Genomic DNA, 108,947 nt, shown 5'->3' with positions numbered 1-108,947 from the left:
TAGGAACGGCGTTGTGACTGCATGGAAAGACCCGCTTAAAAGGCTAGAAATGGTGTCCACTTAAATTAGGTGGACACCATCGCCTTTGGCGTCGGGGTCAGGAAGGTGAGTTGGCCGGACGGTTACGGAACGGAAAATTGGAACTCAACATCGCCTTCGGCCAGGCGCTCAAAAAGGTTCGAGCCAGTAAAAACCTCACGCAAGAGGATTTTTCTACAGTGAGCAGCCGTACGTATCTCAGCTCGCTGGAACGAGGCCTGAAAAGCCCTACGCTGGAGAAAATCAATCAACTCGCTGGAGCCCTTAAGGTGCATCCCCTCACGATCCTCGTCGCTACCTACATCGGTAGAGACGACCATCAAGACGTTGAACGTCTTTTTCAGACGATCAGGGATGAACTGGCCGAGGTAACCTCTCTTGAACACCTATCCAAACGAAGCTAAAGCGCCGCTAAGTGAGCAAGTGGGGAAGGGTAGAGGGAGGGCACCGTCGACACGATGCTTCCACAACACTTCTCTAGCACCAACAAAAGCATAGAAAGGCCTACTGGTAGATCCCAAACTCGACTCGTCCCAAGTAGTCTTCGATTACTCTAAATCCAACTGGGTTATCTACCAGAGTGAGAGGAATCAGATCTGCCAAGTGCCTGCAGGGTTTTTGAAGCCATTCTTCGGCAAGCTGCAGACTGCCAAAAACCGTCGTTGCGTGCTCGAGAACCCTGGCGAACTGAAAAGCTACAGCACTTTGGAAAGCATTGAGGCGAAAGGCTCCATCATCATTCTTGCCGATTTTTTTATGCCTCGGCTTGCCAACGATCCGTTCGATGACCTTCGACGATGCATAGAGCTTGGAGGTCGAGACCATGGCACGGACGTCTTGGAGCGTGAAACCTTCTTTCGCCAGCAAGAAAATGCTGAACTGGCTTAGCTCATCGATTCTGGCTTGAGTCAGATACTCGGTTGGTTTTCGGACCTGGTGGCCTGACGCAGGCATTTGCGCATCATGAGAATCCATAGGGTTCACTTGTGACGTTGGGTGACGGATGAAGACTAGGTCTAGTCAATTCTAGATGGATTCAACGTGCAAGACATAAGGGCTGAAAGCAGCCCCTAGGGCGAGGAAATTTCAAAATTGAGAATTTTAGGGCGAGGCTGTTCTAGATTTCTACGAATTAGGCGTGGGTGCGTGCGAGTTTCGCAAGGAAAGTCTCGAATTTCCGCATTCGCGAGGTGACATCATGAGCATCTATGACATGACCTGTCGTTTAACATAATATACATTATGCGAACCTACGTACGTGGCTGCCAGGGCCGTGAGTGGAGAGATTTGAAGCCAACTCCTTGTTCCTAGGCTCTGTACGAAATCCCGAGAAACCCAATCGGCGTCCCTCGGAAGCTGAAATTTTGTAGAGTTCCCAGCCATCTACGGAAAGAAATCCTGTGATGGCAAAGCGTTACGAACTCTCGGATGAGGGCTGGACTGTCGTTGCTGATCTCTTCACCGAAACCCGTGGCCGGGGGCGCCCTCGTCTGAGCGACCGCCTGATGCTCGATGGCGTGCTCTGGGTGCTTTGCTCGGGTGCTGCGTGGCGAGATATGCCGGAACGCTTCGCCCCGTGGTCAACGGTCTATCAACGGTTTCGGGGCTGGCGAAACCAGGGGACATTCGATCAGATGCTCAAGCGCTGGCACCTGAAATTGAATGAGCAAGGCTTGATCGATTTGCAAACCTGGATGATCGATTCAACCGCAGTACGCGCAACCCGAGCCTCTCCTGGCGCCGGGAAAAAAGCGGGCCTGACGAGCCTGATTTATTGACATCGACGTATGACCAAGAGGAGTTTTGCGAAATTGATGGACACATCCGAAACTGAGGCAATAACGCCTTCAGCGTTCTTATACCACCAGAACGGTTTCGCATTTTTATTGTAAGTCGCCAGGCCTTGTCCATTTGAGGCCTCAAACCAAACATACAAAAGCGCAAGACGAAGAACGCCCCCACAAAAAGCCCTCGCAACCTAAAGCTTAGTACTTAAAAATATCACACCACATGAAAAACCCTAGGACTCTCCCCAACCTCTTTAAACTTCTCCGCAAGCCATAAAGCCTCAACTCTTGTTCCAACATATACCCCATCAACGGAATTACGTAAAATTTCCAAAGCCTTTTTTGGCTGAGCCGCCAGCAACTTCATAATAACCCTGCTAGCAGCTGAAGAAGATTTAACCTCATCTAAAAAAACTTTCCATCGACCATTCACAGATAACATTTTCTCTCTTATTTCTTCTGATGGAAAACCTAATCCATCGGCCTCGGTTGTCAACCCGCACTGCATACAGTTTACCGATTCACTCCATCGCAAGTCACCAGAGAATCCGGACTGGGAAATACGCATCTGATCTGGGCAGCCGCAACTGGGGCAGGGATACTTTACTTCATTCGAGTCGATCAACTTTTCCAACCTCTCATTTGTTCATGCCGGCGAATTTTCTCATAAAATCTCTCCTCTTTAAAAGTCCCATTAGGATGATGATCAATTATTCCTCGCTGCCACCATCGATGATGAAGTTCCTCATGCACAATCACATTGCGAAGCAATGCTCTAGATGAGAAATTATTTTCCCGAGACGCATCCAACTCGGAAAGTAACTCATTGCAGACTCAATAATGGCGGATTATGAGAGTTAATCATTACCCTCCTACGCCATTGATAACTTTTAGGAATAACTACACTAAATACTCATTTAGTGTAGTTATTAGTTCGAGCATCACGAATTAACAAAGAACCGCTCATGCAAATCATCGAATGTTCGCTCAAGTAATTGAACGACGCAGCCACACTATGAGTCCCTCGGCTATCAGCGAGAAGATGTTTTCTTGACCTATCACAAGTACCTGGGCACCTGACGGCCCTGTTCCAGAGCGCCGCGCCCTCCTCTTTGCCTCTACTGCTGCGTCGGATCAGCCTGTATTCTTGCGCCAGGCCAGGAATGTGCCTTTCGCTGCGGTCGCCCGCCACCGCCAGCACGGGAATCCGGACTCTCCATCAGGTACTGACGTGAAGCGTGACATCCACCTCGTTGTCCTTCTGCTTTTGCTTATCGGTTGTTCGCTGGCTTCGTTGACGCTGTGGAAGGTCATGGCCTCACGCGAACGCGCGCTGGAAGAAATCGATGTCCACGGTTTGAACCTGACCCAGGCGCTGGTGACCTATTCCGAAGGGATTGTGCGGCAAAGCTCGCTACTCTTGCTCGGTCTGGTCGAGCGCCTGGAAACCGAGGGCAGCGGCCCTGCGCAGATCGCCCGGTTGAAGCAGTTGGTCGCGCGCCAGCAACCATTGATGCCGCAGTTGAGCGGCATCACCGTGTATGACCGGCAGGGTCACTGGCTGATGGCGTCCAACCGGCCGACGCCAGTCGGCGCCAACAGCAGCGACCGCGCCTATTTCGTCCATCACCGCGACGACCCGTCCCGCGAGCCCTTCATCGGCCCGCCGATCCGCAGCCGATCCAACCAGGAGTGGGTGATCACTATCAGCCGCCGCTTCAACGACGCGGACGGCAGCTTCGCCGGCGTCGTGGCGGTCACCCTGGGCATCGAGAACTTCCTGCGTCTGTTCGGCACCCTCGACCTCGGCCAGGATGGCGCGATCGGCCTGACCAATACCGACGGAACCCTGCTGGTGCGTTACCCGTTCCGCGAACAGGACATGGGCCGCAACTTTTCCAACTCGCCGATCTACGCCAAGTACCTGGTCGACAAGACCGTGGGCACCGCCTCGTTCACGTCCAGCCTGGACGGCGTCGAGCGGCTTTATGCGTTTCGCAAAAGCGATCGCCTGCCGCTGGTGACCACGGTCGCCCTCGGCAAGAACGAAGCCTTGGCAGCCTGGCGTCTCGAGGCGATGCTGTCGTTGTTGGTGGTGTCCGGTCTGCTGGCCGTCGTTGGTGTCATCGGCTGGTTGCTGATCCGTGATATCCGCCGGCGGATCACGGTGGAAGGCGACTTGCGGGTGGCACAACAGCAGTTGCTCGACAGCAACAAGCAACTCGAACGCCTGGCCATGGACGACGCTCTGACCGGCCTCGCCAACCGACGCTGTTTCGACCAGACCCTGTCCATGGAAATCCGCCGCGCGCAACGGGATGCAACGCCACTGGCGCTGCTCATGCTAGATATCGATTTCTTCAAGCGCTACAACGACCGCTACGGCCATCCGGCCGGCGATGCCTGCCTGCGCGAGGTGGCCAGCGCCCTGGCCGGTTGCATCCGCCGGCCGCCGGATCTGGTGGCGCGCTACGGTGGCGAGGAAATGGCGATCATCTTGCCCAACACCGATGCCGAAGGCGCGACAGTGGTCGCGAAGCTGGTGCTGGAGGCGCTGAACCGACTGGATATCCTTCATGCAGAAAGCCCCTTCGGCCACGTTACCGTGAGCATCGGCCTGGCCTGCGCGTCGGGGCCCGCCCTGGAACCGCAGCAGGCCCTGATCGATGCCGCCGACCGGGCGCTGTATGCGGCCAAGGAAGGTGGGCGCAACCGTCTGGTGGTTGCCTGCCCTCCCCTGATCAGCGCGACAACAACGCTGAGTCAGGAAGCAAACAACTGCCGCAACTGATCGAGGCCGTCAGCGTAGATGCCTTCAACAACCGCCAAGGCCTCATCATCAGACGCGCCGTCCGCCACGAACTCCGCCTGCCAGGTCACCAGCGCCTGGCCGTCGGCTGCCGGCTCGACGCGCAGCAGCGATTGGTAATCCCGCGCTGGCAACGGTGATTCGATGATGCCGTAGCGATACAGCCGCTGGCTATCCGAGTGTTCCAGCAGCCGCTCGTGAATGGTCGCGCCGTTGCCCAGGGTCAGCAGCCGTTCGGCGCCCGCCTGGTTGTTGCTGCCGGCGAGCAACTGGCTGGCGCTGACCGCCGGGTGCCAGAGGTGCAGGCCGTTGAAGTCGCCGATGCGCTGCCAGACCTCATCCGGCGTAGCACTCAGGGTGATCTGACGTTGTGCGTGCAGGGAACTCGTTGCCATGGTCGTTCGCTCCTTTTGGGTTGTTTGGCCAGCGCCAGTGTTACAGGCCCGGCGCCCTGCCCCCATTCTCCCAATGGCGCAAACCTCAGCCGCGAACCGCTACTTTGGGATAAACACAACGCACCGCAGCCGGCCCTCACTGGGCCGGCCGCGGTCTGATCAGCGGTGACGGGCGCGCTTGGAACAGCGCGCCTGATGCACCATCCCGAGCAGCGCCAGGCACAGCCCCGCCCCGCCAGTGGAAATCACCAGCACCTGGTAGTCAGGCATGAAGCACATGGCACTCAGGCAGGTCACGATAAACACGATCACCGCCCAGGTCAGCCACGGGAACAGCCACATCTTCAGCGGAATGTCCTTGCCGCTCGCTTCCAGCTTGCGGCGCATCTTCAGTTGCGAACAGGCGATGACCAAGTAAACCAGCAGCGCGATGGTGCCGGTCATGTTCATCAGCGTATCCAACACATCCCGTGGGCGCAGTTCGTCACTGAAGTTGATCAGCGCCATCACCACCGCCACCAGGCAGGAGCCGATGATCGCGTACATCGGCACACCGGTGCCGGCTTTGGTCAGCTTGAAGAACGCCGGCGCATCGCCACGGCTGGCCAGCGAGAACAGCATCCGCGAAGCGGTGTAATGCGCCGAGATCAGGCAACTGCTGACCGAGGTGAGCACGACGAAGTTCATCAGCCACTCGGCGCCCGGAACGCCCAGCAGTTCCAGGGTGCGACGGTAGGAGCCGTAGCCGGATTGACCGAGCATCGGGTCGTTCCACGGCACCAGGCAGACGATCAGGAAAATCGAACCGACATAGAACAGCCCGACACGCCACACCACCGACTTGGTGGTCTTGATGATCTGCTGGGAAGGGTTCTTCGATTCCGACGCGGCGATGGTGGCGATTTCCGCGCCGAGGAAGGCGAACATCACTCCGAGCATCGCGCCCACGACCGGCTCGAAGCCGTTGGGGACGAAACCATGGGCGGTGAGATTGCTGATGCCGCTGACCTCGCCGATGGTCCAGATGTTCAGCACGGCCAGGCAACACACCACCAGGAAGCACACGATAGCAACCACCTTGATCAGCGCGAACCAGAACTCGAACTCACCGTAGTTCTTCACGTTGAAGAAGTTGATACTGATCAGCAGCAAGGTGGTCGCCAGCACGAATACGTTGACACTGACCGACGGGAACCAGCCGTTGAGAATCTTGCCGGCGACATAGGCTTCCCAGGCCATGAGCGCGACCCAATAACCCCAGTACAACCAACCGATGGTGAAGCCCGCCCAGCGCCCGATCGCGCGATCGGCGTAGGTGGAAAAGGAACCGGTGTCCGGCGAGGCCGTGGCCATTTCGCCGAGCATCCGCATGATCAACATCATGAGAATGCCACCCGTGAGGAAAGCCAGAACGGCAGCCGGACCTGCACTGTGAATCACACTCCCGGAGCCAACGAACAATGAGCCGCCGATCACACCGGCAATGGACATCATGGTCAGATGCCGGGACTTCAGTCCCGCCTTCAGATGGCTTTCATGCTGCGACTTGGCGACAGCTACACTCGCGTCCATCTACGTTTACCTTTTTGTTTTTGTAGTTAAGGGCGTGCGAGGCCGGCAGATCTGCAAGCGCCAGCCCCGCACGAGCATCACCGGCTCAGCGAGGCGCCAGGGCCACGGAGACGAACTTGGTGTCCAGGTATTCCTGAATCCCCCAGACCCCGCCTTCACGCCCCAACCCACTCATCTTCACGCCGCCAAACGGCGCTTGCGCGGTCGAAGGTGCACCGTCGTTGATGCCGACGATGCCGTAGTCCAGGCGTTCGGAAACGCGGTGGGCGGTATCCAGGTCGCGGGTCCACAGATAGGCCGCCAGGCCATACGGCGTATCGTTCGCTGCGGCCACCACCTCATCGGTGGTGTCGAACTCGAGAATCGGAGCCACTGGCCCGAAGGTCTCTTCTTCAAGAATGCGCATGCCTGGCGCCACGTCGCACAGCAAGGTCGGCTGGAAATACAGGCCGCCCAGCGCCTGGCCGCCGACCACCACACGGGCTCCACGCCCCACGGCATCCTCGACATGCTCGCGGACCTTGTTCAGCCCCTGCTCATCGACCAGCGGACCGATCTGGGTGCCCTCATCGGCGGGATCACCGACCCGCAGTGCCGAGATCCGGGTCGCCAGCGCATCGATCAAACGGGCGCTGATCGACCGGTGCACATAGATGCGGTTGGTGCACACGCAGGTTTGCCCTGCGTTGCGGAACTTGCAGGCCATGATCTCTTCGGCGGCGCGCTCGATATCGGCGTCGGCGAACACAATGAAGGGTGCATGCCCGCCCAGTTCCAGCGATACCCGTTTCATGGTTTCCGCCGACTGGCGATACAGCAACACGCCGACCTCGGTACTGCCGGTGAAGGTCAGTTTGCGGATACGCCGGTCCTGGAAGAACACGCCGGAAATCTCGGCCGGCTTATTGGAGGTGATGACCTGGAAGGTGCCTTCCGGACCACCAACCTCGCGCCAGTAGTGCTCCAGCAGCAGCGCGGTGAGCGGCGATTGCTCCGCAGGCTTGACGATCACCGTGCAACCGGCGGCCAGTGCCGGCGCGACCTTGCGGGTAATCATCGCTGCTGGGAAATTCCACGGCGTTACCGCGTAAACCGGGCCGACCGGCTGACGGGTCGCATACAGGCGCTTGTTCTCGTGCTGGCTGGCGAAGGTCTCGCCGTACAGCCGCTTGGCTTCCTCGGCATACCACTCGGCGAAGCCGGCGGCGTACATCACCTCCCCCACGGCTTCCTTGATGGGCTTGCCCATTTCGCTGGAAATCGCCTGGGCAATTTCATTGGCGCCGGAAACGATCCGGTCGAACCACTTGCGCAGCAACTGACTGCGGTGGAACGCGCTGGTGTGCTTCCAGGTGTCGAACGCTGCGACCGAGGCATCGGCCAGTGTTTTCGCATCAGCGGCGCTGCAATCCGGCACGCTGGCGCAGGCCTGTTGGGTCGCCGGGTTGATTACCGGGTAGGACTGGTTATCGGCGCTGCCGGCGGGGAGCGAAGCCAGCGTCCACGCCTTTACATCATCTGCAGTGGTAGTCACTGAAGGTACTCCATCAAAAAACTTGAAAAGACAGATTGAGCGCGGGATCAGGCGTTAACAGCGACCAGAGCCCGCTCGAACATGACCAGCGCCTCGGCGACATCCTGTTCGGAGATCACCAGCGGGCAGAGGAAGCGCACGACGTTGCGGTACACGCCGCACTTGATCACCAGCAGGCCCTCCTCCCGCGCCGCATCGATAACCCGCTGCGCCAGCGCGGCATTCGGCTCTTTGCTGTCGCGATCGGTGACGAACTCGACCGCCGCCATGGCGCCGATTGCCCGGACCTGACCGATGCTGTTGAAGCGGCCTTCCAATCCTTTGAAGCCAGCCAGCAGCCGCTCGCCAATCACGCGGCTGCGCTCCACCAGGTTTTCCGACTCGAAGATGCTGATGACTTCCAGCGCCGCGGCGCAGCCAAGCGGGTTACCGCCATAGGTGCCGCCCAGCCCGCCAGGCAGCGGTGCGTCCATCATTTCGGCGCGCCCGACGACGCCGGAAATCGGCAGCCCGCCGGCGAGGCTCTTGGCGACGGTGATGAGGTCCGGCTGGATGCCCGAGTGCTGGAAGCCGAACAGCTTGCCGGTGCGACCGAAGCCAGTCTGGATCTCATCGCAGATCAGCACGATGCCCAGCTCCTCGGTCTTCTTGCGCAGGGCTTGCATGAACTCGACAGGCGCGGCGAGGAAGCCGCCATCGCCCTGCACCGGCTCGATGATGATCGCGGCGACGCGGTCAGCGGCAATCTGGGTATCGAATACTTCCTGCAAGGCCGCCAGGGCTTTTTCAGTGGTCACGCCGCGGTACTCGTTCGGGTACGGCGTGTGATAGATGTCCGGCGCCAGCGGGCCGAAGTTCTGCCGGTATGGCTGGCTCATGCCCGTGAGGGTCATGCCCATCAGAGTGCGGCCGTGGAAGCCGCCGCGGAAGGCGATCACGCCGGGACGGTTGGTGTGGGCCCGGGCGATCTTGATGGCGTTTTCCACCGCTTCGGCGCCCGTGGTCAGGAATACCGACTTGTAGTGTTCTTCACCGCCAACCAGCTTGTTCAGTTGGGCAGCCAACTCGATGTATTGGTCATAGGCGGCCACCTGGAAGCAGATATGGGAGAACGTCTCCAGTTGCTTGCGCACGGCTTCGACAACCCGCGGATGGTTGTGGCCGACGTTGAGCACACCGATGCCGCCGACGAAGTCCAGGTACTTCTTGCCCTGGTCGTCCCAGAGGTAGGCGCCGGCGGCGCGGCTTACGGTGATCGGGTGGGCAACGGCAATGCCATTGGAGACATGCTGTGCACGGGCGGAGACTGGCGGTTTTTGTTGAGAGGACATGGTGTTCACCTTTGTGTGTCAGTGAGCACATGCTATTCACCGCTCCCCGACGCAGATACGTACTCGGCGCAGGAGGATAAGCCGGGTGATTCACACCCAAAACAGGAACGACAAACGCGGGCGGGAGACGCGAAAAAGCCCGCCGGTTATCACCAGGCGGGCCTTCTGGGTGCCACCTTTCTCAAGGGCGGAACGCTTCAGAATTCCTCGGATACCAACCTGTGCATCTGTGCCGCGACTTGCAGCTTGAAACGATCTTCCGGGTTATCCAGGGAAATCCCGAGAAGGCTTTCGATCCGCTCGACCCGGTAACGCAAGGTGCTGATATGAATATCCAGCGCCTTCGCGGTATTGAGTAGCTGAAAGCCCTCGCGCGCCAGACACAACGCCGTATCGGTGAGCGAGTTGCCACGCTTGGGGTGTTCCAGCGGCACAATCATCCGCTCCAGCAACAACCGCCGGGCATCGGCGTCGCCCATCAGGGCCCGGGGGAAAAGCACCTCATCGAAGTCATGGAGTTTCCCTGGCCGCAACAACGGAAGCAGCGCCGCAACATCCTCGGAGCCCAGCGCCATTCCATCCACGCCGCGATGAACCCGACTCACCGCCAGCGCACTGCCTTCGGTGCGAATGGTTTTCCAGACCGACTCGGGGGCTACTTCGGCAGGCAGCAGAAAGCTGATTTGGTTCAGGGACACCGAAATCAGCGGCGCGACGCTGAAGGTCTGCATCGCCGAGGCGATCCGGTCAGCCAGTTTCGCGCGGCGATTGAAACCCTCGATGGACAGTGGAATGGGCTCGTTGACCAGCACCAGACAGACCCGGTAGCTGCGGCTCTCGCTCCAGCCGGACGCCCGGGCGCGCTCGATGGCGCTGGGCGTCGCGGAAAACTTGCCTTCCAGCAGACCGGCGACAAAGGCATGGCCAAGGCGGGTTTCCTGATCGGACAACTGCCGCTGGTAAGCCAGGTGCAAGGCGGCGATGACCACCGAATGCTCCAGGGCCCGGGTGTCGAGTTCGCCGAATTGATCGGTTTCACCCTCCAGCCACACCACGGCGGCAATCTCGCCGCGAAGCTTGATCGCGCCGCCCAGTCGTGAAGCACCCAGCCGTGCACCGCCCGGCAAGACCACCGGGGCGTTGTCCTTGAACAACTCGGCAAGACTGTTGTGCGCGGTAAGGTCGCGAATCACTTCACGCTCGTATTCCTCACGGGCCTGCGGGTCTGAACTGCCGAGCAGCGTGCCATCGATGGAAACCACCGTGGCCGTCTTGTCCAGAGCAGCATGCAGCGCCCTGGCGAGACCTTCGAGGTTGTTCATCTCCAGCGCGGCTTCAGTCAGCGTGCGATGGATCAGGTCCGAGCGGCGGATGGTTTCCGCCTGGATATTGATGATGCGGGCCAGCACGTCGTGCATGATCTCGCTGAACTGGATCTCCCAGGGCAGTTCCAGCAACGGCAGGTTGCAACGGTTGGCCTCGTCGATGGCGGCCTGGGTGAAGTGCTCGCGAAAGTGCGGAACCGCCAGCACCACGCCGGCCAGGCCGATCTCGCTGAGGCGGCGCACCATGTCGCGGGAGTATTCATCCGCCTCTGGCCAGTTGTAACCGGTGGTCAGCAGCAGCTCACCGGGCTTGAGCCAGTTGGTGATTTCCGGGTGGTCGACGATATGGACCCAGGTGATTTCCCGGTCCATCGCCCCTGCCCCGGCAACCACCGTGGCTTCGCGCAGCACCGTATGTTCAATCGCGACGTCGAGCTTCATTGTCCAGCTTTCCTGAAGGTGTATCGAAAGCGCAGCAGAAGGCGGCCTGTCGTGGAGCGACCATAGCAGCCATCTGCCCTGTCATGAAACGCTAGGAGAGGACCTTGGCCAGATATTCGGCCAAATGCATCGCTTCGCGGCCACTGACATTGCGAATCTGTCCCCGGCAACTGAATCCGTCGGCGACCACCGGGGTTTCCTCGGGGATGCGGTCGAGATGCGGCTTGAACTCCTGTTCGCCAATCACCTTGGCAATCGGGGCCGTTTTGGAATGATAGGCGTAGGCGCCCGCGACACCGCAGCAGCCCGCCTGAATCACTTGCCCCTTGCCGCCGAGCTTCTCCAGCACCCCTTGTTCGGCACCCATTCCGCCGCAGGATTTCTGATGGCAGTGCCCGTGGATCCGCACGTCCGCGTCGATCGCCGGCAACTCCAGGGCGCGACTGCGGATGAACTCGCTGAGGGTCATGATCGACTTTTCCAGCTTCTTCGCCCGCACATCGTCCGGGAACAGCCCCGGCATTTCGTCCCGGAACACCGACAGGCAGCTCGGTTCAAGCACGAGCACCGGCATGTTTTCCTCTAGCACCGGCTCCAACTGGTCGAGAATCTGCGCGAGATTGGCCTTGGCCTGATCGATCATGCCCACGTCGTAATAAGGGCGGCCGCAGCAAACGTGGCGCTTCATCAGCTTCACGCTGAAGCCAAGCCGCTCCAGTACCTGCACGCCGGCTTCCAGCACGCTGGGGGTGAAACCGTTATTGAAGCTGTCCACCCACAGCAGTACGTCGGTGCCACGGCGACTACCGTCGCTCTTCAGAATGCGCTGTGCCGTCGCGCCGGAGCGGAAGCTTTGCGGCGCGATCTTCGGGAATTTCGCGTCCCTGGCAAGCCCGAACCAGGCGCCCGCCGTGCGCACCAGCGGATTGCCCATGGCGTAGTTCAGCACTGGGGACAGTTTGGTGGCATGGGGCAGCCACGCGCCGATACGGCCGATCATGGCATCCATGACTGGGCGGCGTTTGTCGGCGTAGTAACGGTTGAGGAACTCGGTCTTGTAGCGGGCGATGTTCACATGGGTCGGGCAATCCGTCTTGCAGCCCTTGCAGCTCAGGCACAGATCGAGGGAGTCCTTCACCTCCTCGCTCTGCCAGCCGTCCTCGATCACCTCGCCCTTGAGCAATTCGAAGAACAACCGGGCGCGGCCTCGGGTGGAGTACTTCTCTTCGCGGGTCGCGCGGAAACTCGGGCACATGGTGCCGCCGTCCAGCGAGCGGCATTTGCCCATGCCAATGCAACGCTCCGACTCGCGGGCCAGTCCCTTGTTCCCCAGGCGCGCATCGTAGGTGAACTGGCTTTCGACCTCGCGGCGGCTGTAGTCAGGACCCATGCGCAGGTTGGCATCTACCGGCATGGCATGAATGAGCTTGCCCGGGTTCATCCGGTTGAGCGGATCCCACAGGGCCTTGAATTCAGCGAAGGCCTGCATGATCGCCGGCGGGTACATGATGTGCAGGTACTCACCCTTCGCCTGACCATCACCATGTTCGCCGGACAACGAGCCGCCGTAACGCACGACCAGTCGTGCCGCTTCATCAAGGAAGGCACGCCAGTCCTGCACGCCGCTGGCGGATTTGAGGTCGAAGGTAATCCGCGAATGAATGCAGCCGTCGCCGAAGTGGCCGTACAGGTTGGTCTTGTAACCGTACCGCCCGACCAGCGCCCTGAATTCCCGCAGGTATTTGCCCAGATGTTCCGGCTCGACGGCCGCGTCTTCCCAGCCGACCACCGGGTCCGGCGTGTTTGGGTCCAGCCCCAGGGACGTCGCGGAGGCTCCGGTTTCGCGAATGGTCCAGATCCGGTTCATCAGCCCCTTGTCCGTCACCAGGCGAGCACTGGGCTGGCCGGGCAATAGCGGCGCGATGTCCACCGCCCGACGGGCAAGCGCGGTGGCCTCTTCACTCGACAAGGCGCCGAACTCGATCATCAGCCAGGCGTTGCCGGCGGGCAGCTCGGCGATATCGGCGAGCTTCATGCCGCGTTCTTTCAGGCCGCCGATGATGCCGTCATCCAGCCCTTCCATCGCGATTGGGCTCAGTGGCAGCAATTGCGGGACCGAATCGGCGGCTTCGTAGATTTCCGCGTAACCGAGTACCACCAGGACACGGTGCGTCGGGTTCTTCACCAGCAAGGTTTCAGCCTGCAGGACCGTGACACAGGTCCCCTCCACGCCCACCAGGGCCCGGGCGATATTGAAGCCGTTTTCCGGCAGGAGCTGATCCAGGTTGTAGCCCGAGACGCGGCGCTTGAGTTTCGGGAAGCCTTGGCGAATCTCGTCTTCGTAGTGATCCACCAGGTCCTTGAGCCCCTGGACGATCGCCGCACGTTGGCCGCCCGCCTGGAGATGCTCGCGGAAGGTCTCGTCATCCGTGGCACCGACCCAGAAGCGCTCGCCGTCATAGGTCAGCACCTCCAGGCGCTCGATATTCTCGACGGTCTTGCCCGCCATCACCGAGTGCGCGCCGCAGGAGTTGTTGCCGATCATGCCGCCCAGGGTGCAACGGCTATGGGTCGCGGGGTCGGGGCCGAAGGTCAGGCCGACTTTCGCCGCTTCATCCTTGAGCTGGTCGCAGATAACGCCCGGCTGCACCCGCGCAAGCCGTCGCTCGGCATCGATGAAGGCGATGCCGTGCAGGTACTTCGAAGCGTCGATCACCACGGCCGCATTCACCGCTTGCCCGCACATGGAGGTTCCCGCGCCACGGGGCAGCAACGGCAGACCCGCGTCCTTGCACAGGGCGACCGTGGTGACGATGTCCTCGAGGGTCCGCGGAATCACCACGCCGATGGGTAACTGCCGATAGTTGGACGCTTCCGACGCGTAGACAGCGCGTGTCGCGGCATCGAAGCGGATTTCCGCCGTCGTTTCCGCCTCCAGCTTCTGGCGCAGGTTGAGCAGGATATTGAGGTCGAGGGGGATGGAGTTGTTCTTGGTCATGGGGCGAAGCCTTCTCGGTCATCAGCACGGTCGCGTCGATAGGCCGGTACTTTAGGGCGCCAGCCCGGCTTCGCTCTACGACTGTCAGAAACGAAGAACCCCTGCTAACTACCTATTTCAAGAAGGTATCGAACGTTTAGGCAAAAACGCCGATGGCGCCCCGAAAGGCGCCATCGACGGGCCTTTCGGCCAAGGGAAAACGTGCGTGGTTTCAGCGACTGGACCAAGCCATGAAGCGCTCCTCCAGTGCCTCGCCATGATCCAGCCAGAAATTCACATCCATTTGCAGGGCGTTCTTCATATTGGCCGGATTGGTCGGCAGGTCTGCCTCCAGGTCCTTGCTGAGCAATGCCGCAGCCGCCGTGTTGGACGGGCCGTAGGCCATTTTCTCGGTGTAGAGCTTTTGCTGCTCGGGACGCATGGAGAAGGCGATGAAGTCGTAGGCGGCATCCAGGTTCGGCGTGCCTTTGGGAATGGCCCAATCATCGAACTGGTACAGATTGCCGGACCAGACCACCTGTAAATTCGCGCCGCTGGTCTTGGCCGCGTGAATGCGACCGTTGTACGCCGAACTCATCACCACATCACCGGCCATCAGGTATTGCGGCGGCTGGGCGCCGGCTTCCCACCACTGGATGCTGGACTTGATCTGGTCCAGCTTGGCAAAGGCCCGGTCGACGCCCGCGGGCGTTGCGAGCAGCCTGTACACCTCGGCGGGCGGAACACCGTCGGCCATCAGCGCGAACTCAAGCGAGCCCCGCGCCGACTTGCGCAGGCTGCGTTTGCCCGGAAACTTCTTGAGGTCCCAGAAATCGCTCCAGCCCTGTGGCGCTTCCTTGAGTTTGTCGGCGTTGTACGCCAGCACGTTCGACCAGACGAAGATCCCTAGCCCGCATTCGCTGCGAGTGCCCTCGACCAGCGGGTCCTTGATGCCGAGGCGGTCATGGTCCAGCTTCTCGAACAAGCCTTCCTCACAACCACGGGCAAGGTCCGTGTCCTCGACATCCAGCACATCCCAGGACGTACTGTTGGTGCTGACCATGGCTTTGAGCTTGGCCATTTCACCGTTCCATTCGCCGGCCACCACCTTCTTGCCGGAGTGACGCTCAAAGGGCTTGTAAAAGGCCCCGACCTGAGCCTCCTTGCTCGCCCCACCGTAGGAAATAACGGTTACCGAATTCGCAGCAAATCCATTGCCCGAGAGGAATCCACCGCAAACGAGAGCCAGCAGAACTTTGCCATTCATAGCAGCACCTGTTTTTTATCAAACGTTTATTGGTTGGGGCAGCGTTCAAGGAATAGGGGAAAACAGTGAGGCAGCCTTGGAGGTTTTGTTGGTTTCGCGTTTATTGGCGCCTGGGGAAATATAATCATGCGCCCGGCGGGCACCGCTACCGGTGAGAACCATGAACAATGGAAGGAAACCTGATACTTGAACTATGAAGTCCCTCCTGCGATGAACTTGGGCAGGGCTTCGCAAGCACAGGCCCAGAAGACAATCAGAGCCCCGCAAACATGAGCGCCACCCTTGACCGCAAACACGTCCGTCTGATTCGCCACGCCGAAAGCGCCGCCAACGCCGGCCTCGTCACCACGGATCCAGACACTATCCCGCTGACCGAAAACGGCCGCAAACAGGCCACCGCGCTCGCTGCTTCCCTCGACCATGCGCCGCAACTGATCGTGTACTCGCCCTTCGACCGCGCACGCATGACCGCCCAGCCCATCATCCAGCGATTCCCGGATGTGCCAACCGCAACCTGGCCAGTCGAGGAGTTCACTTACCTCAGCCCGCGCCGCTTCAATGGCAGCACTCAGGCGCAGCGCAAACCTCAGGCCGATGGCTACTGGGCACAAGGCGATGCGGCGTTTCGGGATGGTGAGGATGCGGAGTCTTTCCGCCAGTTGCTGGACCGTGCCCAAACCCTGCTGGATCGGCTGGCCCGGCATGAGGCCGAGGACATCCTGGTAGTCAGTCACGGTCAGTTCATTCGTGCCGTGGCATGGCTGATTCTCTACGCAGATGAGGCAGCAACACCGGCGCGGATGCGCGCGTTTCGCCAGCAGGATGTGGCGGTGCCGTTGGGTAATTGTCAGAGCTATCTGATGGTGTTCGGGCCTGATGGCTGGCGGGTGCTGTACCCGATCAGTGCGGATGAGCTGCCGCAACCCGCCGATCCTTTCTGCAGCGCCCCGTAGAACCTGCGGGGGCCATCGCAATGGTGCCCCGCTCGGCCGTTACTCAGGGCTTGGTTTCAGCGTGATCTTTCGGGGTCACCGGAACGCCGTTGGGGCCGGTGACCACCGGGTCGGTGGCATCACGGGTGGTGGCGTGCGGATCGACCGAACTGCCGCCATGAGCCGCAGCCAGTTCCCGGGCTTTCTGCAGATGGGTTTTCAGGGTCGGCAAGGTCTGCTCGGCATAGGTGCGCAGTTCCGCATCCTTGCCGTCCTTGGCGTAGTTGGTGAACAGTTTGACCGCCGCTTCGTGGGCGTTGACCTGGTTGTTGGCGTAGGCCTGGTCAAACGACTTGGCGCCGCGCAGTTCCAGGATCATCGCCTTGGCCTTGTCGATCAGGTCGGCATCGCTGGAGACTTCGAGTTTCTTGCTCGCTGCCAGCGCCTTGAGTTTGTCGTTGGCCTGGGTGTGGTCCTTGACCATCATCGCCGCGAACGTCTTCACGTCGCTGGCCGTGCCCTTCTCTTCCGCGAGCCTCGCCGCTTCGACTTCCGCGATGCCCTTGGCCGAGGCGTCCTCGACGAAATCATCGGCGTCCTGGGCCGCATGCACGGCGCCGGCCAGGGTGAATGCCAGAGCGAAACCCGCACTACGCAACAGTGTGTTCATCATTGAATCCTCTTGTCAGTTCCAGATCTGCGTATCACTCACTGATCTGAGCAAGCGGCGATTGCAGAGGTTCATCTTTTTTTGTTTCACGATGACTCCAGCCCGGTAGTTCGCTGGACTGCGACGTAGCCCGATACAGCAGGTTTATCAATAGCTTACGCGCTTCCATCATATGCCGGTGCTTTCTGAAACTTGACCCGGTTCTCCCTCGCGCCGCTCCTATCTGGCTCCTGGAATCCGGGTCGTTCCAAGGAGTCATCATGGCAAAGATCAAGCTCACCAAGACCGCCGTAGAGTCGGCGCAACCCCAGGCGAAGGACATCGAACTACGGGATACCGTCGTGCCCGGCTTCCTTTGCAAGATTACCTCGACGGGACGCCGGGTGTTCATGCTCCAGTACCGCACGAACTCTGGCCAGCCCCGCAAGCCCTCGCTGGGACTCTACGGGGAGCTAACCGTCGAACAGGCGCGGGTCAAAGCGCAGGACTGGCTGGCCGAGGTTCGCCGGGGTGGTGATCCCGGCGGTGCCAAGGCCGAGGCGCGCAAGGCGCCCACGATGGCCGAGTTGTGCAAAAAGTTCATGGAGGACTACTCCAAGAAGCGCAACAAGGTCAGCACGCAGGACGGCTACCAGGGCGTCATCGACCGCAACATCATCCCGCTGCTGGGCCGCAAGAAGGTGCATGACGTGAAGCGGCCCGACATTGCGGGGCTCATGGAAAAGCTGGCCTACAAGCCGACCGAGGCCAACAAGACCTTCGGCGTGCTGCGCAAGATGTTCAACTTGGCCGAAGTCTGGGGCTTCCGCCCGGACGGCACGAATCCGTGCCGCCACGTCCCGATGTACCCGCCGGGCAAGGAAACCCGGCTCATCGTGGACGAGGAAATGGTGCGGATCTTCCGCCAGTTGGAGAAACTGGAGGCGGAGGGGCTGGAGAACTACGTCATCCCGTTGGCGATCCGGCTGCAATTCGAGTTTGCGGCGCGGCGCTCCGAAATCTGCCCGCTCGAATGGAGCTGGCTGGACTTCGAGAACCGGCGCGTGGTGTGGCCCGACAGCAAGGTTGGCGGCATTTCCAAGCCCATGAGCGAGGAAGCCTATCGGCTGCTTTCGACGGCGCCGCGTCTGGAAGGCTGCCCTTACGTCCTGCCGTCGCCGAACGACCCGGCCAAGCACCTGACCTTTGGCGAGCACTATGGCGGCTGGTGCCGGACGCTCAAGGCCGCCAGCGTGCCGCACGTAGGCACGCACGGCATCCGTCATCGCTCGACCACCGACATTGCCAATTCCGGTGTGCCGACCAAAGTGGGAATGAAGCTGACGGGCCACAAGACCGTGGCGATGTTCATGCACTACGTCCACACCGAGGACAAGCCGGTGCGCGAGGCGGCCGAGCTGGTGGCCAGCCGCCGCCAAGCCATCACGGGCGCGCGGCAGCTTGCGGAGGCGGTGGCATGAACGGGCGCCGGCCATCAGCAGCATCGCTCGCAGCGCCCGCGGCGCTGCTGGGCGACATTCGGGCACTGATCGAGGCGGCGCGCTTGCGCGCCGCCTCGACGGTGAATAGCGAGCTTACGATGCTCTACTGGCGCATCGGCCAACGCATCCACACGCAGGTCTTGGACAGGCGCCGGGGCGCCTACGGCAAGGAAGTTCTGCCCACCTTGGCTGCGCAGTTGGTGGAGGAGTACGGCAGCAGCTTTGCAGAGCAGAACTTGCGCCGCATGGTGCAGTTCGCCGCCACCTTCCCCGACGAGCGAATTCTCGTATCACTGATACGAGAATTGAGCTGGACGCACTTCATCGCCCTGATGCCGCTGAAAGACCCGCTCCAGCGGGACTACTACGCACAGATGGCCAGCACCCAACGCTGGAGCGTGCGGACGCTGCGCGAGCGTATCGACTCGATGCTGTACGAGCGCACGGCGCTTTCCCAAAAGCCGGAAGAAACCATAGCGCAGGAGTTGGCGACCCTGCGCGATGCGCAGCGCATGTCGCCGGCCCTGGTCATGCGCGACCCGTACATCCTCGACTTCCTGGGCCTGCGGGACACTTGGCAGGAAGGCGACTTGGAAGCGGCGATCATCCGTGAAATGGAGTCCTTCCTGCTGGAGCTGGGCGCGGGCTTCTCATTCGTCGCCCGGCAGAAGCGCATTCCGATCGACGACGAGGATTTCCACCTTGACCTTCTGTTCTACAACCGCAAGCTGCGGCGGCTGGTTGCGGTGGAGTTGAAGGTAGGTGACTTCAAGGCGGCCTACAAAGGGCAGATGGAGCTTTACCTTCGGTGGCTAGACAAGCACGAACGGGAGCCGGAGGAAGCCTCGCCGCTCGGGATCATCCTTTGCACCGGCAAGAAGCGCGAGCAGATCGAATTGCTGGAGCTGGACAAGTCCGGCATCCACGTTGCCGAGTATCTGACCGCCTTGCCGCCGAGGGGCGTGCTGGTGGAGCGGCTGCAACAGGCAACGCAACGGGCGCAGTTGCAAATCGAGCAGCGCAAGACGGACAACGAGTAGTCCTGTCCCAAGCAGTCGGGCGTCCCGGCGTGCCGCCGTCGCGCTGTCGTGCTGCGCATCGAGCTTCGCTGCGCGAGTCTCGCCCCTGTCGGGCTTCCATCACTGACGCCTCCGTCCCGGCTCGTTGATCCGGGCCTGCGCGCTCCGCTTGCCAAAAATCGACTCTGTGCAGTGGGCGGGTGTGGGCGGTCTTGCTGTTCCCTTCACCGTATCACGGCGTTCTCGCCGTCAAGGGCGGCGCGCGCCATGCGCGCTTGCGTCCTGGCGGCCGTCTGCGACCCCTGACTGCTTGCGCTGCGCCGTGCTGCCGCCGGTTCCGGGCAATTCCGCCCGAGCAACCGGAGCACGATCATGTCGCAACTGTCCTTTCCCTCGTTCGATTCCTGTCTGCTGGTGCGCGACGCGCACGGGCGCTATCTACCGGCATCGGCCGACGACATTCTGGAAGCTGCGCGCCAGGTCATTGACCGGAAAATGCGGCGCGGAGCAGAGTTCACTTCGCCGGCGGCGGTCAAGGAATACTTGCGTACAAAGTTGGCCAGCTTCGAGCATGAGGTGTTCGTAGTGCTGTTCATGGATACGCGCCATCGTCTGATCGAATACAGGGAGATGTTCCACGGCACTATTGACGGTGCGTCGGTGTATCCGCGCGAAGTGGTCAAGGAGGCGCTGCGGCTCAATGCGGCGGCGGTCGTCGTTTCGCACAACCATCCGAGCGGAAACCCCGAGCCGAGCGCGGCTGACCGGGCGCTGACCCAGCGGCTCAAGGAAGCGTTGGGTCTGGTGGACGTGCGCGTGCTCGATCACATCATCGTTGCGGGCAACGAAACGGCATCGTTCGCCGAGCATGGGCTGATCTAGCCCAAGGGGCTTCGGCCCCTTTTTGCTGCGCCTGGTGGCATAGCTATGGCCCTCGCGGCCTGATGCTCAGGCCGTCGCAACCTGAATCATCTCGTCGTAATGTTTCTTGTCCACCTCTTCCAGCCACTGGAAGATGTTCCCGATGACGCTGTGGCTTTCGCCTGCCAAGTTTTCTGCGGATTCCTCTGTTATCTCAATAACGTCGCTATGTGAATACTTATTGATAAAGCGGTAGATTTTTTCTTTAAGCTCTGGTGTCGTGATGGTGCAATCTTTTAGGCCAGCCTCCATCAATTGACTAATGTCGCTTCGACGCCTTGGATATTTGAAGGTGAAAAACGATTCAACAAGCTTTCGGGCGAGGTTGGCGGTCAAGAACGCCTCATCTCGATTGAGTGTTGTGTGCGCCCTATATTCGTAGAGCTTCTTGAAGATATAGTGGTACTCGGAACCGTAGTTCTTGAGTGAGTCGTCGGCATCCACAAGTAGGGAGTGACGAGGGGAGCCAGGTGGCGCATCCAGGCGATAAAAGAAGCAATTCTCGGCGTTGCCTTTTTTGACTCGATTCCTATTGGTGCCAGTGAACCAGTCTCTCACTAGCTTAAAGTAAGTGAAGTTGTGAGTCAGCACAAAAAGTTGCTTGGCTTCAGTGCATTGCGTTCTCAAAAACGAGTAGGCGTGAAACAAGTGATTAGAATCAAAGCTTGAGACCGGATCGTCAACGACGACGATCGTATCCTTGATGTTATTTCCATTTTCTTTGAGCTTCGTGATGAAATAGACAAATGCAATCGCAGTTTTCTCACCTTCGCTCAAATTCCCATCGTGCTCACCAACCCCGTTTCTGATGATCTCATAGCCTTTCTTCTTCTGATTGAAGTTCAGGCAAAGCTCAGAGCGGCCAATGAAGCGATGCAGGATGTCATTGAACTCCTTTGCCCCGACCGTTTCATTCGAGAGCGCCGCTTCTATGGCTCCGACCTCTAGACTAATTTTTTCAATTTCCTTATGGTCGTTCTTTGCTTCTGACTCAAGGTCATTGCACTTCTTCTCACTTCCAGCATAGTCAAACTCTTGCACCTCAGCCGCAGCAAAGTGAAGCTCCAGTGCCACCTTGCTTTTTGAGGTCTCAGATTTGAAATTTGAAGTCTTATTGTTGTGCTTTCCAACGAGAGCAACAATCGATTTCAGGATGTCATTGAAATTGGTGACATCGTCTTCAACCACATCCGAGATCTGAATGTCTGTCTTCCCAGGGTCTGTGATCTTGGCCTTCAGGGCTTCCCGCCAGGCGTCGATTTGCTGGTCGATCTTTTCAGCAGCAGTTGCGTAGTCCTTTTGAAGCTTCTCTGCCTCGGCCGATAGTTCTTTATAAAACTCGGTCGATGCGGGAAACTGATTAGCTGGAGCGCCTTGAGATTCAATCCATGTCGCCGCGTTCTGAAGTCGGCTCTGAAACTCCGTGAACTCCTTGCTGAAGTGGGCAGCAAGCGCCTCGGCACGAAGCTGGGCGAACGGAGAGCCGCAGAACTCGCAGGATTGCGAGTCGTGGTTTTTATGGATTTCCAAGCCTGCTTGAACCCATTCGCGGATTTCCGGGTTATCGGTCAGCCGCTGGATTGCTTGATTGACCGCCGTAGTCCCAATCAAATCTCTGATGCGGCCCGCCGCTTTCTTAAAGTAGTCCGGCTCAATGGCCGTTGAGGCGAAAGCAATGCTTGGAAGCTGATCTGGCTTGGCGGCATTCGTAAGGTCGATAACCCTCTCATCTGGAAGAACCGACTCCGCCTTGATAATTGTCTCGCCGTTATTCTGTATGAAGTTGAAGAGCTTGCGGCGGTCGTAATTCAAGTAATAACTGTCGCTCGTATCAATCGCCTGAAGTCCAAGCTTCATTTTCTTGGCAGCATTGGTCAGGAACTTCTCTAATGCCTCACGCTGCTTCTTGATATCGCTTTGCTTGTCGTCGTGAGCCTTCTTTTTCGACTGAAGCTCGCTCTTCAGCTTCTCCAGCTTCTGCAAGTCATCAATCTTCTCTTTCGCAATAAGAAGGATGCTCTTTACGGATTTGTCCCAATCAATGTTCTCATGCACGAAGCGTTGATTGAAAACATGAATATTCAATTGGGATGAGTGGAGTGTGGATTCCGTGATCGTTGAGCCATCCTCCAGAACTACTGAAAATTGGCCCGTGCTGAAGCGGGGAACCATCGAGCGAAGCTCAAAGCAAGAGAATAGATTCGATAACGTTGACTTGCCTGTTCCATTCCAACCATAGACCAGGTTGTACCGGCCGAACTTTTGGATCTTCGTTCCATTGAAGTCGCTGAAGATTCCGAACTGTTTGAGGCGGTTGATGCAGACAATCATCTCTATATCTCCGTGTTCTTGCTTTCCCATCATTTGCTTGCGAAACAAATGGTAAACGAAGAGTCCTCTTGCGTCTCCGCTTCGCGGATCGCGCTGCTCCAGGTTCGCTAGTCGCTCATCCCTGGCGGGACTGGCTTCGCCAGCCTTCCGCATCGCTGACGCCTACGGCCCGGCTTCCAGCTTCGGGCCTGCGCGCTTCGCTTGCGTGCGGTCAGCACAAAGGGATGGCCGTTGCCTTGTCCAGCCGTCTCCCCTGACTTCATCACCTTACCCGCGACCGTAGCCCGCGACCGTGTGCCGTCAAGGCGCGCAGGGCCGTGTCCTCGGCTGCGCCTGCGGGCCGCACCAACCCTGCGCTTGGCTCCTTGACGGCCCCCGTCCGCGCGCTCCTTTGGGCGCGGGCGATGAACTCAGGAAAGACGGTGGCAACAGGGCCAACCGGGTTCCTCGTGCCGACCGCACCAAACAGCCGAAAGGCTGGGCTCCGAATCTAGAAATCCGGTGTGCGGTGTGAACAGCAAACCTCTTTTGTCAGGAGAAAGACCATGCAACTCGCATCCCGTTTCGCTTTCCGCTCCCCCTCGCTGCGCAGCGATTACCCGCTGTCCGACGACCAGATTCACCGCGTGGCCCCGTCCATCTTCGCGGATGCCCCGCACGAGAGCCGTTCGCAGCGGTACGCCTATATCCCCACCGCCGCCGTGCTGACCGAGCTTCGCAAAGAAGGCTTCCAGCCTTTCATGGTGACGCAAACCCGCGTGCGCGACGAAGGCAAGCGCGAGCACACCAAACACATGATTCGCTTGCGCCATGCCAGCCAGATCAACGGCGCGGAGGCCAACGAAATCGTGCTGCTGAACTCGCACGACGGCACCAGCAGCTATCAGATGCTGGCCGGAATGTTCCGGTTCGTGTGCAGCAATGGCCTTGTCTGCGGCAACACCGTGGCCGATGTGCGAGTGCCCCATAAAGGCGACGTGGCCGGTCTGGTCATTGAGGGGGCTTACGAAGTCTTGAGCGGTTTCGATCGGGTGAAGGAATCGCGCGATGCCATGCGCGGCATCACCTTGGACGATGGCGAATCCGAAGTGTTCGCCCGCGCCGCGCTCGCCCTCAAGTACGACGACCCCGACAAGCCCGCGCCCATCACGGAATCGCAAATCCTGATGCCGCGCCGCTTCGACGACCGCCGCCCCGACCTGTGGAGCGTGTTCAACCGCACCCAAGAAAACCTGACCCAAGGCGGGCTGCGTGGCCGCAGCGCCAACGGGCGCCGACAGCAAACCCGCCCGGTGCAGGGCATCGACCAAAACATCCGACTAAATCGCGCCCTCTGGCTGCTGGCCGATGGCATGCGCCAGTTGAAAGCCTGAATCCCCACGCGGCAGGGGCAGGCAGCAGCCCTTGTCGCTTTCTTCGCTGCTGCATCCCTGAACCGATAGGAGTTATCACCATGAACGCCGTTACCCAAACCGAAGCCCGCGCCATCAACACCGCCGCCGCTATCCCGCTGGAAGCCGCTGATCCGACCAAGAACCTGATTCTGGTTCCGCTGTCGCGGCTGGTGTCGCGTCCCACTGGCCGCAACGTGCGCAAGACCCCGCGCATGTCCATTCCCGAACTCGCCGCCAGCATCCAGCGTGTCGGCCTGCTGCAAAACCTCATCGTGATTGCCGCCGCCGATGGCGAGCATTACGAGGTCGTGGCCGGTGACCGTCGCCTCGCAGCGTTGAAGCTGCTGGCGAAAAAGCACCGCATTAGCAAGGAATGGGAGGTGCCTTGCCTGCTGGTGGCCGATGGCACCGCCCGCACGGCCAGCCTCACCGAGAACGTGCAGCGCGAAGCCATGCACCCCGCCGACCAGTTCGAGGCGTTCGCCGCGCTCGTGGCCGAAGGCCGCAGCATCGAGGACATTGCAGCGGATTTCAGCGTCACGCCGCTGGTGGTGCAGCGCCGTCTGAAACTCGCCAACGTGTCGCCGCGCCTGCTGGCCGACTACCGGGCCGAGGCCGTGAGCCTTGACCAGTTGATGGCCCTCGCCATCACCGACGACCATGCTGCGCAGGAAGCCGCGTTCTACGATGCGCCCACATGGCAGCGCGGCCCGCACAACCTGCGCGACCGCCTGACCGAACGCGAAATCGACGCCTACCGGCATCCGCTGGTGCGCTTTGTCGGGCTGGACGGCTACGAGCAGGAAGGCGGTGGCATCCGCCGCGACCTGTTCGCGGAGGGCGACAAAGGCGTGTATCTGACCGATGCCGCACTGCTGGAACGGCTGGCGCAGGACAAGCTGGCAGGTATCGCCGCCAAGGTGCAGGCCGAGGGCTGGGCGTGGGTGGATGCCACGCCGGGCATGACCCATGCCGATCTGCAAGCCTTCCAGCGTGCGCCAAGGGAACGCCGCAGTCCGAACAAGCGCGACGCGCAGCGCATCGAGAAGCTGCAAACCAAGCTGCACGAACTGGCCGAGGCGGTGGATGCCGCGCTGGACGACGAGGACGAGGAAAAGGCCGATGCCTTGCAGGAAGAAGGCGAACGCCTGGGCGAGCAGTTGCAGGCGCTGGAAGATGGCTTGCTGGACTATGCGGCCAACGTGAAGGCCGCAGCCGGTGCCATTGTCACCATCGACCGCGACGGGCAGGCCGCGATTCATCGCGGGCTGCTGCGCGAAGCGGAGGCCAAGGCACTGCGCACGCTGGAGCGGCTGCGGCAGGGTTTCGGCAGCGAAGGCGAAGCCGCGAACGAGGACGCAGGCGAGGACGACGAGCAGCCCAAGACCGCCGCCATGTCTGACCGACTGGCGCAGCGGTTGAGCGCGCACCGTACCGCTGCGCTGCAAATCGAAGTTGCACGGCATCCGCAAGCAGCGCTGGCCGCCGTGGTGCATGGCATGGTGCAGACCGTCTTGCAGGAAAGGCACTACGGGCACGACCTGCCGCTGGGTGTGCGCCTCACGGTGCAAGACCGGCTGGAAGGCATGGCCCCGGACTGGCCGGAATCACCCGCCGCCGTGGCGCTGCGCGAACTGCAACAGGTGGCAGGCGAAACCTTGCCGGAGGACAGCGCCGAACTGTTCGCCGCGCTGCTGGCGAAATCACAGGATGAACTGGTGCGGCTGTTGGCCGTGTGCTTAGCTTCCACGGTGGACGTGGTGACGCCTCGCGCCACGCCGCACCAGCCCGGCGCGGAACTGGCGCAGGCCGTGGGGCTGGATATGGCCGCGTGGTGGCAGCCCACCAATGAGGGTTACTTCCGGCATGTGCCGAAGGCCGCGATTCTGGAAGCCGTTGGCGGGTTCGCGCCCTCGCACGTCACCCGACTGGCGAAGTTGAAGAAGGGCGACATTGCCAGCGAAGCCGAACGGCTGGCCGCTGGCACCGGCTGGATGCCCGCCATCTTCCGCTCCGAAGGCCCGCAGCAGACCGGGCAGGACGCGCCGGCGGATGGCGAAGCCGAAGCACAGGAAGAAGTGGCCGCCGTGGCGGATGACCAGCCGCAGGCCGAGGCTTTGGCCGCGTGACTTCGCACCGTAGATAGCGCCCCGGTTCCGGCCGGGGCGCTTCATGTTGAGGATGCCTGCCATGACCCACCAACCCGCAAACCGCCCCCGCATAGCTGCGACCTATGCCTCCGGCACGGTGCGCGCCCGCCGCTGGCACGGCGACGGCGACGTGCGCGGCTACCGTCCGCCGCGTGGCTGGACGGCCCGCGCCGACCTGACCGATCTGCATCCCCTCACGGGCCGCGCCTTGCCGCGCGCCGTGTGGTGGATCATCGAAACCAAGGAATAACGAGCCGCACCGGCCCCAAGCCGTGCCGCCTTGGGGCCGGTGGTCGAAAACTCCGGGCGCGGCGGTGGCCGCGCCCGGTTTCACTGCTCAAAGCCAAAACGCCCCATCGCCGCCTTCGGACAGGCGGCGATGGGGCCACGCACAAGGGCGCTCGTGCGCGAAATCCACGAAGCCAGCAAGTGTGGCGGCGCATCGCGCCGCCAACGATTCGACCGAGCCCCGCCGCAATGGGCGGGGCTGGTGTGGCTACGCCCCGGCTTGCTGCGGCAGGTTGCACGAAAGCGTGCCGTCCCCGACGCTGGCGGTTCGTTGTCTGTACGTCACGAAAGACGGTTCACCGACACGCCGCCCAGCCTCGCTTCTATGGAGCTTCCACACCACGCCTCAGTATGTGGCCGTGAGCTGCGGCAGGGGCGCTCTGGCCTTGTCGTCGGGGCATTGACCTGGCCCGCGTCAGGGCGCAAGCCGGTGCAGCCGTCACGCGGGGATGCCGAGTTGGCCACGTCTCCATTCGGGAGCGGGCGGCCTGTGCGTCCTTGTCTTGTTGTGAATCCTGGCGGTGGCGCGGCTGCGCCTTGTGCTTGATGGCCGCAACCTTGCAGCGAAAACAATTTCCCCTGCGCTGCGCGCATTCCTCGCGGGACAAATTCTTTTCGCTTCCAGGTTCTCCACGTTGTTGCGACCGCTGTGCGGTGCGACCAGCCCATCCCCCGCCGGCCGGATCACAACAAGGACGCACTGGCGCGACCTTGTTCAACCCGAAAGGAGAAACATCATGGCTAACATCGGCACCTTCACCGCAGAGAAAGACGGCTTCACCGGCACGCTTCGCACCCTGACGCTCAACGTCAAGGTCAAGCTGGTTCCCAACGACAAGGGCGACACCGAGAACGCCCCCGACTTCCACCTGCAAGCGGCTGGCCACGAAGTCGGCGCAGCGTGGAAGAAGACCAGCGAGGCCGGGCGGGAATACCTGTCCGTATCCATCGACGACCCTTCGTTCCCGGCGACGGTCTATGCCCGCCTGATCGAGAACGAGGACGGCACGCACGACCTGATCTGGTCGCGCAACAAGCCGAAGGCGGCCTGACAGCCGCTTACCGCGTCCCGCCCACTGCGGCGGGGCGCGATGCTGCTGATCGCAGCACCGCACGCGCAGGATTTCTGCTGCTGCCGCGTGCTGGATACGCCCGTCACGGCGGGCCTGCATGCGTGCCTTGTGGCTCGCAATCCGTGTCAACGAGCGGTGTGTGGCGTGTCGGCGCTGTAAGCGCCGCCGGGCTTTCGGGCTTCGCCCCGTGCCGGCAAGCCGTCACGGCCATCCGGCTTCAATCCCTCACGCCTTCGCGCCTGCGGCGCTGCGCGCTCCGCTTGCTGCAATTCAGTACCACACGCCAACGCGCTAAGGCGTGTCGGGCTCTTCCAATATCGCCCTGAGTTCCTGGCGCACCTGTGCCAGCAATTCATCAGCTTCGCGGGTGCTGTCACCGGCATAAGCCAATGTGAGCAGCGTGAGCGGATGCACTTCCATGACCTCGCACAGATCGGCCAGCTTCTGGATGGTTGGGCTTTTCAGGTCGCGCTCCAGCGTGCTCATGTAGGTGCGACTGGACACGTTGGAGAACGCTTCCTGGCTCAAACCACGCGCCTTCCTTACCGTCCGAATCGCCGCTGCCAATGAGTTCTTCGCTGCCACCTATGGTTTCCCCAAAAAACCAAGATGACAGCCCATTGCGCCCTATAGGACTACAATCTATAGTGTTCATTTGGTGGTGATGTTTTCCTTTTCCGTGCTTTTACGGAGATCCGCATCTGCGGATTTCCTCAGACCCAGGGAACCGCATCCGTGTCTTTCCTGACTTCCACCAATACGCCTTCGTGCCTCTCCGCTTTTGCGGCTTCGTGCGCTTGCGCATACGTGCATCCGTCCGCAGGCACAGATGCGCCTCGGCGATTGCGTGTGTTCGTGGAAGGGGCGCGGCCTTGACCACGCTTGTCACCGAGGAAGACCGGGTGCACCTACTGGCCCACGGCCTCACCCGCGCCGCAGGCCAGGAATGTGACCCGCTGCCCGTGGTGCGCCTGTTCACACCGGACGCACATGCGACCTGGCTATTGGCCGCGCTCGATCCGACCGATGGCGATACGGCCTACGGCCTGATCGACCTCGGGATCGGGATGCCTGCCCTGGCGACGGTGAAGCTGTCCGATCTGGCGTCCATCGTCGGGCCGCTCAAGCAGCCCGTGATACGAGATCGGTATTTCCAGCCGACGCGGCCGCTGTCGGAATACGTTCGACTGGCTCAGGAAAACGGTTCGATCACCGATTGACGCATTCCAGCGCGACCAGGCAAAAAGTATCGCATTGTGACTATTTCGGTCTTAGCCAAGACCTGGCAAGTCTTGATCCGCATGCTTGCACCAGGGTGGTGCGCTCCTGACCAAAACAGTCATGATGCCAGGCGCGAGATTCGGCACGGTGTTCAATGCTGCACCCCATTTCCGGGCGGTGCAGTCGTCGCATTTAGACGATTTCGGCAATGCACTGGAGCGAATCTGTCTTGACACCAGCAGTTAAAGCGTAACCCGAGTTTGATGACCACTTGATGGCGATTCGATAGCTCCCGCACAGCGGAATTGTGGCGACGTTCCCAGAAACAGGGAGGTTTCGCCATGACTGACCGCAGCAGCCAACACTGGTATCCCACGGCCGCGTATCTCTACACGCTGCACCTCGATGGCCCAGCGCTGGCTTGGGAGTATTTGCGCAGGAATCCAAGCTACCGGCGCGACTGGCTACGCCGGCGTCGCAAGCCTGATGCGGCGCAGGCCTGGGGCCTGCGCCTGCTGGAAGATCCCGGCCTGGATGCGCGCGACGCACATCCTGCTTGGTTCCCCGATCACGATGCCGTGGTGCAGCTATACCCCGACGCCGACCCACCACCCGATGCGCATACCTTCGAGTTCTGGCGCATTCCTGGGCGCAAGCAACTGACCCACGACGGCAAGCGCCTGGTGCTCGTATCGCATTGGCCAGGCTGCTGCGTTCGGCTGGCACTCGCACCCGACCTGGAAGATGGTTCGGCCTATCTCTACGCCACACGCGCCTGCGCCACGCCCTGTGCGCGCTACCGCACGCTCGCTGCGAAGCTGGATGCGCTATCTGCCGCAACCGTGGCCACGCCTGTGGCAACAGCCCGCTCCCGCCCCACGCCCGCCGCGCTGCTGGAACTGCATACCTTGCAAGCGCTCGACGCGACCCTCGCGGGAGCCTCCTTGCGCGAGGTGGGCGAAGGTCTGTTCGGCGCGGATGCCGTCGCGGCCGACTGGCACAAAGACAGTGCATTGCGTGCCCGCGTACGGCGGCTGGTACGCCGCGGCGATGAGCTGATGCACGGCGGCTACCGCCGACTAGCGCAGCTTCCAATGTTCCCGTCGCATTAGGGGGGACGTTTCTCGACCCGTGCGAATCGTCCCTTAGCAAGAAGCCTTGCTTTCTTGAGAGTGCCTCTATCCGGCCGCGTGGTGTGGCCGGGCTTGATGGAGGTACATCCCATGCGACCTGCTCCCTCGCGGCCTGCCGCCGCTGCCGTCACTGCGACCTCGCAGCCTCAACGCTACCTGACAAACGACGAAGCCGCCGACTACCTGCGGCTGTCGCCGCGCACGCTGGAGAAGCAGCGGGTGATCGGCGGCGGCCCCAAGTTCCGCAAGTTCGGCCGCCGCGTCATGTACGCGGTGTCCGACCTCGATGCCTGGGCCGACCAGCGCAGCTACGAGGCCACGTCCGATCCCGAATACGCCGAGCGCCACGCGGGCGACTACCGTGATGGCCGCTGATCGTCGGCGCGTGGGTGGCCTTCGCCATGTCCAGCCCGCCAGGGCAAGCCTTGCCGCAGCGCGAACAGCTCGATCTGTTCCGCGCGCTGCCGGGCGACATGGCGCCACGCGATTCCCAGGACTTGATGGCCTTTCCGTTCTTCTCGCTTGCCAAGTCGCGGCGCACGGCGCCGATCGACTTCCGCAGCGGGAACGTCACCATTCGCGTGGAAGGCACGCAGGAGCACGGCATCGCAACGATATGGGATGCCGACGTGCTGATATGGGCCGCCTCGCAGATCGTGGAGGCGCGCGACGCGGGCCTGCGCCCGTCGCGCTGGATACGCGCCACGCCTTACGAGATTTTGCGCTTCATCGGGCGCGGCACGTCCCTCAACGACTACCAGCGCCTGAAGGCCGCCCTCGACCGGCTGCAATCGACCACGGTGGCCACGTCCATCCGCGAAACCACGGGAAGGCGCTTGCATCGCTTCTCGTGGATCAACGAGTGGAAGGAACTCGCCGACGCCAGCGGCACCCCGCTGGGCATCGAGCTGATCTTGCCGGACTGGTTCTATGCCGGCGTGCTCGACGCCGCCCTGGTGCTGACCATCGACCCGGCCTATTTCCGCTTGAAGGGCGGTATCGAACGCTGGCTGTACCGCCTGGTGCGCAAGCATGGCGGGCGGCAGGAGCACGGCTGGCAATTCGACTTCCGACACCTGTACCGCAAATCCGGCAGCGCGGCCCGCTTCTCGGACTTCGCCTACGACGTGCGCGCCCTGGTGGCGCGGCAGTCGTTGCCCGGCTACGTCCTCGGCATCGAGCGGATGCCGGACGACAACACCGAGCTGCTGACCTTCCGGCCCGTGCCGCACGCGGCACGGGGATAACTGCGGGAGAACCTGTGGACGGCCTCGTGCTATCAGGAGTACCGGGTATCGTGCTATCAGGAGTACGACCCTCGTGCTATCAGGAGTACGAAAACGCCGGAAAGCCAACAACGGCGCGGGTTTGCGTTCCCTCTAACTTACCTAACAAGAAATACATAACTTTTAGTAGAAGCGCGCCGTTTCGGTGGACAACCACGAAACGGCACGGCCAGGCCGGCTTTCCAGCTCGGAGGGCCGCGCCATGATCTTCGCGTTTCTCAACCAGAAAGGCGGCGTCGGCAAGACCACGCTCGCCACGCACATCGCCGGCGAACTGGCGATGCGCGGCCTGCATGTCATCCTGCTGGATGCCGACCCGCAGGGGTCATCGCTCGACTGGACGCAGCGGCGTAGCCAGCAGGGCCTGCCCCGTCTGTTCAGCGCCGTGGGCCTTGCCCGCGAAACGCTGCATCAGGAAGCGCCAGAACTCGCCAGGCGGGCCGATCACATCATCATCGACGGCCCGCCGCGCATCGCCGCCCTCGCGCGTTCCGCGCTGCTGGCGGCCGAGCGCGTGCTGATCCCCGTGCAGCCCAGCCCCTACGACGTATGGGCTTCTGCCGAGATGGTCGCACTGATCCGCGAAGCACAGGTGTTCCGGCCAGCGCTGCGCGCGGCCTTCGTCATCAACCGGCGCGTCAGCACCACCATCATCGGCAGGGAGGCACGGCAATCGCTGGCCGAACAGCCGCTGCCCGCGCTGCGCTCGGAGATCCACCAGCGCATCGTCTTTGCCGACAGCGTAGCCGCTGGCCGGCTCGCCCGCGAAACCGCGCCCGACAGCGCCGCTGCCCGCGAGATCGCCGCGCTCACCGACGAACTGCTGCGGTGGCCGACATGACTGGGAAGCCACCACCACGCAGCAAGCGCGTCGGCATCGGTGCGCGTCCCCCAGCGAATCCGCACGCCGAAGCGTGGATTCGCCAGGGCGACGCAGATGCCGTGCAGAAAGGCGACCTCTACACCGCTCGACTGACGCTCGACATCACGCCCGCCATGCGGGCGCGCATCAAGGTGTCGGCCTTCACGCGAGGCGTGACCGTAGCCGAACTGCTGCGCGACCTGCTGGAGCGGGAGTTTCCCCCGGAGGGCACGCCGTGAACGCATCCGCTTCGACCGCCCACACCCCCAAAGCAAGTGCGCCCACGGCTGCGCCGCCGCCGGCGCCTTCGACACTCGCCGGCCAGGCCGGCAACGTGCCGCTGACGCGCGTGGCGCTGGCCTACATCGAACCGCGCTTCAAGCTCTACCTGCGCTTCGGCGAACCGGCGCGCACGCTCCAGCTCGACCGCTGGCGGCGCTGCGCCGTGTTCCTGCCGAACGCGGTTCTGTGCCGCATCCGTTGGCAGGCCAACGACTACGGCACGATCCGCTGGCAGCTCATGGTGATGCAGACCGCCACGCCGCTGGACGCCGTGCAGCGCATCCCCGGCGTGCAGCCGGGCGCGCGTCTGCTGCTGCACGCCGAAGGCGATGCCAACGTGCGCGCCGTGCTGGAACGCATCGACGGCATCGAGGCGCTGGGCATCGCAGCCGCAGACACATCGCCCGCGTACTGGCGCACGCTCGCGAACCGGCTCGCAGCGCGCTCGGCGCTACCCACATACACCGCAGAACGGCACGCCGCCTGGCTGGCCGGGAGGGCATTGCCATGACCACGATTTCCACGACCGGCCCCGTGCCGCATCCTCGCTCGCGCCTGCGCGCTCGCCTCGTGCTGGCAGGCTTCGCCACCGTCGGCCTCGCTGCGCTGGCCTGGGCGGCGTTCGTGCAGCCCCTGCCGCGAATGGCCTACAACCCGTCCGACAGCGTGGCGGTCGGTTGGTATCGCATCGAACCGTTCGACCCGCGCACCGCCTCGCGGCCACGTCCGCTGTCCGTGGACAGCATCGTGCTGATGCCGCTGCCCGACAGGGCCGCCATGCTGGCTGCGCAGCGCGGCTACCTGCCGACCCGCGTTCCGCTGCTCAAACGTGTGGGCGCAGTCGCGCCACAACACGTTTGCATCGTCGCCGGCCAGGTTCGCATCGACGGCGTGCCGGTGGCCGCCGCCCTGCCTGCCGACCGGCTGGGCCGGCCGCTGCCATCCTTGCAGCTTTGCCGCCGTCTCCAACCGGGCGAACTGTTCCTGTTGAGCGCGACCAACCCGGCGTCGTTCGACAGCCGCTATTTCGGGCCGGTCAGCGCGTTCGCCGTGATCGGCGTTGCGCATCCGATCTGGCTGGAGACACGTCCATGATGGCCGCCGATTCGCTGCACTTTGCCGCGCCTCTCATCGTGCCATCGGGCATGTCGTTCTACTGTTCGTCGCCGTGTCGTCGCGCGTGCAGTGCGGGTGCATTCGCACCGCACTTCGCGCTGCCTTCGGCGCAGCCGCCCAACGTGCAGGCGTCTTGCCTCGAACGCGCCTGGCCTGCGGCCATTGGCGTGTTCGCCGGCGGGCTGGCTGCTCGTGCAGCAGCGCCGCCGGGCCGCCGATGCCCGGAGCGGGAGCGAGGGGCAAAGGCGGAAGGCAAGACAAAAGGGTTCGGCACTCTGCCGCCCGCAAAGCCAGTCTGCACGTGGGGGTGGCGCGGCACGGCGCGGCTTCGCCGCCGTGCCGCGTGGGGCGCGAGGCACGCGCCGATGCAGGCATGTCCGCGTGCTTCGCACGCTCGGACACGCCGGAGCTTGCAGGGAGCACAGCCATGACCGACCGCGGCGACCATGATTTCTGGGTGCGCCCTGGCGCGCCGAAGAACCGAGGCAAAGGCCAGGGCCAGAGCTTCGTTTCCAAGGTGCTCAAGCAGGCTGGCAAGGCCAGCGGCGGCAAGTCGGCGGTGCGCCGTCCTACCGCTGGCGGGAGCGGCCAGCACGCCGGCCAGCGGCCCGGCTCACGGCTTGGACGCGGCCATACGGCGGCGCGCTTCGCAGGCGCAAAGCTGACCCCTATGTCACGGCGCGTGACCATCAAGACGCTGCTGGTCAACCAGCGCAACGCCAGTCCGCAGTCGCTCGCCAAGCACCTGCGCTACATCGAGCGCGACGGTGCCGGCCGGAACGGCGAGCCGGGCCGTGCCTACGGGCCGCAGACCGACGAAGCCGACCTCGATGCCTTCAAGGAACGCTGCCAGGACGACCGACATCATTTCCGCTTCATCGTCTCACCTGAAGACAGTGCGGAGCTGGACGACCTGCGCACCTACACCCGGCACCTGATGAACCGGATGGAGGCCGACCTGGGGACGCGGCTGGATTGGGTGGCGGTCGATCACTGGAACACCGACAACCCGCACACGCACCTGATCGTGCGCGGACGCGACGATACCGGCAAAGACCTCATCATCGCGGGCGACTACATCGCCCACGGCTTCCGCCATCGCGCCGCCGAGCTGGCGACGGAATGGCTGGGGCCGCGCACCGAACTGGAGATCCAGCAGACCTTGCAGCGCGAGGTGGAGCAAGAGCGGTGGACGAGCCTCGACCGCACGTTGCAGCGCGAGGCCGGCGAGGATGGCCGGGTGCAGATCGAACGCTTCAACGAACCCCGGCTGCAACGCCAGCGCCTGCTGCTGATCGGCCGCCTGCAACACTTGCAGCGCCTGGGCCTGGCCGACGAGGTGCAGCCCGGCACCTGGGCCGTCCATGCGGACGCGGAGAAGACCTTGCGTGCCCTGGGCGAGCGTGGCGACATCATCCGAACGATGCAGCGGGCCATGAGCGGCAAGCCTCGCGAGCTGGCGGTGTTCGAGCCGGGCGACGACGGCCGCACTATCGTCGGTCGCGTGGCTGCTAAGGGTCTGGCCGACGAGCTGCACGACCGCGGCTATCTGGTCATCGACGGGTTGGACGGCAAAGCCCACTACGTCGCGTTGGACGCCCGCGACGAGCTGGCGAACTATCCCATCGGCGCGGTGGTGGAGGTACGCGGTTCCGCCGAGGTGCGGGCGGCCGACAAGAACATCGCCACGCTGGCGAGCAATGGCCTGTACCGCACCGATCACCACCTGGCGATCGAGCAAGGCCGAGCCAAGCCCGGCCGCGACCCGCAAGAGGCTGTGGCGGCCCATATCCGCCGGCTGGAAGCCCTACGGCGGGCCGGCATCGTGGAGCGCGTGGCCGAGGGGTTATGGAAGGTGCCGGACGACTTGGCCGAGCGTGGCCGCCAGTACGACGCGCAGCGGCTGGGCGGCGTGGCGGTCGAACTGAAATCGCATCTGCCGATTGAACGGCAGGCCCGCGTCATCGGCGCGACCTGGCTGGATCAGCAGTTGATCGGCGGCGGCAAGGGACTGGGCGACCTGGGCTTTGGCGGCGATGCTAGGCAAGCCTTGCAGCAGCGCGCCGACTTCCTCGAAGAACAGGGGCTGGCCCAGCGGCGCGGGCAGCGGCTGATTCTCTCCCGGAATCTGCTGGAAACGCTGCGCAATCGGGAGCTGGCGCAGGCCGCCCAGCACATTGCCGCCGATAGCGGATTGGAGCATCGGCACGTCACAGACGGGCAGCGCGTAGCCGGCATCTACCGGCGCTCGGTCATGCTCGCCAGCGGTCGCTATGCGCTGCTCGATGACGGCATGGGATTCAGTCTGGTGCCTTGGCGGCCGATAATCGAGCCACGACTGGGGCAGCAGATCGCCGCGACTGTACGCGGCGGCGGTGTGTCATGGGAGGTTGGACGGCAAAGAGGTCCTGGGATTGGATCGGGGCCGTAGGCTGTCGTACCGAGTTAAGGTGTCGAGCAGCGTTTTGGCCCTAGCTTCTGTGCTCCGTTAAGACGACTAGTCTGTGCTTATCGACGACGCTGTGGGTGCATGGTTGCTTGCCAATTCCGGTGCAACTCGCAAACGCGCTGCCCCGACCTGAACTGCCCATTCAACGATCTGCCCGGCCAATATATCCGTGGCGACACCGAACGCCCTCACCACATCGGCCTCTCGCTTGCTGCCTGTGGCTTGGATTGCTTCGAAGCGTCTACTGGCAATAGCAGTCCGTTTGGCCGGATCGACCAGTTGCACATCGAGCCGAACCGCGGCGATCGCTTCAGTGCCGCGGTATTCGAGCTGGAACGCCCGCAGCGTACTGCGCAACTCCATATCGGCGCTCATTGGGGTGCTATCGGTAATCACGGAAGTCGACCGCCCATCGCGCATGAAGGCTTCGACGATTCGGTCACGCAGCAGCACCGGTGCGGGGTCGGCCCAACGCACTCCTTGCCAAGCCGACAAGCGACCATCGGGCTGCGCAATGAACAGCCGCTCCGAATCCAGGACGCGACTACTCTCAGGGGCGTAGACGCGCAGCGCCCCGGGTCCCGGAACGGCGCGCGGCGTACTCTCCGCCTGGGCGATGTGATAGTCGGGCAATTTGTAGGTGACCATTGGAGCTGCTTTGGGAAGCACACTGCACGCGGACAAGCCGAGTACTAGCGTCATAGTCACGGCAGCGACGGGAATCATCCTGGCGGAAGTGTTCACGGCTTGGTTTCCTCAATGTTCTCTCCACCGAGCAGGTATTGCGCCGGATTGCGATCCAGTCGGCGCAGCACGGTGTTTAGATTGGCCAGCGCCTGCTGGAGTTCGTGCATGGCAGGACCTGTGGCGGCCAAGCCCTGGTTCAGCGATTCCTGATTGTTTTGCAGTAGCGTCTCAACCCTGAAAGCGGCGCGTTCGAGGGATGCCGTTGCATCACGCGTGTTCACCATGATTTGCTTACCATCGTTATTTAGTAGCAGGTTGGCATCGCGAAGAGTGCTATTTGCTTGGCGCACGGCAGCTGTCGATTCTCTGCTTGCTTCGGTCAGATTGCTGATTAACGTCGCGATCTCGGCCCTCTGGTCAGCGACCGCGCCCGTGGTCTGTTCAAGATTCACCAGACTGCGGTGCACAAGAGCCAAATTCTCCTTCGACAGTAACTCCTGCGTGCGCAGCAAGATGCCGTTGAGTGTCGTCATGCTGTTCCCCTCACCGGAGACCAGGGATGCCATCGCCGAACGTGGTGCGAGGATCAACGGTTCCTCGTCCTCTCTCCGATCCAGCAATGGCACGTTTGGCCCACCGTCGCTCAACTCGATCACCGCGTTGCCGGTAATTCCCGTGATGACCAATTCAGCGCGGGTATCCTGCCGGACCGGGATGGTGGCATTGATGCGTACGCGCGCTATCGCCCGCCTTGGGTCTCGCGGTGAAAGAGAAAGTGCAACGACTTCGCCAATCGTGATTCCGCTGTACTGAACCTGGCTGCCGGGCGTAAGCCCGGTCACTGGCTCATCGAACATAATCCGGTAATACTGGTAATCGTGGTCGGAACGTGTGTCGCTGAGCCAAAGCGCGAAGCCAATACCAATCGCACCGAGCAGCACGACGAACAGACCAATGAATACATGATGGGCACGTGGTTCCATGATCAGACCACCTCGTTCTCAGAGTTTAAATATTGCGTGCGCCCAGCCCAATGCGTGCGCGACGGAAGAATGATGCAGATGCGGAGGGGTTTCATGGCTGCGTCTCTTGGCTGGAAGCACCAGTGGCCTGTGCGGCCGCACGGCCACGGGGGCCGTGAAAGTATTCCTGTATCCACGGGTGCTTGAAGCGCTCGACTGCCTCGATGCCGTCGTTGATGAGTACCTTCTGGTTCGCCAGGACCGCGACACGGTCGCATATGGTGTACAGCGTATCGAGGTCGTGGGTTACCAGAAACACCGTGAGGCCCAGTGCATTGCGCAGGGTCAGAATCAATTGGTCGAAAGATGCAGCCCCGATTGGATCCAGTCCTGCGGTGGGTTCGTCAAGAAACAGGATGTTCGCATCAAGCGCCAAGGCTCTCGCCAGTGCTGCTCGTTTCACCATGCCTCCGGACAACGAGGCCGGATACTTGTCTCCCGCTCCGGCAGGCAACCCCACCAAGCCCAGCTTGCTTCTTGCCAAACGCTCGGCAAGAGGCCGCGCCAGACCGACATGCTCGATCAAAGGAAGAGCGACGTTCTCCAAGACGGTCAGCGATGAATACAACGCGCCCTTCTGGAACAGAATGCCGAACCTTCGCTCCATACGCGCGCGCGCAAGCCATTGGGCTCGCAGTAGGTCGCGCCCCCCGATACGGACCACGCCCGAATGCGGCTTCTGCAGCCCGACGACGCTACGCAAGAGCACGGATTTCCCGGTGCCTGACCCTCCCACCACGCCAAGGATTTCCCCGCGCCGCACGTCCAGGTCTAGGTCCTGATGGACCTGCTGGGTTCCAAACCTGTTGTCCAGGCCGCGCACTTCAATAGCGTGTCGCACACCGTTGTCGGTGTCTTGCTTCACCGCGCTCACCAGCCCATCTCCATGAAGAACAGTGCAGCGATGGCGTCTATCAGGATCACCATGAAGATTGATTGCACGACACTAGACGTCGTGTGGTCGCCTACCGACTCAGCGCTACCGGCGACCTTGAACCCTTCATGGCAGCCGATAGCGGCGATCATCACCGCGAAGAGCGGGGACTTGCTCATTCCGACAAGAAAATGGCGCACCTCGATTTTTTCCTGCACGATGGCGAGGAACTGTGCGGGAGGAATTTCCAAGCTCAGTGCGCATACGGTGGCGCCGCCCGCAATGCCAGCCAAGATGCCTACTAAGGTGAGCAGTGGCAAGGACACAAGAAGCGCCAGCACGCGTGGCAGCACCAGTAACTCGATGGGGTCGAGCGCGTTGGAGCGAAGCGCATCGATCTCTTCATTTGCCTTCATCGAACCGATTTGGGCGGTGTACGCGCTTGCGGTACGGCCTGCAATCAATATGGCCGGGAGCAGCACTCCGAACTCGCGCATGAACGAGAAGGCGACCAGATGCACCGAGAAGATGCTCGCACCGAAGTTGGCCAGCACCGTTGCTCCCAGGAACGCCACCACCATTCCTACCATGAAGCTCAGTAGCGCCACGATGGGAATGGCGTCCACCGCTGATCGCTGGATTTGAGCGATCACCGAGGTCGCGCGCCAGCGACGCGGGTGACGAACGGTACGGCTCCATGTTTCGATGATCTGGCCCACGAACCCGGCCAGACCAAGACACGCACGACAGCCCTGTTCCAAGGTCAGGCCTATGCGTCCCAGACCGCGGAGCAGAGGATTCCCGCTCACCGCTGCTTTCTCCGTCTTCTGCTGATCGGTAGCAGCGGCGGCCAGCGCTCTCATTAGGGCGAGGCGATCCGAGGACAGATTTGGAGCTGCCTCCGGCCGGTCGAGTATCGAGTCTGGCCCGAGAATTTCCACCAGCAGAGCCGCGCCGGCGGTGTCCAGTCTCTGGACTTGCGTCCAGTCGAGTAAGGGAGTGGCGTACCCCTCGGCATGACTGATGCGGGCGGCGGACACGGATTTTGCCAGACTGGCGTAGTGCTCTATCGTCCAGTCGCCACCCGCCAGCCATTTGTGATCACCGCCGACCATGGCATCCTGCCGGAGCCAAGCCTGTGAAGCGTTGCTCATGGCTGCGTGTCCCGCCAAGCGCTGTCGATGCGCTCGATGCAGTTCGTGATCGCCGCTTTGGCATGACCCAGCAATGTGTACGAACCGGCGAACTCTTTAATGACGTTGCCGCGCTCGAAGCAACTGGCGGCAGCAACCCGGCGTCCCGTCCTTAAATCGACTGCTTCGAACTCTAGGCTGGCACCACCCGTCGTCACGGGTCCAACCAGCAGGGTCGTCATTGCATTGACTGCCCGATTCGGTGTCTGCAGTTCGGTGACCGCTACACGCACCCGAACCTGTCCCGCGCCACCTGGGGGGGCGGGACTTTTGCCTTCCTGGCGTTTCAGTTCGCTCGTCACATGGTCTAGCACTTCGCGCTGCTGCGCGTCATCGAGCCCATCGATGCGACCCGAGGCGGTCTTGATCTGCGCTTCTTCCACCACGACAGCGGCATAACGCTTGGGCTCGAATCCCGCTGCGCGGTACATCAGTACGTTCTCGTATCGTGTCGGCGATAACTTCTCGTAGTCGCCGAGAAATCCGGAGCGCGTCATGCTGTTGGTCGCGCATCCAGAGAGCGCGCCTGCTACGCAAAAAAAGATGCCGCCGCGGATCAATGCAGTTTTGCTCTTCATAATGGGTCTCCTTGATCAAACGAAACTAAGACAGGCAATGCCTGCTGCGATGAGGGCGGTGCCAGACCAGCGCGTTACCGATGCGACATCGCCTAGTAGGAGGGCGCCGACGCCCAAGTTTCCAAGTAGCCCGATTCCTGCCCAGGCTGCAGAGGCCGCGCTGATCGGAATCCGCTTGAGCGCGAACCACAAAAGTGCGCCGCTGGCCGCCATGCACGTCACTGCCACACAGAGGCCGACCCAGCGCATCGGACCGCCCGCCGTGATGGCCCGCAGGCCCAGTGGATAGCCCGCTCCTAGAACCCCTGCGGCAATGACAATCGACCAGGATTTCCAGATCAGCGGATGGGTGCTGAATCGCATAAGCCTAGCGAGACATACGCATGAAGCGTGGGTGCATACGAATTCTGAGAATGCGCAGCACGCGGCGGCTCGCAAGAGACTCATGAGCGATCTCCATGCGCGGTGGCGACACTCAGGTTCCACGGCCCAATTCGCTTGATTCCAAACAGGACTTCGTAAAGCAGCGGAATCAAGCCCAACGTCACCAGCGTTCCGAGTGCCAGCCCACCGATCATCGCGATCGCCATCCCTTTCCATAATGGTCCGGAGAAGAGCATGAGTGGCACCAGTCCCGAAATGCAGGTGACCTTGGTCATCACGATTGGACGAAGCCGTTGTATCGCGGCCCCAACCAAGGCTTCATGGCGTGGCAGGCCTTCCGCTAGCCCCTGGTCGATGCGTTCCAGCAAGAGCACGGCGTTGTTGACAATGATCCCGAACAGGGCCAGTACGCCGAAGGTCGCCATGAAGCTGAAAGGTGTGCCGGTCAGCTTCAGAGCCAATACCACGCCGATAAGCGTGAAAGGGATCGTCGCGAGGATCACACCGAGCTTGCGGAAAGAATTGAACTGCCATACGAACAGCATCAGCATCGCCAGAAATGCGAGGGGCATGTAGGTCAACAGCGCGGCGTTCGATTCGGCGGCTTCCTCGATCTCGCCGCCAAGTTCAACCGAGTAGCCCGCGGGCAGGTCCAGGGCAGCGACGCTAGGCGCCAGGCGGTTGATGATCTCCTGGGCGGTGTAAGAGGTGTTCTGTCCTTGCACGGTGATCGTGCGGATGAGATTGCGCCGTTGGATGACCGAGGGCTCGCTCGCGAGCGATACGTCTGCGACCTGAGCCAGCGTCACCGCTGGACCGCCGTTGGTGGGATAGATGAGCGTCGCGCCTACGTCTGCCGTGCTGCGACGCTCGCTTACGATACTGCGCAGGACGATCGGGACGGAGGTGTCACCGTCGCGAATAACCGAGATCGATCTGCCGCTGTAGCGGACATCCAGCCCGCCAGCGATGTCTTCAGTCGTCACGCCCGCCCGACGCGCGCGGTCCTGGTCGACCCGTACGTCGATGCGGCCAACGCGCGTATCCCAATCGTTCTTGACGTTGATGGTGCCGGGCAGCTTGCGCAGCGCTGCTTCGATTTTGGACGCGGCCCCCAACAATACCTCCTCATCCGGACCGCTGACGCGATAAATGGCAGTCCCTGACTCGGTCGCACCGAGCGAGAAACGCTTGGGCTCGGCGCGCACGTCGCCATGTGCTTGCGCAAAGTAGCTGCGGGTGCGGGCGAGGACGGCGTCGATGTCGCTCTTCGGCTTCAATGTGACAACGAAGTACGCGATGTTCGATGCCGGCAGTGGTGGATTCAGGCTAAGGATGAAGCGCGGGCCACCATCGGCGACGTAGCCGATGTGATCGGAGACTTCTGGATTGATGTTCGTGTCGCCCAGCCAACCACTGATCTGCTTCACGCGGGCGAGCGTTTCGCGCGAGTCGGTACCGGGGGCGAGCTGCACCGGAATCTGGAACTGAAGCCGGTCGGACTTGGGCATGAAATCGTACGGCAGGGTGGTGAAGCCATACAGCGCAATGGCAAGCGCCGCGATCATCGACGCTACATAGACCGCCTTATGGTGGAGCACCCACTCCAGTACGCGCCGGTAGCCACGGTAGAAGCGGGTGTCATAGGCGTCGCCCTGCTCCTGCTTGTGATGGGGTTTGGCGAAGTGGTAGCACAATAGGGGCGTGACAGTCAGGCACAGCAGCCACGAAGCGAACAACGTCAGTGCCAGCACGACCACGAGATTGTGCAGATACTCGCTCGTGGCGTTCTGGCCAAAAAAGAACGGCGAGAACACGATCACGATCACGAGCGAGGACGTGAGCAGCGGAATGGCGAGCGTGCGGCCCGCCTCGAGGCAGGCATGCTTACGATCTTCGCCACCGGCCAGGCGGCGTTCGATGTCTTCGGCAATCACAATGCCGTTGTCCACCAACAAGCCGAGCGCAATGATGATGGCGCCCATCGAGACGTTCTGAAGCTCGATGTTCATCGCGCGCATGACGATGAGTGCACTGAGGATCGTCAACGGCACGATCATGCCCACGATGATCCCGGTGCGCCAACCGAGAAATAGCACGACGACACCGAGGACGACGATGATCGTCTCCATCATGACTTGGTTCATTTTGCCCATCTCGTGCTTGACGACATCGGCCTGGAAAGTGACGTATGACAGATCGAAACCCGCCGGCAGCAGCTTCTCCTGGTCTGCAACCCGTGCTTTGAGCGCTTTTCCGAACTGCTCCACGTTCTGACCGGAGGCCATCGAAACCGCCATGACGACAGCGGGCTGGCCTTTGTAGATGGCAGCAGATTCCGGCGGATCGGCTGGCCGCACACTCACCTGCGCCAGTTCACCCAATGCGATCGTCGGCACGGGCGCCGTACTACTTTGCGGTCGTGGCAGCGCGATCGGCATTGCTCGCAGGGAGGGAGCGTCACGCACTTCGCCACTGACCGCCAAGGTTGCATTGATGCCGCCGACAACAATTTGTCCACCCGAAGCGACGACGTTCTGTTTGACGAGTTGGTCGATCACCCCCTGTGGTGTCAGCTCCAATCGCGCGAGCCTAGGCCGATCGAATTCGAGATAGACGCGCTCTTCCTGCAGGCCGTAGAAAGTGATGCGCTCAATACCAGGCACGGTGTACAGGCGGTCGCGCATCTGCTTGAGCGCGACGCGCATCTCGCTCATGGAGTAACCTGGTGCAGTGACCGCAATCGAGGCAACCGCGACGCGGCCGAAGTCTTCGTCGACGAAAGGCCCCATCGTGCTCTGTGGTAAGGCATCCTTCGAATCGGCGACCTTGGCCCGGACGCGCTGCCAGATCGGTGCCAAGTCGGTGTAGCGGTCCCAGATCGTGACCTGGATCATGGCGCTGCCTGCGCGCACGGTGCTCGTCACGCGCTTGACCTCTGCCAGTTCGCGCAAGCGCTCCTCGATCGGCCGGGCAATGAGTTGCTCAACGCGTTCGGCGGGCAGCCCCGGGTTCAACGCCGTGACCATCGCATCGCGGACCGTGACAGTCGGCTCCTCCTGAGAAGGAAAATTCAGGAAGGTCGCGATGCCGGCGACGAAAATGATGAGCGCTACAAAGTAGGTAAGTCGACTGGCGCGCAGCGCCATCTCGGTGATCTTCATGATGAAGTAACCTGGTGGATCGCGTTAGCGCTTGGTCAATTGAGTGGTGGCTTCCAGTGGTGTCACTGGCTGTCCATCGGTGAGCCATCCTCCTCCGGCGGCAACCACCGTCTCGCCGGGCTTGAGTCCAGCGAGGACGCGCGCGCTGTCTCCTTCCTGTACCGGCGTGAAGCGCACCGCGCGACGGTGCACCTTCTTATCTTCAGGGGTGTAGACGAAGACGGAAGCCTCGCCCGGCTTCGTGCCGAGCACCAGCGAGGCATAAGGTATGGATACAGTCTCGGGCCGAGAGGTCTTGGAGGTTGCCGCAGGTGCGTCGAGCACGACCTGTACGGGAATACCTGGCCGAAGTGCGCGCGCTTGCGCGTTATCTTCAGGCACTAGCACCACGGGTAGGAGCGAGCCATTTTCGGCGCGCAGACCGACACGACGTACCACCGCTCGGATTGGTTGTTCGGCTCCGCTCCAGCTCAGTTCTGCGCGTTGGCCGACATCTATGTGAGGTGCCTGTGTAGTAGACGCGTTCGCGATGATCTCAGTGCCACTGCGCACGCCGTCGACCTGAAATACCGGCGCACCAGCAGCAATGTCGGTGAACGCCAAAGCCAGCTTTTCCGCCACGACACCATCGAAAGGAGCGACGATCATCGTGCCACGTTGTGCTCGTTCGGCCAGGCCAAGCGCCGCCTTGGCAGTGCGCGCTTGACCCTCTGCGACCGCTAGCTGCGCCTTCGCGCTCTCGAACGCAGCAGGGGAGATGACTTCGCTTTCGAGCAACCGGCGCTGTTGATCTGTCTGTACACGTCGATCCATCAGGCCGGCTTCGGCGGCCGCCAGGGATGCTTGCGCTTGTGTCACGCGAAGCCGGTCAGGTTGCGCATCAAGTTCTGCCAGGACTTGGCCGCGGGAGAACCGTTCACCCACGTCGACGTTCAACTTGGCGATCCGTCCTCCTGTTTCAAATCCTAGGATGCTGCGCTCGGTTGCTCGCGCCGAGCCAGTCAATTCGATGCGAGAGCTATGCGGGAGATCCGACTGCGCGGCGGCGAGCTTCACTGCGCGCGGAGGCTCGGATACGGTGGATTGCGAGTTTCCGCACCCTGAGAGCAGAGTCGAAATGGATAGTGTGCAAGCAACCGCCAAGGAGCGCGGTGCGCACGCGGTCATGACACCGCTACGGACGCGACTCATGTGCGTCCTTTTGCCGGGACAAGTTCGAGATGGCCCGAGGCGAGATCCTGGAGCGCCCGAAAGAAATGCCGCCGCTCTGCGGGTGCGAGTATTGGCAAACCCAGAAGATCGGCGAACAGGGCGCCATCCAATGCCAGCATGATGAGTGCCGCGGTCTCGGTGCCACGCGGGGATCGACGCACGCGTTCGTACTGCACGCGGTACCACTCGCGCAGTGGGTCGAGAAGTGTTGGATCTTCCGCAGCTGCCGCGAGCAGCGCTGCGCCCATCTTCTGCATCTCGTCGTCGGGCATCGCTTCCACCTGGCTCGACAGCCAGGGGTCCGGATCTCCGGCAAACCTGCGCTCGTGATTGGCTTGTACCGCGTCGAACGCCCGGATCATCTCGTCGATCAGTGTCACGAACAAATCGCGTTTGGTCTTGAAGTGATAGAGAAACGCCCCTTTGCTCAACCCGGCCCGCACAACGACGGCGTCCAGTGTCAAGCGACTGGCACCTTCCTCCAGCACCAGTTCGCGGGCGGCCTGCAGGATGCGGTCGCGAGTTCGCTGGGCTCCTTGCTGGAGGCCGGGCTGCGCATCGGCGCTGCTATGGGCAGTGGACGGGGGGGGCAACTTTGTTTTCGCGCGGGGCGGCATGGTCGTGCTCCAAAAAAGCTTGAGTCATATACAGTCCAGACGGTATAGTAGAAGCCATACAACAGTCCGTCAAGACTTTTTCGGAACGCAAGGAGCTGCCATGTCTCAAATTCTTGAACGCTATCGCCTCATTGCCATGATTTCTCCGCTACTGCTTCTTGCGGCCTGCAGCCATGCCCCGCACTCTGCCGATCCACCTCGCCTGGATGTACCGGCCCATTTCTCAAATGAAGAGGGAGGTGAAGGCATCTTGGACAAATCGTCCCGCCGTACTCTTCCCGTCGATTGGTGGACGGCCTACGGCGATCCGCACCTCAATGCCTTGGTCCGGGCGGCGCTGGAGCGCAATACCGAACTGACGATTGCGCGAGCGCGCGTGGACGAGGCATCGGCCGCCACGCGGCGAGCACGGGCCTCCCTGCTCCCCTCGTTGTCCGCGGGCACGCAGGCAACTCGAGGACGCGACTATTCAGAGAACGTTGCAATCGGCAATGATGGCCGCGCCACGTTGTCCGCATCGTGGGAGGCAGACCTGTCGGGACGGCTTTCGCAGGCAGCAGAAGGTGCGCGCCTGGATGCGGTGGCAGCCGAACAAGCGTGGGTTGCCACGCGGTGGCAGGTCGCGTTTGAAACAGTGTCGGCGGCTGTGCAGCAGCGCCAAGCCAGTGAGCTCGAAGCGCTAGCCGCGGCGCGGCTGGCATCCGCAGAACGACTCGTCTTGCTGATGCAACGGAAGTTCGAGGCCGGACAAGCTACCGGCTTCGACATCGAGCGTACCCGCGCCGGCGTCGTCGCACTGCGCGTGGAGCAAGAGCAACTGCGGCGTGCGCGCGGCGAGGCGACGCATGCACTCGATGTACTAGTGGGACAAACGCCCGGAGCGCCTGCAGCTTCCCCAACTCTTGCGTCGCTCGCCGTCCCGGACTGGACACCGACACGCATACCTGCGGACCTGCTGAGTGAGCGGCCCGACGTGCGCGCCGCCGAAGCGAAGTTCGCCGCCGAAACCGCGCGCTGGAACGCAGCCGAAGGCGAACGCTTCCCCAGGCTGGTGTTGGACCTGAGCGGCGGACGGCAGCGCGTAGAGAGTGTGGGAACCCGCATCACTGGAAACATTTTTTCACTTGGGGCCGGGGTGTCGTTGCCGATCTTCGATGGTGGCGCGATCCGTGCCGGCATCGAGACCGGAGAGGCGCGCAGCCGAGCTGCCCGTGCGGAGTTCGAGCGCACTTTGTTGAGTGCTTTGCAGGACGTAGAGAACGCATATCTCGGTTGGCATACGCAGCACGCAGCACTGGAGCATCAGGCCGAGGGTGTCGCAGTCGCGGAGCGTCAGCTCGATCGCAGCCGACGTCTGTTCGAGGCGGGACAAGTGGACGCCACGGTGGTGGCCGAGGCTGAGGCCGGGGTGCTGTCAGCGCAGGCTTCGCTGATCCGCACGCGGGCCGAGACAGCCATGCAATGGGGCGTCCTGGCAAAAGCATTATCCGGCTCTCCTGTTTGATCGCAGAAACATGCTGGAGCAGCTTGCGAAGGCTAGCTAAATAGCGTGACGCAAGGCGAAGGTGGTGAGGCCTGAGTGATGAGGAATGCGAACATGGAAATTCGACACCTGCGCTACTTTCTGGCGGTGGCAGAGGAGCTGCACTTTGCCCGAGCCGCAGAGCGCCTCCACATAGAGACATCGCCGCTGTCGCGCGCCATCAAGGAACTTGAGGAAGAGTTGGGCGTAGCGCTATTTGCGAGAACCACTCGGAGCACCCGCTTGACTCGTGCGGGCAGGCTCTTCTTTGAGAGCGTGCCGCGTGTCTTCGCAGCTTTGCAGCAGGCGCGCGACAGTGTGAACGCCGCAGCCAATGGCTTTCATTGCCAGCTCCGTATTGCATTGTCTGATGGAATCACGCCATCGCGCCTGCCTGCGTTGTTGGCGCTCTGCCGGCAGGAAGAGCCGGAAGTGGAAGTTCGCTTCTTCGAGGTGCCTTTGGCACAGCAAATCAAGGGATTGTGTGGCGAACTGTACGATCTCGGCTTCGCTCAATCGGATGAAGTCGGCGAAGGCATCATCGCCGTGCCGGTGTGGAGTGACCCTCTGATGGTAGCTGTGCCCGCACGGCACCCCTTGCTATCCCACAAACAGATTCCCCTAGAAGAGCTGTTGCGGTATCCGCTGGTGCTCTGCGACGCGGTGGCGTGTGAGGGCCATGCTCGGCAAGTTGAACGGGTGCTACGTCGCGTGGACATAGAGCCACTGATTGCCGAACGCGTGACTTCCAGCGATCTAATGATGGTCCTGGTTTCGGCGGGACTTGCACTAGGCCTCACAGGAGGCGCGCATATCACAGCCAGCAGGGAACAGGGGGTGGTCGCACGGCCGCTGACTGGACGTTCGCCAATGCTCACGACCTATCTACTACGGCCGGCCAGCGAGCCGTCAGAAATGCTGACTCGCTTCATGGAACGCGTTCATTCGATCAAATCTCCAGATGCCAAAGGTCGGCGGTAAACCATCACACAATCTCCCAAAGAAAATTAACCATGAAGAAGATTGCTCTCATATTGCTTTCCTCGACATTGGCAGCCTGCAGCCCATCTGGGAAACCAGATAAAGCCAACCTTCCGACAGTCGATGAATTAGCGCTCAATCCTGAGCGTCTGAAAGAGTTGCGCAAGCAATGCAAGTTGGATCGACCAATGCTGGGCGACCAACTATGTAACCGGGTTGCCGAGGCTACGCGAAAGCGCTTTTACGAAGATGGCGATGTGCCCCACACCACGCCTAAAGAGCCGCCGAAGTTCTAAGCTGGTGGTCATGCCGGAGTATGTATGCCGGATATGAAAAATTTGAAGGAGAATCGCAATGGGTTGGATCTATCTTGTTTTGGCTGGATTGTTTGAAATCGGATGGCCGGTCGGGCTGAAAATGGCGCAAGAGCCAACATCGCGTTGGAGTGGGGTCGCAGTAGCCGTCTCTTTCATGACAATTAGCGGCGCCTTCCTATGGCTTGCTCAGCGTCAGATACCGATTGGGACTGCTTATGCGGTGTGGACGGGTATCGGAGCGGCGGGAACTTTCTTAGTCGGAATTCATTTCTATGGCGACCCAACCTCCCTGATGCGATACCTTGGCGTGGCGTTGATCATCCTGGGCGTTATCACGCTCAAGTTATCGAGTTGATCGCTAGCTCCATTGGTAGCGTAGTCGCTAGGCGACCCAGCTCCCAGAGTGGATCGGGCGCTGGGAACTCGTACGGTCACCTCCTCTCTCTAGTCGCTATGTGACGAGCTTGCCGGCGCCTCGGGAGAGTTCGAGCCAGTGCGCGTAAGGCGGTGGGAGCACCCATTCCGGGTGGCTCCACCTTCAGTGCCTGCGCCAAGGTGACCTGAGTACGAACTTTGTAGCCAGTCAGGCAGTGAGTTCGGAGGGGATGCTATCGGATTGGATCCAGTTGCGCCGGATCGTCGCCGGCGGTTTGTAAGCATGCGCGCTATGCGGCCGCTGCTCGTTGTAGAACTGTCGCCAACGTTCGATCAGCACCTTCGCTTCGGTCCGACTGCGGAACCATTCGCGGTTGAGCAGTTCGTCGCCCATCGTTGCCTGCGAAGTCAGGACCAGCAGAATCCTGAGGGGAGTTCTCATCATGGTTTTCTCCGTTCAGACGCTTGGGATCAAGCGGCCGGAGACCACTACGCCTGCTTGGCTTTGCGCGCTGCCTCGACCAAGCTGTCGAGCCAGTCCTGATGGCCGTTGATCATCGGGTTGGGTTTGGCGTTGTGCAGCTCCTCGGCCGGTTTGCCCTTCTGAGTTTCCTGCGTGAGGATGCGCACGCGCCTGCCGTCCAGGTTCTCAACCAGCCAGGCGTGATGCACATCCAGGCGCGTATCTGTGCCTTCCTCGCCGGACCAGCCGTGCCAGGCCACGCGGCCGGGTTGCCCATCCGCAGGTGGCACGTATTCGTTGCACTGCCCCTCTACCGGGAAGCCGAAGGTCTCGAAGTAAAACCGATCGCCGTCGGCCAGTACCGGGCCTTTGCCGTCATGAAAGCACACGTTAGCCGAGTTGGCGTAGTAGCTTGGCCACAGCGATGGTGTGACGAGTAGAGGCCATACGTCGGCCGCGCTCAAGCCGGCGGCGATGATCTCATTGGAGGCGAAATTCTCAGTAAAGCCCGGCGTGTAGCCTTCGGGCCAGAGGATGGCGTTCTGTTGCTTGCTCATATCGAAGCTCCTTCACAAAATGTCGATGACGCAACAGGGGTGGCTGCGTCATTCAAGTGGTCATGGAGCAAATCATGAGCCTCCATCTGCAATAAGTGAAATCCTAAGTTTCTATTTTTGATATCATAAAATATGATATCAAGGCCTAGGTTCTGCCATCCACCGACTAGGCTATCTCGCAGCGGCGCTACGAAAGGGCGCGTCTCCAATTGAGCCGACTGATTGCTTATTTGTAGTGCGAGGTAGAGTTGTGCTGAGCATGACGATAGGAGCGATCTTGCCTACTTGTTGTTAGCACAGGAAGTGAACAGCAGTGCTCGTATCCAGCGATGTGCTGGATCGTGATGGGTGCGTTCGTGCCAAGCAGCCGTCTTGGTGAACCCCGGTATCTTCACCGGCGGCAGGGAGATAGCCAGCTTGTCCATACCGGCGACCAAGCGGCTCGGCAAGATCGCAACCATGTCACTGGCACGCAGGATGTCTGGCAAGATCAGAAAGCTCTTGACCGACAGTGTGACGCTGCGTCGTTTGCCCAACTGTTCTAGCGCATCGTCGGTGACGCCGCGGAAACCTCCACCATCGTAGGAAACAAGCGCATGGTCGAGAGCACAGAACTGTTTAACGGTCAGCTTGCGCCCCATAGCCGCAGGATGGTCTTCCCGCAGGACACACACATAGTGTTCCTTGAACAGCTCTCGGGCATGCAGATTTGGCGGAGTGATCTCTGGCGTCAGGAGGGCTAAATCGATCTGACCGCGCTCAAGCTGGTTCTGTAGCTGCCCGCTCTCGACTGGCACTAATGAGACTCGTACACGCGGTGCGTGCCGTTTAAGTGCCGATAGAAATGGGACAGCAACGGCACGCAGCGCATAGTCCGTCGCGGCGATGGAGAAGGTCAGTTGTGCGGTGGCCGGATTGAAGGAAGGTGGCTGGAGCAGCGCGTCGATTTCGGCGAGCACCTGCTTGACAGGCATCCCTAGATCCAGCGCCCGCTGCGTTGGAACGATACCCCGCTGCGAGCGCGCGAAAAGCGGGTCACCGAAGCTCTCGCGCAACCGCGTCAGCATGCCACTCAAGGCCGGCTGGGTTAGTCCCAGACGGGCCGCCGCCCGTGTCACATTGCGTTCGTCTAACAATGCGTCCAGCGCCTTGAGCAAGTTGAGATCCATACTCTTGATATTTTTCATTTTTATTCCAATCTTAAATATCATCGTTTTTCATGATATCTAAATATTGCCTATGAGTGGAAGCAAGGCCCATTGACGGCTTTTTTTGGGTAACTTGCTTGGAACTCTGTATGCGCCGCAGTGCGCTTTCGCTTGCGGCGCTTTTCTTTGACTCGCCACCGCGCTCATTCTTTCTTTTCCCTCGACCATTGTGCTGCGAACGGTCTTTGACCGGCACTAGCCCAGAACCGATCCTGACGCCTGCGACACCCCCTGTGCAACGCTTTCAATGAGACACCAGCGCAGGAGAAATCGGAGGACAGGTCATGCAAGGGACGAACGTTCTGTTCGGCCAGATCGCTGTGGTAATCGGCATCGTGATCGCCGGCGTCTGGGGCGCCACACAATGGACAGCAGCGACCCTTGGCTATCAAGTACGCCTCGGATCGCCCTGGTTCGATCTTCTAGGTGTACCGGTTTATCACCCGTGGCGCTTGTTCGAATGGTGGTTCTTCTTTGATGCCTACGCGCCGCACGTCTTCGACACAGGCGGTGCGATTGCGGGTGGTAGCGGTTTGTTCGCTTTACTCGTCGCCATCGCCATGTCGGTATGGCGTTCTCGGCAGTCGCGGCTGGTTACGACTTATGGTTCGGCACGCTGGGCCGATGCCGTCGACATCCGCAAAGCTGGACTGACCCTCCCGGCGGGCGTCTTCCTCGGCCAACACGACGACCAATACCTCCGACATGAGGGGCCGGAACATGTCCTGAGCTTCGCACCCACGCGCTCGGGCAAGGGCGTGGGCTTGGTGGTGCCTACGTTGCTTTCGTGGCCGGCGTCCGCCGTCATTCACGACATTAAGGGAGAGAACTGGAAGATCACGGCGGGCTGGCGTTCGCGCTTTTCGCACTGCCTGCTTTTCAACCCCACCGATAGGCAGTCGGCCGCCTACAACCCGCTGCTTGAAGTCCGGCGCGGCGCACATGAAGTGCGCGACGTGCAGAACATCGCCGACATTCTGGTTGACCCTGAAGGTGCGTTAGAGAAGCGCAATCATTGGGAGAAGACCAGCCACGCGCTACTGGTCGGTGCAATCTTGCATGTTCTGTACGCAGGCGAGGACAAGACGCTGCGCGGCGTCGCCAACTTCCTCAGCGACCCGGCGTGTCCGTTCGAGCTGACGCTGCACCGGATGATGACGACGAAGCACCTGGGCGATGCGCCTCACCCGGTTGTCGCATCCGCTGCCCGCGAAGTGCTCAACAAGTCGGACAACGAGCGATCGGGCGTGCTCTCCACCGCCATGTCGTTTCTCGGCCTGTACCGCGACCCGACCGTGGCCGAAGTCACATCGCGCTGCGATTGGCGCATCGCCGACCTGATTTCCGCCGAGCACCCGGTATCGCTCTATCTGGTGGTGCCGCCCTCCGACATAAGCCGCACCAAGCCGCTGATCCGGCTCATCTTGAACCAGATCGGGCGGCGGCTGACCGAATCGCTCGACGGCAGCGATGGCATCGCGCGCCGGCACAAGCTGCTGCTGATGCTGGACGAGTTTCCGGCGCTGGGTCGCCTCGATTTTTTCGAGTCCGCGCTTGCCTTCATGGCCGGCTACGGCATCCGCAGCTTTCTCATCGCTCAAAGCCTGAACCAGATCGACAAGGCGTATGGGCAGAACCATTCCATCCTCGACAACTGCCATGTCCGGGTGACTTTCGCCACCAACGACGAAAGGACGGCGAAAAGGATTTCCGAAACCCTCGGCACCGCCACCGAGCTTCGCGCGCAGCGCAACTACGCGGGCCACCGCCTCGCTCCGTGGCTGGGGCACCTGATGGTGTCGCGTCAGGAAACTGCACGTCCGCTGCTGACGCCCGGCGAGGTGATGCAGCTTCCACCTGAGGACGCCGTAGTCATGGTGTCCAGCGTTGCCCCGATCCGCGCGAAGAAGCTGCGTTACTACGTCGACGCCAATTTCAAGGATCGCGTCCTGCCACCGCCCGTGCTCGCAGTCGGGAGGTACGCCGACGCGCCGCCAGCCCGCCCCGACGACTGGAGCGGCTTGGCGATCCCGGCCGTACCTACGGCGCCGACCTCGGTATCCGCCGATGGTCCGGGCGGCACCGATGACGGCGGCCCGCGCCGCCAGCTCGAACTCTCCGAAACCGTCGCCTACGAGCCCGAGTTGGACGCGTGTGCGAACGACCTGGAGCTGCTCGATGACGACGACCTGGCGCTCCCGCTTCCCGGCCAGCTCGACCCGGCCATGCAGCGCACGGCCCGGCTGGCTTCTCTCGACCCCAACGACGGAATAGACCTATGAGCCAATACCGCCTCAATCTTTTCATCCAGCCCGAGCACGCCAAGCGCCTGGATGAACTTGCCGCCAAGAAAGGCGTGTCCAAGTCCTCCATCGTCGCAGCGGCCTTGGCGTCCTGGCTGTCACCCGATGCGGGCGACCAGCGTGAGGCCGCCATTGCCAAGCGGCTGGATCGACTGTCGCGGCAGACCGAACGCATGGAGCGCGACCAGAACATCCAGATCGAAACGCTGGCGCTGTTCATCCGCTATTTCTTGACCATCAGCACGCCGGTGCCAGAAGCCCACAAGGACGCGGCCCGCGCCCAGGGCAAAGCGCGCTTCGAGCAGTTCGTCGAGCAGTTGGGTCGCCACCTGCTGCGTGGCCGCAGTCTGGTGCGCGACGTGGTGGAGGAACTGCACCCCGATCCGATGCGGATGGATGACGCAGCAGCGATGGCGTCCGCCGATGAGCGAGCTGCAGAGCGTGCGTCATGAGTGCCGTTCCGCAGATTCCGCCTGAATCTCGCTCATCCGCCGCGGCGTCCCAGGATCGCCGCATCCAGATGCTGCGCACGGCGATGGGGCCGCTGATCGCCGCTGCGCTCGAAGATCCGGATGTTGTGGAAATCATGCTCAACCCCGATCGCACCCTGTGGGTGGATCGGCTGTCGTCGGGTCGCTCGCCGCTGGGCGTGGAGATGCCCGAGGCCGATGGTGAACGCATCATCCGCCTGGTCGCCGCGCATGTCGGCGCGGAGGTGCATCGCGGCCAGCCGCTCTTGACCGCCGAGTTGCCGGAAACCGGCGAGCGTTTCGAGGGCATCCTGCCTCCGGCCGCCCCGGGGCCAGCCTTCGCGCTACGCAAGCGGGCCGTGAGCATCATCGGCCTGGATCGCTACGTGGCCGACGGCATCCTGACCGCCGGGCAGGCCGAGTTCCTGCGCCGCGCCGTGCGCGAGCGGCAGAACATCCTGATCGCCGGCGGCACCAGCACCGGCAAGACCACGCTGGCGAACGCGCTGCTGGCCGAGATCGCCGCCACAGGCGACCGCGTGCTGGTGCTCGAAGACACCATCGAGCTGCAATGCGCGGCCCGCGACCATGTGCCGCTGCGCACCCGCGCCGGCGTCGTCACAATGACCGAGCTGGTGCGGGCCACGATGCGCCTGCGGCCTGACCGCGTGATCGTCGGCGAAGTGCGTGGCGGCGAAGCCCTGGACTTGGTGAAGGTCTGGGGCACCGGCCACCCCGGCGGCATTGCCACCATCCATGCCGGCTCCGCCTTGGGCGCACTGCTGCGTCTGGAGCAACTGATCCTCGAAGTGGCAGTGAATCCGCCCCGCGCCCTGATCGCCGAGGCGGTCAACGTGGTGATTCACATCGCAGGCCGTGGCCGCAAACGTCACGTCGAAACCATCTCCCGTGTCGTCGGCTTCGACGGTGCGGGCTATCGCCTGACAGATGCGCTGGAAACGCCGTTTCCCGAGCTGCCGCCGGTTCCTCTTGCAGCCGCTGCCGCTGCGCCTTCCTCGACCCCTGACCAACCTGGAGAACTGCCATGACGCACGTTGATGCTTTCCGTCTTTCCGTAAATCCTATTTCTCGCCTGTCCAGCATGGCGCGGCTGCGCCACCTGGCCCGTCCCGCAGGGCAAGGGCTGCTGCTGGCCGCGCTGATGCTGTTGCTGGCGGGCACGGCGCAGGCCGCCGGTTCCTCGATGCCGTGGGAAGGGCCGCTGACCTCCATCCTCGAATCCATCCAAGGGCCAGTCGCCCGGATCGTGGCGGTGATCATCATCATCTCGACGGGGCTTGCGCTGGCGTTCGGTGATACCAGCGGCGGCTTTCGCAAGCTGATCCAGATCGTGTTCGGCCTGTCCATCGCGTTCGCCGCGTCCTCGTTCTTCCTGTCGTTCTTCAGCTTCTCCGGAGGGGCCGTCGTATGAGTAAGGCCACCGATCTTCCGGGCTTTGAAGTGCCGCTGCATCGCTCGCTGACCGAGCCGATCCTGCTGGGCGGTGCGCCGCGCACCGTGGCGATTGCCAACGGCACGCTAGCCGCCGCCGTCGGGCTGGGCCTGCAACTGTGGATTCCCGGCGTGGTGCTCTGGATCGTCGGCCACTCGCTGGCCGTATGGGGTGCGCGCGTCGATCCGCAGTTCATGCAGGTCTTCGCGCGGCATATCAAACACCGCCCGCTTCTGGACGTGTGAGGGGAGGACGCCATGCTGAACCTTGCCGAATATCGTCAGCGCCCGGCCTTGCTTGCCGACTGGCTGCCCTGGGCCGGGCTGGTCGCGCCGGGCGTTGTGCTGAACAAAGATGGTTCGTTTCAACGCACGTTCCAGTTTCGCGGCCCCGACTTGGACAGTGCGACACAGGGCGAGCTGATTGCCACGTCGGCGCGGCAGAACAACGCGCTTCGCCGTACCGGGTCTGGCTGGGCCTTCTATATCGAGGCCGAGCGGATGCGGGCATCGAGCTATCCGCAATCCTCCTTTCCCGAACCACTGTCCTGGCTGGTGGATGAGGAGCGACGCGCGGCGTTCGAGGAGTCGGATGGCCATTTCGAGAGCGTCTATCACTTCACGTTGCAACACCTACCGCCGCAAGAGTCTCGCGCCCGTGCGGCTGGGATGCTGTACGAGAACCGGCCCACTGAGGGTGTGGACTGGCGTGGTCGGCTTGATTCCTTCGTGGCAGAGACCGATCGCGTGTTCGACCTGCTCGATGGTGTGATGCCGGAGATTGCCTGGCTGGACGATAGCCAGACGCTGACCTACCTGCATGCCACAGTCTCCACGCGGCGCTATCGCGTCGGCGTGCCCGACGTGCCGTTCCATATCGACGCACTGCTGGCCGATGCCGCGCTGGTCGGCGGCCTGGCGCCCATGCTGGGCGATCAGCACCTGCGCGTGGTGTCGGTACGAGGCTTCCCGACCTCGACCTGGCCGGGGATCTTGGACGACCTCAACCGCCTGGGCTTTGCGTATCGCTGGAGTACGCGCTTCCTGTGCCTGGACAAAGCCGAGGCGGAACGGGAATTGGGGCGCTTGCGGCGCCAATGGTTCGCCAAGCGCAAGAACGTCATCGCGCTGCTGCGCGAAACGATCTTTCAGCAGGAAAGCCCGCTGGTCGATACCGATGCCAGCAACAAGGCCGCCGACGCCGATGCCGCCTTGCAGGAGCTGGGCAGCGATCAAGTCGCCTTCGGCTACCTCACCGCCACGGTGACGGTGCTCGACGCCGACCCGGCCGTGGCCGACGAGAAGCTGCGCATGGTGGAGCGCGTCATCCAGGGCCGGGGTTTCGTGACCATCCCCGAAACCCTCAACGCAGTCGATGCCTGGCTGTCGTCCGTCCCCGGCAACGCATACGCGAACGTGCGTCAGCCCATCGTTTCGACGCTGAACCTGGCGCACATGATGCCGATGTCAGCGGTATGGGCTGGGCCGGAGAAGAACGAACACCTCGATGGCCCGCCGCTGATCGTCACCCGCACCGATGGCGCGACGCCGTTCCGGCTGGTGACGCACATCGGCGACGTGGGGCACACCCTTGTCGCCGGGCCGACCGGCATGGGCAAGTCGGTGCTGCTCGCCATATTGGCCATGCAGTTCCGGCGCTACTTCGGCTCGCGGATCTTCGCCTTCGACATGGGGCGCTCGATGCGCGCCACCATCCTCGGCCTTGGCGGTGAGCACTACGACCTCGGTGCCGATGGCGGCATCGCCTTCCAGCCACTCGCGCGAATAGCCCACGAGGGCTACCGCACCTGGGCCGCCGAATGGGTGGAGGGCCGGCTGCTGCACGAAGGCGTGACGGTCGGCCCGGACGAGAAGGCTGCCATTTGGTCGGCGCTGCGAAGCCTTGCCGGTGCGCCAGTGGAGCAGCGCACCATGACCGGCTTGTCGGTGTTATTGCAGTCCAACGCGCTGCGCCAAGCGCTCGCGCCCTATGTGTTGGGCGGCGCCCACGGCAAGCTGCTGGACGCTGACCACGACCGGCTGGGCATGGCCGACGTGCAGGGCTTTGAGATGGAAGAACTGATGCACAGCCCCGCCGCCGTGCAAGCAGTGCTGCGCTACCTGTTCGCCCGCTTCGACGAACGTTTTGACGGCGCGCCCACGCTGCTGATCCTCGATGAAGCGTGGCTGTTCCTCGATGAGCCGTCCTTCGCGGCCCGCATCCGGCAATGGCTCAAGACGCTCAGAAAAAAGAACGTCAGCGTCATCTTTGCCACGCAGTCGCTGGCCGACATCAAGGACTCGACCATCGCGCCAGCCATCATCGAAAGCTGCGCGAGCAGGATCTTCTTACCTAACCCGCAGGCCTCCGAGCCGCAGATTCGCACGATCTACGAAGGCTTCGGCTTGAACAGCCGCCAGATTGAGATCGTGGCGACCGCACAGCCCAAGCGCGATTACTACTACCAGTCGCGCCTCGGCAATCGCCTGTTCGACCTCGACCTGGGGCCTGTCGCGCTCGCATTCGCGGGCGCATCCACCCCTCAAGACCAACGCGATATTGACCGCGTGCTGACGCAGGCCGGCGCTCCCGGCTTCGCCGGCGCGTGGCTGCGCCATCGCGGCCTCGGCTGGGCCGCCGACCTGCTGCCGTCCGCTCCGGCGGCAGCTTCCTTTCTCGCTTCTCAACCGCTGGAGGTTTCACCATGAAGACCAAGCCCCGTTTGCTCTCTGTCTCACTCGCTGCCGTGCTGTCGGTATCGCTGCTGGCCGTGCAGCCCGCATCCGCGCTGACGGTGTTCGACCCGTCCAACTTCGTGCAGAACACGCTGACCGCCGTGCGCACGCTGGAACAGATCAACAACCAGATCAACCAGCTTCAGAACGAGGCGCAGATGTTGATGAACCAGGCCAGGAACCTGGCAAATCTCGACTTCAACATCGTCAACCGCCTGCGCTCGACGCTCGCCACCACCGAGCGCCTGATCGCCGAGGCGCGCGGCTTGGCCTACGACGTGCAGAGCATGGATGCCACGTTCGCCCGCCTGTACCCGGAACAGTACGCCGCCACCATCAGCGGCGACCGCATGGCACAGGACGCCCGCGAACGCTGGCAGAACACCTTGAACGGCTTGCACACCGCGATGCGGATGCAGGCGCAGGTGTCGCAGAACCTCGCCCAAGACGAAAGCGCGCTGGCCGATCTCGTGAGCCAGAGCCAGTCGGCCACCGGCGCGCTGCAAGCGATGCAGGCGACGAACCAGCTCCTGGCTTTGCAGGCCAAGCAGTCGATCCAGGCGCAGCAGCTCCAGATCACGCAAGACCGGGCCGCTTCACTGGAACTGGCGCGGCAAGCGGCGGCTATGGAGCGCGCCCGCGAAGTGCGGCGGCGCTTTCTGGGCACCGGCACGCCGTACACGCCGCAGTCCGTCAACTTCTATAACAACTGACCGGAGGCGGCCATGCGATGCGCTTCCGTCCTGATGGCCGTGCTGCTGACCGCGTGCGGCCAGCAGCCGGCCGAGAACCTGGCCGACGCCCTGGCCGCAGATCCGGTGCGGCTCAAGGCGTTGCGCGGGCAATGCGCGGCCGACCGGCAGGCCGTGGGCGAGGATGCCTGCCGCGCCGCCGCTGAAGCCTTCCGGCGGCGCTTCTTCGCCGGCCATACCGGGCCGGATGAATACAACTCGCTGGCTGAACTCCCGCCGATTCCGCCGAGCTTCGATACGCCCGCAGATGAATTGCCAGAGGGCGCCGTTCCGCTCACTCCGCCCGAGGATTCGCCATGAACGACGTGACCATCATCGACCGTTTCCTCGATACGTTCTCGCGCTACATCGACTCGGGCTTCGGCTTATTGCAGGGCGAAGTGGCATTTCTCACCGCCACGCTCATCGTCATCGACATGACGATCGCTGGCCTGTATTGGGCCATGAGCCACGCCACCGGCCAGGGCGACGACGTGATCGCCAAGCTGCTGCGCAAGGTGCTCTGTGTCGGCGCGTTCGCCTACATCATCGGCAACTTCAACTGGCTGGCGAGCATCGTGTTCCGCTCGTTCGCCGGCTTGGGAATTACCGCTACCGGCTCGGCCATCACGATGGAGAACTTCCTTCAGCCGGGCCGGCTGGCGAAGACCGGCATCGACGCAGCCGCGCCGATTCTGGAACAGATCGGGGACATGGCTGGGTTCCCCGAGGTGTTCGTGAACATCGACCCTATCGTGGTTCTGTTCATCGCCTGGCTGGTGGTGATCCTCTGCTTCTTCGTGCTGGCCGTACAGCTTTTCATCACGCTGATCGAGTTCAAACTGACTACGCTCGCCGGCTTCGTCTTGATCCCGTTTGCACTCTGGAACAAGACCTCGTTCCTCGCGGAAAAGGTGCTAGGCAACGTGGTGTCGTCAGGCATCAAGGTCTTGGTGCTGGCCGTCATCGTCGGCATCGGTTCAGGCCTGTTCGCCGAGTTCCAGGTGCATCCCGACGAACCATCCATCGACCACGCGCTGGTCGTGATGCTGGCCTCGCTCGCGCTGCTGGCGCTGGGCATTTTCGGCCCCGGTATCGCCACCGGCCTGGTGTCCGGTGCGCCACAGCTTGGTGCGGGCGCGATGGCTGGTGCTGCGGTCGGGGCTGTCGGCACCGGCGTTGCCATCGGCGCCGCCGTAACGGGCGTGGGCGGCGCCGTCATGGCCGGGGCACGAATGGCCCCGGCGGCCGCAAAGCTGGCCGGTGCCGGTGCGCGTGCCGCGACTTCGGCGGCCGGCAGTGCCCGATCGGCGTTCCAGGCCGGTTCCGCTGCGGCCGGCGGCGGTGCCAAGGGCGCGGCGGCTGGCCTCGGCAATGTCGCCAAGACTGGCGCACAAGCCGCAGGCCGCAGCGTCACCTCTGGTGCTTCCGCTGTTGGGCAGAAGGTGGCCGACTCCTTCCGCGCTGGCTGGAACGGCACAGAAGCCGGCAGCGACGGTGCTGGCCCCGGCCAGACCGCAGACGGCACCGCAGGCTCGCAGAAGCAAGAGCAACCGGCCTGGGCCAAGCGGATGCACCGCCGCCAGCAGGCTACCCATGCCGCGACCACTGCCGCCCACACGCTGCGCGGCGGCGACGGCGGCGGCTCCGGGCAAGGCCCGAGCCTGCGGGATTCCGATACCTAACCTTCAAGGAGAACACCCATGCGATTCAAACGACCGCAGGTGCGCTACGCCGATACGCCGCAGCCTGCCACCCCGTATCAAGCCGCCGCCCAGGTGTGGGACGACCGTATCGGCTCCGCCCGCGTGCAGGCGAAGAATTGGCGCCTGATGGCCTTCGGCTGCCTAGTGCTCGCGCTGTTGATGGCCGGCGGCCTGGTGTGGCGCTCGGCGCAGTCCATCGTGACGCCCTATGTCATCGAGGTCGATCAAGCCGGGCAGGTGCGCGCCGTGGGAGAGGCCGCCACGCCGTACCGGCCCGGCGACGCGCAGATCGCGCACCACCTGGCGCGCTTCGTGACGCTGGTTCGCTCGCTGTCCATCGACCCCATCGTGGTGCGGCAGAACTGGCTCGATGCCTACGACTACACCACCGACAAGGGCGCGGCGGTGCTCAACGACTACGCCCGCACCAATGACCCATTCGCCCGCATCGGCAAGGAATCGGTAACGGTGCAAATCACCAGCGTGGTTCGCGCGAGCGACACGTCTTTCAACGTGCGCTGGACAGAGCAGCGCTATGTCAACGGTGCGCCCGCCGGCACCGAACGCTGGAACGCCGTGCTTTCGACCGTCCTGCAAACCCCGCGTACTGAACAGCGCCTGCTCAAGAACCCATTGGGTATCTACGTCAACGGCCTGTCATGGAGCCGCGAACTGGATTCTTCCGAAGGAGCCAAACCATGAAACTTCGTTTCCGCCTTTACGTTGTTCCTTTGACGCTGCTGGCCCTCGCGGGCTGCGCCTCGCAGGGGAAGCCGCCGCCATCCATCTCGCTCGACGAGACGGTGCTGGCCCAGCCGTTGCCCGAACCGCCCAAGCCCGTCGAAGTCGTCGCCGTCCCTGAACCGCTGGCGCTGCCGGCGCAGTTGAAGCCCCTGCCGGAACTCGATGAGGCCCCCGTTGCGCCGGAGCCGGCCGACGAAAAGGTGCGCGTTTCCCGTGCCAATGCAGAAGCGCGTATCGCGCCTACCCGTGAGGGCTACGTCAACGCGATTCAGGTGTGGCCGTTCACCGATGGCGCGCTTTATCAGGTCTATGCGTCGCCGGGGCGCGTGACGGTGGTTTCGCTTCAACCGGGCGAGGAACTGGTAACGGTCGCCGCCGGCGATACCGTGCGCTGGATCGTGGGCGACACGTCCAGCGGCGGCGGGGCCGATCTGCGCGTCAATGTGCTGGTCAAGCCTATCCGCTCCGGTCTGAAAACCAATCTCGTCATCACCACCAGTCGGCGCACCTACCTGCTGGAGCTGACCTCGACCGAGAGGGCATGGATGGCGTCGGTGTCCTGGGACTATCCGAAAGACCGAATGCTCGCGTTGCAGCGCCAGGCGCAGGCAGCGCAGGCAACAACGCCTGTCGATACGGGCCTGTCGCTGGACAAGATCCGCTTCCGCTACGCGGTATCGGGCAGCAACCCGCCGTGGAAGCCTCTGCGCGCCTTCGATGATGGAGAGAAGGTCTATATCCAGTTCCCGCCGGGCATCGCCCAGGGCGAGCTGCCGCCGCTGTTTGTCATCGGCGCGCAGGGCGACGGGCAACTGGTGAACTACCGTTTTCGCTCGCCGTACTACGTCGTGGATCGCCTGTTCGGCGCGGCCGAACTGCGGCTGGGCGGCGATGGCGGCGACGTGGTGCGGATCGAGCGCACCGATGGTGTTGCACGGAGGAACTGACCATGAGCCAGGATGACACTCCCGACCTTGCCGCGCCGCAGGCGGACAAGGTGGCGCCGGAGGCAGTGGCGCTGCGCGCCCAGCCGCGTCCAGTCACACGCCTGAACCGGCGCTCGCTGGCCATCCTTGCCGGCGTCCTAGCGGTCGCCGTGCTCGGCGCGCTGATGTGGTCGCTGCAACCTCATCGACGCAGCACAGGCGAGCAGACCGAGCTTTACAACGTCGATCGCGTGTCAAAGTCGGAAGGACTGGATGCGCTGCCGACGGACTATTCCAAGCTGCCGCCGGCGTTGCTGCCTGCCGTTCCCGAACTAGGGCCACCGCTGCCGGGCGATCTTGGCCCGGCTATCGTGAAGTCGCAGCAACCGGCGACGGCTGCCTACGCGGCCCCCGGTCACGACCCGAACGATGCCCTGCGAAAAGAAGCCGAGGCGGCCGCGGCCTCGTCCGTGTTCTTCCGCTCGGGTGGGCAGAATGCGGCGCCGGTAGCGCAGACACAGGTGGCCGCTGCGCCGGGCTTCGCCGCCAATGCGGCGTTTGACCCGCTGGCGGCCGGGCCGGCCTCCACGGCGGCCCAACCTGCTGACCCGACAGCGGTGCAAAACCGGCAAGACCAGAAAGAGGCTTTCATGAAAGCTGGCCCCACTGAAACCCGTAATTCCGGCAATCTGACTCTGCCAATTTCGCCGTATCAGGTTATGGCCGGAACAGTGGTCGCAGGTGCCTTGGTGACGGGCATCAAGTCGGACTTGCCCGGCGACGTGATCGCCACGGTGACGGAGCCGGTCTATGACACAGCCACCGGGCGCTTCCTGCTGATTCCGCAGGGTTCGCGCATCCTGGGCAAATACAACAGCCAGGTCAGCTACGGGCAGAGCCGCGTTCAAGTCGTCTGGAACCGGATCATCCTGCCGGACACGTCTTCGCTCACGCTCGACAACCTGGCCGGCACCGACCCAGCCGGCTATGCCGGGCTGGAGGACGATGTGGACTACCACTGGGGCCGCATCTTTGCCGGTGCGGCACTCACCACGCTGCTGGGCGTCGGTGCCGAGCTGGCCGCGCCGGAGAACCGGCAGGATGGTGATCGCGTCATCATCGCTGGGCGCGACAGCGCGCAGGACAGCATCAATCAGGTCGGCCAGGAGATGACCCGGCGCAACCTCAACATCCAGCCGACCTTAACGCAACGGCCGGGCCTGCCGGTTCGCATCATCGTCAACCGGGATCTGGTGCTGCGGCCGTACCAGCCGCTGTTCTTCAACCGGGGGACTTCACGATGAGCACGACCAAGAAGCTGCGGCTCGGCCCGCTGCCGAAGACCGAGAGCACCAAGCTGACTTTCGTTTGCCCGACCAGCTTGAAAGTCGACCTCGACCGCTACGCCGCGCTACACGCGCAGGCGTATGGCGAGGCCGTTGATGCGGCGACGCTGATCCCGCATATGCTGGAAGCGTTCATGGCGGGGGATCGAGGATTCAGGAAGGGCACGGCGACCCGCAGCACACCACCGAAGCCGCCATGATTGCACCGCATGCTATTCAACGGCATCCATCGAACGCGCAGCCCAGGCTGCGCGTTCTTCATTCTGGATGCCGCCGAGCCTGTTGGGCTATGATGATGCGACAGGCCCGCCGTTCCTCGGCAATCCAGCACTACACAGTGCGATGCGGCTTTCTCTCCCAACGCTCCTATGTCGCTCCTAGCCGACAACGCCGCTCTTCTTCTAAGCGGCCCCGAAAGGAGCTAACCTACTGTCCCATATACGGTTTCAAGTCCTTCTTGATTTGCGCGAAAGAATTGACACCGGCACTTTTTTGCCCGTCCCGGAGCACGGACAGCCCCGCCCCCCCCAGAGCCCGACAGCACACCAACTGCTATCATGCCCGCCACTGCCCGATCCAACCCCAAGGACGCTGCCGTCAACCATGAAGAAACTGGACAACTACAAGACCATCGCCGACTGCATCGCCACCCTGCTCTTCCCCCATGCCGAAGTCATCGTCCACGACCTGCACAGCCAGACCGTGGTGCACATCGCCAACAACTTCTCCAAGCGCACCTTGGGTGACGACTCGGCGCTGGACGAGTTGCCCGGCGACTTCGACCAGGTTTCCAGCCTCGGTCCCTATGAAAAGCTCAACTGGAACGGCCAGAAGATCCGCTCCATCACCAGCGTGCTGCGCGATGAGCAGGACCAGCCCGAGGCGCTGCTGTGCATCAACATCAATTTCTCGGTGCTCGATCAGGCCCGCGAGGCGCTGAATGCCTTCTTCCAGGTCAGCCGCCTGATCCCGCAGCCCGAAGCGCTGTTCCGCGATGACTGGCAGGAGCGCATCAACACCTTCCTGCACGCGTGGATGGCCGAGCGGCAACTGTCGCTGAATACCTTGAGCATGAAAGACAAACGCGCCCTCATCGAGGCGCTGTACGCCGAAGGTGCGTTCGAAGGACGCAGTGCCGCCGACTATGTGGCCAACGTGCTGAGCATGGGCCGAGCGACGGTCTACAAGTGGGTCAAGGCGCTGCGCGATGTTCCCGTTGGCGGCCGTGGCCTGGCGCAACCGCAGGCCTGAATCGCCTTTTTGCGTGCTGCCCCATGGACAGCTCGCCGCCCTCCTCGCCGGTCAGGCGTTCGCCGCCGCAATCACGCTGATTTCCACCCGCATGCGCGGATCGCACAGCGTCGCCTGTACTGTCGCCCGTGCCGGTGCGCTGCCCAGCGGCAGCCATTCATCCCAGACGCCATTCATCGCGGCGAAATCCGTGGCGATGTCCCGTAGATAAATCGTCGCCGAGAGAATCCGGGTTTTGTCCGTGCCCGCCTGTGCCAGCAGGCTCTCGATATTGCGCAACGTCTCGCGGGTCTGGCTCGCCGTGTCCCCTTCCAGATCGTTGGCCCGTGCCCTCGTGCTTCCGGCGGGAGGAATCATCTCTTCATATAGATATATTGTCTACCGTAGATATTTAGGCTATACATGTTTCCCGCCCGCACACCACCCATAACTGGGCGAGCGCGCCTGAACCCTGCTTTTATCAACCTGCAACAACCACAAGAGAGCAACCATGAAGATCAAAGAGTTCGGCGTCGAAATCTGGATGAACGCCTACGAGAACAAGTGCCGCTACAACCTCGCGGAAACCTGCGTGGAGTCCATCACCCTGGGCCAGTTGCTGGCGTTTGCGGGCAAGCAGGACAGCATCCTCGATGAACTGCTGCCGATGAAAATGACCTACGGCGCCATCGAAGGCTCCGACCGCCTGCGTGACCTGATCGCCTCGCTGCACGACAGCCAGGCGCGGGAAAACGTGATCGTCACCCACGGCGCCATCGGCGCCAACGCGCTGGTCTACGAGACCCTGGTAGAGCCCGGCGACCACGTGGTGTCGGTAGCGCCGACCTACCAGCAGCATTATTCGATCCCGGAAAGCTACGGCGCCGATGTCTCGATCCTGCGTCTGCGCGAAGAAAACGCCTTCCTGCCGGACCTCGAAGAACTGCGCGGCATGGTCAACACCAAGACCCGCGTCATCGCCCTGAACAACCCGAACAACCCCACCGGCTCGCTGATGGACCGCGCGCTGCTGGAGCAGATCGTCGAAATCGCCCGTTCGGTGGACGCCTGGGTGCTCTGCGACGAGGTCTATCGCGGCACTGACCAGCATGGCGACGGCTTTACCGCCTCGGTGGCCGACCTCTACGAGAAAGGCATCAGCACCGCCAGCATGTCCAAGACCTACTCTCTGGCCGGCCTGCGCCTGGGCTGGATCGTCGCCCCGCAAGCGCTGATCCACGCCGTGTCGATCCACCGCGACTACAACACCATCAGCGTCGGCATGCTGGACGACCACTTCGCCGCCATCGCCCTGGAAAACCGTGAGTACATCCTTGCCCGCAGCCGTTCGATCACCCGCGACAACCTGGAAATTCTTGACGCTTGGGTGGCGAATGAACCGCGGGTGTCTTATGTGCGGCCGAAAGCGGGTACTACCGCGCTGCTGAAAATCGACACTGACCTGTCGTCGCGGGATTTCTGCGTGCGTTTGCTGGACGCCAAGGGCGTGATGTTCACCCCGGGCAGCGCGCTGGATATCGAGGGCTATGTGCGTATTGGCTATGCCAATAACGCGCAGGTGCTGAAGGAAGGGTTGGCGTTGGTGTCGGCGTTCCTGCGGGAGATCTGATCAGACCGGGCGCCGCAGGCTTCAGATCGCCTCCATACTGTGGGAGCGGATTCATCCGCGAAGGGTCGGCGTCCGGTGAATCCACTCCCACCGGTTGGTGAGTAATCAGGCCCTTCAAGGCAACGGATTACCCCCCGTCACCCCAAACACCTCACCGGTGATATAGCTGGACTCCTGCGACGCCAGCAACACATACAACGGCGCACACTCGGCCGGCTGCCCCGGGCGCTTCATCGGGGTCTGCCCGCCAAAGTTCGGGATTTTCTCGGCGGGCTGGCCGCCACTGGGCTGCAACACAGTCCAGATCGGTCCCGGCGCCACCGCATTGACCCTGATTCCGCGCTCGATCACCTGCTTGGCCAGTGCCTTGGTAAAGGCGACGATCGCCGCCTTGGTGGTGGCGTAGTCGAGCAAGGTCGCCGAGGGCTGATACGACTGGATCGAGGCGGTATTGATGATGGTCGCCCCGGCCGGCATCAGCGGCACCGCCGCCTGACACAGCCAGAACAGCGCATAAACATTGGTCTTCATCGTCGCGTCGAACTGTTCGCTGGTGAGATGGGCTACCTCTTTGCGCGCCACCTGCTTGCCAGCGACGTTCACCAGAATGTCGAGGCCGCCCAGTTGTTCGTGGGCCTTGTCCACCAGGTCCTTGCAGAAACGCTCGTCCTTCAGGTCTCCCGGCATCGCGATCGCCCGACGGCCTTCGGCTTCGATCAGTTTGATCACTTCACGGGCATCCGCCTGTTCGATGGGAAGGTAGTTGAGGACGATATCGGCGCCCTCGCGAGCAAAGGCAATCGCCACCGCGCGGCCGATCCCGGAGTCTGCGCCGGTGATCAGCGCCTTGCGGCCGGCCAGTCGGCCGAAGCCCTTGTAGGTGTCTTCGCCGTGATCGGGCTCAGGCTTCATGCGTGAATCCAGGCCCGGTGCTTCCTGGCCCTGAGCCGGAAATGGCGGTTGCGGGTATTGGGTCAGCGGGTTCTGCATGCTGAACTGGTCGTGCTTCTTGGTCGGCATCGGAGACCTCCACAGGATGGTGCGCAACAGCGCGCTACTGTGAGGTTCGAGACGGGGCGGTCCGGGAAGGTTTGCCCGGACCGGCCACGTCACCGACCGGCGGTCAGTCGACCTGGGCCCGCCACTCGCGAATCTGGTCAATGGTCGCCGTCACACCACCGCAGACCACCACCAGCACCCGGTGATACGTCCGCAGCGCTTCGCTCGGTGCGTAAGCCAGCGCCAGCGCGGCGCCGCAGGCCGGTTCCACCAGCACGCGGTGGTCGAGCAGGAAACGCTCGCAGGCGTCCAGGGCTTCGCCGTCGCTGACGACATGACTGATGATTGGCCGCCGCTGACTCAGTTCAAACGCCTGACGACAGACCTGCTTCGCGCCCAGCGTGGTAGCGATACTGTCGATGCTGTCCAGCGCCGCCCATGTCTTTTGCGTCATTGCCGCCGCCAGCGACGCCGCGCCCGCAGTCTCCACGGCGAACACCGGCACGTCCTCGCAGCCATTGCGCTCCAGGCCCTCGCAGATGCCGGACAGCAGTCCGCCGCCGCCCACCGACAACACCACCGCATCCGGCTTGAAACCGCTGGCGACCACTTCGTCCACCAGACTCGCATGGCCTGACCAGAGCAGCGGGTCGTCGAACGGATGAATGAACGCGTCGTCCTCGCCCACCAGCGACAGCGCCAGTTCATTGGCCTCATGCCAGACCTTACCGTGGACGATCACTTCGGCTTCTTCCTGGCGGATCAGTTGTCGGGCACGCTCGGTGGTGCTTTCCGGCACCACCACGGTGACCGGCAGGCCCAGGCAACGGCCCGCGTAAGCGACGGCGATGCCGGCTGCCGCCCGAAGACGAAATGAAGCGGCGCTTGCCTTGCTTCGCATGGTGCTCGCAGGCCTGGCCAACGCCGCGCAGTTTGAACGAGCCGGCGGGTTGCAGGGCATCGAGCTTGAGCCAGACCTCATGGCCGCTGGCCAGGCTCAGCGGGCGGGATTCCAGCAGCGGTGTATTCAGGTGCAGGCTCATGGCCGATTCTCCAGGTAAAGGGTGCCGCGCAGGTAAAGTGCGGCCTGGCCGCTGATGATGATCCGGCCGTTGTCTTGCACGTCGCACTGCAATTCGCCACGTCGGGCGCCGCCCTGACGGGCGCGCAGGCTGCGCTTGCCAAGGCGTTCGGCCCAATACGGCGCCAGCGCGGTGTGCGCCGAGCCGGTCACCGGGTCTTCGTTGACGCCGACCTGCGGGCCGAACCAGCGCGAAACGAAATCGACGTCGGTGCCCGGCGCGGTCACGGCGACGCCGCGCACGTCGTAGCGCGCCAGGGCGGCGAAGTCAGGTTGCAACCCTTCCACCACCGCTTGGCTCTCCACCACCACGATGTAGTCGTCGCAGCGATACAGCGCCTCGATTCGGCAACCCAGCGCTTCGGCCAGTCCGGCCGGCGGGGTCTGCGGCTGTGGTTGTTTGAGCGGGAAATCCATGGCCAGCAACGCGCCGTTGCGGCTGACCCGCAGTTCGCCGCTGCGGGTGAAGAAACGCAAGGTCTCGCGGCGTTCGCCCAGTTCGTTGAACAACACCCAGGCCGCCGCCAGCGTGGCGTGGCCGCACAGGTCGACTTCCACGCCCGGGGTGAACCAGCGCAGACGGTAACCTTCACCTTCGGCGACGAAGTAGGCGGTTTCGGACAGGTTGTTCTCCGCGGCGATGCGCTGCAGCGTCTCGTCGTCCAGCCAGGCCGGCAGCGGGCAGACCGCCGCCGGGTTGCCGCCGAACGCGCGGTCGCTGAACGCATCGACCTGAAAGAGCGGTAGTTGCATGGAGACTCCTTAACCGTTACGGATTTCTTCGAGGTAGTTGTAGATCGTGTAACGACTGACGCCGAGCGCGGCGGCGGCCTTCTCCACCGCGCCTTTGACGATAAACAGCCCGCCGTCGTGCATCTGCCGCACCGCATCGAGCTTCTGCGCCTTGCCGAAGCGCACGCCCTGGCGGCCGGCGTCTTGCAGCGCGCCGTCGATGATCTGGGTCATCAGTTGCTCGAGGTCCGGCGTGTCGGTAATTGGCGGCGCCGGTTCCACCGCGGTGGCGAGCAGTTGTTTGAGGCACGCCTGGGCGGCGGCGATGCCGCTGAGGTCGGTGTTCACGCAGAGGCTGGCGTAGGGCTCGCCGGCGGCATCGCGAAACACCACGGTGGCGCTGCGCAACGTGCGGCCATCGCGGCCACGGGTGGGGTAGTTCTCCACCACCACCGGCGCCTGGCTGCCCTTCTCCAGCCCGGCCTGCAAGACCGCGTCGAAACCGCGGTCATCCTGTGGGCCGGCGAGGATCGGGCTGCCGACCTGACGGCCGCTGATATGGCCGTTGACGATGGCGAGCACCGACCGCTCCGGGCACGTGAGGTCGTGCAACAGCACTTCGGTGTTGCGGCCCAGCACGCTGCCGAGCATGCGGATCGTGGCCCGCAGCACGTCCAGCACCAGGCGGCGTTCTTCGTGGGTGGCGTGGGTCACGGCGAACTGTCCAGGGAAAGTGGACAGGAAAAATATCAACAGAGCGTTGAAAATTCAACAAAGCTTTTAAGTTGCCCGCCGGAACGTTTCGCCAGCGGGCAACACGCCCTCAGGGCTGCTCGACGTCCAGCGCCTCGCCGATCGCATAGAAATGCCCGCCAGCCACGTAGTGCAGGCTGCGCAGCGCGGGATCGGCGGTTTCGAAGGTCCAGTGACCGTCCTGGAACACGCGGTCATCGGCCCAGGCGGCGACGACTTCGGCGATGAACAGGTCGTAGGTGGACTGGTTGTGCGGCTCATTGATGACGCGGCACATCAGCCAGGCCGAACAACCGGCGACCAAGGGCGCCGGGTAACCCTCGACGCGAAACAGCTCGACGCCGGCCTGCGTCAGTTTGTCCGGCGTATCGGCGAGGCTTTGGGTGCCGACCTGGTGAGTCAGCTTCAACTGGCCGGCATTGGGCACATGCAGCACCATCCAGCCGCTGCCTTCCACCAGTTGCCGGGTCTTGGCGATCTTGTCGAGGACCACGGTGACCTTGGGCGGGTCGAAGTCCAGGGCGCAGGCCCAGGCGGCCGCCATCACGTTATCGACCCCGTCGTGGGACGCCGATACCAGCACGGTCGGACCGTGGTTGAGCAGGCGGTAGGCTTTTTTCAGATCGACGGGCTGGAAGTGCGCGGGCATGGGGTAGGACCTCGGAATGCGGAATCGAGGCAGTCTACAACACCTGTTGTCGGGGCGAGCTTGTCGCGATCGCGAGCAAGCTCGCTCCTACAGGAGGGGGTTATTTGGTTTTGAGGTTTAGATAGGACTGGTGCAAATCCGCCGCCCAGCCATCGATCACCGCCTTCACATCGTCCGGCTTGAGTACCTGGCTGGTGTTTTCCAGCGGTTTGCCGGTGCCTTTGCGCACCACCTGGGCCACGACTTTCTGGGTGCCGCCATCGATGAACTGGGCCTCGGTGGCGATATCGGTTTCCTGGTCGCGAATCCCCGAGGCGGTACTCACCGCCGCTGCGACCAGGGCGATCGGAATCACTTCATAGGGTTTGAGCCCTTCGGTCTTGCTGCTGACGGCGGTAATCGCCGGACGCACCACGATCACACCCGGCCCCGGCGCGCTGGCCAGTGGCAGGGATTTGCCCAGTTCGCGCTTGAGCGCCTGGTCGTAGTAGTTGGTGATTCCGGTCAAGGTGCTCTGCGGGATCTGCGCCGTCGCCTGCGGTTTGGGATAGAGCTGGCTGGGCTCGATGTACACGCTGCGGTAGGTTCCGGCCTGCAGTTGCGGGTCGATCCAGCGCATCACCGGCGCGCCGGAAGGCGAGCGGGCTTCTTTGAGTCGGCTGTAGTCCTTGAGAAAGCCCGAATACTCGGTCGGTTGGGTCAGGCTGCTAGAGCAGCCAGTCAGTAGCAGCGACGCCAGGCAAAGCGAACCCATCATGGATGCGGCTTTCATTGCATGCTCCTGGGTGGCCTCACGGTACTTCGACCGCGCCACCGCGACAGTCTTGAAAGGGACCCGCCGGGCACGGCCGGCGGGTTGGTCAGGCAGGGTTAGGTATAGCCCAGCTTTTCCGGCGTGCCGGAGCAAAGCCGGAAAAGCACGACCGGTTCAGTTTTTCTGGCCGACCATCGCCTCCACCGTGGTCGCCGCGCTACTGCTGGCCGCCGCTGTGCGGGCCCCGCTGCGTGCGTTCTGCGCCTGGCCGCGGGCCGCATCGGCAAGGATCACCTGGGCGGCTTTTTCCGCGGCGACGTAGATCGAGGTGACGATGAAGAAGCCCGGGATCTTCGGAAAGATCGACGCGTCCACCACCCGCAGGTTGCTCACCCCGCGCACCCGGAAGGCGCTGTCGAGCACCGCCATCGGGTCGTTGGCTGCACCGATCGGGCAGGTGCAGGAGGCGTGGTGACCCCAGGCCTGGTTCTGCACGAACTCCTTGAGCTGTTCGTCGGTCTGCACCGCGTCGCCCGGCAGCTCTTCGGCGGCGATCAGTTTCGCCTCCTTGAGCGGCTTGGCCAGGCCACGGACGAACTTGATACCCTCCACCACCGATTGCAGGTCTTCGCCTTTGGTGTCGTTGCCTTCTTCGAAGTAACGGAAGTTGATCAGCGGGGTATCCGCCGGGTCCTTCGAACGCAGGGTGACGAAGCCGGCGGTGTTGTTGGTGTGCGCCTTGAGCACCGCCCAGGTCAGGTAGTTGAGCTTGTCGACGATCAGGTTCGAATAGCCGGGGAAGTACCCGCGAAACAGCGCCAGCAGGGAAAAACAGAACAGGTCCGGCAACGGCCGTTGCTTGAACGACTTCTTGATCACCGCCAGCACCGCACCGTTGGTGGAATACACGCCGAGCTTGCCTTTGGCCCATTCCTCGTACTGCGGGTCGCCCTTGGCGTAGCGCGCGCCCTTGAGCACTTCCCACTCCTCGAAGTTCATCCGGTTGACCACGCCGACCTCGTAGCGGTCTTGCAGGTTGCGCCCTACACCGGGCAACTCCACCTGCACCGGCACCCCGACCGACTCCAGTACCTCGCGTGGGCCAATGCCCGAGAGCATCAGCAGTTGCGGGGTGTTGAACGCGCCACCGGCGAGGATCACCTCGCGACTGGCGCGGACCTGGCGCAGCTCGCCGGCGGACGCTGGGTTGCGCGGCAAGGTGCAGGCCCGGTACAACCGCGCGCCCTTGATGTACTCCACGCCATAGGCGCGCTGCTGGTCATCCAGCAGCACCCGGGTCACCAGCGCGTCCAGCTCGATATGCAGGTTGTCCGGGAAACGTTGCTGCACGTCCAGCAAGCGCTCGCGGGTGCCCATGCGGTGGTGCTTGTGGGTCGCCAGCGGCGGATAGCGCAGGCCGAAGGCCTCGTCGCGCACCAGCCGCCAGTCATTCGGATCGCCCACGCCCTGCAATTGCCAGCCGATGCGCTTGAGCTTCTCGCCCAGGGCCTTGAACGCCTGTTCGGCGGACTTGACGATGGAGCGCACCAGCGACAGGTCGTCGATCACCGCTTCCGGCACCGCCTTCTCGGTGTGCAGCCAACCCTTGTAGCCGTGCCGCGACGGGTTGATGCCGAACCACGAGAGAAAGCGCTGGAACGGCCGGTGATGGCAGTTCTCCAGGCGCTCGAAATGCTCGCGCATGGCGCTGGCCTGCCACGACGGGTCGCCGGTGATCTGGGCGATATGGTCCCAGTCCTGGTTGTGCGGGTAGACCGTGATCATCGCGTTGTGCGCGGTGCAGCCGCCCAGGCAACTGGCCCGTGGATAGAGCACGCCGTTGACGGTCTCGCCCTCGTAGTCGCGGATGAACTTGGGGTCCTGGGACTGCCGCGCGTCACTGCTGTAGTGACGCACGAAGAAGTCCCAGCGCATCGCGTTGTTTTCGGTGGAGCGCGGGTGGAACGCCGGCACCTGGTACTGCTCCGGCAAACCTTCCGCGCCGCCATTGGCCACCGGATCGCTGCCCGATTCCAGCACCAGCACCCGGCGCCCTTGCTCGGCCAGGCGGGCGGCGACCGTGCCGCCCCCTGCCCCGGATCCCACCACGATGTATTCGTAATCCATTTCGTCAGTCATCGCAGCCAACCTCAGAAGGTTTTCAGGAGGGCGATCAGTGCCCGTTTGTCTTCATCACTGAGCCCGGGCTCGTCCTTGAGGTAGCCGGTGCCGAAGTAATGCCCCTTGTCCACCACGAAGTCCGGGCACTTGCTGACTTCCAGCAACGGCTTGACCAGACGCTTGAACACCTTGCGCGCTTCATCGTCGCTGGCGCCGGGCGGCAGTTGCTTGAGGTCGTGCTTGATCTTCAGCAGCAGGTCGAGCACCTGGTCGCCTTTGTCCAGGTCGATGTTGGACAGCAGGTTGACCGGCGTGCCCTGCGGGATCGGCCCGAGCTGGATACCGTCATCGCCGAACGCCCACGGGAACCAGCGGCTCAGCACGCCTTCGAGTTTCTGCAGGAAACCCGGCAGGTAACCGCTGTTGACCCGCAGGTAGCTGGTCTCGGTGGTCACATCGACGGTACCGGGGTGGGTCTTGCCGGAACGGGTCACCACCTGGAAGTTGCCCTGGCGTTTTTCCGGCCACAGCAGCATTTCGATGGAGTTGTCGAAGGACGCCATGCGGTCATTCACGCTGCCCGACCACTTGAACGTACCGAGGGTGTTGTTGAGGAACAGCGGCGCAGTGGACCAGACGCTGATCAGCGACGCCGGCCGGGTATAACCGCGCCCGCCTGCCGGCATGGTGTACTCGCTCGCATCGCCGGTGAACGGGTTCTGCACCAGCACCGAACCGACGCCAGGCAGCTTCTTGTAAGACTCCGAGGAGAAGTTGTCCCAGATGTTGTCCGCCAGGGCGTTGGTCGCCAGCGGGCTGCAGGCGTTGGTTTCCAGCAACGTGACCGGCACCCGCAGTTCGGTGGAGAGGAAGTTGTCGGTGAGGAAGTCGTCTTTCTTGACGATGTCCCGCATCGCGTTCTTGAACTCCGGCGTCTTGCTGTAGCTCCAGTAGTCGTTCCAGCACTGCAGGTAGTTACCGTTGACGCAGCCGTTATCCGGGAACTTGGCCCAGGCCTTGTCCGGCAGCTTGCTGGAGTGGCAGCGCGCACAGGTGTCGGCGAAGACTTCCTTGCCGCGATCCAGCTCGGTCGGCGAAGCGTTCAGGTGCGCCGCGCCACCGGGGGCGTTCTTCAGGTAGTCCGGGGTTGCCGAGGCCAGGAAGAACAACGCCAGGTCGGGCGTTTGCAGCTCGTTGGCGTTCCAGTACGAGGAGTTCTTGCGCGCCACATCGATGCGGAACGGAGTGATCGGTTTGCCGCCGATCAGTGGCCGGAAGTGGGTGGTCCACTCCTCGCTGAACAGCCCGATATTGACGAACACCCGGTTCAGCGCACCGAGGGCGCCGACCGAGTCGGAACCGTCCTTGAGCACTCGTGGGGTGAACACCGTGTCCGGCTTCTTGTAGAACTGGGTCAGTGGACTGTCGGCCGGAATCCCCGGCACATCGTTGAACTGGCGGTTGTTCAGGTCGCCGCCGGCAAGTTTCTCCTTGCCCAGGTGCGCGGCCAACTCGATCCGCGCCTTGAGGTTGTAGACCGCGTTCATGGTGCGCGGGTTGTTGATGTAGTCACTCGACACCAGCGAGGTATCCAGTGCGCCCGGCCGTGCGGTGTGGAACAACTGATTGGGGAAGCTGGTCGGGTCCTGGTCCCACATGAAGATGCGGTCAACCCAGAAATACTGCGCTCCGGGGTTGGAACTCAGGTTGGCCCAGGCTGGACGCTCGGGATCAGCCGGCGGATTGGTCGGGTTCGGCCCGACGTGGCAGAAGCCGCAGGACATGCCCACGCGATACGGTTTCACCAGCTTGCTGTCGTTGTAGTAGCTGGGGTCTTCGTAGTAGCGCTTGGCGTCCCAGCGTTTCTCCGCCTTCTCGTCGAAGTCCGGGTTGGGGAACAACCGCAGGCCGACGATGCCGGTGCCGTAGCCGTAGTACGAGCCCACGGGCAGGTTCTTGCCGCGGGCGCCGATTTTCACGCCGGGGTATTTGCTTTCGTTCTCGAACGGGTCCGCGCCGCAGGACGGATCACGGCTGTCCAGCCACAGGCCATGACGGTCCTCGCGCGGCCCTTGCGCCTTGGTGTAGCACGGCTCGTTGACTACGCCGAGGTACTGCCAGCGGTTGTCGCGGTTGGCTTTCAGGCTCGGGTGGTTGGAGATGGTCTTGAGGAAGTCGAGGTTGCCGACGCTGTCGCGGGACAGTTGGTCCCAGAGTTTGTCGTTGCCGGCGGTCCAGACGATCCAGTTGTTGCGCCCCCGGGCAAAGGCGTCGACCGCCTGTTGCTCGGTGATGCCGGGAATGAACGGCGACAGCCGCTCCACCAGCAGATGGGGCTGTTTCGACACCCCGTAGTCCATGTCGGCGAAGTAGTCCTCTTCGGCGCCTTTCAGGCTGTCGGCTTCGCGGCCGACGCATTTGGCTTCATCGAGGATCTTGCCGGATTGGTCCCCGCAGGGATTCTTCGTTTCGCTGTTACACCCCTGTAACAGCACCAAAGGAAGGAAGACGCTCAGCATCAGCTTCACGGGTTTCATGCGCTGCTCCTTGCAAACGTGCAGACCGGTCCCTCTGTCCTTGGGGACACGTTATTGCGGCCGGTCCAGATGGCCGGTTGAACTGACAGCCACGCGACAGACCGGTTAATCCGCCGCGCCAGTTACGTTACAACTCCTTGCAAGCGCCCAGACTAGGCTATTTCCAACCACTCCATTAATTTCATTTCGCTATGAAAAACCGGCACTTATCGCGGCTTCTTATAGGTTTGCGTACAGTGTTTTTGTGAAGTCGATCACACTGCTGGCTAATGGCTATTTTGCTGCTCTACACTCCTTCGCCAGGACGCTCATCCACCTATCTGGCAGGCGGAACATGGACAAGGAAAAGCCCGTGTCACAAGAACAGGTTTCACCCGAGCAACGCGCGCAATACCGCGCCGAACATGCGCGGATCGGCACACGCCGCAGCTTGCTTGGCCTCGCCAACGAGAAAAAGGCGCACTGGGCCGTGGCGCTGTCCGGTGGCGGCATTCGCAGCGCGACGTTCTGTCTGGGGGTGCTGCAGTCGCTGGCTCGGGCGAAAGCGCCGGGTGCGGACGACGACAAGGACAAGCCGCGCAACCGCCTGATCGCCCAGTTCGATTACCTGTCCACCGTCAGCGGTGGTGGTTATCTCGGCTCGTTCTTCGGCAGCCTGTTCCTCCCGGACCGCCTGCGCAAAACCGACGAGGCGCCAGTCGCCAGCCCCCCGGAAGTCCAGGCTGCCGACACCGCCTACAAAGTGCTCGACTACGAACCGCCGGGTCGCATCCATACCAGCATCGATTACCGCACCTCGCCGCCAGGGGAAGCGCCGCTGGCCTGGCTGCGGGAAAACGGCCGTTACCTCACCCCCGGCGGCTCCGGCGATATCTTCTATGTACTGGCGTTGTCGCTGCGCAACCTGCTGGCTCTGCATGTGGTCATTGGCCTGCCACTGCTGTTCACCTTCGCAGCGGCCGTGCTGTTGCAGGCGTATATCTCCAGCAGCGTGATCTGTTCGCCGGTTGCCGCCTTGCTGCCAATGAGCGTGGTGCAACTGCTCTGCGGCTCACTGTGGTGGGTGCCGGGACTGCTGACGGTGGTGGCGGTGATCCCGCTGATGGCGGCGTTCTGGATGGTGTATTTCCAGAAAAACCAGGACGAACGGGTGCACCTGTTCAACTGGTCCACCGTGCTCTCGTTCGCGGCGGGGCTGATGTTCTTCGTCCTGGCCTTCGCCCCTTGGGGCATGGACGGTGACTTGCGGGCCATTCTGGTCGGGCTCGGCGTTGTCAGTTGGCTGGGGATTGCCTATGCCGTGTGGATCGGCCTGTCGCTGAAGCACAAGCGCGACCGCGACGAAGCCATGGCCCGTAACGACTGTGTGCGCACCTACCGCGTGCTGGTTACCCGCTACCTGAGCCAGGCACTGATTGCGGTGCTGGTTGCCAGCTTCTACGCCCTGTTGCCCTGGCTGACCGAGTGGATCTACAACAGCGAGCAGCGCGGTCCGCTGATCTCCTCCACCGCCCTGCTGCCGGTGCTGATTGCCGTTGTTCGCGGCCTGTCCGCGTTCAGCGACGACAAAGACATGCCGAGCTGGTTGGGCCGTCTGCCGATGAGCGTGATCGCCGGCGCAGCCGGGGTCACCATCTTCATGCTGGTCGCGGTGCTGTGGGGCTTGCTGGTGCAGTTCGTGCGTTACCAGGGGCTGGAAAACGACGCCCTCACCCGCCTCTGGGTGCTGGTGCCGGTGACAGCGATCCTGGCCTTCGGCACGGGCCGCTTTATCGGCTTCCTCAACCAGTCTTCGTTGCAGTCGTTCTATTCCAGCCGGCTGGCCCGGGCCTACCTCGGCGCTTCCAATGGCCGGCGTTTCGACGGCGCGACCCGCAAGATCCGCAAGCAGCGCATGAGCGTCGCCGAAGCGCTGCCCGGCGATGACGTGGCGATCGAAACCTACTACGGCACCACCACCTGCGCGCCGGTGCACCTGATCAACGTCACCATGAACCTGACGGTCGACCCGGCCGAGCAACTGGTGCAGCGCGACCGCAAAGGCAAACCACTGTGCCTGGCGCCCAGTGGTCAACCGGGTTTGGCCAGCGTCAGCTACATCCTCGATGGCGACCCGCGTCAACGTGGTACCCAGCAACGCTGGATCGCCAGCGAAATCTACCAGCCGCTGGGTCTGGCGCACTGGGTCGCCACTTCCGGCGCTGCGTTTTCCACGGGGTTGGGGCGTGCCACCAGCCTGGGTACCTCACTGGCCTTCGGCCTGACCAACGTGCGCCTGGGCAGCTGGTGGCCGGCGAACTTCCTCGAAGATGATGAAAAGACCGGTGGGACACGCGTCTGGCGCGACAAGGGCTGGGCCACGACCTTCCCGACCCAGACCTACCTGTTCTATGAACTGACCGCCCACTTCCACGGCCTGCGCCGCGACTTCCAGTACCTCTCGGACGGTGGTCATTTCGAGAACACCGCGACCTACGAACTGATTCGTGAAGGCCGCAATGTCGAGCTGATCGTGATGTGCGACTGCGGCGCCGACCCAACCTACAAGTTCGACGACCTGGCCAACCTGATCCGCCTGGCGCGCATCGACCAGGCGCTGGAGATCAGGCAGGACATGGACGTGCTGGGCGACCCGGTGCTGGGCCCCTACTTCGGCCTGCCGGAAAACTTCGCCGCGCCGGGGCCGGGCGACAGCCTGCGCTGCGCCATGCTGTTCAACGTCAGCAACCAGAAAGGCCAGCGCACCGCACGCATTCTGCTGCTCAAGCCCAACGTCGTCGCCGGGTTGCCGGTGGACGTGATCAATTACGCCAGCGAACACCCGACCTTCCCCAACGAAAGCACGGCCAACCAGTTCTTCGATGAAGCCCAGTTCGAGAGCTATCGGCAGTTGGGGTTGCAGACCGGGCAACGGTTGTTCGGGGATGGCAAGTCGGGCTCGGGTGTCGCGGATGCGTTGTGGGCGTATTTGGCGAGGTAGTGTCGGCCAGCATCTTGCAGGCCATCGCAAACCATCGGCCACTCGCGATCCTGTAGGAGCGGCCCATCGCGGCTAACGGCCGCTCCTACAGGTTTTGCGTCGTTTACACGGCCGTGGTGTCAGGCCACCACCGACCAGGCAATCGCCGACAAGGTCACCAACCCCACCAGCACCACGAACACGTTCGACACCTTGCCCGAGTATTTGCGCAGCGACGGCACTTTGTTGATCGCGTACATCGGCATCAGGAACAGCAGGCAGGCAATCACCGGGCCGCCCATGGATTCGATCATGCCGAGGATGCTCGGGTTGAGGGTCGCGACGATCCAGCAGGTTACCACCATGAACAGCGCCGTCAGTTGCTCCAGGCGCTTGGCCGACAAGCTCCGGCCGCGACCACGCAGGCCTTTGACGATCAGGCCCTGGAAACCTTCGCTGGCACCGATGTAATGGCCGAGGAAGGATTTGGTGATCGCCACCAGCGCAATCAGCGGCGCGACGAAGGCGATGACCGGAGTCTGGAAGTGGTTCGCCAGGTACGACAGGATCGAGATGTTCTGCGTCTTCGCCGCGCCCAGGTCGGTCGGCGACAGGGCCAGCACGCAACTGAAGCAGAAGAACATCACCGTCAGCACCATCATCAGGTGCGACAGCGCGAGGATTCGCCCGCTCTTCTCATCCGCCTGCTCGCCATAACGGCGCTTCTGGCTGACCGCGAAGGCCGAGATGATCGGCGAGTGGTTGAACGAGAACACCATCACCGGAATCGCCAGCCACAAGGTCTTGAAGAACAGCCCCGGCGCCATGCCCTCGGCCGCCTGGGCGAAGAACGCACCGTTCCAGTTGGGGATCAGGCTCAGGGCCAGCAACAGCAGCGCCGCCACGAACGGATAGACCAGCAGGCTCATCACCTTGACGATGATGCCCTGGCCGCAACGCACCACGATCATCAGGCCGCAGATCAACAGCAGCGACAGCAGCGCCCGCGGCGGCGGCGCGATGTGCAACTGGTGTTCGAGGAAGTTGCCCAGGGTGTTGGTCAGCGCAACGCTGTACACCAGCAGGATCGGGAAGATCGCCAGGAAATACAGCAAGGTGATCATCGCCCCCGCGCCGGCACCGAAGTGTTCTTCCACCACTTCGGTGATGTCTTCGTTGCCGCCCTTGCGCCCGGACAGGACGAAGCGGGTCAGGCCACGGTGGGCAAAGAAGGTCATCGGGAACGCCAGCAAGGCCAGCACCAACAGCGGCCAGAAGCCGCCGACGCCGGCGTTGATCGGCAGGAACAGGGTACCGGCGCCGATGGCGGTACCGTAGAGGCCGAGGGTCCAGGTGGTGTCGTGACGGCTCCAGCCCGTTTCACGCGCAGCAGCGCTAGCCGCGACACCGAGGTTCGTGGTGTTTACATCAGTCATTGATTACGCCTTGTAGTTGTTTTTGTCGCCTATGAATAACCAGGGTGGCGCGTTAGCGATCCGCGCCAAGGGGTTCAGCATTCAACAAAGCTGACGGCCAGGCCGCCGCGGGAGGTCTCCTTGTAGTTTTCATGCATGTCGGCGCCGGTGTCGCGCATGGTGCGGATCACCCGGTCCAGGGAAATGAAATGCTCGCCGTCGCCGCGCAGGGCCATTTGCACGGCATTGATCGCCTTCACCGCAGCGATGGCGTTGCGCTCGATGCACGGCACCTGGACCAGGCCGCCGACCGGGTCGCAGGTCAGGCCGAGGTTGTGTTCCAGGGCAATTTCCGCCGCGTTCTCCAGTTGCGCCGGGGTGGCCCCGAGCACATCGGCCAGGCCCGCCGCGGCCATGGCGCAGGCCGAACCGACCTCGCCCTGGCAGCCGACCTCGGCGCCGGAAATCGAGGCGTTTTTCTTGCACAGAATGCCCACCGAGGCGGCGGCCAGGAGGAAGTCGACGACATCGTTGTCGCAGGCTTCGGGGTTGAACTTCATGTAGTAATGCAGCACCGCCGGGATGATCCCCGCCGCGCCATTGGTCGGCGCGGTGACCATGCGCCCGCCGGCGGCGTTTTCTTCGTTGACCGCCAGGGCGAACAGGTTGACCCACTCCATGGCGCTCAAGGTCGAGCCGATCACGTTGGGTTTGCCCAGCTCCTGCAGACTGCGGTGCAGTTTGGCGGCGCGGCGCTTGACGTTCAGCCCGCCCGGCAGGATGCCTTCGTTGCGCAGGCCGTTGACCACGCACTCCTGCATCGCCGCCCACAATTGCAACAGGCCGCTGCGCACCTCGGCTTCTTCGCGCCAGGCCAGTTCGTTGGCCATCATCAACTGGCTGACCCGCAGCCCGTGACGCTTGCACAGCGCGAGCATTTCTTCGGCGCTGGAGAACTCATATGGCAGTTGCACTGTGTCGGCGCCGCCGCCCGCTTCAGTCAATTGCGCGGCCTCGACGATGAAGCCGCCGCCCACCGAGTAGTAGGTTTGCTGCAGCAGCAGGCCGTTGTCGCCGCTGGCTTCAAGCGTCATGGCGTTGGGGTGATAAGGCAGGCTTTCATTCAGCAGCAGCAGGTCGCGCTGGCAATCGAAAGTGATCGGTTGGTCACCGCCAAGCATCAGTACGCTGGTGGCCTGCAATTGTTCGATGCGCGGGCCGATGCTCTGCGGATCGATGCGGTCCGGCCACTCGCCCATCAGCCCCAGCAGACAGGCACGATCGGTGGCATGGCCAACGCCGGTGGCCGACAGCGAACCGTACAGGCGCACCTCGACCCGGCTGACCTGGCCCAGCACACCCTGCCGGCGCAGCGCCTCGACAAAGGTCGCGGCGGCGCGCATCGGGCCGACGGTATGGGAGCTGGACGGACCGATGCCGATTTTGAACAGATCGAAAACACTGATAGCCATGCTAATGCCTGCGTGCCCGAACGACGACGACCCTTTCGGTGCACGGTGAAAAAATTGAGAGGTGTCGCGAAGTTGGGCGATACTGCCGCGCCGCTCGGGCGATGACCAACGAAACTTTCTAAGCAAGGCTTTAGTAGGACTAAACGATGAGGCGACAAATGAACGGCCAGATGTACGTCTGGTTGCACGTGTTTTCCTGTGCGGCGCGGCACCTGTCGTTCACCCGCTGCGCCGAAGAACTGCACATCACCCCCGGCGCGGTGAGCCAGCAGATTCGCCAACTGGAAGAGCGCCTGGGCTTTCGCCTGTTCCTGCGGCGGGCCCGTGGCGTGGAGTTGAGTGCCGAGGGCCAGCGCCTGGCGCTGACCGTGCACGAAGCCTACGGCAACATCGATGCCGAGCTGCGCCGGCTGGATGCCGGGGAAATCCGCGGCACCTTGCGCGTGCGCTCGATCCCCTCGTTCCTTGCCAAGTGGCTAACGCCGCGCTTGCCGCGCCTGCAACAACGCTTTCCGGATATCCAGTTGCGCCTGGTGGCCGAAGACAGCAACCACTCATTGCACGAAGGCGATTTCGACCTCGCCATCGACCTCAACGACGGCAGCTACCCCGGCATGCACTCGACGCCGCTGCTGGACGAAGAAATCTTCCCGGTCTGCTCCCCCGCCCTGCTCCGCGGTCGGCCGCCGCTGCACGGGCCGAGCGACCTGGCGCATTACCCGCTGCTGCACGACATCACCGCCTGGCGCGGCAGCTCGGAGTACGCGGAATGGGAGTTCTATCTGCAAGCGATCGGCGCCGAGGGGCTGGACGTGCGGCGCGGGCACACCTTCAACCGCAACCACCTGACCATCGAGGCGGCCATCGCCGGGATCGGCGTAGCGATTGCCCGGCGCACCCTGCTCAACGACGAGCTGGAACGGGGCACGCTGATCGTGCCGTTCGGCTCGCCGGTGTCCAATCACAAGCGCTATGTGTTGCTGTACAGCGCCGGAACCCTGGCCCACCCGAGTGCACGGGCGGTGCATGACTGGCTGGTGGAGGAAGCGCAGGCGTTTCGGTCGCTGTACGAATGACGGCTCTGCTGATGGAGCGAGCGTACGCGCGTCATCAAGATTTCGATTTGATCTAAGGCGAAAGGCCCCTCGCCTGCGGTGTTGGCTTTACTTGTAAAAAGTCCCGCTTGGGTGGCGCTGTATCCGAACCGTTTCAATCACCCGATCGCCGCCTGATCCGTTGAGACTTGCTCATGACCAGATCCCTTCATCAGCACACCCCTTCTCTCACGGTCGTTGATCCACGCGGGCTATCGGTTCGTACCATTGCTTACTACCGACAGACTGTTGAAGACGTCGTCGCCAAGCGCGTCCATCGCCAGGTGTTCAACGTCAATGGTCATCTACACCAACAATGGGATCCGCGGCTACTTGCGCTGAGAGAGGTTCAGGCGGGTGTGCAACCCAACCAGGCCATGCTCTGTAGCCTCAGTGGGCAAGTGTTGCAGACAGAGAGTGTCGACGCCGGCTGGCGGCTGGTCTGCAATGACGCTGCCGGGTTGCCGCGGGAGAGCTGGGACGGCCGCGAAACCCATCGACGCCACGACTACGATGAGCTCATGCGCCCGTTGAAGGTGTTCGAACAATGCCCCCAGGATGTCGTCGAGCATTGTGTGGAGCGCTTCACCTATGCTGGAGCCAGCGAGGAGGACGCGCGTGATAACCGTTGCGGCCAACTGATTCGCCACGATGATCCCGCCGGCAGCTTATGGCATGAACGTTTCGGGCTAGCCGCACAGCCACTGACCGAAACACGTCGCTTCTGCAAATCGCTGACGCTTCCGCGCTGGCCTGAGTCGGAAGCGGATCTGGAAGATACCCCTTACACCACCCGCTGGCGTCACGATGCGCTGGGCGCTGTCGTCGAGCAAACCGATGCCCTTGAGCATGTGCGGCGTTTCAAGGTCAATGTCCTGGGCCAAACCTGTGCATCCTGGCTGGACGCTGTAGCGGTGCTCAAACACACGACTTACAACGCCTCTGGCCAAATAGAAATTGAGCAGGCAGGCAATGATGCGATCACCACCGCGTGTTATTCGCCGGTGGACGGCCTGCTGTGTAGCCTGAAGACCCAAGGCGCGGGAGGCAAAACGCTGCAGGACTTGCACTACCAGTTCGACCCGGCAGGCAATATCCAGCGCATTGAAGATCTCGCCCAGCCGGTGCAATGGTTTGCCCGGCAGCGTATTCAGGCAGTGAGTCTCTATACCTATGACACGCTCTATCAACTGACCAGCGCTACCGGTCGTGAAAGTGCCAGCCAGACCGTGGGGCCGGGTCTTCCGGAGCTGGAGCTCTTTGGCACGGTGGATGACAGTCGTTGGCGCAACTACAGCCAAACCTACACCTATGACTGCGCTGGCAACCTGATCCGGCTCAAGCACGATGCCGGCGCAGGCAACGCCTATGTCCGCGACATGGTGGTCGACGAGCGCAGCAACCGCGCCGTGTTCAAGGAGGGGGCGCCCATGGATTTTGCCAAGGCATTTGATGCCCATGGCAATCAACAGGCTTTGGCGCCGGGGCAGGTCATGCACTGGGATAGCCGCAACCAATTGCGCCAGGTCACTCAGGTGCAGCGCGATGAGCCGGGTGGTCAGGATGACGATGTCGAAACCTATGTCTATGACAGCAGCGGCCGTCGCGTGCGCAAGGTGCGCCGTTCCAAAACCCGCAGCGGCGAGCAGGTGAGTGAAGTGCGTTATCTGCCGGGGCTGGAGATTCACACGCGCACGGCAGGCGAACAGTTGCATATGGTGATTGCCGAGGCCGGTCGTAATGACGTGCGCTTGCTGCACTGGGAAGGCGGGCGGCCCAAGAAGGTTGATAACGATCAATGGCGCTACAGCCTGAGTGACCATCTGGGCAGTGCGACGTTGGAATTGGGCCAAGCCGGCGAACTTATCAGCCAGGAAAGTTATTACCCTTACGGCGGCACCGCTTGGTGGGCCGCGAAAAGTGCCATCGAAGCAAAATACAAAACAGTACGGTATTCAGGCAAAGAACGTGACGCGAGCGGGTTGTATTACTACGGCCTGCGCTATTATGCGCCGTGGTTAAGTCGCTGGATAAATCCAGACCCGGCGGGCGTTATTGATGGGCTCAATCTGTTTTGCATGGTCCTGAACAACCCGATCAGTTACACCGATACGGATGGACGAATGCTTCGATCGGTAAACCAGCCGACGACAAAAAAGGAAAACCAGCCCGACTTAAATACCCAGTCAGGCTCAAGTACCGTTATCCCTTTCCCGTCAGTAACGCGACCTGCCACGGAAGCGGCAGCCCCTGGTGGGTCGAGTGAAAGCAGAGCTGTCGATTTTTTTCGAGTCGATCTGGCCCCGCCCAGTGAGGTTCTGGCTCGGGGGTTTCGAGGCAATGATACCGAGCGGGTGCTCAAGGCTTTTGGTGATGACACGATATTCGTGGCTCAGGACCTTGAGGGCATCGATGCTTTCAGAGCCGAGATATCCGGTAAAAACCTGTTTGGCGATGCCAGAAAATACTATTTCGAAATGAAGATGATTGGCGGGTATGCCAGGGAGGTTCAGAAGCCGCTTCATTTATATAAAATCTCGCTCCCGGCGGAACACCCTCATTATGTGCTGAGTACCGCTGTGAGCGAAAAAGGCTTCGTTGAAACTGCTTTCGAGGCTACCAACAAGAAGGGTGTTGTGGCTGAGATAAAAGCAATCAGCGAAGCACTGTATCAATACAATATCGAGGCGTACCGCGCGACCCTTGAAGACTACGCGCAGAACTATAACGCAACTAAAGAAGTTCAAGTCAAAGGCCCCATACTGCCTGCGTTCATAACGCATATTACTGCGACTGAAGAGGCGTTCATGAGAAGAACCGCGGTGACGCCAAAAAGAGCGGGAGCGATGTGATAGCGGCACCTCGACGCTGTGACGCATCGAGGGTTCTTGGCGAACTTGATTCAGGTGGCCTCAGATACTCATCACCATCTGCCCGCTGTCCACCCGCAACTCGACACCGTTCACCGCCCGTGCCTCGTCGCTGGCGAGGAACAGCACGCTGGCGGCGACGTCTTCCGGCCGGCACATGCGGTTCATCGGGTCGCTGTCGATGGTCAGGCGCTCCGGGTCGAGGCCGGCCGGGAAGCCGCCGCTGGTCATGTCGGTCAGCACGCCGTCCGGGTGCAGGCTGTTGCAGCGAATCCGGTACTTGCGACGCCGACAGAACGCCGCCACCGAACGGGTCAGCGCCGCCACCGCGCCTTTCGAGGCGCTATAGGCCAGGTAATCGTCGCGTCCGGCCAGGGCGGCGATGGACGACAGGTTGATGATCGAGCCACCGCCGGCCTTCATCAGCCCGATAGCCTCGCGACAGCCAAGAAACACGCTGTCGGCGTTGACCCGCATCAGCCGGTGCCAGTCCTCCAGCGAGGTTTCCTCGATCGTGCCGGCGATCAGGATGCCGGCGTTGTTGACCAGGATATCCAGCCGCCCGAAGCGCTCGCGAACCTCAGCCATCAGTTGCTGCCAGCCCGCTTCGCTGCCGGCGTCATGGCGGAGGAACAGCGCGGCGTCGCCGATTTCGGCGGCCAGGGCCTGACCCGCGGCCACGTCGATATCGGCAATCACCACACGGGCGCCTTCCCGTGCCAGCAGGCGCACGCTGGCGCGTCCAATGCCCTTGGCGCCGCCGGTGACCAGGGCGATCTTGTCGTGGACCCGACCGGGTATTTTCTGTCGTAGCTCAGTCATGCGCTGGCCTCGTCGGCAAGTTGTGGTTGGCTCAGGGTTTCGCGGGCCGCGGCCTGTCCGGCGCGACGGCCGGAGAACACGCAATCGGCCAGCGACAGGCCGCTGATATACAAGTGCGAAGGAATCCCCACCGCGGCACGGCCGGCGGCGTACAAACCGGGAATTGGTTGCGCGGCGACGTCCAGCACCGCGCCACTCTGTTCATCGACCCGCAGGCCGCCGAGGGTCAGCGCGCCCAGCGGGAAGATCGGGTTGCCCACGGAAATGTCGCAAGCCTGGAACGGGCCTTTCTCCAAGGCCCGGCGCCCACCGCGGGATTTGCCGAACGGATCGCCGGCCTCTCCACGGGCCGCGGCATTGTTGGCCTGGACCGACTCGCGCAAGACCGCCGCATTCATCCCGGTGACCCGGGCCAGTTCATCGAGGCTTTTGCCCTTGCGCACCTTGAGCAGCATCAACGCCAGGGCCGGCACGCTCTGGAACCACCAGTAGCCGCCGAACAGCGCTTCGCGGATGGCCTTCCAGCGCAGCGGCGCATCCAGCACCAGCCAGGCGCGCCCGCCCTGCTCTTCCATCAACGGCTGGCCGAGGGTGGCGCCGTAGACTTCTTCGTTGCAGAAACGCCGGCCCTCGGTGTTGACCACGATGCCCTTGTGCCAACTGTACGGCGGGTTGATGAAGCGCCAGGCCGAGACCCGTTCCAGACGATCACTGGCGGCGCCGACACTGAGCCCCAGGCGCAGGCCGCTGCCGTCACAGCCGGTGGCGCCGACCTTGAAGTTGCGGCGGAATTTCGGCGCGTGCTGGGCGATCAGCTCGCGGTTGAAGATGAAACCGCCGGTGCTGAGGATCACCGCCTTGCTCGCATGCACCAGCACCGGCCGGGCGAAATCGCGCTCCAGCTTGCTGGCGCGCTGGCGCAGTTTGTCGCAGTAGCCAGGCGCGAAATTCTGCAAGCGCTCGGCGCGTTCGATCCATTTCGCATGCAGCATGGCCTGCTCGCTGCCCGGCGGCAGGCGCCAGAATTCGGCGCCGATCACCCGGCCGCTGCCGTCGAGCACCAGGCGTTTGGCCGCCGCCTGCAGCAGCGTGCGCACCCCGGCCTTGAGGCACGCGCTTTTCAGGTGGGCATAGAGCACCGCGCCGCACTGGCCCTTGCCGGCGGTGCGGTGACCGCGCGGGGCCGGCGGATTGGCGCCGCCGTAGAGCGGCACCAGCTCGTTGCCGGAGTAGTACAGGTAATAACCGTCCTGCGGGTAGGAGGTCTTGCCGCCTGGCGGGACTTCGTGGGAGTACGGCGCGCCATGGCTTTCCAGCCATTCGAGGTTGGTCACGCTGTCATCGCAGAAACGCCGCAGGGTTTCATCGCTGATCACGCCCTGGGTTTCATGCTTGAGGTAATCGAACATGGCTTGCGGGCTGTCGTTGTAGCCGGCGGCGCGCTGCTGGCGAGTGCCACCGCCGGCGTACACCACGCCGCCGCTCTTGGCGCTGGCACCACCACCGCAGAAACGATCGGCCACCAGCACATCGGCGCCTTCGGCCCGCGCCTGCAAGGCGGCGCAGGCACCGGCCGCGCCCCAGCCGAGCACCAGCACTTCGCATTGTGCGTCCCACTTCAGTGCCGAACGACCGTCCACCTGCAACGGCGGCAGGATCGGTGTCACGCATCCCTTTTCGGTGCTCATGAGGCCGCCCTCGCCAGGTGGTTGGCGGCGACATAACCGAAGGTCATGGCTGGGCCGAGGGTGCCGCCGGCGCCCGGATAGCTGGTGCCCATCACCGACGCCGAGCAGTTGCCGATGGCGTACAGGCCGGGGATCGGCGTGCCGTCGTCGCGCACCACCTGAGCATGCTCGTTGGTCAAGAGGCCACCCTTGGTGCCGATGTCGCCGGCGTCCAGGCGCATGGCGTAGAACGGCCCTTTGCGCAGCGGCGCCAGGCACGGGTTGGGCTTGATATTGCAGTCGCCGTAATAGCGGTCGAAGACGTTGCCGCCCCGGTCGAAATCGACATCGACCCCGGTGCGCGCGTAGTCGTTGACCTTGCTCGCGGTGGACGCCAGGCCCTCGGCATCGACGCCGATCTGCCGGGCCAGATCGGCCAGGGTGTCGGCCTTCCAGTACAGGTTGTTCAGCCATTCCTTGCGCAAGCGACTGTCGGGCATGACCTGGGCCGGCATCAGCGGGCCCATGGCGTAGTGAAAGCGGAAATGCGCATCGAAGATCACCCAGGCCGGCACGCTGCGCCCGCCGCTCTGTTGATTGTCGCGGTGCATGGCATCGACGAATTCCAGATACGGCGCGGCCTCGTTGACGAAACGCCGGCCCTGGCCGTTGACCACGATGGCGCCGGGGAAGGCGCGCTCGGCGAAGATCCCGCGGGGCTTGTCCTCCCCCGGCACGGCGATGGTCGGCGCCCACCAGGCCCAATCCATCAGCGCGGTGGCGGCGCCTTCTTTCATCCCGGCCAACAGCGCCGCACCCGTGTTGTTGCCGGGCGGCGTGGCGCTCCAGGTCATCTGGGTCGGTTTGGGCAGGTACTGTTCACGCAGGGCCTGGTTCTGCTCGAAACCACCGGAGCCGAAGATCACCCCGTGGCGAGCGGCGATGCGAATTTCCTGGCCGTCGCGATTGACCACGATACCGGCGACCTTGCCGTCTTCCATCAGCAGCTCGCGGAAATCGGTGTTGAGCCACAGCGGCACCTGGCGGTCCATCAGCGAGCGGCGCAACGACGCCACCAGCGAACTGCCGAGGGCGGCGCGGCGGTCGTATTTGCTTTTCTTACGCCATTTGAAATCGAGCTTGTAGCGCAGCATCAGGCCGAGCACCAGCAACCGCCAGCCGAAGCTGCGGGCCATGGCCTTGTGCGCATGGCGCGCGGTCCAGGCGATGCGGCCCATCAGCAGGGTCGAGGGCGATGGCTTGCGCAGGTTGTCCAGTTCGTCTTCGAGCAGGCTGGTGTCGAACAACTCCGGGTCGAGGGTCCGCCCGCCGGGCAGCGAGCCGGGCAGGTGCGGGTAGTAATCCGGGTATTTCGCCGCCACCGCGTAGCGCACACGGCTGTTGCGCGTGAGTGCTTCGATCATCTTCGGCGCGTTGTCGAGATAGGCTTCGAGGCGGGCCGGTTCGACGTGCTCGCCGGCGGATGCTTGCAGGTAGGTGCGTGCCAGCTCGCGGCTGTCGTTGCCGCCGTGGCGAGCGAAATAGTGATTGTTGGGGATCCAGATGCCGCCGCCGGAGATCGCCGAAGTGCCGCCGTACTTGTCGCTTTTTTCCACGATCAGGACACGCAGGCCGTGATCGGCGAGAAACACCGCCGAAGTCATCGCACCCGCGCCCGAGCCGACGACGATCACGTCGTAGGCGGATTGAGACTGAACTTGAGCCGTCATTGTTGTTATGCCATTAGCTGAGGTCAGGAAAGGCCGGCGGCGTGTGCGGCCGGCGGCTGATTCCATCTTCAGCGGGTGGCGGGGTGGGGATCATCGTCAAAGCGGACTAGGTGGGCCTTATCGCGAGCAAGCTCGCGATGGTCCACTCAGTTCTACATCACCGCCCGCCGCCCCACCCAAGGCCGGTCCTGCTCCAACTGGCTGGCAATCCGCAGCAACCCGTCTTCTCCGCCCAGCCGCGCGGTAAACATCATGCCCACCGGTAAGCCGCTGTCGCTCATGCCCAGCGGCAGGGAAATCGCCGGCTGGCCGCTGACGTTGGCGAGCACGGTGAAGCCGGCGCTGCCCATGGCCCGGTGGGCGTAGCTGTCCCAGCCCTGGTCGAGGGTCAGCAGGCCCATTTCAGGGGTCAGGTTGGCGGTGACCGGCGAGAGGATCAGGTCAAAGCGTTCGAAGTGCTTTTCCATCGCCGCGCCGATGTCTTCGAACGATTGTCGGGCGCGGTACAGCGCTTCGCCGTTGGCTCCCTTGGCCCGTTCCAGCACCACCTGGGTGATCTGCTCCAGATCCTGAGGAGTGGCGGCGCGGCCCAGCGCTTGCTCGCGGTCATGGACCAGGCTCAGCAACGCAGTGCCGATCACCGCGCCGTGGGCGCCGAACAGTTGCCGTGGGTCGATGCCGAGGTTCAGCTCTTCCACCTCATGACCAAGGCCGAGCAATTGCTTGATGGTCTGCTCCAGGGTTGCGGCGATTGCAGGATCCAGCGGTGCACCGGTCAACGACTGGCGGACCACGGCGATGCGCAGCTTGCCTGGATCGCGGCGCAGTTCCTCGACGTAGGGGCGTTCCACCGGCGCAGCCCAGTAAGCGCTGCCGGGCTCATGACCGTGACCGGCGTCGAGGAACAGCGCTGTGTCACGCACGCTGCGCGACACCACATTGCCGACACTGGCGCCGAACCAGCCCTCGAAATGCGCCGGGCCGCTGGGGGTGCGGTAGCGGCCGGGCTTCAGCCCGACCAGGCCGCAATAAGACGCCGGGATACGGATCGAGCCGCCGCCGTCGGTGGCGTGGGCCACCGGCACAATGCCCGCCGCTACCGCCGAGGCGGCGCCACCGGATGAGCCGCCGGCGCTGTGGCCGAGATTCCACGGGTTGCGGGTCAGACCCCAGGCCAGGGATTCGGTGGTGGTGGTCAGGCCGAATTCCGGGCAGGTGGTCTTGCCGAACGGCACCGCGCCGGCCCGCTCGTAACGGGCGATCAGGGTGCTGGTGAACGGTGCGGGCGGCGCGTCCTTGAACAGGCGGCTGCCGTTGCTGGTGGTCGTGCCTTGCAGGTAGGTGTTGAGGTCCTTGAGCAGCAGCGGCACCCCGGCGAGCGCGCCTTGGGCCTGATGGCCGGCGGCGCGGCGCTGGGCCAGCAGGTTGCGGGCGTAGTCCTCGTGCAGCATGTTCACCGCCTGCACCTTGGGGTTGACCAGCGCGTGGCGGGCCAGGGCCGCGTTGAGCAGGGTTTCCGGCGAAAGCTCGCCCTTGCGCACGGCCTCGGCCATGGCCCAGGCATCGAGGGATTGGTAGTCGCTGGCGGACAGATCGCCGGCCTGGACGCTGGCGAAGCGGCCGAGCAGGCCGATGCCGGCGGTGATGGCAGTGGCTTTGAGCACGGTGCGGCGGGGGATTTCGGTGGTCATGGAGGGCACCTTTTTAGTTATTAATGGTTTTAGGGGCATCGCGAGCAAGCTCGCTCCTACAAGGGGTGTGCGATGTGTAGGAGCGAGCTTGCTCGCGAAGCGGTCCCAGAAAATCTGTCAGGCAACATTGAACCGCGCCGAAAGCTGATCCAGCGCCCGCGCCAGTTGCTCCAGGTCCGCTGCCGCCACGGCGCTGCGCCCGGCACTCGCCGACAGCGCACCGGTACCCGCCGAGACATTCTCGACCCGCACGACCATCTCGCGGGTGACGCGGACCTGTTCGTCGATCACTGCGGCGATGGTGTCCACGCTGCGGATCACGTCGTCGGTGCCAGTGCGGATCTGCGCCACGGAATCACCGGCTTCGTGGGCCAGGTTGACGCCTTCGCGGACCCGCAACACCACGCGGCCCATACCATCGACCACGGCGCGAGTGCCTTCCTGGATGCGTTGCACGGTGATGTCGATCTCGCCAATGGAGCGCCCGGTGCGCTGGGCCAGCAACCTTACTTCATCGGCGACCACGGCAAAACCGCGACCCTGCTCCCCTGCCCTGGCCGCCTCGATCGCGGCATTCAGGGCCAGCAGGTTGGTCTGCTCGGCAATGTTGCGGATAACGTTGAGCACATCGCTGATTTCGGCAGAAAACACTTCCAGTTCGTGGATATGCACAGCGGTGTCGCTGATGACGTCGCTGATGCGGTTCATTTCCTGGGCCATGTCGCGGATGAAGCCTTCGCTCTTGCCCGAACGCCCCGCCGAGTGCTGGGTGATATCGCGGGACACGCCAACATGGTTTTCCACCTCGCCGATGGAGCCGGACAGGTGCTCCACCGCACTGGAAATGCCGCGCACCGCCTCGCTCTGCTGCTGGGTCGCCACCGACGCCAGTTCCGCCGACTCGGCGAGGTGCGCCGCCTCGCGGCTGACCCGCTGGACCAGTTCGCGCATCTGCGAGATCAGGCCGTGCAGGCTGTCGCGCATGGCGGCGGTGTCGCCCAGCATCAGGGCGAATTCATCGCGGCCATGGATCACGATCGGCTGCGACAGGTCGCCACCGGCAATCGCGCGCATGCTCGCCGAGGCCTGGCCGAAGGCGCGGCGCAAGCGGCTCAGGGTGGTGAGCGCGGTGGCGCTGCCCACCACCACTCCGACCACGCCCAACAACAAATAGGCCAGAACGGTGCGCTGGTAACGCTGCTGCGCCGCCTCATACGCCTGCTCCGCCGCGGCCTGTTGCAGCGCCTGCAACTTGCCCAGTTCGACGCCGGCGGCGCTGCCGGCCGGTTCCGCCACGCGCAGGAAGGAAATAATCCCCGGCAGGCGGAAATCGCCGGCGCGCAGCGACTCCAGCAGGATCGTCAGTTCCTCGACCCAGACGGCGTAATGGCTTTCGAATGCCTCGGCGACCTGCTGTTCCTCGGCGCTCAGGTCGCGTTGGCGGTACTCGTTCCAGCGCTGGGTCACGGCCTGGCCGTTGGCTTCGATGGTGCCGAGGGTGACTTCCACCGAGCGGTCGAAGGCCGCCATCAGCGGTCCTTCCGGATCCTGCAGGACCGCCAGCAACGCCTGTCGCCGGCTTTCATCCAGGCGGTGCTGGATCTCGCCGAAGGTGAGCAGGGTCGCCAGGTTGTCTTCGTTAATGGTGCGCAGGCTGTCGCGCGCCTGTTGCAGCCCGTAGACGCCGAAACCGACGGCGGCAACGAACAGCAAGGTGGCCAGCAGCGCCCATATCCACAGGCGCTGAGCGATGGTGATGGCTTTGAACACGGTCGTTCCTCGCCCGGGTCAGTCGGAGGTGACCATGGCGAGCATCGTCGCCAGGTAGTGCTCGCCATAGGGTGGCAGCAGGCCCCACTCGCGGCGCGGGTCGTGGGCCGGGGCCTTGAACACCGTGCGCAGGTGGCTGAATTCGAGGAAGCCCTCGCGGCCGTGGTAATGCCCCATACCGGAGGCGCCGACGCCACCGAACGGCGCGTCGTGCATCGCCGCGTGCATCATCACGTCGTTGAGGGTGACGCCGCCGGACACTGTGTGTTCCAGCACCCGGCGCTGCTCGACGGCGTCCTGGCCGAAGTAGTACAGGGCCAGCGGCCGCGGGCCCGCGTTGATCGCGTCGATGACCTCGCCGAGGTCGTCATAGCCGAGCAAGACCATGGCCGGACCGAAAATCTCTTCGCTCATGATCTGCGCGTCATGCGGCGGATCAATCACCAGGCGCAACGGGCGACGGCGGTCGTTGGCGTCCAGTGGCAGCGCTTCCGGTAAGGACTCGATGCGCGCGCCGCGTTGCCGGGCGTCGTCGATATAGCCTTCGACCCGCGCCAGATGACGCTGATTGACCACCGCCACCACGTCCGGATTGCCCTGGATGCTCGGGTGCAGGCTTGCATAAGCGGCGCGCAGCGCGGCGATGAACGACGCCTGCAGGTTGCGCGGCACATAGACCAGGTCGGGGTTGATGCAGATCTGCCCGCCATTGGTGGCCTTGGCCGCGGCGATGCTCAAGGCGGCCTGGTCCAGGTCCGCGGTGGTCGAGATGATCACCGGCGATTTGCCGCCCAGTTCCAGGGTCACCGGCACCAGATGCTGCGCTGCATTGCGCATCACGGCACGGCCCACGGCGGTGCTGCCGGTGAACACCAGATGATCGAACGGCTGGGCGGTGAAGGCTTCGGCCAGCTCGGCGTCGCCGGTGACCACCGCCACCTCCAGCGGGTCGAGGTGCACGGCGCACAGGCGGGCGACCACGCCGGCGGTGCGCGGGGTCACTTCGGACGGTTTGAGGATCGCCCGGTTACCCGCCGCGAGGACCGAGGCCAACGGGCTGAACAGGGTATACAGCGGCGCATTCCAGGTGCCGATGATGCCGACGCTGCCTTTGGGCTGGTACATGATCCAGGCCTTGGCGCCCAGTTGGTCGTAGGGCGCGAACGCTGCGCGCTGCTCGTCCTGCATCCAGTGCGCGAGGTGATCGCGGGCGTGCTTGAGGGAGGCCAGCGCGCCGAGGACATCGTTCATCAGCGAGAAACCGGCGGGACGGCCGCCGAAATCCGCGTCCATGGCTTCGGTCAGTTCGCCGTGGTGGGCCACCAGCAGGTCGATCACGCGCTGGATGCGGTCGCGGCGGGTCGCCGCGTCAACGGCGCCGGCGGCATTGAAGGCGCTTTTCTGCCGGGCCAGAAGGCCGGAAAGCGTGTCGACGGATGATGCGACTGAACTCATGCGTGTCCCCTTGCGAAGTGGCCTTCATGGCCTTGGCAGCGCCCGATGCGCCTGGGACCACGTTGCCCCGCCAGGCCCCGCCGCGCCTCGTCCGATCGGACGAGGATCGAGCAAAAGCGTTAGTCCGTTGAGACGATGTAGGCCGTGCGGCCGCGTCCAATACTGGCCCCACGAAAACACCACCCATGAGGCCAGTCATGGCAACACAACACATCAGTTTCGATCCCCAGGCCTTCCGCGCGGCCCTCGGCACCTTCACCACCGGCGTGACCATCATCACCACCCAGGGCGAGGACGGCGCGCCGGTCGGCATCACCGCCAACAGCTTCAACTCGGTGTCGCTCAACCCGCCGCTGGTGCTCTGGAGCCTGTCCAAGCAGGCGCGCAGCCTGCCGGTGTTCAGCAGCGGCAAGCACTGGAACGTGCACGTGCTGTCCACCGAGCAGGAAAAACTCTCCGGCCGCTTCGCCACCCAGGGCGAGAACAAGTTCGCCGAGGTCGAGCTGGACCGCGGCGTCAGCGAAGCCCCGCTGCTGCAGGACTGCACGGCGCGCTTCCAGTGCCGCACGGCGTTCCAGTACGAGGGCGGCGACCATGTGATCTTCGTCGGCGAGGTGCTCGCCTTCGACCACAGCGACCGCGCGCCGCTGGCGTTCCAGAGCGGCCAGTACGCCCTGACCACCCGCAAGCCGCGCAACGAACTGCGCCTGGCGACCACCCCGCCGCCGCCCGAGTGCAGCTACACCGAGGACCTGCTCGGCTATCTGTTGGGCCGCGGGCATTACCAGGTGCTCAACGTGCTGCGGCATATGCTCAGCAACCAGCAACTGGACGAGCAGGCGTTTTTCATCCTTGCCGTGCTGTGCATTCGCGACAACCTCAGCCTCGACGAGATCAACACCTTCGTCAGTTATACCGGGCATGTGGTGACCCTGGCCGGCATGCGCTTCCTCGAGCGTCAGCAACTGGTGGCGATCGAAGGCGATGACGACGACCTGCGTTTCGTCCTCACCGCCAAGGGCCGCGAGACATCGCTGCAGCAGGTTGCGCTGGCCAAGGTGGTGGAGCAGGAATTGACCGCCAAGCTCGGCATCGCCGATGCCCAGGCGCTGAAAGTGCTGCTCAAGCGCCTGATCGTGGTCAGCGACCCCGGCTTGCCCGACCTCTGGGCGCCGCGATGAGCGCGGCCGTGCCGGCCCTGTCGGCGTCGCCGGTGGGCTGGCGGGCCCATGGCCTGCTGGCGTTGCTGGCGGTGGTGTTCGCCGACAATTTCGTCGGCCGGCAGATCCTCGCGGTGATGATCGAGCCGGTGAAGGCCGAGTTCGGCGTCGGCGACACTGCCATGGGGCTGATTTCCGGGCTGGCCTTCGCCGTGGTCTACGCGGTGATGGGCTTGCCCGCCGGGCGCCTGGTGGATCGCCTGCCGCGCACCCGCTTGCTCGCTGCCTCGTGCCTGCTCTGGGCATTGGCGACCATGGCCTGCGGGGTGGCCGGTAGTTTTCTGCTGCTGGCGATCGCGCGGATGGCGGTGGCGGTCAGTGAGTCGCCGACCACCTCGGCTTCGCTGTCGTTGATCGCCGACCTGTATCCGCCGCAAAAGCGCTCGTTCGCCATCAGTTGCTTCACCGCGGCGCCGACCTTTTCCTCGATCATCGGCCTGAGCATCGGCGCCTGGGTGGTGGAGCACTACGGTTGGCGCGTGGCCTTTATCGCCCTGGGCGTGCCGGCGTTGCTGTTCGCTGCGGCGCTGGCCTTTATCGTGCGCGACCCGCCACGCGGCCGCTGGGACCTCACGCCCCACGCCCCCGGCGCCTCCCCCGGCCTGACCGCCGAAGCTCGCGGCCTGTGGGCGTTGCCGGCGTACCGGCAATTGATCCTGGCGGGCGGCCTGACCACCCTCAGTTCCTACGCCATCGCCATGTGGAACACCAGTTTCCTGGTGCGTTCCCACGACCTCTCGCTGCAACACGCCGGGCTGCTGGCCGGGGTGATCTGCGGCACCGCCGCCGGTGTCGGCGGACTGTTCAGCGGCTGGCTCAGTGATCGCCTCAGCCGGCGTGACGCGCACTGGCAGTTCTCGATCCCGATCATCGGCCATCTCACCGCGATGACGGCCCTGGTCATCTACCTGCTCTGGCCCGACACCGTGCTGCTGCACCTCGGCAGCCTGCCGGTGCCGGCGGCGATGCTCTGGTGCGCGCTGTACAGCTTCTTCGCGGTGTGGTGGGTGGCGCCGTCCTACAACCTGGTCACGCAACTGGTGCCGGCCAACCGCCGTGGCGCGGCGATGGCCCTGCAAACCATCGTCAGCACCCTGCTCGGGATCGGCATCGGCCCGCTGTTGGCCGGATTGCTCAGTGACCTGCTGTTGCCGCTGGCCGGCGAGGATTCGCTGCGCTACGCCCTGCTGCTGGTGAGCCTGCCGGTGCTGGGTTCGGTGCTGTTGCTGTTGCGTACCTCGCGGCAGGTGGGTCGATAGCGACGCCCGCGCTATCGACCCGTTCCCTCAACGGCGGTTGCTGAAACCGGCGATGGCCTGACGGGCCGTGTCGGTTTCCAGCATCCGCGCGAACACCCGCGCTTCCTCATCGATGCGCTCGCGCAGGGCGGGCGCCTCGGCGCTCTTCAGCAGGCGCTTGGTTTCCATCAGTGCCGCCAGTGGCTTGCACGCTAATTTGCGCGCTTGGGCCAGGGCCGTGTCGAGGACCTGCGCCGGCTCCAGCACCCGATTCACCAACCCGGCGCGCAACGCCGCCTCGGCGTCGAACGGCTCGCCCAGCAACAACGCCTCGGCGGCTCGCTGATAGCCGAACACCCGGGGCAGCAACAGGCTGGAGCCGGCTTCGGGACACAAACCGAGATTGACGAACGGCAGGCTGAACAGCGCGTTGCTGCCGGCAAGCACCAGGTCGCAGTGCAACAGCAGCGTGGTGCCGATGCCCACGGCGACACCGCAGACCGCGGCCACCAGCGGTTTGCGGAAACCACTGACGGCACGCAAAAACTGCCAGACCGGCGCGTCGAGGCCATCGGGCGGATGGCTGATGAAATCGGCCAGGTCATTGCCGGCGCTGAATACCTGTTCGCTGCCGTGAAACAGCACCACGGCAATCGCCGGATCCTCCTCGGCCTGGTGCAGCAGCTCGGTCAGGCGCTGGTACATGGGCACGGTCAGGGCGTTTTTCTTGGTTTCGCGGTTGAAGGTGATGATGAGGACGCCGGAGTCCTCGCGGGTCAGGATGTCGGTCATTGCGCGCTCGCTGGTTGACGGGAGCCCTAGCAATAGCCCGTCGCCGTCCGCCGCGAAACGTCCGGATTGAGTAGGTGTCGCGTGTCAGCGTCGCTCATCCGACAGCGGCGTCGGCTCGTCGGGCTCTGGCACGGGCGTGTCCTGCTGCGGAGCGTCCGGCAGGCGCTCGATGTCGTTGGGTTCGTCCGAGCGCTGCGGGTCACCGTTGACGTTGGGGTCGGTGACCGGGTCGGTTTCGCGCTGCGGGTTGTTCAGCGGGTCTTTCCAGAGTGGGTCGTCTTTGGGCGAGTGCATGACGCGGTCCTCGGTGGTGGTTCCTGAGCATTGGAATGGGCATTGGAATCAGGAGTGCCGGCCAGCCGATCAACGGAGCAACGCTGTTAAAGTGGCAGCCCGCCACCGATGGAGATCACCATGCCTATCCGCCCTGCCCGTCCCCATGACGCCCACCTGCTGCCCGCCATCGAGCGCTCGGCGGCTGAGGCGTTTCTCGCGGTTGAGCGGTTGGCGTGGGTCGCGGCGCATGAGGTGCTGAGTGTCGAGGAACACCTGGGCTTTATCGACAAGGGCTTGCTCTGGCTGGCGGTGGATGAGCAGGACCGGCCGCTGGGGTTTCTCTGCGCCAGCGTCCAGGACGGCGGCGTGCACATCGACGAATTGTCCGTGGCGCTTTGTCATCAAGGGAAAGGACTGGGGCGGGGGCTGATCGCCTGTGTCGAGGCGTGGGCCCAGGCGCAAGGCTTCACCGCCTTGACCCTGACGACCTTCCGCGAAGTGCCGTGGAACGCGCCCTTCTATGCGCGGCTGGGTTTCGTCTGTCTGGACAACGGGCAGTTGCAGGGTTTTTTGCGCCAGCAAATAGCCCATGAGCACGCGCTTGGGCTGCCGGGACGTTGCGCGATGCGCAAATCATTGTCCGTCCCGGCCTGAGCTTTATTTCTGTTCTTGCGCTTTCTCGGCTTCGGCCGCCGCCTGTTGCGCGGCGCGCAAGGCTTCGATCGTTTGCTCCAGCAATTCCACCTGCTTGAGTAGCTGACGCCGTTCGCCGCCCACCAATTCGAGTTGCTGGCCCTGGGACTGGAACTGGCGCTGCAGTTCTTCGCGCGCGCCCTGGGACTGCGCCAGGTTGGCGCTGAGGGTGCGGGTTTCCAGCGCGTGCTGCTCCTGCTGGTCCTTGAGGTGTTGGCATTCGCGCTGGACATGCCGCGCCTCCACCAGCAACCGCTCGTTGTCGCGGTTGAGCCGGGTCACTTCGTCCTGCTTGATGATCAGTGTCTGCTGCAACTGGCGCAGCTCCGCCTGCAACTGCTGGACCTGCGCTTCGTGCCGGCGCTGATCCTGCTCGCGCTGCTCACGGCTGGCAGTACGGTAATGCTCCAGCGCATCGCGGGCGTGCTGGTGCTTGTCTTCCAGCGAGGCGATCTGTTCGTCCTTGTCGGCCAGCCGCACATTCAACTCACCCACCGCCTGGCTCAGCGTGGCATTGCGGGTGTGTTCGCTCTGCAGGCTGCTGCGGGCGGTGGCCAGCTCCGCGGACTCAGCGGCCAGCGCCGCGCCCTGGATCTGCAATTGCTGCTGCGCGGCCGCCAGCGACTGCTGGCATTCCTGCAAATGCGCGTTCAGCGCGGCGTTTTCCACATCGAACGACTTTTGCGCCTCTTCGACGCAGGCGTCGCTCTCTTCGCGCAACTGCTCCGCCAACTGCTTGACCAGCCCCATCAGCGACGCGCTGAGGTCCGGCACGCTGGTGGTGGCGGGCGGTTTCTGGATTTCCAGCTCTTTGAGGTAGCGATGAATGGTGGTTTTCGAACCGGTATTTCCCAGTTCAATCCGCACCGCATCGATGCTCGGATGCTCACCCCGACCGAGGATCGCCTGACGGGCTTTATGCACGACTGCTTTGTTGATACCACCGCGGGCCATGTCTGTGTTCCTGCTATTTCATAATGTGGTACGTATCATGTTTTTACATACCAAAAAGATCAAATTAATTTTCATAATCTTATGAAAATTAAGATGAAATAATCGCGACTTATCAAATCAGAGGCAGTTTTCACCCGTCAGAAAGCCGGGCCAAGACTATTCGGCGACATCGCCGCGGCCAGACTGGCGGTCGCCTTGAACGCCACGCCGTCGGGATAGGCTGGCCAGTCCCGTATCAGCAAGGGCGCCATGCCGAACACCTGCACGCCCTGCTCGCGGCGGGCAAGACGAAACGAGGCATAACCGAACGCGCCGACAATGCCCGCGAACCCGCCGTACCGAGTAGTCCCGGGGATGGCTCAAGTCGGTATCGCGGTCATTATCCAGCCGCCACTGACGGTCCATGTCGAGGATCGGTGCAGCCCCCAGTGGGTAACCCGCTCGGGCGAACAAGGGCGCCAACCCGCCAATGCCTTCGGGCGTGAGGTATTCCCACGCCACTGACGGCAAGCGGAACAACGGCACGCCCTGCGCCGAGCAGCAGCGCACCGTCAAGCAGGCTATCGCTGAAATCAACGCCCTGGATCTGCGCGCCCGCCAGTGAAAGCGCGCGGGCAGATCCATCGGCGCGAACGGTACACCCGGCAATCGGTGCATCCACCAGCACGCTGTCGCTCAGGTCGGCGGCGGAAAAATCCGCCTCGGTAAAGTTGGCATTGCTGCCCAGGATGTTTTTCAGCGAGCACTTGCGCAGGCTTGCCCGCCGCGCGAAGACATTCCTCAGGTCGGCACCGTCCAGCACCGCGCCCTCCAGCCAGCAACTCTCCAGGCGGGCATCGGTCAGCAGCGCCCCGGTGAGTTGCAGGCGGCTCAGGTCGGCGTGGCTGAAATCGCCGCCGCTGAAGTTGGCATGGGCGCAGTCGAGGCGGGCCGCCGGGCTGCCGAGAATCGCGCCCCGGGCTTGGCAAAAGCTCAGGTCGATCCCCCGGGCACTGCGTGGCGCACCCCAGCCAGGCCAGCCAAGGGTCGCGCCGGACAAGTTGGCGTGATCCAGCAATGCACCGTCGAAAAACACGCCGTTGAGCCGGGTGTCGCGCAGATCGGCCTCGCCGAGCAGGCAATTGGACAGGTCCGCGCCCTGCAGGCTGGCACCAGTAAAGCGCGCGCCGGTGAAGTCCACCCCGATGGCGCTCGCGCCATCCAGCACCACATCGGTCAGGTCCACGCCCCGGCCCTGTCCGCTGGCCACCAACGCCGCCAACGATGGGGTGGCCAGACACGTCGCCCCCGCATGGAAGGTGAACTTGCCCATGAACTCACCCAACGTTCCCGTCCTCACAACTGCACCTTGGCTTTGATCGAGACGAAGGTCTGCTGGATGCTGACTTCCGCCGCCTCGAAGACGAAATGGAACATCTGCATCATCGGCGGCGCCCCATGGGTCGCCTCGGCGGACTCGAAACTCTGCTCGCCATGGAGACGGAGTGGATAGCGCGCTACCAACACGAACCTCCAGCGTTTCCGTGCGCTCGACATGCCGCAGATCGAAATGCAGGTACTTCATTGCCATCTCCTTGATAAAGGGGGGCAGTGCCCCGTGCGGCGGCCAAAATAGGCGGCGAGATGGCTTTTTGTCAGCATTGGGTTTCTGAGCGAATCTGGGCGCCCTTCGGCAATGGCAATTGCGGGAGGGCGCAGGCGGCAGGCGCTACACAAATGGTGTTGCCGTACGACGGCTAGTCGACGCTCAAATCCGGAACTGCCCCAGCAGACCCTGCAGGCGCTGGCCGATGATGCGCAGCGCATCCACGGTCTGGACGCTGCTTTGGGTCTGGTCGGCAACGCTGTCCGTGGTGTTGGCGATCTGATGGACGCTGCGGTTGATTTCCAGCGCCACCGACGTCTGCTCCTCGGCGGCGCTGGCGATATGGGCATTCATTTCGTTGATCGTGGTGATCAACGCCACGATTTCGCCCAGCGCCCGGTCGGCCTGGCTGGCCTGGGCACTCGCGCCCTCCCCGGCCTCGGTGGACTGGTGCATGGAACCGACCACGCTGCCGGTGGCCCGCTCCAGTCGTTCCAGAGTCTCCTGGATTTCCTCGGTGCTGCGCTGGGTGTGACTGGCCAGCGCCCTGACTTCGTCGGCGACCACCGCAAAGCCACGCCCCGCTTCACCGGCCCGAGCAGCCTCGATCGCAGCATTGAGCGCCAGCAGGTTGGTCTGGCCGGCAATCGAGCGGATGACGTCGAGCACCGTGACGATTGCCGCCACATCAGCCTGCAATCCCTGCAAGGCACTTCCCGCGTCGGACAGGTTGGCGCTCAGGGACTGGATCTTCACGCTGCTGGCATCCACCACGTGGCGGGCATGCCTGGATTGCTGATCGGTTTTCAGCGCGGCGTCCGAGGCGTGCTGGGCGCTGACCGCGACTTCCTGTGCCGCCGACGACATCTGGTTGACCGCGGCCGCCACCTGTTCGGTTTCCTGGCGCTGACGCTCCATGGCCTGATCTATCCGCCGGCATTGCTCCGCCACTTCGTCCACCGCGCCGCCCAATTGTTCCGCCATCGCCACGCTTTGACTGACCAGCCCATGAATCTTGTCGACGAAGGCATTGAACGACACCCCCAGCCGGCCGAACTCATCATCCCTGGTCACTGGCAGACGGCGGGTCAGATCACCTTCGCCGGCAGCGATTTCATCGAGATGTGCGCGAATCCGACCCAAGGGCCGCAAGCTGCCGTTGACCAGCAGCCGGGCCAGCATGGCGATGACCCCGAGCAACCCCAGCGTAACCAGGGCGATCCCGCCGATCAGGCTGCACATCCGCTCGGCGAGGTGAGCCCTGACCTCGGTAACCCGCGCCTCGATACGGTCAAGGTTGACGGCGGTGACCACAACCATGTCCCACTTGGGCAGGTAAAAGCTGTAGGCGAGCTTGGGCACCACCAGCCCGGTGTCGATCAATGCGCCTGAATAGCTGACGAAATGGCGCTCGCTTTTCGCGGCTGCCACCATCTCGCGGTTGAGATAGACGCCATTCTTGTCCTTGCGCTCACTCATGTTGATTCCGACACCCTCACCGCTGTCGCCGCGAAACAGGCGCACGACCTGGCTGTCGTAACCGATGAAATAGCCGTCATCGCCGTACTTCATCGCTGACAACCGGGTGATGGCCCGCACGCGCCCGCTCAGGTCTCCGGGCGCCGCCTGCTCATACAGATCCGCCACCGCCGTGCGGGCGATACTCGCGTAATCGGCAAGCCGCTCGCGGGACTCGGCCAACAAACGTTCGCGGGTTTCGGCCACGTCCCGCTCGGCGCGAACCATCAGCGTGACGCTGGTGGCTACGCCGAGCAGGGTCGCGAATACCAGCACCGGCAACAGGGTCAGCAACAACATTTTCGATTTGAATGACAACGCTCTCTTCCTCTACCCAAGCCCATGAAGTCGCTGACCGCCGGCGCGGCTTACCAGAGAACGATGTCGTAGGTCAGGTAAACGCGGTTGCTGTCCCGGCCGCGGGAAAAATCGGAGCGGTACACGTAGTTGCGCAGCTTCACGCCCAGCCCTTTGAAGGTGCCGGACTGCACCACGTAGGCCAGTTCGGCATCACGCTCCCATTCGTTGACCGTGCTGTCGGACTTGCCGTCCGTACCGCTCAGGTAGCGGGCGGAGAACGTCAGGCCGGGCACGCCGACCTTGGCAAAGTCATAGCCGTAGCCGAGCATCCAGGTTTTCTCGTCTTCCTCGATGAACTTGCCGATACCGACGTTGCTGAAGGAGTAGACGGTCGCGCCGCTTATATAAGGAAGGCCCGCATCGCCACTGAGTTTCTGGTAGCCGGCGTTGAAGGTGTGGCCGGCCACCGCGTAGGACAGCAACCCGCTGAGCATGTCGTTGTCGATCTTGCCGCTGTACGCCGAACCGGTATCGCTGCTGCGGAAATAGCGCAGGTCGCTGGTCAGCACGCCCGGGCCAAGCGGCAGGTCGTGCTGAATGCCGGCGAAATGTTGGCGGTAGAAGTTTTCCAGTTCCCCATGGAAGTAACTCAGGCGCAGGTTCTTGCCGAGTTTGTAATCGGCCCCGGCATAGTTGAAGTCACCGCTCTTGTCACCGCTGTAGCCGTCCGGCACCAGCGGCACGCTGTCGGTGGAGTCACGCAGCTTGAAGCGGTCGAGGTGTCCGCCGGTGAGGGTGAGGTTGTCGATGTCGGTGCTGGTGACCTGTGCGCCCTGGTAGGTTTGCGGCAGCAGGCGCGCATCGTTGTAGATCAGCACCGGCGTCTTGGGCAGCAAGGTGCCGTACTTGACCGTGGTCTTGGCAAACCGCGCCTTGGCGGTCACGCCAGCGCTGGCGAACGCGTCGGCGGCGCGGCCGTCGTCATGCACGGGCATCAATCCCGTGCCGCTGCGACCGCGGCCCGAATCGAGCCTGAACCCCGACAGGCCCATGGCGTCGATGCCCACGCCCACGGTGCCGGTGGTAAAGCCGGACTGATAATCGAGCAGAAAACCCTGGGCCCACTCGGTCCGTTCGCTTTTGGCGGTGCTCGCCGCGCGGGCGCTCATGCCGTGTTCGTCACGGAAGTTTTCATTGAAATAGACGTTGCGCAGTTGCAGCTTCAGCTTGCTGTCCTCGACAAAGCCTTCGGCATTGGCGGCTGCCAGCGGCAGCAGCGCGAACAGAGGAAACACGGCACCGCGGATAAGCAGAGTGTTCATGACAGACGACTCATTGTTGTTATTGAAGGCGCAGCCCGGCAGACGCCCGCGGGATCGGGGGCGTGCCAGAAGGAGGAAAACAGGGGTGTGTCAGGTGAACAGGCTGATGGCGCCGGTCAGCAGGGCCAGTGCGGTCACCACCAATGAGGTGAGCACCGCCCACTTGACCGTGGCGCGCTGGAAGTCGCCGATGTCGCGGTCGACCATGCCCACCAGCAACAGGGTCGAGGCCACCAGCGGGCTCATGAGGTGCACCGGCTGGCCGAGAATCGACGCCCGGGCGATCTCCACCGGATCAATACCGTAAGCCGCCGCAGCATTGGCCAGGATCGGCACCACGCCGAAGTAGTAGGCGTCGTTGGACAGCACGAAGGTCAGCGGCATGCTGGTAATGGCCACCACCAGCGGGAACAGGTGCCCCCACGACGGCGGAATCCACTCCACCAGGGTTTGCGCCATGGCGTCGACCATCTTGGTGCCCGAGAAGATCCCGGCGAAGACGCCCGCGGCGAACACCAGCAGCACCACGGTCATGGCGTTGCCCGAGTGGGCGAGGATGCGCTCTTTCTGGATGTCCAGTTGCGGATAGTTGATCATCAGTGCCACGACGAAACCGATCAGGAACAGAATCGCCGAGTGCATGATGCCCATCACCAGCGCGACCATCACCGCGATCACCAGCACCAGGTTTACGTAGGCCAGCTTGGGACGCTTGTGCGGGGTGTCGCCGAGAATCTGGTTGATGTAGCAGTCGCCACCGCCGCTTTGCAGCTGGATATTGCCGATGCGCTTGCGTTCGGCGCGGCCCAGCAGGAAGGCAGTGAACACGACCCACATCGCGCCGCCGATCATGGTCGGCAGCAAGGGTACGAAGTACTCCCCGGCGTCCAGACCCAGTGCCGCGATGGCGCGGGTGGCCGGCCCGCCCCACGGCGTCATGCCGCTCATGATGCTCAACGACAGCATGGCGATCGTGGCCAGGATCATCGGGTTCATGCCGATGCGCTTGTACAGCGGCAACATCGCGGCGCAGGTGATCATGTAGGTGGTGGTGCCATCACCGTCCAGGGCAACCACCAGCGACAGCAGTGCGGTGCCGATGGCGATCTTCATCGGGTCGCCGTTGACCCGTTTGAGGATCTTGCGGATCAGCGGATCGAACAGACCGGCGTCGATCATCAGGCCGAAGAACAGGATCGCGAACAGCAGCAGCGCAGCCGAAGGGGCGACCATTTTCAGGCCGTCGAGCATCATCTTGCCGGTGGTGCCGCCAAAACCGCCGATCACGGCGAAGACGATCGGTACCACAGTCAGCGCGACTATCGGGGACAGGCGCTTGGTCATGATGAGGTAGGTGAACACCACCACCATGGCGAGGCCGAGCAGAGCGAGCATAGTGAATTCTCTTGTTGTTATGGGTAGCTTGGCCGACGCGCAGGCGCACGGCCGCCTTGGCGCTGGGCGTCCCGATCAACGGGGCCCGGCGCGGACGTTAACGAGGGTTTTTCAGGGGGTAAGACGGTTTAGCTGTGTCCGGGCGCGTTGCTGCTCTGCCAGGACGCATCCTCAGGTTTGACCACCGCCGGCGGCGCAACCTTGCCATCCAGGGTGTCCAGCAGCACCTGGCGGTCGCAGGCTTTTTCCGAAATGGCGATGGCCACCGTGGCCACGGCATTACTGGCGAGGCTAGTCAGGGCCCGGGCTTCGGACATGAAGCGGTCGATACCGATCAGCAGCGCGAGGCCCGCCAGAGGAATGTCGTGGATCACCGTCAAGGTCGAGGCCAGGGCGACGAAGCCGCTGCCGGTGACACCGGCGGCGCCCTTGGACGATAGCAACATGATCGCCAGCATGGTAATGACCTGCCCGGCGCCCAGTTCGATATTGCACGCCTGGGCAATGAAGATCGCCGCCAGAGACAGGTAGATCGCCGTGCCATCCAGGTTGAACGAGTAACCGGTAGGCAGCACCAGCCCGACGACGCTCTTCTTGCAGCCCAGCGCCTCGAGTTTTTCCAGCATGCGCGGCATCACCGGTTCAGTGGACGAGGTCCCGAGCACCACCAGGAATTCTTCGCGCAGATAGCGCAACAGTTTCCACAGGCTGAAACCGTTGGCGCGGCAGATGCTGCCCAGCACCACGACGACAAAGAAGCCGCAGGCGATGTACAGGGTCATGATCAGCTTGGCCAGCGAGCCCAGCGAGGTGACGCCGTACTGGCCCACGGTAAAGGCCAGGGCACCGAAGGCGCCGATCGGAGCGAAGCGCATCAGATAGGAGAAGATCTTGAATACCATGTGCGAGGCCGATTCCAGCACCGCCAGCACCGGCTTGCCGCGCTCGCCCAGGGACGACAAGGCGAACCCGCTGAGCACGGCGATAAACAGCACCGGCAGGACTTCACCCTTGTTGAACGCACCAATGAAGGTGTCGGGGATGATGTGCATGAAGAAGTCCACCACATTCAGCTTCGCCGCCGAGTCGGTGTACTGGGACAAGCCTGCAGTGCTCAACCGGGTGGGGTCGATGTTCATCCCGGCGCCGGGCTGGAACAGATAGACCGCCGCAAGGCCGATCATCAGGCTGACCACCGTGAGGCCGAGAAACAGCAGCATGGTCTTGCTCAGCAGGCGACCCAACGAAGCTTTGTCGCTCATCCCGGCGATGCCGGTCACGATGGTGCAGAACACCACCGGTGCGATCATCATCTTCACCAGTTTGATGAAGGCATCACCCAGCGGTTTCAGGGCAATCGCCTGCTGGGCCCAGAAATGCCCGACCAGCACGCCCAACAGCACGGCACAGACAATTTGGAAGTAGAGCGATTTAACGACTTTCATGGCATCACCCGTTTTTGGAATTGTGCTGATGCATTGAGTGGGTTGGCCCGTTCAGCCGGCCAACCGTTGTGAAGCTGGCGCGTAGACCGTTCCCGAGAACAGCCGGCGAGCCGTGCGAACCACCGAGGCGCGGATGGTCTCGCCGTTTTTGCCGGTATACGCCAGGACCACATCGATACCGCCACTGGGGTGCTCGATGCGTACGCGGGTCGGTTTGGCTTCGGCGCCGTCGCCCAGTAACCCGGCCACGACGCTATCAGGCGTGGCGCAAGCAGTCGCCAGTCCGATGGAGCCGGTGATCGCCAATGCCCGATGACATTTGTGCGGCATGAAGTAACGCACCGAGAGCGTACCGCCGGCAAGCGGCCTGGAAACCAGCACCGGCTTGGGAATCACCTTGTCGCTGACATCGCCCAGGCCCATCGCCAGCCCTGCTTGCAACCGCAGGCTTTCCAGTCGCTTGAGAAAATCGACGTCGCTGTCCAGTTCGGCCGGGGTTTCATCGCCGCGCTTGCCCAGTTCGCCGGCCTCGATCAGCACCATCGGCATGGCCATGTCGATGCAGGTTACCGGGATGCCGTCGATCACATCACGGACTTTCCCGGTGGGAAACAGCTTGCCGGTCTTGCTGCCTGCGGCGTCGAGGAAAGTCAACTGAACCGGGGCGGCAGTTCCCGGTACGCCGTCAATGGCAGTGTCGCCTTCGTAGTTGACCTGACCTCCCGGCGTTTGCACGTCGGCGTTGACGAAGGTGCCGGTGTTGAGGTTGCGAATCCGCACACGGGTCCGCTCGCCCTTGGCCTTCACCAGGCCCTGCTCGATGGCGAAAGGACCGACGGCGCAGAGCATGTTGCCGCAATTGGGCGCGGTGTCGACCCGACGCTCGGCGACCATCACCTGAACGAACAAGTAGTCCACGTCCGCGTCTCCGTGCAGCGACGGGCTGACGATCGCCACCTTGCTGGTTTGCGGGCTGCCGCCGCCAATGCCGTCGATTTCCAGCTCGTGACCCGAACCCATCAGGTCGAGCAGCAGCTCATCGCGCTCTTCGACGGCAGCAGGCAAGTCCCAGGCCAGGAATACCGGCCCTTTGGAGGTACCACCGCGCATCAGCACACAAGGAAT

General features: G+C 63.1%; 93 protein-coding genes and 5 pseudogenes (1 of these 98 cut by a window edge). 45 read left to right on the top strand and 53 right to left on the bottom strand.

Features of this window, described 5'->3' with window-relative positions; translation table 11 throughout:
- Positions 1-137 precede the first annotated feature (137 nt).
- Complete coding sequence (locus CKW37_RS23105; RefSeq protein WP_004577358.1) at positions 138-443, top strand: helix-turn-helix domain-containing protein; 306 nt, start codon at positions 138-140, stop codon at positions 441-443.
- Between the two features lie 100 nt (positions 444-543).
- On the opposite strand, the gene CKW37_RS23100 is transcribed toward CKW37_RS23105, so the two are convergent.
- The gene (locus tag CKW37_RS23100) at positions 544-1,014 is read right to left on the bottom strand and encodes an MbcA/ParS/Xre antitoxin family protein (protein WP_024717488.1); all 471 of its coding nucleotides are present in this window, start codon (positions 1,012-1,014) and stop codon (positions 544-546) included.
- A 428-nt stretch (positions 1,015-1,442) separates the two neighbouring features.
- Between CKW37_RS23100 and CKW37_RS23095 the strand changes: the two are divergent.
- Positions 1,443-1,796: pseudogene (locus CKW37_RS23095) on the top strand (IS5 family transposase); the annotation flags it as partial.
- Positions 1,797-2,040: 244 nt separating this feature from the next.
- Here the strand turns inward: CKW37_RS23095 and CKW37_RS32600 are convergent.
- On the bottom strand, positions 2,041-2,322 hold the full coding sequence (locus CKW37_RS32600; protein WP_143502119.1) for a hypothetical protein: 282 nt from the start codon (positions 2,320-2,322) through the stop codon (positions 2,041-2,043).
- 125 nt (positions 2,323-2,447) lie between these two features.
- On the bottom strand, positions 2,448-2,636 hold the full coding sequence (locus tag CKW37_RS33755; protein WP_095158530.1) for a hypothetical protein: 189 nt from the start codon (positions 2,634-2,636) through the stop codon (positions 2,448-2,450).
- Positions 2,637-3,057: 421 nt separating this feature from the next.
- Between CKW37_RS33755 and CKW37_RS23085 the strand changes: the two genes are divergently transcribed.
- Complete coding sequence (locus CKW37_RS23085) at positions 3,058-4,617, top strand: sensor domain-containing diguanylate cyclase (RefSeq protein WP_095158529.1); 1,560 nt, start codon at positions 3,058-3,060, stop codon at positions 4,615-4,617.
- Here the strand turns inward: CKW37_RS23085 and CKW37_RS23080 are convergent.
- The 7 genes from CKW37_RS23080 to CKW37_RS23050 form a co-directional block, all read right to left on the bottom strand.
- Positions 4,590-5,030 (bottom strand): SRPBCC family protein, encoded by a 441-nt coding sequence (locus CKW37_RS23080; protein ID WP_159985307.1) that lies wholly within the window; start codon positions 5,028-5,030, stop codon positions 4,590-4,592. The genes CKW37_RS23085 and CKW37_RS23080 overlap by 28 nt on opposite strands.
- 159 nt (positions 5,031-5,189) lie before the next feature.
- Positions 5,190-6,602: an amino acid permease gene (locus CKW37_RS23075; RefSeq protein WP_095158527.1), complete on the bottom strand. Its 1,413-nt coding sequence runs from the start codon at positions 6,600-6,602 to the stop codon at positions 5,190-5,192.
- Positions 6,603-6,687: 85 nt separating this feature from the next.
- Complete coding sequence (locus CKW37_RS23070; protein WP_095158526.1) at positions 6,688-8,136, bottom strand: NAD-dependent succinate-semialdehyde dehydrogenase; 1,449 nt, start codon at positions 8,134-8,136, stop codon at positions 6,688-6,690.
- Positions 8,137-8,183: 47 nt separating this feature from the next.
- Positions 8,184-9,467, bottom strand: coding sequence for a 4-aminobutyrate--2-oxoglutarate transaminase (gene gabT, locus CKW37_RS23065; RefSeq protein ID WP_095158525.1), 1,284 nt, complete (start codon positions 9,465-9,467; stop codon positions 8,184-8,186).
- Positions 9,468-9,664: 197 nt separating this feature from the next.
- Positions 9,665-11,233 carry a PucR family transcriptional regulator gene (locus CKW37_RS23060; RefSeq protein ID WP_095158524.1) on the bottom strand — a complete coding sequence of 523 codons (1,569 nt, stop codon included), beginning with the start codon at positions 11,231-11,233 and terminating at the stop codon, positions 9,665-9,667.
- Positions 11,234-11,324: 91 nt separating this feature from the next.
- Entirely contained in the window at positions 11,325-14,231 is a 2,907-nt protein-coding gene (locus CKW37_RS23055) for an FAD-binding and (Fe-S)-binding domain-containing protein (protein ID WP_095158523.1), read from the bottom strand.
- Between the two features lie 211 nt (positions 14,232-14,442).
- On the bottom strand, positions 14,443-15,477 hold the full coding sequence (locus CKW37_RS23050; protein WP_095158522.1) for an ABC transporter substrate-binding protein: 1,035 nt from the start codon (positions 15,475-15,477) through the stop codon (positions 14,443-14,445).
- A gap of 269 nt (positions 15,478-15,746) precedes the next feature.
- On the opposite strand from CKW37_RS23050, the gene CKW37_RS23045 reads away from it, so the two are divergent.
- Positions 15,747-16,430 carry a histidine phosphatase family protein gene (locus tag CKW37_RS23045; protein ID WP_095158521.1) on the top strand — a complete coding sequence of 228 codons (684 nt, stop codon included), beginning with the start codon at positions 15,747-15,749 and terminating at the stop codon, positions 16,428-16,430.
- A 43-nt stretch (positions 16,431-16,473) separates the two neighbouring features.
- Here the strand turns inward: CKW37_RS23045 and CKW37_RS23040 are convergent, their stop codons facing one another.
- Positions 16,474-17,079, bottom strand: a complete 606-nt coding sequence (locus CKW37_RS23040; RefSeq protein WP_095158541.1) for a DUF4142 domain-containing protein — start codon at positions 17,077-17,079, stop codon at positions 16,474-16,476.
- Positions 17,080-17,339: 260 nt separating this feature from the next.
- On the opposite strand from CKW37_RS23040, the gene CKW37_RS23035 reads away from it, so the two are divergent.
- The 3 genes from CKW37_RS23035 to radC all read left to right on the top strand — a co-directional run bounded on the left by CKW37_RS23035 (position 17,340) and on the right by radC (position 20,461).
- Entirely contained in the window at positions 17,340-18,539 is a 1,200-nt protein-coding gene (locus CKW37_RS23035; protein ID WP_001062689.1) for a site-specific integrase, read from the top strand.
- Positions 18,536-19,600, top strand: coding sequence for a YhcG family protein (locus CKW37_RS23030; RefSeq protein ID WP_003092331.1), 1,065 nt, complete (start codon positions 18,536-18,538; stop codon positions 19,598-19,600). The genes CKW37_RS23035 and CKW37_RS23030 overlap by 4 nt, the downstream gene beginning before the upstream one ends.
- Before the next feature lie 351 nt (positions 19,601-19,951).
- Positions 19,952-20,461 carry a DNA repair protein RadC gene (radC, locus tag CKW37_RS23025; protein WP_003092330.1) on the top strand — a complete coding sequence of 170 codons (510 nt, stop codon included), beginning with the start codon at positions 19,952-19,954 and terminating at the stop codon, positions 20,459-20,461.
- A 66-nt stretch (positions 20,462-20,527) separates the two neighbouring features.
- On the opposite strand, the gene CKW37_RS23020 is transcribed toward radC, so the two are convergent.
- Positions 20,528-22,984, bottom strand: coding sequence for an AAA family ATPase (locus tag CKW37_RS23020; RefSeq protein ID WP_001223964.1), 2,457 nt, complete (start codon positions 22,982-22,984; stop codon positions 20,528-20,530).
- 392 nt (positions 22,985-23,376) lie between these two features.
- Between CKW37_RS23020 and CKW37_RS23015 the strand changes: the two genes are divergently transcribed.
- The 4 genes from CKW37_RS23015 to CKW37_RS22990 all read left to right on the top strand — a co-directional run bounded on the left by CKW37_RS23015 (position 23,377) and on the right by CKW37_RS22990 (position 27,715).
- Positions 23,377-24,204: a DUF932 domain-containing protein gene (locus tag CKW37_RS23015; protein WP_003092327.1), complete on the top strand. Its 828-nt coding sequence runs from the start codon at positions 23,377-23,379 to the stop codon at positions 24,202-24,204.
- Between the two features lie 80 nt (positions 24,205-24,284).
- Entirely contained in the window at positions 24,285-26,354 is a 2,070-nt protein-coding gene (locus tag CKW37_RS23010) for a ParB/RepB/Spo0J family partition protein (RefSeq protein ID WP_000994919.1), read from the top strand.
- A 61-nt stretch (positions 26,355-26,415) separates the two neighbouring features.
- The gene (locus CKW37_RS23005; protein WP_022580212.1) at positions 26,416-26,625 is read left to right on the top strand and encodes a hypothetical protein; all 210 of its coding nucleotides are present in this window, start codon (positions 26,416-26,418) and stop codon (positions 26,623-26,625) included.
- Positions 26,626-27,400: 775 nt separating this feature from the next.
- Entirely contained in the window at positions 27,401-27,715 is a 315-nt protein-coding gene (locus tag CKW37_RS22990; RefSeq protein WP_001273857.1) for a DUF736 domain-containing protein, read from the top strand.
- 312 nt (positions 27,716-28,027) lie between these two features.
- On the opposite strand, the gene CKW37_RS22985 is transcribed toward CKW37_RS22990, so the two are convergent.
- On the bottom strand, positions 28,028-28,321 hold the full coding sequence (locus CKW37_RS22985; protein ID WP_006379425.1) for a helix-turn-helix domain-containing protein: 294 nt from the start codon (positions 28,319-28,321) through the stop codon (positions 28,028-28,030).
- Positions 28,322-28,608: 287 nt separating this feature from the next.
- On the opposite strand from CKW37_RS22985, the gene CKW37_RS22980 reads away from it, so the two are divergent.
- The 9 genes from CKW37_RS22980 to CKW37_RS22930 all read left to right on the top strand — a co-directional run bounded on the left by CKW37_RS22980 (position 28,609) and on the right by CKW37_RS22930 (position 36,067).
- A complete protein-coding gene (locus tag CKW37_RS22980; protein WP_016487838.1) occupies positions 28,609-28,956 on the top strand; it encodes a DUF2958 domain-containing protein in 348 nt (115 codons plus the stop codon).
- Between the two features lie 342 nt (positions 28,957-29,298).
- On the top strand, positions 29,299-30,069 hold the full coding sequence (locus CKW37_RS22975; RefSeq protein WP_003092318.1) for a DUF2285 domain-containing protein: 771 nt from the start codon (positions 29,299-29,301) through the stop codon (positions 30,067-30,069).
- Positions 30,070-30,180: 111 nt separating this feature from the next.
- Positions 30,181-30,465, top strand: coding sequence for an AlpA family transcriptional regulator (locus tag CKW37_RS22970; RefSeq protein ID WP_001247107.1), 285 nt, complete (start codon positions 30,181-30,183; stop codon positions 30,463-30,465).
- A gap of 26 nt (positions 30,466-30,491) precedes the next feature.
- Positions 30,492-31,337: a replication initiator protein A gene (locus CKW37_RS22965; RefSeq protein WP_022652188.1), complete on the top strand. Its 846-nt coding sequence runs from the start codon at positions 30,492-30,494 to the stop codon at positions 31,335-31,337.
- A 241-nt stretch (positions 31,338-31,578) separates the two neighbouring features.
- Complete coding sequence (gene parA, locus CKW37_RS22955) at positions 31,579-32,217, top strand: ParA family partition ATPase (protein WP_003092312.1); 639 nt, start codon at positions 31,579-31,581, stop codon at positions 32,215-32,217.
- Positions 32,214-32,477, top strand: a complete 264-nt coding sequence (locus tag CKW37_RS22950) for a hypothetical protein (protein ID WP_000147048.1) — start codon at positions 32,214-32,216, stop codon at positions 32,475-32,477. Before parA ends, CKW37_RS22950 begins: the two co-directional genes overlap by 4 nt.
- Positions 32,474-33,031 carry a DUF2840 domain-containing protein gene (locus tag CKW37_RS22945; protein ID WP_023093372.1) on the top strand — a complete coding sequence of 186 codons (558 nt, stop codon included), beginning with the start codon at positions 32,474-32,476 and terminating at the stop codon, positions 33,029-33,031. Before CKW37_RS22950 ends, CKW37_RS22945 begins: the two co-directional genes overlap by 4 nt.
- Positions 33,028-33,615 carry a S26 family signal peptidase gene (locus CKW37_RS22940; RefSeq protein WP_003092304.1) on the top strand — a complete coding sequence of 196 codons (588 nt, stop codon included), beginning with the start codon at positions 33,028-33,030 and terminating at the stop codon, positions 33,613-33,615. The genes CKW37_RS22945 and CKW37_RS22940 overlap by 4 nt, the downstream gene beginning before the upstream one ends.
- A gap of 448 nt (positions 33,616-34,063) precedes the next feature.
- Positions 34,064-36,067: a relaxase/mobilization nuclease and DUF3363 domain-containing protein gene (locus CKW37_RS22930; protein WP_000132148.1), complete on the top strand. Its 2,004-nt coding sequence runs from the start codon at positions 34,064-34,066 to the stop codon at positions 36,065-36,067.
- A gap of 66 nt (positions 36,068-36,133) precedes the next feature.
- Here the strand turns inward: CKW37_RS22930 and CKW37_RS22925 are convergent, their stop codons facing one another.
- The 9 genes from CKW37_RS22925 to CKW37_RS22885 all read right to left on the bottom strand — a co-directional run bounded on the left by CKW37_RS22925 (position 36,134) and on the right by CKW37_RS22885 (position 45,816).
- Positions 36,134-36,733 carry an ABC-type transport auxiliary lipoprotein family protein gene (locus tag CKW37_RS22925; protein WP_256587840.1) on the bottom strand — a complete coding sequence of 200 codons (600 nt, stop codon included), beginning with the start codon at positions 36,731-36,733 and terminating at the stop codon, positions 36,134-36,136.
- Between the two features lie 92 nt (positions 36,734-36,825).
- The gene (locus CKW37_RS22920; protein ID WP_000433686.1) at positions 36,826-37,755 is read right to left on the bottom strand and encodes an MlaD family protein; all 930 of its coding nucleotides are present in this window, start codon (positions 37,753-37,755) and stop codon (positions 36,826-36,828) included.
- Positions 37,756-37,846: 91 nt separating this feature from the next.
- On the bottom strand, positions 37,847-38,659 hold the full coding sequence (locus tag CKW37_RS22915; protein ID WP_024944155.1) for an ABC transporter ATP-binding protein: 813 nt from the start codon (positions 38,657-38,659) through the stop codon (positions 37,847-37,849).
- A 5-nt stretch (positions 38,660-38,664) separates the two neighbouring features.
- Complete coding sequence (locus CKW37_RS22910; protein WP_000063629.1) at positions 38,665-39,822, bottom strand: ABC transporter permease; 1,158 nt, start codon at positions 39,820-39,822, stop codon at positions 38,665-38,667.
- Positions 39,819-40,439, bottom strand: coding sequence for a DUF3313 family protein (locus CKW37_RS22905; RefSeq protein WP_000837791.1), 621 nt, complete (start codon positions 40,437-40,439; stop codon positions 39,819-39,821). Before CKW37_RS22905 ends, CKW37_RS22910 begins: the two co-directional genes overlap by 4 nt.
- A 15-nt stretch (positions 40,440-40,454) precedes the next feature.
- Positions 40,455-40,802: a multidrug efflux SMR transporter gene (locus CKW37_RS22900; protein ID WP_038421338.1), complete on the bottom strand. Its 348-nt coding sequence runs from the start codon at positions 40,800-40,802 to the stop codon at positions 40,455-40,457.
- A gap of 80 nt (positions 40,803-40,882) precedes the next feature.
- The gene (locus tag CKW37_RS22895) at positions 40,883-43,987 is read right to left on the bottom strand and encodes an efflux RND transporter permease subunit (protein ID WP_095158519.1); all 3,105 of its coding nucleotides are present in this window, start codon (positions 43,985-43,987) and stop codon (positions 40,883-40,885) included.
- A 24-nt stretch (positions 43,988-44,011) separates the two neighbouring features.
- Positions 44,012-45,154 carry an efflux RND transporter periplasmic adaptor subunit gene (locus tag CKW37_RS22890; protein ID WP_223294861.1) on the bottom strand — a complete coding sequence of 381 codons (1,143 nt, stop codon included), beginning with the start codon at positions 45,152-45,154 and terminating at the stop codon, positions 44,012-44,014.
- A 20-nt stretch (positions 45,155-45,174) separates the two neighbouring features.
- Positions 45,175-45,816, bottom strand: a complete 642-nt coding sequence (locus tag CKW37_RS22885) for a TetR/AcrR family transcriptional regulator (RefSeq protein WP_023093369.1) — start codon at positions 45,814-45,816, stop codon at positions 45,175-45,177.
- 100 nt (positions 45,817-45,916) lie between these two features.
- Here CKW37_RS22885 and CKW37_RS22880 point away from each other — a divergent pair, with 100 nt between their 5' ends.
- The 4 genes from CKW37_RS22880 (at position 45,917) to CKW37_RS22865 (ending at position 48,991) form a co-directional block, all read left to right on the top strand.
- Positions 45,917-47,320: an efflux transporter outer membrane subunit gene (locus tag CKW37_RS22880; protein WP_000078291.1), complete on the top strand. Its 1,404-nt coding sequence runs from the start codon at positions 45,917-45,919 to the stop codon at positions 47,318-47,320.
- Between the two features lie 93 nt (positions 47,321-47,413).
- On the top strand, positions 47,414-48,319 hold the full coding sequence (locus CKW37_RS22875; protein ID WP_000405670.1) for a LysR family transcriptional regulator: 906 nt from the start codon (positions 47,414-47,416) through the stop codon (positions 48,317-48,319).
- A 32-nt stretch (positions 48,320-48,351) separates the two neighbouring features.
- Positions 48,352-48,615 (top strand): EexN family lipoprotein, encoded by a 264-nt coding sequence (locus CKW37_RS22870; protein WP_000717310.1) that lies wholly within the window; start codon positions 48,352-48,354, stop codon positions 48,613-48,615.
- 58 nt (positions 48,616-48,673) lie between these two features.
- On the top strand, positions 48,674-48,991 hold the full coding sequence (locus CKW37_RS22865) for a multidrug efflux SMR transporter (protein WP_000539741.1): 318 nt from the start codon (positions 48,674-48,676) through the stop codon (positions 48,989-48,991).
- 228 nt (positions 48,992-49,219) lie between these two features.
- Here the strand turns inward: CKW37_RS22865 and CKW37_RS22860 are convergent.
- The 3 genes and pseudogenes from CKW37_RS22860 to CKW37_RS22850 all read right to left on the bottom strand — a co-directional run.
- Positions 49,220-49,399, bottom strand: a pseudogene (locus tag CKW37_RS22860) (integrase core domain-containing protein); the annotation flags it as partial.
- A 101-nt stretch (positions 49,400-49,500) separates the two neighbouring features.
- Positions 49,501-50,031 carry a hypothetical protein gene (locus tag CKW37_RS22855; protein WP_000043569.1) on the bottom strand — a complete coding sequence of 177 codons (531 nt, stop codon included), beginning with the start codon at positions 50,029-50,031 and terminating at the stop codon, positions 49,501-49,503.
- Positions 50,032-50,312: 281 nt separating this feature from the next.
- Positions 50,313-51,218 (bottom strand): LysR family transcriptional regulator, encoded by a 906-nt coding sequence (locus CKW37_RS22850; RefSeq protein ID WP_023093368.1) that lies wholly within the window; start codon positions 51,216-51,218, stop codon positions 50,313-50,315.
- 305 nt (positions 51,219-51,523) lie between these two features.
- On the opposite strand from CKW37_RS22850, the gene CKW37_RS22845 reads away from it, so the two are divergent.
- From CKW37_RS22845 to CKW37_RS22775, 14 genes are all read left to right on the top strand, one after another.
- On the top strand, positions 51,524-53,521 hold the full coding sequence (locus CKW37_RS22845; RefSeq protein ID WP_001163195.1) for a conjugal transfer protein TraG: 1,998 nt from the start codon (positions 51,524-51,526) through the stop codon (positions 53,519-53,521).
- Positions 53,518-53,994, top strand: a complete 477-nt coding sequence (locus tag CKW37_RS22840; protein WP_000085131.1) for a ribbon-helix-helix protein, CopG family — start codon at positions 53,518-53,520, stop codon at positions 53,992-53,994. Before CKW37_RS22845 ends, CKW37_RS22840 begins: the two co-directional genes overlap by 4 nt.
- On the top strand, positions 53,991-55,061 hold the full coding sequence (gene trbB / locus CKW37_RS22835; protein ID WP_023093367.1) for a P-type conjugative transfer ATPase TrbB: 1,071 nt from the start codon (positions 53,991-53,993) through the stop codon (positions 55,059-55,061). Before CKW37_RS22840 ends, trbB begins: the two co-directional genes overlap by 4 nt.
- Entirely contained in the window at positions 55,058-55,444 is a 387-nt protein-coding gene (locus CKW37_RS22830; RefSeq protein WP_000150010.1) for a TrbC/VirB2 family protein, read from the top strand. Before trbB ends, CKW37_RS22830 begins: the two co-directional genes overlap by 4 nt.
- Positions 55,441-55,710 (top strand): VirB3 family type IV secretion system protein, encoded by a 270-nt coding sequence (locus CKW37_RS22825; RefSeq protein WP_003092280.1) that lies wholly within the window; start codon positions 55,441-55,443, stop codon positions 55,708-55,710. The genes CKW37_RS22830 and CKW37_RS22825 overlap by 4 nt, the downstream gene beginning before the upstream one ends.
- 12 nt (positions 55,711-55,722) lie before the next feature.
- Positions 55,723-58,173, top strand: coding sequence for a conjugal transfer protein TrbE (trbE, locus tag CKW37_RS22820; RefSeq protein ID WP_095158518.1), 2,451 nt, complete (start codon positions 55,723-55,725; stop codon positions 58,171-58,173).
- Positions 58,170-58,913 (top strand): P-type conjugative transfer protein TrbJ, encoded by a 744-nt coding sequence (trbJ, locus tag CKW37_RS22815; RefSeq protein ID WP_003092277.1) that lies wholly within the window; start codon positions 58,170-58,172, stop codon positions 58,911-58,913. Before trbE ends, trbJ begins: the two co-directional genes overlap by 4 nt.
- A 12-nt stretch (positions 58,914-58,925) precedes the next feature.
- Complete coding sequence (locus CKW37_RS22810; protein ID WP_014603538.1) at positions 58,926-59,252, top strand: hypothetical protein; 327 nt, start codon at positions 58,926-58,928, stop codon at positions 59,250-59,252.
- On the top strand, positions 59,249-60,616 hold the full coding sequence (gene trbL, locus CKW37_RS22805; protein WP_001000746.1) for a P-type conjugative transfer protein TrbL: 1,368 nt from the start codon (positions 59,249-59,251) through the stop codon (positions 60,614-60,616). Before CKW37_RS22810 ends, trbL begins: the two co-directional genes overlap by 4 nt.
- An 18-nt stretch (positions 60,617-60,634) precedes the next feature.
- On the top strand, positions 60,635-61,339 hold the full coding sequence (gene trbF, locus CKW37_RS22800) for a conjugal transfer protein TrbF (RefSeq protein WP_001211312.1): 705 nt from the start codon (positions 60,635-60,637) through the stop codon (positions 61,337-61,339).
- Positions 61,336-62,328 carry a P-type conjugative transfer protein TrbG gene (trbG, locus tag CKW37_RS22795; protein ID WP_000776560.1) on the top strand — a complete coding sequence of 331 codons (993 nt, stop codon included), beginning with the start codon at positions 61,336-61,338 and terminating at the stop codon, positions 62,326-62,328. The genes trbF and trbG overlap by 4 nt, the downstream gene beginning before the upstream one ends.
- Before the next feature lie 2 nt (positions 62,329-62,330).
- Positions 62,331-63,611 (top strand): TrbI/VirB10 family protein, encoded by a 1,281-nt coding sequence (locus CKW37_RS22790; protein WP_003092274.1) that lies wholly within the window; start codon positions 62,331-62,333, stop codon positions 63,609-63,611.
- Complete coding sequence (locus CKW37_RS22785; RefSeq protein WP_000108283.1) at positions 63,608-63,853, top strand: DUF2274 domain-containing protein; 246 nt, start codon at positions 63,608-63,610, stop codon at positions 63,851-63,853. The genes CKW37_RS22790 and CKW37_RS22785 overlap by 4 nt, the downstream gene beginning before the upstream one ends.
- 403 nt (positions 63,854-64,256) lie before the next feature.
- The gene (locus CKW37_RS22775; RefSeq protein ID WP_095158517.1) at positions 64,257-64,904 is read left to right on the top strand and encodes a transcriptional regulator; all 648 of its coding nucleotides are present in this window, start codon (positions 64,257-64,259) and stop codon (positions 64,902-64,904) included.
- 51 nt (positions 64,905-64,955) lie between these two features.
- Here CKW37_RS22775 and CKW37_RS22770 read toward each other — a convergent pair.
- Positions 64,956-65,225, bottom strand: a pseudogene (locus CKW37_RS22770) (RidA family protein); the annotation flags it as partial.
- A gap of 169 nt (positions 65,226-65,394) precedes the next feature.
- Between CKW37_RS22770 and CKW37_RS22765 the strand changes: the two are divergent.
- Positions 65,395-66,513 carry an aminotransferase gene (locus CKW37_RS22765; RefSeq protein ID WP_095158515.1) on the top strand — a complete coding sequence of 373 codons (1,119 nt, stop codon included), beginning with the start codon at positions 65,395-65,397 and terminating at the stop codon, positions 66,511-66,513.
- Between the two features lie 114 nt (positions 66,514-66,627).
- On the opposite strand, the gene CKW37_RS22760 is transcribed toward CKW37_RS22765, so the two are convergent.
- The 8 genes and pseudogenes from CKW37_RS22760 to CKW37_RS22725 form a co-directional block, all read right to left on the bottom strand.
- Entirely contained in the window at positions 66,628-67,533 is a 906-nt protein-coding gene (locus CKW37_RS22760; protein ID WP_095158514.1) for an SDR family oxidoreductase, read from the bottom strand.
- 103 nt (positions 67,534-67,636) lie between these two features.
- Positions 67,637-68,555: pseudogene (locus CKW37_RS22755) on the bottom strand (pyridoxal-phosphate dependent enzyme).
- A complete protein-coding gene (locus CKW37_RS22750; protein WP_095158513.1) occupies positions 68,552-69,346 on the bottom strand; it encodes a PhzF family phenazine biosynthesis protein in 795 nt (264 codons plus the stop codon). The pseudogene CKW37_RS22755 and the gene CKW37_RS22750 overlap by 4 nt, the downstream one beginning before the upstream one ends.
- Positions 69,347-69,355: 9 nt before the next feature.
- Complete coding sequence (locus CKW37_RS22745; RefSeq protein WP_256587839.1) at positions 69,356-70,039, bottom strand: transcriptional regulator; 684 nt, start codon at positions 70,037-70,039, stop codon at positions 69,356-69,358.
- 109 nt (positions 70,040-70,148) lie between these two features.
- Complete coding sequence (locus CKW37_RS22740) at positions 70,149-70,727, bottom strand: flavin reductase family protein (RefSeq protein ID WP_095158512.1); 579 nt, start codon at positions 70,725-70,727, stop codon at positions 70,149-70,151.
- Positions 70,728-70,827: 100 nt separating this feature from the next.
- A complete protein-coding gene (locus tag CKW37_RS22735; protein ID WP_095158511.1) occupies positions 70,828-71,499 on the bottom strand; it encodes a DUF3313 domain-containing protein in 672 nt (223 codons plus the stop codon).
- Between the two features lie 156 nt (positions 71,500-71,655).
- Positions 71,656-73,620 (bottom strand): GMC family oxidoreductase, encoded by a 1,965-nt coding sequence (locus CKW37_RS22730; protein ID WP_095158510.1) that lies wholly within the window; start codon positions 73,618-73,620, stop codon positions 71,656-71,658.
- Positions 73,621-73,631: 11 nt separating this feature from the next.
- Positions 73,632-76,139, bottom strand: a complete 2,508-nt coding sequence (locus CKW37_RS22725) for a hypothetical protein (protein WP_095158509.1) — start codon at positions 76,137-76,139, stop codon at positions 73,632-73,634.
- 352 nt (positions 76,140-76,491) lie between these two features.
- On the opposite strand from CKW37_RS22725, the gene CKW37_RS22720 reads away from it, so the two are divergent.
- On the top strand, positions 76,492-79,119 hold the full coding sequence (locus CKW37_RS22720) for a hypothetical protein (protein ID WP_256587838.1): 2,628 nt from the start codon (positions 76,492-76,494) through the stop codon (positions 79,117-79,119).
- A 119-nt stretch (positions 79,120-79,238) separates the two neighbouring features.
- On the opposite strand, the gene CKW37_RS22715 is transcribed toward CKW37_RS22720, so the two are convergent.
- Together CKW37_RS22715 and CKW37_RS22710 are read right to left on the bottom strand one after the other, a co-directional pair.
- A complete protein-coding gene (locus CKW37_RS22715) occupies positions 79,239-80,534 on the bottom strand; it encodes a serine/threonine transporter (protein ID WP_095158507.1) in 1,296 nt (431 codons plus the stop codon).
- A gap of 74 nt (positions 80,535-80,608) precedes the next feature.
- A complete protein-coding gene (locus CKW37_RS22710) occupies positions 80,609-81,985 on the bottom strand; it encodes an L-serine ammonia-lyase (protein ID WP_095158506.1) in 1,377 nt (458 codons plus the stop codon).
- Between the two features lie 146 nt (positions 81,986-82,131).
- On the opposite strand from CKW37_RS22710, the gene CKW37_RS22705 reads away from it, so the two are divergent.
- Together CKW37_RS22705 and CKW37_RS22700 are read left to right on the top strand one after the other, a co-directional pair.
- On the top strand, positions 82,132-83,061 hold the full coding sequence (locus CKW37_RS22705) for a LysR substrate-binding domain-containing protein (RefSeq protein WP_095158505.1): 930 nt from the start codon (positions 82,132-82,134) through the stop codon (positions 83,059-83,061).
- Between the two features lie 173 nt (positions 83,062-83,234).
- Positions 83,235-85,931, top strand: coding sequence for an RHS repeat-associated core domain-containing protein (locus tag CKW37_RS22700; RefSeq protein ID WP_095158504.1), 2,697 nt, complete (start codon positions 83,235-83,237; stop codon positions 85,929-85,931).
- A gap of 60 nt (positions 85,932-85,991) precedes the next feature.
- Here CKW37_RS22700 and CKW37_RS22695 read toward each other — a convergent pair whose 3' ends face one another.
- From CKW37_RS22695 to CKW37_RS22670, 6 genes are all read right to left on the bottom strand, one after another.
- Complete coding sequence (locus CKW37_RS22695) at positions 85,992-86,771, bottom strand: SDR family oxidoreductase (RefSeq protein WP_218241345.1); 780 nt, start codon at positions 86,769-86,771, stop codon at positions 85,992-85,994.
- Entirely contained in the window at positions 86,768-88,459 is a 1,692-nt protein-coding gene (locus CKW37_RS22690; RefSeq protein WP_095158503.1) for an FAD-binding protein, read from the bottom strand. Before CKW37_RS22690 ends, CKW37_RS22695 begins: the two co-directional genes overlap by 4 nt.
- Positions 88,456-90,168, bottom strand: coding sequence for an FAD-dependent oxidoreductase (locus CKW37_RS22685; RefSeq protein WP_095158502.1), 1,713 nt, complete (start codon positions 90,166-90,168; stop codon positions 88,456-88,458). The genes CKW37_RS22690 and CKW37_RS22685 overlap by 4 nt, the downstream gene beginning before the upstream one ends.
- A gap of 152 nt (positions 90,169-90,320) precedes the next feature.
- On the bottom strand, positions 90,321-91,859 hold the full coding sequence (locus tag CKW37_RS22680) for an amidase (RefSeq protein ID WP_256587837.1): 1,539 nt from the start codon (positions 91,857-91,859) through the stop codon (positions 90,321-90,323).
- 117 nt (positions 91,860-91,976) lie between these two features.
- Complete coding sequence (locus tag CKW37_RS22675) at positions 91,977-93,629, bottom strand: methyl-accepting chemotaxis protein (protein WP_095158500.1); 1,653 nt, start codon at positions 93,627-93,629, stop codon at positions 91,977-91,979.
- 18 nt (positions 93,630-93,647) lie between these two features.
- Positions 93,648-95,084, bottom strand: a complete 1,437-nt coding sequence (locus CKW37_RS22670) for a coniferyl aldehyde dehydrogenase (protein WP_095158499.1) — start codon at positions 95,082-95,084, stop codon at positions 93,648-93,650.
- Positions 95,085-95,281: 197 nt separating this feature from the next.
- On the opposite strand from CKW37_RS22670, the gene CKW37_RS22665 reads away from it, so the two are divergent.
- Together CKW37_RS22665 and CKW37_RS22660 are read left to right on the top strand one after the other, a co-directional pair.
- On the top strand, positions 95,282-96,265 hold the full coding sequence (locus CKW37_RS22665) for a flavin reductase family protein (RefSeq protein ID WP_095158498.1): 984 nt from the start codon (positions 95,282-95,284) through the stop codon (positions 96,263-96,265).
- A complete protein-coding gene (locus CKW37_RS22660) occupies positions 96,262-97,563 on the top strand; it encodes an MFS transporter (protein WP_177454472.1) in 1,302 nt (433 codons plus the stop codon). The genes CKW37_RS22665 and CKW37_RS22660 overlap by 4 nt, the downstream gene beginning before the upstream one ends.
- A 27-nt stretch (positions 97,564-97,590) precedes the next feature.
- Here CKW37_RS22660 and CKW37_RS22655 read toward each other — a convergent pair whose 3' ends face one another.
- Together CKW37_RS22655 and CKW37_RS22650 are read right to left on the bottom strand one after the other, a co-directional pair.
- Positions 97,591-98,334 (bottom strand): enoyl-CoA hydratase, encoded by a 744-nt coding sequence (locus CKW37_RS22655; RefSeq protein ID WP_095158497.1) that lies wholly within the window; start codon positions 98,332-98,334, stop codon positions 97,591-97,593.
- Positions 98,335-98,418: 84 nt separating this feature from the next.
- Complete coding sequence (locus tag CKW37_RS22650) at positions 98,419-98,628, bottom strand: hypothetical protein (RefSeq protein ID WP_095158496.1); 210 nt, start codon at positions 98,626-98,628, stop codon at positions 98,419-98,421.
- Between the two features lie 120 nt (positions 98,629-98,748).
- On the opposite strand from CKW37_RS22650, the gene CKW37_RS22645 reads away from it, so the two are divergent.
- Positions 98,749-99,264 (top strand): GNAT family N-acetyltransferase, encoded by a 516-nt coding sequence (locus tag CKW37_RS22645; protein ID WP_095158537.1) that lies wholly within the window; start codon positions 98,749-98,751, stop codon positions 99,262-99,264.
- A gap of 3 nt (positions 99,265-99,267) precedes the next feature.
- On the opposite strand, the gene CKW37_RS22640 is transcribed toward CKW37_RS22645, so the two are convergent.
- The 9 genes and pseudogenes from CKW37_RS22640 to CKW37_RS22610 form a co-directional block, all read right to left on the bottom strand.
- A complete protein-coding gene (locus CKW37_RS22640) occupies positions 99,268-100,257 on the bottom strand; it encodes a DNA-binding protein (RefSeq protein ID WP_095158495.1) in 990 nt (329 codons plus the stop codon).
- Positions 100,258-100,636: 379 nt separating this feature from the next.
- Positions 100,637-101,569: a pentapeptide repeat-containing protein gene (locus tag CKW37_RS22635; RefSeq protein WP_159985305.1), complete on the bottom strand. Its 933-nt coding sequence runs from the start codon at positions 101,567-101,569 to the stop codon at positions 100,637-100,639.
- Between the two features lie 23 nt (positions 101,570-101,592).
- Positions 101,593-101,763 (bottom strand): hypothetical protein, encoded by a 171-nt coding sequence (locus CKW37_RS32835; protein ID WP_218241343.1) that lies wholly within the window; start codon positions 101,761-101,763, stop codon positions 101,593-101,595.
- A 241-nt stretch (positions 101,764-102,004) separates the two neighbouring features.
- On the bottom strand, positions 102,005-102,760 hold the full coding sequence (locus CKW37_RS33750) for a methyl-accepting chemotaxis protein (protein WP_371864325.1): 756 nt from the start codon (positions 102,758-102,760) through the stop codon (positions 102,005-102,007).
- Between the two features lie 102 nt (positions 102,761-102,862).
- Positions 102,863-103,588, bottom strand: a pseudogene (locus CKW37_RS33745) (cache domain-containing protein); the annotation flags it as partial.
- 140 nt (positions 103,589-103,728) lie between these two features.
- The gene (locus CKW37_RS22625) at positions 103,729-104,982 is read right to left on the bottom strand and encodes an OprD family porin (RefSeq protein WP_095158492.1); all 1,254 of its coding nucleotides are present in this window, start codon (positions 104,980-104,982) and stop codon (positions 103,729-103,731) included.
- A 90-nt stretch (positions 104,983-105,072) separates the two neighbouring features.
- Positions 105,073-106,377: a CitMHS family transporter gene (locus CKW37_RS22620; protein WP_095158491.1), complete on the bottom strand. Its 1,305-nt coding sequence runs from the start codon at positions 106,375-106,377 to the stop codon at positions 105,073-105,075.
- A gap of 128 nt (positions 106,378-106,505) precedes the next feature.
- The gene (dctA, locus tag CKW37_RS22615; RefSeq protein ID WP_095158490.1) at positions 106,506-107,822 is read right to left on the bottom strand and encodes a C4-dicarboxylate transporter DctA; all 1,317 of its coding nucleotides are present in this window, start codon (positions 107,820-107,822) and stop codon (positions 106,506-106,508) included.
- 51 nt (positions 107,823-107,873) lie between these two features.
- Positions 107,874-108,947: the 3' portion of a 4-oxalomesaconate tautomerase gene (locus CKW37_RS22610; RefSeq protein ID WP_095158489.1), read on the bottom strand. The gene runs 9 nt beyond the window's last position; the window shows 1,074 of its 1,083 coding nt (coding positions 10-1,083); its start codon lies off the right edge, out of view; the stop codon is at positions 107,874-107,876.

Origin of the sequence: Pseudomonas sp. Irchel 3E13 (assembly GCF_900187455.1) — a bacterium.
Lineage (GTDB): Bacteria > Pseudomonadota > Gammaproteobacteria > Pseudomonadales > Pseudomonadaceae > Aquipseudomonas.
The sequence above is the reverse complement of the archived record's forward strand: the minus strand, read 5'-3'. Positions and strand labels throughout refer to the sequence as shown.

Bases quoted from the DNA above. Each gene is read 5' to 3' on its own strand.
- CKW37_RS23100 (WP_024717488.1), bottom strand. From the start codon at position 1,014: ATGGATTCTCATGATGCGCAAATGCCTGCGTCAGGCCACCAGGTCCGA.
- CKW37_RS23080 (WP_159985307.1), bottom strand. From the start codon at position 5,030: ATGGCAACGAGTTCCCTGCACGCACAACGTCAGATCACCCTGAGTGCT.
- CKW37_RS23075 (WP_095158527.1), bottom strand. From the start codon at position 6,602: ATGGACGCGAGTGTAGCTGTCGCCAAGTCGCAGCATGAAAGCCATCTG.
- gabT (WP_095158525.1), bottom strand. From the start codon at position 9,467: ATGTCCTCTCAACAAAAACCGCCAGTCTCCGCCCGTGCACAGCATGTC.
- CKW37_RS23060 (WP_095158524.1), bottom strand. From the start codon at position 11,233: ATGAAGCTCGACGTCGCGATTGAACATACGGTGCTGCGCGAAGCCACG.
- CKW37_RS23055 (WP_095158523.1), bottom strand. From the start codon at position 14,231: ATGACCAAGAACAACTCCATCCCCCTCGACCTCAATATCCTGCTCAAC.
- CKW37_RS23050 (WP_095158522.1), bottom strand. From the start codon at position 15,477: ATGAATGGCAAAGTTCTGCTGGCTCTCGTTTGCGGTGGATTCCTCTCG.
- CKW37_RS23045 (WP_095158521.1), top strand. From the start codon at position 15,747: ATGAGCGCCACCCTTGACCGCAAACACGTCCGTCTGATTCGCCACGCC.
- CKW37_RS23040 (WP_095158541.1), bottom strand. From the start codon at position 17,079: ATGAACACACTGTTGCGTAGTGCGGGTTTCGCTCTGGCATTCACCCTG.
- CKW37_RS23035 (WP_001062689.1), top strand. From the start codon at position 17,340: ATGGCAAAGATCAAGCTCACCAAGACCGCCGTAGAGTCGGCGCAACCC.
- CKW37_RS23030 (WP_003092331.1), top strand. From the start codon at position 18,536: ATGAACGGGCGCCGGCCATCAGCAGCATCGCTCGCAGCGCCCGCGGCG.
- radC (WP_003092330.1), top strand. From the start codon at position 19,952: ATGTCGCAACTGTCCTTTCCCTCGTTCGATTCCTGTCTGCTGGTGCGC.
- CKW37_RS23020 (WP_001223964.1), bottom strand. From the start codon at position 22,984: ATGCGGAAGGCTGGCGAAGCCAGTCCCGCCAGGGATGAGCGACTAGCG.
- CKW37_RS23015 (WP_003092327.1), top strand. From the start codon at position 23,377: ATGCAACTCGCATCCCGTTTCGCTTTCCGCTCCCCCTCGCTGCGCAGC.
- CKW37_RS23010 (WP_000994919.1), top strand. From the start codon at position 24,285: ATGAACGCCGTTACCCAAACCGAAGCCCGCGCCATCAACACCGCCGCC.
- CKW37_RS23005 (WP_022580212.1), top strand. From the start codon at position 26,416: ATGACCCACCAACCCGCAAACCGCCCCCGCATAGCTGCGACCTATGCC.
- CKW37_RS22990 (WP_001273857.1), top strand. From the start codon at position 27,401: ATGGCTAACATCGGCACCTTCACCGCAGAGAAAGACGGCTTCACCGGC.
- CKW37_RS22975 (WP_003092318.1), top strand. From the start codon at position 29,299: ATGACTGACCGCAGCAGCCAACACTGGTATCCCACGGCCGCGTATCTC.
- CKW37_RS22970 (WP_001247107.1), top strand. From the start codon at position 30,181: ATGCGACCTGCTCCCTCGCGGCCTGCCGCCGCTGCCGTCACTGCGACC.
- CKW37_RS22965 (WP_022652188.1), top strand. From the start codon at position 30,492: ATGTCCAGCCCGCCAGGGCAAGCCTTGCCGCAGCGCGAACAGCTCGAT.
- parA (WP_003092312.1), top strand. From the start codon at position 31,579: ATGATCTTCGCGTTTCTCAACCAGAAAGGCGGCGTCGGCAAGACCACG.
- CKW37_RS22950 (WP_000147048.1), top strand. From the start codon at position 32,214: ATGACTGGGAAGCCACCACCACGCAGCAAGCGCGTCGGCATCGGTGCG.
- CKW37_RS22940 (WP_003092304.1), top strand. From the start codon at position 33,028: ATGACCACGATTTCCACGACCGGCCCCGTGCCGCATCCTCGCTCGCGC.
- CKW37_RS22930 (WP_000132148.1), top strand. From the start codon at position 34,064: ATGACCGACCGCGGCGACCATGATTTCTGGGTGCGCCCTGGCGCGCCG.
- CKW37_RS22925 (WP_256587840.1), bottom strand. From the start codon at position 36,733: ATGGTCACCTACAAATTGCCCGACTATCACATCGCCCAGGCGGAGAGT.
- CKW37_RS22920 (WP_000433686.1), bottom strand. From the start codon at position 37,755: ATGGAACCACGTGCCCATCATGTATTCATTGGTCTGTTCGTCGTGCTG.
- CKW37_RS22910 (WP_000063629.1), bottom strand. From the start codon at position 39,822: ATGAGCAACGCTTCACAGGCTTGGCTCCGGCAGGATGCCATGGTCGGC.
- CKW37_RS22905 (WP_000837791.1), bottom strand. From the start codon at position 40,439: ATGAAGAGCAAAACTGCATTGATCCGCGGCGGCATCTTTTTTTGCGTA.
- CKW37_RS22900 (WP_038421338.1), bottom strand. From the start codon at position 40,802: ATGCGATTCAGCACCCATCCGCTGATCTGGAAATCCTGGTCGATTGTC.
- CKW37_RS22895 (WP_095158519.1), bottom strand. From the start codon at position 43,987: ATGAAGATCACCGAGATGGCGCTGCGCGCCAGTCGACTTACCTACTTT.
- CKW37_RS22890 (WP_223294861.1), bottom strand. From the start codon at position 45,154: ATGACCGCGTGCGCACCGCGCTCCTTGGCGGTTGCTTGCACACTATCC.
- CKW37_RS22885 (WP_023093369.1), bottom strand. From the start codon at position 45,816: ATGCCGCCCCGCGCGAAAACAAAGTTGCCCCCCCCGTCCACTGCCCAT.
- CKW37_RS22880 (WP_000078291.1), top strand. From the start codon at position 45,917: ATGTCTCAAATTCTTGAACGCTATCGCCTCATTGCCATGATTTCTCCG.
- CKW37_RS22875 (WP_000405670.1), top strand. From the start codon at position 47,414: ATGGAAATTCGACACCTGCGCTACTTTCTGGCGGTGGCAGAGGAGCTG.
- CKW37_RS22870 (WP_000717310.1), top strand. From the start codon at position 48,352: ATGAAGAAGATTGCTCTCATATTGCTTTCCTCGACATTGGCAGCCTGC.
- CKW37_RS22865 (WP_000539741.1), top strand. From the start codon at position 48,674: ATGGGTTGGATCTATCTTGTTTTGGCTGGATTGTTTGAAATCGGATGG.
- CKW37_RS22855 (WP_000043569.1), bottom strand. From the start codon at position 50,031: ATGAGCAAGCAACAGAACGCCATCCTCTGGCCCGAAGGCTACACGCCG.
- CKW37_RS22850 (WP_023093368.1), bottom strand. From the start codon at position 51,218: ATGAAAAATATCAAGAGTATGGATCTCAACTTGCTCAAGGCGCTGGAC.
- CKW37_RS22845 (WP_001163195.1), top strand. From the start codon at position 51,524: ATGCAAGGGACGAACGTTCTGTTCGGCCAGATCGCTGTGGTAATCGGC.
- CKW37_RS22840 (WP_000085131.1), top strand. From the start codon at position 53,518: ATGAGCCAATACCGCCTCAATCTTTTCATCCAGCCCGAGCACGCCAAG.
- trbB (WP_023093367.1), top strand. From the start codon at position 53,991: ATGAGTGCCGTTCCGCAGATTCCGCCTGAATCTCGCTCATCCGCCGCG.
- CKW37_RS22830 (WP_000150010.1), top strand. From the start codon at position 55,058: ATGACGCACGTTGATGCTTTCCGTCTTTCCGTAAATCCTATTTCTCGC.
- CKW37_RS22825 (WP_003092280.1), top strand. From the start codon at position 55,441: ATGAGTAAGGCCACCGATCTTCCGGGCTTTGAAGTGCCGCTGCATCGC.
- trbE (WP_095158518.1), top strand. From the start codon at position 55,723: ATGCTGAACCTTGCCGAATATCGTCAGCGCCCGGCCTTGCTTGCCGAC.
- trbJ (WP_003092277.1), top strand. From the start codon at position 58,170: ATGAAGACCAAGCCCCGTTTGCTCTCTGTCTCACTCGCTGCCGTGCTG.
- CKW37_RS22810 (WP_014603538.1), top strand. From the start codon at position 58,926: ATGCGATGCGCTTCCGTCCTGATGGCCGTGCTGCTGACCGCGTGCGGC.
- trbL (WP_001000746.1), top strand. From the start codon at position 59,249: ATGAACGACGTGACCATCATCGACCGTTTCCTCGATACGTTCTCGCGC.
- trbF (WP_001211312.1), top strand. From the start codon at position 60,635: ATGCGATTCAAACGACCGCAGGTGCGCTACGCCGATACGCCGCAGCCT.
- trbG (WP_000776560.1), top strand. From the start codon at position 61,336: ATGAAACTTCGTTTCCGCCTTTACGTTGTTCCTTTGACGCTGCTGGCC.
- CKW37_RS22790 (WP_003092274.1), top strand. From the start codon at position 62,331: ATGAGCCAGGATGACACTCCCGACCTTGCCGCGCCGCAGGCGGACAAG.
- CKW37_RS22785 (WP_000108283.1), top strand. From the start codon at position 63,608: ATGAGCACGACCAAGAAGCTGCGGCTCGGCCCGCTGCCGAAGACCGAG.
- CKW37_RS22775 (WP_095158517.1), top strand. From the start codon at position 64,257: ATGAAGAAACTGGACAACTACAAGACCATCGCCGACTGCATCGCCACC.
- CKW37_RS22765 (WP_095158515.1), top strand. From the start codon at position 65,395: ATGAAGATCAAAGAGTTCGGCGTCGAAATCTGGATGAACGCCTACGAG.
- CKW37_RS22760 (WP_095158514.1), bottom strand. From the start codon at position 67,533: ATGCCGACCAAGAAGCACGACCAGTTCAGCATGCAGAACCCGCTGACC.
- CKW37_RS22750 (WP_095158513.1), bottom strand. From the start codon at position 69,346: ATGCAACTACCGCTCTTTCAGGTCGATGCGTTCAGCGACCGCGCGTTC.
- CKW37_RS22740 (WP_095158512.1), bottom strand. From the start codon at position 70,727: ATGCCCGCGCACTTCCAGCCCGTCGATCTGAAAAAAGCCTACCGCCTG.
- CKW37_RS22735 (WP_095158511.1), bottom strand. From the start codon at position 71,499: ATGAAAGCCGCATCCATGATGGGTTCGCTTTGCCTGGCGTCGCTGCTA.
- CKW37_RS22730 (WP_095158510.1), bottom strand. From the start codon at position 73,620: ATGACTGACGAAATGGATTACGAATACATCGTGGTGGGATCCGGGGCA.
- CKW37_RS22725 (WP_095158509.1), bottom strand. From the start codon at position 76,139: ATGAAACCCGTGAAGCTGATGCTGAGCGTCTTCCTTCCTTTGGTGCTG.
- CKW37_RS22715 (WP_095158507.1), bottom strand. From the start codon at position 80,534: ATGACTGATGTAAACACCACGAACCTCGGTGTCGCGGCTAGCGCTGCT.
- CKW37_RS22710 (WP_095158506.1), bottom strand. From the start codon at position 81,985: ATGGCTATCAGTGTTTTCGATCTGTTCAAAATCGGCATCGGTCCGTCC.
- CKW37_RS22705 (WP_095158505.1), top strand. From the start codon at position 82,132: ATGAGGCGACAAATGAACGGCCAGATGTACGTCTGGTTGCACGTGTTT.
- CKW37_RS22700 (WP_095158504.1), top strand. From the start codon at position 83,235: ATGACCAGATCCCTTCATCAGCACACCCCTTCTCTCACGGTCGTTGAT.
- CKW37_RS22695 (WP_218241345.1), bottom strand. From the start codon at position 86,771: ATGACTGAGCTACGACAGAAAATACCCGGTCGGGTCCACGACAAGATC.
- CKW37_RS22690 (WP_095158503.1), bottom strand. From the start codon at position 88,459: ATGAGCACCGAAAAGGGATGCGTGACACCGATCCTGCCGCCGTTGCAG.
- CKW37_RS22685 (WP_095158502.1), bottom strand. From the start codon at position 90,168: ATGACGGCTCAAGTTCAGTCTCAATCCGCCTACGACGTGATCGTCGTC.
- CKW37_RS22680 (WP_256587837.1), bottom strand. From the start codon at position 91,859: ATGACCACCGAAATCCCCCGCCGCACCGTGCTCAAAGCCACTGCCATC.
- CKW37_RS22670 (WP_095158499.1), bottom strand. From the start codon at position 95,084: ATGAGTTCAGTCGCATCATCCGTCGACACGCTTTCCGGCCTTCTGGCC.
- CKW37_RS22665 (WP_095158498.1), top strand. From the start codon at position 95,282: ATGGCAACACAACACATCAGTTTCGATCCCCAGGCCTTCCGCGCGGCC.
- CKW37_RS22660 (WP_177454472.1), top strand. From the start codon at position 96,262: ATGAGCGCGGCCGTGCCGGCCCTGTCGGCGTCGCCGGTGGGCTGGCGG.
- CKW37_RS22655 (WP_095158497.1), bottom strand. From the start codon at position 98,334: ATGACCGACATCCTGACCCGCGAGGACTCCGGCGTCCTCATCATCACC.
- CKW37_RS22650 (WP_095158496.1), bottom strand. From the start codon at position 98,628: ATGCACTCGCCCAAAGACGACCCACTCTGGAAAGACCCGCTGAACAAC.
- CKW37_RS22645 (WP_095158537.1), top strand. From the start codon at position 98,749: ATGCCTATCCGCCCTGCCCGTCCCCATGACGCCCACCTGCTGCCCGCC.
- CKW37_RS22640 (WP_095158495.1), bottom strand. From the start codon at position 100,257: ATGGCCCGCGGTGGTATCAACAAAGCAGTCGTGCATAAAGCCCGTCAG.
- CKW37_RS22635 (WP_159985305.1), bottom strand. From the start codon at position 101,569: ATGGGCAAGTTCACCTTCCATGCGGGGGCGACGTGTCTGGCCACCCCA.
- CKW37_RS33750 (WP_371864325.1), bottom strand. From the start codon at position 102,760: ATGGAGCGTCAGCGCCAGGAAACCGAACAGGTGGCGGCCGCGGTCAAC.
- CKW37_RS22625 (WP_095158492.1), bottom strand. From the start codon at position 104,982: ATGAACACTCTGCTTATCCGCGGTGCCGTGTTTCCTCTGTTCGCGCTG.
- CKW37_RS22620 (WP_095158491.1), bottom strand. From the start codon at position 106,377: ATGCTCGCTCTGCTCGGCCTCGCCATGGTGGTGGTGTTCACCTACCTC.
- dctA (WP_095158490.1), bottom strand. From the start codon at position 107,822: ATGAAAGTCGTTAAATCGCTCTACTTCCAAATTGTCTGTGCCGTGCTG.